Genomic DNA, 115,343 nt, shown 5'->3' with positions numbered 1-115,343 from the left:
TAAAGGCAATTACTTGCAGGGTTTTCCTGTTGATGAAGCTACAGGTGATACAACATCGGTAAGTTTAAGCACGTCATCAGCGTTACAGATCCCTGATTCATCAGGATCACCGCGAGCTACGACGAATGTTTACTCTTCGTTTAACTTAGACTCGCGTGCAACCTCGCCGTCAATAACTACTTTTGATCCTACAACGAGCGCATCATATAATAGCTCAACATCAACAACAGTATACGACTCGTTAGGTGAGCCGCATGTTTTACAGTTTTTCTTTGTTAAAACAAATTCTACAGTAACGGGTAATGACAATGAGTGGCAAACTTATGCGACCTTAGATGAAAAGCCATTTAGCCCTGCAGGTGTTGAAGAGACTGCTCCTCCTTACACACCATTATCAACCTTTCAGTTTGATTCTAGTGGTAAGCCATTAAACACAGATGGTGTCGCGAATACAGATAACACATTCAATCCATTAGCAATTCCAAGCGGTGCTGGTGCGGCAGTAGGGCTATCTGATTTATTAACAAATGGTGCCAGCTTCCCTGAAAATGTTACTGTTAATTGGCGCGATGAAGCGGCCACCGATAATAAAGTCCCGACTCAATATGCTAGTCGTTTTGAAGTTAAAGCACTTGAGCAAGATGGTGCTACTGTTGGACGTTTAGCCGGTATTGATATTGGTAGTGATGGTAAGATTGTCGCTTCATACAGTAATGGAGATACCTCATTCTTAGGGCAAGTAGCGATGGTGCGCTTTTCTAACTCACAAGGCTTACAACAAGCTGGTGATACAGGTTGGAAAAAAAGTTTGACGTCTGGTGAGCCAATCGCTGGCGAACCAGGTTCTGGTACTTTAGGTTCCATTAACTCTACAGCGCTTGAGCAATCAAACGTGAATTTAACGAATGAACTCGTAGATTTGATCAGTGCACAGCGTAACTTCCAAGCAAACTCACGTGCGCTTGAAGTGAATTCAACACTACAGCAAGCTATTTTGCAGATCCGCTAATCTCGTTCTAATATTTTTTATAATCCGACACCTAGGCTGCTATTTATTAGCAGCCTTTTTTATTTGCGATTGATTATTTTTTGTAACTTATCACGTCAGTTTATTGTGGCACTTATCTTGCATTTGTCATGTTATAGATTTTTAACGTGAGTCGATGTTATGGACAAGATGGTCTACATTGCAGCGTCTGGAGCTAAGCAAAGTTTGCGGGGCCTAGAGCTTAAAGCAAATAATTTAGCAAATGCCAATACCACAGGTTTTAAAGCTGACTTCGCACAAGCGCGTTCGATGCAAGCTTTTGGCGAAGGCCTGCCGACACGTGTATTTACCATGCAAGAGCGGCCTGGTTCCAATATGACTTCCGGCGGTATTGTTGAGACTGGACGTGATCTAGATATTGCTATGAGCGATAAAGGATGGCTTACGGTGCAAGATGCTTCAGGTAATGAGGCATATACAAAAGTCGGTACGTTGAATATCACTCCTGACGGCGCTTTGATCACCAGTCACGGGCGTCAAGTTATTGGCGAAGGTGGACCAATTATTTTGCCATTGCCAGTGGAGAAAATTGAATTTAGTGAAGATGGCTCTATCCAAGTTCGCCCGCAAGGAGCTCCAGCTAACTTTTTAGAAGTTGTTGATCGTTTGAAGGTGATCAAGGCAAATAATTCAGAGCTTGAAAAAGGTAATGATGGCTTATTTCGGCCAAAGCCTGAATTACTGGATAATGATATATGTGGATTTTGTGACATCTCTAATGATGTGAAAGTGATGAGTGGCACTTTGGAAATGTCAAATGTGAATCCGGTACACGAGATGGTAGATATGATAAACCATCAACGCCAATTTGAATTACAAGTTAAGTTAATGAAAACGGCTGAAGAAATTGACGAACGTCAAACTCAATTGCTGCGTATTGTTTAACTTTATTGAGAGGATATTAATATGAATCCTGCATTGTGGATAAGTAAAACGGGGCTTGATGCCCAACAAACTGACATTTCGGTTATCTCAAATAATTTAGCCAATGCCAGTACCGTTGGTTATAAGAAAAGCCGTGCTGTGTTTGAAGATTTACTTTATCAAAATATTAATCAGCCGGGTGGACGTTCATCACAAGATACTGAAATGCCCTCAGGTTTAATGCTTGGTGCTGGTACCAAAGTGGTTGCTAATCAGAAAAACTTTTCTCAAGGCAATATGTTAACCACCGAAAATTCATTGGATTGGATGATATCAGGGCCCGGTTTTTTTGAAGTTTTACAGCCTGATGGCAATATCGCTTACTCTCGAAATGGTCAATTTACCACGGATGAAGACGGCCGTATTGTTACTGCCGGCGCTGGTTTTCCCGTACAGCCAGAAATGAATGTACCTGATGACGCACAGTCCATTACTGTATCGCAAGATGGAGAGGTATCAGTACGTATCTCAGGGCAGCCAGAGAATGTGGTAATAGGTCAGTTAACGATCAGTGATTTTATCAATCCATCAGGTCTAGAGCCTGTAGGTCAAAACTTATATACCGAAACGGCAGTCAGTGGCGCACCTGTGCAAGGTAACCCTGGCCTAGAAGGATTAGGCACTGTTGTGCAAGGTGCACTTGAAACCTCTAACGTAAATGTAACTGAAGAATTAGTTAACCTGATTGAAACTCAACGGATCTATGAAATGAATTCAAAAGTGATTTCAGCGGTTGATGAAATGATGAGTTATATCAGTCAGCAACTTTAATTAATTCGGAGCAAAGTTATGCGTAATTTATCTATAGTCTTAACGGGTGCATTTATATTGAGTGGTTGTATGACAACTCAAAACCACAGCGTGGTTCAAGATGATCCATACTATGCTCCCATGTATCCAGAGCCTGCCGCAGAGCAAATCGTGCCGACAGGCTCATTGTTTGATAGTAATTTATCAAATGATTTATATTCAGATAAAAAAGCCTTACGTACTGGAGATATTATTACAGTTAAGCTGCAAGAATCGACGCAATCATCAAAAGCAGCTAAAACTGAAACGGATAAACAAAGTGATGCCAGCTTAGACCCTGTCATTGGGTTAGGCGGACTACCGGTTAATATTGGTGGTGATAGTATTCAGTTTGGTGTGGGCAGCGGTGCAAAATTCAAAGGTGATACTAAGTCAAACCAATCTAATAGTTTATTTGGTGATATTTCCGTGAATGTTATGCGTGTATTACCTAATGGTAATTTAGTGATCCGTGGTGAAAAATGGCTGACTTTAAACACCGGCGAAGAATTTATTCGTCTGGAAGGACTTGTGCGCCCACAAGATGTTACTGCAGATAATACTGTGACCTCTAATAGAATCGCGAATGCTCGGATTCAATATTCTGGTAAAGGGCAAATGCAAGAGACTCAAACGGCAGGGTGGTTAACTCGATTCTTCACCAGCTCTCTGTTCCCTTTTTAAAGGATGTTGATATGAATAGCTTGAAAGCGTTGCTGTGTATATGTTTATTAAGTTGGCACTTTAGTGCAAGCGCTGAACGTATTAAAGATGTCTCAATGGTTGAAGGCGTTCGCTCAAACCAGCTGGTTGGTTATGGTCTCGTGGTTGGTTTACCTGGCACCGGTGAGCAAAGTCGTTTTACTGAACAAAGCTTTAAAGCCATGCTAAATAGTTTTGGTATTACCATGGCATCGAATTTAAAACCCAAAATCAAAAATGTAGCTGCGGTTGCTGTGCATGCTGAGTTACCTGCATTTAGGAAGCCAGGGCAGACAATCGATATTACTGTATCGTCAATAGGTAGTGCGGGTAGCTTACGTGGCGGAACATTACTACAAACCTTTCTAAAAGGGGTTGATGGGAATACTTATGCTATCGCACAAGGTAGCTTAATTGTTGGTGGATTAGGTGTTGAAGGAGCCGATGGTAGTAAGATCGTAATGAACACGCCTACGGTAGGGCGTATTCCTAATGGCGCAACGGTTGAACGGGCAATTAAAAGTCCTTTTATGCAAGGTGATTACATAACCTTTAATTTAAATCGTCCAGATTTCACTACCGCTAAACGTTTAGAGCAAACTATTAATGAACTTATCGGCCCAGACAGTGCACATGCACTTGATGCCGCTTCAATACGTGTTATTGCACCGCGTGATGCGTCGCAGCGTGTTGCTTATTTATCTACGCTTGAAAATTTAGAGTTTAAACCAGCGGATACTTCGGCAAAAATTATCGTTAATTCACGTACTGGTACCATAGTGATCGGTAAAAATGTAAAGTTACAAGCGGCGGCAATTACCCATGGTGGCTTGACTGTTACGATTGCGGAACAGCAAAATGTATCTCAGCCTAACGCATTAAGTGAAGGGGAAACGGTCGTTACTAATCAAAGTATTATTGATGTTAACGAAGATGATTCTCGAGCCTTTGTATTCAACCCAGGTGTTAGTCTTGACGATTTAGTACGGGCAATTAACGAAGTCGGCGCAGCGCCCGGTGACTTAATGGCAATACTAGAAGCATTAAAAGAAGCGGGGGCCATCAGCGGTCAACTCGTGGTTATTTAACCATATTGACCCCCTAAGTTTGCGTTAACTCGCATTTAGGGGGGCTTGACTTGCATAATTAATCAACGCTTTTATACTTTCGCAAACTCGCAAACTCGCAAACTCGCAAACTCGCATTGGCTCAATTATTGCATTGTTAATAATATTATTAATCACTGTGTCAAATTGCTGATGGATACTAATCATCTCGATAAACAAAACTTCTTTGATTTAGGCAATCTTAATACGTTACGTCAAGATGCCTTAAAAAGTGGTGCCTCGCCTGAAGCATCGAAAGAAGCGCTAAAAAAAGCAGCGGCACAATTTGAATCTATTTTTACGCAGATGCTTCTTAAAAGTATGCGTAAAGCAAACGAAGCGTTTGAAGACGAAGACAGTCCTTTTAATTCCAGTGGTGTAAAGTTTTTTGAAGAAATGCATGATCAACAGTTATCAGTTGATTTATCTTCAAAAGGGTCATTGGGTTTAGCCGATCTCATAGTGCAACAACTTTCTCCTGATGGAAAAAACTTTACCCCTAGTTCAGTGCTGCGTACTGTTGATGATTTTACCAGTGATCAACGTGCAACAGTTACGAATACTGAAAACACGGCTGACACTCAGGCTGTCAATAGCAGCCCATCAACAGCGCAAAAACCTCAGTTTGAAAATGCAGAAGATTTTATTAGTAGTGTTTGGGAGCATGCAAAAACAGCAGCTGAAAAAATTGGTTTGAACCCTGCTGTGATGGTTGCACAAGCAGCTCTTGAGACTGGTTGGGGTAAGCATATTATTAATAAAAGTGATGGCAACAGCAGCTTTAACTTATTCAATATCAAATCAGATAGAAGCTGGCAGGGTGAGAAAGCCAATAAAATGACACTCGAATTTGAGCAAGGTACACCAGTAAAAAGACAAGCCAGCTTTAGAGCATATGATTCGATTAAAGACAGCGTGAATGACTTTGTGCAGTTTTTAACGGAAAACCCACGCTACCAAGAAGCATTACAAAATACCGCAAAACCGGCCGCTTTTTTAGACTCTTTACAAAAAGCCGGTTATGCCACAGACCCCAATTATGCCGAAAAAATTAAGCAAGTACTTAATCGTACAGAACTTAAAACACTGGCGACAACATTGGTTCGCCAAGGAGTAAATTAAGATGTCGTTTAATTTATTAGACATTGCAAATTCAGGCGTTCGCGCTAATTCAGAATTGCTACAAACGACCAGTAAAAACATTGCCAATATAAATACAGTTGGTTATGTACGTGAGCGTACAGAGCATATGACCATGATCGACAATCAAGTTGGTCGTGGTGAAACATATCGATTATTGAATGAATTTGCTCAAAAGCAGCTCAATCGCGATACTTCAAATAAAACCTTTTTTGATCAATTTGTTACAGAAGCAGGCCGGGTTGATAGCTTGTTTTCTCAAGAATCCAATAGCTTATCGAGCAGTATGAATTCGTTATTCAACAATGTGCAGGAAAGCTTAAATCAGCCATCATCAACAGTTGCACGTTCGTTGGTTATGACAGATGCAGAAAATTTGATTGATCAAATGGATCGTTTGTCAGGCATTGTATTTGATCAAAAAAACATCGTGAATGAGCAGTTAGAAATTTTTTCTGATGAAGCGAATACATTGATTCAAAATATTAGCAGTTTGAATAAGCAAATAGCTACGGTAAATGGTACGCGCAATGAGGCAAACTCAAGCACCATGTATAACGAGCGAGACCTTGCTATTCGTAAGTTATCGGAATTAATAGATGTAGAGACTCTTGATGGCCCCAACGGTGAAAAGCTGGTATTTATGGGCACCGGTGAATCACTCGTAATGCAAGACGGCGCATTTAATTTGTTTTCGATGGCGGGTGATCCGGATCCTAATTTTAAAGAATTACGTTTAGATATAAATGGCGGCAAAGCTGTGCCGCTTGATGTTGATGTAAGTAAACTTAAAGGTAAGATTGGTGGGTTACTAGCATTTCGTGATGATATTTTAGTGCCAGCACAAAACCAGCTTGGCCAAATGGGGCTTGCAATTGCTGATGCTTTTAACCAACAAAACCGTTTAGGGATGGACGGCAACGGTGAACTTGGTGGGGACATTTTTACAATTCCAACGGTTGGCGGTTACGCCTATCAAGCTAATACAGGTAACTCAAGCATGACGGCTACCCTAGAGCCTGGTAAAGGCAGTGAAATTCCTGCTAGTGACTTTATTGTTACTTATACCAGTGGTACAACGGTAGAAATACAACCTGTCGATAATAAAGGTGAACCATTAGGCTCTCCCTCAACCGCCAATATAGTTGCTGGCGTTATTGATTCATCGACTATGACCGGTGGGGAATCTTTTGGTTTACAATTAAATGTTACAGGAACCGGTAATGTTGGCGATCAATTTGCTGTAAAACTTAATGCAGAGGCTGCATCGAGTTTAACACTTGCCACCGATAGGCCTGAATCGTTAGCGCTTGCTTCACCAATCCGTACGGCTGATAACATAAACAACACTGGCAATGCCAATATTTCAGTAGGTAGTGTAAGTAGTGTGACTTCAGGTGGTTTTACAACTACGACACCTCCGGATCTTGCTAATGGCGATATCACGATAGTGAAAACTGCTAACCCAGATGAATACACAATATCAGATGGGGTCAATACAAGTACTTTTACAGTCACTCCGCCTGCTGAAAATATGCTTTCACAAGCTGGGAATGGTTTCGAATTATATGGCTTTGACTTTAATATTGAAGGCATACCAGCAACAGGCGATAGTTTTACACTGGAGTTTAATGAAGGTGGTTTTGATGATAACCGCAATGGCTTAATGTTGGCTGGGTTACAAAGTGGTGAGTTAGTTCGACAAAATGTGACCACAACTTCAACTGCAGATAATCATAAAACATTTAATCAAGCCTATGCAGGGTTAGTTACTGATATTGGTGTTGTAACCAATCAAGCGAAGACTAATGGCGCTGCTTTTGAGGCATTAGCTCAACAGTCTGAAGCCTGGTATGAGTCACTCTCGGGAGTAAACCTTGATGAAGAAGCAGCCAATTTATTACGTTTTCAACAATCTTATGCGGCGTCTGCACAAGTGCTATCAACAGCCCGTACAATTTTTGATACTTTACTTAATGCTGCGAGGTAATTATGCGTTTATCTAATAATTTGATGTACCAAAACAGTGTTAATTCGATTTTGAATAATCAGCAAAATGTCAATAAAGCACAAGAGCAAGTTAATACCCAAAAGCGAGTGCTTACAGCTTCAGATGATCCATCGGCAACAGCACGGGCGTTACTGTATACCGATCGTATACAAGCGAATGAGCAATACAGTAAAAATATTACTATGCTGACGAGTCGTTTAAATACCCAAGAAAGTGTACTTGAGAATATTAAAGGCTCGCTTGAAAAAGCACATACATTAGCAATTCAAGCTGGTAATGGTGTTTATACAGATATAGATCGTGAAGGTATTGCTGAAGAGATTAAATCTATACAAAGTAGTGTGCTTGATTTAATGAATGCTAAAACTGAAGATGGGAAGTATATATTTTCAGGCTATCAAGATAATACCCAAACCTATTCGCTTGATTCTTCAACTGGCAAATATGTTTATGGTGGCGACCAAGGCCAGCATAAAATTAAAGTAGCGGAAGGAGTTGAAATTAAATCCAGTGATAATGGGGTTGATACGTTTGAAAAGGTCAATGCACGTTTAGACGTCGCCTCGAATGATGGTGTTGCATCAGGAGGGATCACTAGTGCAAAAGTGTATGTGCGTGAACAAGCTCAGTTTGACTCTTTTCATAAAGCAAATTATAACGCTGATCCTGCTGCCGCAGTCGGAGCAAATACGTTTAATATTATAACGACAGCAGGTACACCTAATACTTATCAGGTTGAACAAGGTGGAAGTGTGATCAGCTCTGGCAGCTTTGAGGGATCACAAATTAAATTTGCAGGGTTGGAAATCGACATTAGCCCCGTGGCAAATGGGCAGGTAGACTTTACTTTAGAAGCACCGCAAAAAGAAAATATTTTAAACACCTTAAATGATTTGATCGCAGGACTGACTGATCCAACAATTAGCCAAGAAGATTATGAGCAAGTATTGGCAGCGGCCATGATCCAGATCGACAATAGTAAAAATCAGGTCTCTTTAACGCAGGCTGGTTTAGGTGGGCGGTTAAATACAGCTGAAAAAATCACGCAATCTAATAGTGACCTTGATGTAAATAACAAATCTTCTCGTGCAGATTTAATTGAACTCGATATGGCTGAGGCCATTACTGAACTCACGAAGCAAGAAACTGCACTACAAGCCTCGCAGGCAACTTTTGGCCGCTTGGCTAAATTATCACTGTTCGATTACTTATAAGTAAGTAAAGGAGTAAGGCAATATATTGCCTTACTCTCGTATTTCTTCAGCCTTTTAAGATCATCTCCTTACTATTTAACAGCTTAATAATTTCCTGAAGAAAAAGACCTGTACAATAATCTTTTATTCGTTTAATGGAATTCATTAATTAAACAATTTAAAAATTCATTAAATTACAAGAGCTTAAAAAATAAAGTTAAAAAAATTAAAAAAAAGCTAAAGGATTTTTTTGCTAGACCGATAACTTAATTAACCAAGCAAAGCGTTGTAAATAACAACCACTGCTTAATCTAGTAAGTTTGAGAGTAAATGATAAGTTTACTTCTGGAGAGATATCATGGCTTTATATGTAAATACAAATGTTAGCGCGTTAAACGCACAAAGACAATTAAATAATTCTGGTAATGCACTGGATACATCATTCCAACGTTTATCATCAGGTTTTCGTATTAACAGTGCGAAAGATGATGCGGCTGGCCTACAAATTTCTGACCGTTTAACATCACAAATTAACGGTTTGAACCAAGGTAACCGTAACGCGAACGATGGTATTTCACTAGCACAAACAGCTGAGGGTGCATTAGACGAAGTAACATCAATGTTCCAACGTATCAGAACATTATCACAGCAAGCAGCTAACGGCTCAAATACTGATGAAGACCGTTTAGCGGTGCAAGAAGAGATTCGCTCTCTTTCATCAGAAGTTAATCGTGTTGCTGCAGATACAACGTTTGGTGGTCAAAACCTATTAGATGGTTCTTTCTCGGCTAACTTTCAAGTAGGTGCAGATGCCGTTCAGAATATCAGCTTTAGTATGGCATCGGTTGGTGGTACGGCTAACTCTATCGCAGCTAATGGTGGTTTCACCATGTCAGGTATTGCAGGTGTTGCCAGTGCGGTAACCGGCGCTAGTTTAAGTGCGACAGCTGGAACAATCAGCTCGCAAGTAGGTGCATCAGCAGACCAAACAGCATTTTCATCAGTATTTACTGCTGGTGGTATCAGTGTATCTTCACAGGCTAATGCGCAAGCTGTAATGGCTGGTATGGATTCGCTTATCGCGGTTGTTGATAAAAAACGAGCTGAGCTGGGTGCGGTACAAAATCGTTTTCAGTCAACGATTCGTAACCAATCAAATATCTCAGAGAATCTAAGTGCTGCAAAATCACGTATTAAAGATACTGACTTTGCTCAAGAAACTGCAAACTTAACAAAAATGCAGATTCTACAACAGGCTAGCCAAACAATTCTTAGCCAGGCTAATCAACGTCCACAGGCTGCATTAAGTCTTCTAGGATAATTGGTTGGAAATAGTCAATTAATTGACTAAGAATGTAGCGCCTTTGTTTAATGGGGTATTAACAAAGGCGCTGAAACGGATTGATAAAGCGGAGGCGCTTAAAAATCCTGTATTGTTCTAACATTTGTAAGAACATAAATTATTAAGCATAAAATATGCCAATAATTAAAACCTACTCTCAAACTTATCTTCAAAGGGCCTTATAGGCCCTTTTCTCTTTTTTTCTAATTCAATGCAACTCTATCTATAAAGTTGGCCTAAAGATTGCTCAATACTTATTAAGTTTTTAAATTAACCTGCAAAGTGGCAGTTTATTGCCCCGGGCCAATCTTACTTGGCTGCTGTAACTAGTCACTTTGTCAAAACTCCACTCATTTTAGAGTGGCTTTAATTTGACAGATAAGAAGAGAGTTTATTATGGCTTTATTTGTAAATACGAATGTTAGTGCGCTTAATGCGCAAAGACAGCTTGAAAGAACTGGAAACGACTTAGATACTTCCTTTAAACGTTTATCATCTGGTCTGCGTATTAACAGCGCGGCGGATGATGCTGCTGGTTTACAAATATCGGATCGTTTGCAATCGCAAATCTTGGGTTTAAACCAAGGCAACCGTAATGCGAATGACGGTATCTCGCTGGCACAAACGGCTGAAGGTGCGCTTGATGAAATTACTTCTACATTTCAACGTATCCGAACACTTGCTCAGCAATCAGCAAATGGCTCTAATACAGATGAAGATAGGCTCGCTATCCAAGAAGAGATTAGACAGTTATCTGATGAGGTTAACCGAATTGCCACGGACACTACATTCGGTGGTCAAAATTTATTGGATGGCTCTTATTCTGCAAGCTTTCAGGTTGGTGCTGATGCTGTACAGACTATTGGTTTTAGTATGCAGTCTGTTGGCGATACAGCTAATTCTCTTGCTGCTAATGGTGGTTTTACTATATCAGGTGTTGCCGGTGTTGCTTCAGCCGTGGGTGGTAAAGCACTTTCAACGCTCGCAGCTAATGTAAGCTCAGTTGATGGCGCAACGGCATCAACAACATTAGATTTTTCTTCTGTATTTACAGCTGCAGGTATTAGTGTGTCATCACAAGTAAATGCACAGGCTGTGTTTGCGGGTATGGATTCTCTAATAGCGGTGGTTGATAAAAAACGCGCTGAATTAGGTGCGGTACAAAACCGTTTTCAGTCGACAATACGAAATCAAGCTAATATTTCTGAAAATTTAGCCTCTGCTAAATCAAGAATTAAAGATGCTGATTTTGCAATGGAGACAGCTAACTTAACTAAAAACCAAATTTTACAACAAGCGAGCCAAACAATATTAGGCCAAGCAAATCAAAGGCCTCAGGCTGCATTAAGCTTGTTACAGGGTTAAAATAGTATAACGTTGTTAAAAATTTATAAATAAAGCTAAAGTTTCCGTTTTATCTGACGATAACTGACTTAGAGAACTAAAAATCTAGGACTCTCAGTCTGGAGTAATAACAGGGTAGGGGTATCCCGTTGTTATTCTATTTAAAATGATAAAGCGGAGGCTATTATGGCTTTATATGTAAATACTAATGTGAGTTCATTGAACGCACAGCGCCAGTTGATGAAATCTGGTAACCAGCTCGATACATCCTTTCAACGTCTATCATCAGGTTTTCGCATTAATAGTGCAAAAGATGATGCTGCAGGCATGCAAATATCTAACCGTTTAACTAGTCAAATAAATGGTTTGAATCAAGGTAACCGAAATGCTAATGATGGGATCTCACTTGCGCAGACTGCTGAAGGCGCACTTGATGAGACTACGTCAATGTTCCAGCGTATTCGTACTCTTGCTCAACAAGCTTCAAACGGTTCAAATACAGATGAAGACCGTTTAGCAGTACAAGAAGAAATTCGTTCATTATCAGAAGAAGTGAATCGTGTTGCTGCAGATACAACATTTGGTGGTCAAAATCTCCTAGATGGTTCATTCTCAGCTAACTTCCAAGTTGGTGCTGATGCTGTACAGAATATTAGCTTTAGTATGGCTTCTGTTGGTGGCACTGCAAACTCGGTTGCGGGTAATAATGGCTTTACTATGTCAGGTATTGCAGGTGTAGCAAGTGCTGTGACAGGTGCAAGCTTAAGTGCTACTGCGGGAACAATTAGTTCGCAGGTTGGTGCTTCAGCTGATAATACCGACTTTGCAACTGTATTTACAGCAAGTGGTATTAGTGTATCTTCTCAAGCTAACGCACAAGCGGTAATGGCTGGTATGGATGCAATGATTGCAGTAGTTGATAAAAAGCGTGCCGAACTCGGTGCTGTGCAAAATCGTTTTCAATCAACTATTCGTAACCAATCTAACATTTCAGAAAACTTGAGTGCTGCTAAGTCACGTATTAAAGATACTGATTTCGCTGCCGAAACAGCTAATTTGACTAAATCTCAAATATTACAACAAGCAAGCCAATCTATTTTGAGCCAAGCAAACCAGCGTCCACAAGTAGCATTATCGTTACTAGGCTAGACGGTTAATTAGGTCATTATTGAGATATTGTCTCGATAATGACTTATACTTTGTTTGTATTTTGAAGGAGAGCTACTATGGCTGACTTAGGTGGAATAATTAAATCGAGTGAAAACTTCACCGCTAATTCATCTTTTACAAATAAAAATGAGTTAAACGAAGCAAGTAAAAAAGCAACCGTTGAAAAAGCTGGTACAAAAATTGCAGGTAGAGAGCCCGCACTTGTTGATAATAGTCAGCAACTTGATTCTGAAAGTGAAAGAAAAGCACTGATCGACGAAGTGAAAGAAAACTTAGAGAAATTAAATAAATATATTCCTGTGACGGCTACAAATTTAAAATTTGAATTTGATGAGCAGGGTGATCCACCAATAATCAAAGTGTTTGATAAAACAAGCGAAGAAGTTATTCGTGAAATTCCAACTGAAGAGTTTAGAGAAGTTGCTAAAGCTTTAGATGAATTTGCCGATAAACTTACTAATAAAGGTTTGTTACTAAATCAAACCGTATGATATTTTTTGGAACAGATAGTAGGAGAGAAGTATGCCACTTATAACATCCGCAGGTATTGGATCTGGGCTGGATCTCGAAAGTATCATTACAGCATCTGTTGATGCCGAAAATGTTCCAAAAATGAATGCCTTTGCAAAAAAGGACAAGTCGTTAGAAGTTGAATTATCTTCAATCGGAGAGATCAAGTCTGCGTTATCCAAGCTACAAGACACAATAAAAAAGCTAGCAGATCCTGATAATTTCAATAAACGTATTGCTAATATCACTCAACCAACAAGTGATGACGGTGATCTCGTCTCAGTTACCCCAACAAAAGATATTACGCCTGGTAATTTTAAAATTGAAGTTGTTGCACTTGCTCAAGGCAGTCGTGCAACGTCAAACGATGCCGTACCTCCTTTGTTTACATCTACTGACGATGTGGTCACTGCTTCTGGAGGCACCTTGTCATTTGCTGCTGGAGACAAAAGCTTTGACCTAACTCTTGATGCGGGTGCGACATTAGCTGATTTGCGTGACGCAATTAATGACTCGGATGATAATTTTGGTGTAACAGCAAATATAATAAATACTGGTACTGAGTCAAAGCTGGTTCTTACTTCGAGTGTGAGTGGCGCTGGTAATGACTTGGTAATTACCAATGATAATGCTGAGCTAGACAATGTATCTACAGATGCTAATGGTGGAGCTTCTGGTAGCGGTGGTATTGGTATAACAGCTGGAAATGAAGCAAAAAGTGCAGTTATAAAAGTAGATGGCATAACAATAACAAATGACACCAATACCTTTAAAGATGCTGTACAAGATATGACGATCACTGCTAAACGACAAAGCGTTGATGGAGAGACGGCAAAGTTAGCTGTTAGCTATGACCGTGAGAGCGTTACAACATTAATTGATGAATTTATTGCTAATTATAACAATGCTATAGGGCAGTTAGGTCTGCAATCGAGAGTTGGTAAACCTTTAAATAGCGATGCAACCATTCGTACTTTGAGCTCGCAAATGGTCAATATGCTTTCTACAAATTTAACGGATGCAGGGCCTTTCACAAGTATTTTCGATATTGGCTTGGGTGTTGATAAGAAAGGTTATCTAGAAAAATCAACTTTAGTCCGCAGTTTAAATACAGCAATGGATGAAAATTTTGATGATATCGGAAAGGCTTTTGCTGGTGAAAATGGTGTTGCTAAACAGTTCGAATCTTTTTTAGATAATTACGTAAGTTCAAAAGGCATTTTAAAGCAAAGAGAAGATAATTTAAATACACAGGTCACTGATTTAGAAGATGATGTACTAAAGCATGAATTTAGAATGACCGAATTAGAAAGTAGGCTTAGAAAGCAATATGCGGGTTTAGATGTGTTACTGGCGCAAATGCAATCAACACAACAGTACTTAGGAGCGCAGCTTGCGAGCTTACCTGGATTTACAAGAAACAAATCATAAATTAATTTTGATTTAAAAGGGTTTTAATATGTATAACGCCAAAGTAAAAAATTATCAGAAAGAAGCACTCAAGACCCGTGTTGCGGGTGCTGATCGCTATGAAATAATTCAAATGTTAATGGCGGGTGCGATTGAAAAAATGGTGATGTCTAAAGTTGCTATTGAAAGAAAACATATGGAAGCGAAGGCCGAACATTTATCTAAAGCGACTGCTATTATTGAAGCCTTAAGGGGCTGTTTAGATTTTAAAGTTGGTGGTGAAGTGACTGATAATTTATATGCACTTTATTCTTATATGATAGATCGCTTAGTTGATGCAACAATAAAAAATGATCCTGCAATTGTTGAAGAAGTATCTAATTTATTAAAAGAAATAAAGTCTGCTTGGGATGCTATTCCTCATGATGTTCGAGAAAAAACACTTAGTGAAAATGGTATAGATGCTAATGTCGGCTAGTTTATTGTCTCAGTTAGTCCCCGATTTGTCTGTAATTAATCAATATTTAGCTGAAGGTGATATAGAGTCAGCTCAAAGCAAGTTACTATTAATTGATAGAACATTGAAAGCACTCTTTGCCTCACCTGAGAACCTCAGCGAAAACGATGTGTTATTTTTATCGGATTTTTCAATCAAATTGAATACTACGGTATTAGAGATAAGCCTCAAAAAACAGCAGGCTGCAAAAGAACTTGGTGTTCATATTAATACGCAAAAAAAAATAAATGTGTATAAAAATATCAAGTAGGTAACCGACATGATAAAGAATATAGATATTAATAACGAGCTTGAGCACATCTCAGAAAAACTTGAAAAAACTATTAAACATCAAGAAAGAGAGGCTATTTTTGCTACAGAAGCAAATGAGCGATTTGAAAAGAATTGGCAATGTTTCACTCATTATTACCCTGAGATTGTAGCAGCTTTATCTAAGCTGCAACTCCGCGATGATTTTTGTATTCATGTCACGCAAAGTGGTCATGGAAATATTATACCTAAAAATGCATTAGCTCTCCTTTATTCTCAAAACCCTCTCGAGCAGAGCCAGGAGCAGGTTAGGCGTCAGATTGAACATCCTGTTTTTAGCTTAACAGATTATACAGGCTACCCAGATAGCAGTTCTGATAAACGTCTTCATACAGAGTATATGGTTAAGCTTGGTCAGTTTATGCGTAAATTGCGCAAGTATGACGAGAAAAAAATAGCCCAATTACCTTGTCACTTCCCATCGGGAATTATTTTTGGAGTGGGATTAGGCTATCACATACCTGAATTATTAAATCATACTGAGTTTGATTATTTATTTATTATTGAGCCAGATATCGAGCAGTTTTATGCAAGCTTATTTTGTATTGATTGGTTTGATGTTATTAAAAAAATTGATGACCAAGGAAACTGCCTTTTCTTTAATCTGGGAGCAGATAAAAACACGTTTATTCAAGATTTAGAAAATGTAGTTGAAGATATAGGAGCATTTTCCGCTGTAAGAAGCTTTTGTTATCAGCATACACCTGGACGTGAAATTAATGAGTTAATAGCCAACTGGGCTGCGGATTATTTTCGTTTTCAAATGGGGCACGGCTTTTTCAATGATGCAATAACTGGGTTTGCACACTCGATAGCTCATATTGAAAGTAATCAGTCTTTTCTTACAAATAAAGCGAGTTTACCTGCTTCGTTATTAGATATACCTGTATTTATAATTGGCAATGGCCCATCTTTAGATGAAGCTGTTGAATATTTGAAAAATAATCAGAATAAAGGGATTGTTGTAGCTGCAGGATCTGCCATTGTTTCTTTAGAGCGATTGGGGATCCAGGCGGACTTTCATGTACTAGTAGAAAGACCTTATGCAAACTACAAAATAGTCGCTGATTCCTTACCGATCGAAGCGTATAAACGAGTTAATTTACTAGCCGTTAATATGGTCCATCCTAAGACAACCGAGCTATATAAGTGGTCAGGGTTAGCATTAAAAGGGAATGAAGGTGGTACTGATTTCATTAATTTTTTATCATTAAAAAATCGCTCTAAAACACTGCCATTAATTCCATATAGTAATCCACTTGTATCTAATACTGCACTCTCGTTATTTTTAAATTTTGGTTTTAAAAATGTGTATTTATTTGGTGTTGATAATGGAAGCTTACCCACAGGTAAACATCATAGTGATCACAGTTTTTATAAAAAAGATAAAGATGATGAAAAAGGAATCAGTTGTGCACCTGTCACGGAAAAAACTTTACCTGGTAATTTAAGTGATAGCTTTGTTTACACTAATGATTTATACAAAGTATCGCATAGCCAAATAGAAAAGCTGTTGGAAATATTTCCTGCAGTTGATGTATTCAATATTGGTAACGGGGCTAAAATTAAAGGCGCTATTTCATTAGCTGCTGATATATTAATTGATCCAGAAAACAGCTTAGATAAGCCTCCTTTGCTGGAGTTAATCAAGACGCGATATTTTGAAAACCTGAATTTGGATAAATTAAACGATGAAGATTACGAAATACAGCGCTTTATTGATATGTGTGACCATCTGTTAGTTATTAGTAACGAGCCTTATACAACAATCAAAGAAGCTGCAGATTTGCTTAAAAGACAGCAACGGTATGTGTATTCATTTAAAAATTCACCATTAGGTCATATTTATCATATGATGAAAGGGTCATTATTATATTATCACTGCCCACTAATTACATTGCTTTATAGTTATGAAAATGAAACGTTTACATTAGAACAATTTGATGAGCTTTTTTTACTTTGGCAAAATTATATTGTTGATATGAGAGACTACTTTGAAGATAACTACAAAAAGCCCTGTGATTTTCTTAATGATGAACAGCTTAAAATTATGAACCAAGGCTCGTAATCTTTTATACCAGTTTTTGGGCACGCTGATAACTCTCGGGCGTGCCTATATCCATATATTCATTATCTACGATCCACCCTTGCATTTTTCCAATCATGTTAGGCACTATGTCTTTGCTTAAATCATAAAATTTATCTTCTTTTAATTCTTTAAAATACCGCTCATAAACAGAATTAGAAAAAACAAAGAGTGCTCCGCTTGCGATATTTCCAGGAGGGTTAGCTACTTTCTCATGAAATTCATGGATGACATTATTGGTGTCCATAACTACAATACCGCATTGACTCGGTTGACATGAAGTAAACAGTAGTAGTGACACATCTACGTTGCCCGGTTTAGTGTTATGAACGTGAATTAAGCCTTTTAAATCACTGAGGCAGAAATTATCAGCATGGATCACAATCACTTGTTCATCTTTCCAAAAGTGAGCATTTTTAATTAATGTGCCGCCAGTACCAAGTAATGTACTTTCTTTAACAATGGTTATTTTATTTCTATAGGGCGATTGGCTGATGTAGCTTTCGACCTGCTCAGCTAGATAATGGACGTTAATTAGTATTTCAGATACACCTAAATTATCTAGCTTCTCTAACCAGTAAGATAGAAGAGGGCGTCCGGAGATTGGCACTAAACATTTTGGAATTGTATTAGTCAAAGGTTTTAACCGAGTGCCTAATCCTGCTGCTAGCAATATCGCTTTCATATATTTTTGAATGACTCCAGTACTCGTTGCTGGAGCGTGTTAAAAGACAGTGGCTGATTTCCTAGTGTATCTACTTGGCAAGCGGCTGCAATACTTGCAATATAAAATGCCTGCCACGGTGTTGCACCTGAGCACAAAGCAAGGCTACTGGCAGCTAAGAAGCAATCACCAGCTCCCGCAGGATCAACCGCATTACGGTTAATCGCAGGAAGCATATCATTTTCCCATTGGCCATTTTGATCTGGTAGATGGATAAAAATACCTTCTCCCGCAAGGGTAATAACCAACGACATCGGATTAGCTTTTTCACACAGTTTTTGCGCTAAAATAGGTAGACCATCATCAATGTTATTCAGAGCAACACGGACTTCTTTTTCTGTTGGTGTTATTAGCATCATATCTTTATAACGGGCAATGTCACCAACTTGAGAAGAGGTTTGGCTGTCTGCGACAACACGTACATTGTTTTCTTTGCATAAAGCAATGACTTTATCGACCAGAGTTTGAGGTAATAATCCATAATTAAAATCAGAAAATACCAGTAAATCGAAGTTGTTAATACTACTTTCAAGTTGCAAGTATAAATCGGTTTGAATTTCTTTAGAAATTTTATGCTGTCGAACTTGATTGACCCTTAGAAGTGTTTTATTCCCAGCTCTATATCGTGATTTTAATGGTGTAGGGCGACTGCCATCATCGAAAAGTATAGTATCAATATTGTATGCGTTAATATGATTTTTTACGTAATCAGCTTTATCATCTTTGCCAAGTACCGAGAAAAGCGTAACTTGATTAGCTCCTAGCCCTTTTATATGACCTGCTGTAATTGCTGCTCCGCCTAAAAATGTATCCGTTCTATCTGGTGTCATCACTATGGTAGGATCCTCCTGAGATAAGCCTACCGCAGTACCTTGGATATATTCATCGACGATTATTTCGCCAATTACAGCAACACGGTTTTCACTAAATTGAGAAAATACCGTGTTGATTGATTGATAATCAAACTGATGCCTTGTTGCATAACTTTGGCATTTTTTGTAATCAAAGTTATGACCATGGCTTATTGTTCTTGTAATATATTGTTCGGAATTAGATTCGAACTCACCAGAGCCAAAAATAAGCTTTCCTCCGTACATTTCAACAAGAGCATGCTCAGGATTGTGCCTACTTTCAAACTCTTTACCTTTCACGACAATATGAGGCTTGAGGCTCTTTACGGTTTCTGCTGGAGTTAAATCTGATAAAAATGCTTCATTCACACATTCGAGGGATTGAACCATCTCTAGGCGATGTTGTTCGTTTACCCGACTCTTTAACCCCATAGATTTGTCGCTGTTAACAGCAACAATTAGTTTATCACCACACTCTTTTGCAAAACGAAGTAAGCGAATGTGGCCAGGGTGTAAAATGTCAAAGTTTCCTTGAACAAGGACTTGCTTATTCATACTTCAATATTCTCAAAAGTAATGATGGCTCTGGTAATTTCTCTTCGTTCGAGCGCCGATATTGCTTCATTGATTTGATTCAAAGAATAGCGATGGCTTATCAAAGAATTAATAGATATTTCAAGTTTTTGAATAATATCTGCAATCGATTTTAAATCTTTGTCTGGATTACAATTACCTCCCCAAGTTCCAAAAATTTGCTTTCCACAAATTAGTTGATGAGGATCTAACTTTATAAAATCGCCAGTTTTTGGATGTGAGGCAAAATAGCATTTACCGCTGTTATGTATATTATTAAAAGCGAATTCTATGGTTTCACATAGTCCAGCACTCTCAATAGCATAATCAAAGCCGTTAGGGTGTTGCTCTTTGAGTAAAGCTAGGCTTGCTTCTTCATATAAATAAGCTTCATCGGCGCCTAGTTGTAGTGCTAAGTCACATTTAGATTGTTCAATATCTACAACTATGATTTTTTTTGGTCTGAAATGTTTAAGCATTAATAGTGCACTTATGCCTATACCACCTAGTCCGATTAATATCACATTACTATTAGAGTGTGGTTGTATCTGGTTTAGAACCATACCGGCTCCTGTGGGGAGGGCGCAACCGAGTAAAACAGCTAACTCATTTGAAATACCTTCAGGGCAAATGGTTACTCTATTCTCAGATATAACAGAGTACTCTGAAAAAGTCGTAACTGGACCTGCATTGATAATTTGACCCTCTTTGCTAATTAGATGTGTCCCACCGGAATCGATTCCACTGCCTTTTAGCCAACCAAGAACGACACGATTTCCTTGTTTAACCTTGGTAACACTATTGCCAACTGCTATTACTTCACCTACACCTTCATGACCCATTAAGTGGGGCAAATACTTGTCTTCTCCTCTAAGGCCTTTACTCTCCATCAGCTGGCTTCTACACAAGCCAGCCATATGCATTTTCACCAGAACTTGATTATCTTTCAAATACGGTATTTTTAAATCGAGTAGTTGAAGGGGCTGCTCTATATCTATTAATACACCTGCTTTAAAATAAGTTGGAATATTCATATTTTACCAAGGCATCTTATTTTTACTAGAAAGGAAAACACTACCTTCTCTATGACTTAGGGGTAATTCGGCAAGAGAGTTCACTTTTTTCCAATCATTTTTTTGAAGAAAAATATTTAAGCCGACTTGTAAACTGTAGTCGAAAATAGTTTTTGCATTTTTTTCGCCATTAATTTCCATCATAAAATCAATTTTTAAAGCGTCCTCCGAAGAAATTGAAGTTAATACATCTGCTTCTTGACCTTCAATATCAATTTTAATTAAGTCAAATTCTTTAGCTATATTACCTATGTTATTAACTTTAACTTCAAATTTATCTAGCTCTCCATAGGGATTACTTTTTGCGCCGCTCAAATGACTTCCAGTTAAGTTTCCACATACTCGTGTAAATTCAGCTTTGCCATCAAAACTTGCCGCGGCTTCATTTATTGGCTTAATCTTTTTACAATTATTTAATTCTAGGTTTTGTTTTAAAACGCGGAATGTTTCAGGGTCCGCTTCAAAACATGTAACTTGATAATCTAATAAGCTCAGCACTATTGAATGCAGACCGATATTAGCGCCAAGATCTAACACATTCTTATAGTTATTTTTATTTTTCAAGTAAAAGCTTAAAATGATTAGCTCATCAATACCAAACAAATGAGTCGTATTAATATTGCCCATATCGTAATACGGAAGAGAAAATGTAATATTATCCGTTAATAAAAATGTTGGTGTTGATGTCGTGTTATAAGCGCTGGCAATTACTTTTGATAGTTTTTTGTTAAGAAGCTGGTAATCACTGCTTGATTGTACGTGTGATTGTGTATTCCTAGCTAGCATAACCAGCTCTTGGTGTAAGTTTATCATTATAGATTTTCCTTCAAACTGGGTATAAGCATAGCTTTTTTTTGTTTTATGTAAGCAAGTTCAGGGCTCATATTCTCTAATGGATTGCCATACTTGATAATCGGTTCATATCTAAAGTTTGGGTTAATTACTAATTCGATAAGCTTTGGCCCTTCTTGATCCATGCGAAGGTGTAAACGTTCTACTAATAATTTTAATTGCTCATTATTTTCAACTTTTTCAGAGTCGATCCCATAAGCTTTAGCAACTTCAGAAAAATTTATGTGAGGCAAGCCATTATTACAATCAGCAGAAAAATAATTTGAGTCTAGCCAATCATCTTGGGTTTGTTTTATCATACAATGACCACTATTGTTAAATACAATAATAATGACTGGAAGTTTCAAGTGATTTAACGTTGAAAGTTCTTGGATATTCATTTGCAAACCACCATCGCCAACTATACAAAATACTTCTTTTTCTTTTGCTAGGGCAACACCAATCGATGCAGGTAAAGCATAGCCCATGGGGGTATTATTATATGAAGAAATATACTGCTGGCCTTTTTTCTCTTTACCGTAGACAAGAGTTAAAGGTAAGCAAGTACCTGTATCCACACATATATTTTGGTCATCACAGAAAGCACCACTAAACAACTCAACAGCTAAATATGGGTTTACACCACTGTAATTATATTCAGGTATGTAGTTAAACTCTTGTGTGACATCCGTAATATAATTTAGCCACACATCGTTATTTTTAAATATTTCAATTAAATCTTCACAATGCAGTGAAAAAGCATCTAAAAAAACTTGTACAGATACAGGAAATTGATAGTTGATTACTTTGCCTAATTGGGCAAATTTCTCTATTTCATTATGGTCAATATCCACCATTGCGATTTTAGCTTCACGTGCAAAGGTATCTAATTTTGCTGTGGCTTTTGAATCTAGTCTGCACCCAATAGAAATGATAAAATCACAATTTTGTAAAACGATATTATTCCCACGTAAAGAATGAGTTCCAAAATTCCCTAGATTTAGCTCGTCATCATGATTTGCAATCCCTTTGAGCGGCCAAGTCGATAGAAAGGGGATTTTTAGTTTTGTTGCAAGTGAAATTAACCGTTCTGCTGAGTTATGGCACCCAGCACCAAGAATAAATAAAGGTTTTTTCGCTTGTTTTAATGACACTATGAAGTTATTAAATATGTTTTCTTGAATTACTTTATGGTTTACAGTTGATTGATTAAAAGCTTCAAATGGTATTTTTTTTATATCTAATATCTCTCGCTGAAAGTCATCAGGAATATCTATTAACACAGGCCCTGGCCGGCCACTTAATGCTGCTTTTATAGCTTCAGGTAATACAGTGATAATGTCATTAGGTCTTTTTAATTGTATTGCGTACTTTGTTATTGGCTTTGCCATAGAAACAATATCGGTTTCTTGGAAACCATATTGGCGAACCCCTAATTTATGCGATTGCCTAAATGAAGCTACATTTCCAGTTATATGTAAAGTAGCTACAGAGTCAAAGTAGGAGCTTGCGATACCTGTTAATAAATTTGTAGCGCCTGGGCCTGATGTGGCTATAGTCACGCCTAGTACATGGTGTGTTTTTGCATAACTATCAGCAGCCATCGCACATGATTGCTCATGTTGCATTGCAATAGCTGAAAGCGAAGGGTGTTTTTCAATTGAGTCAATTAAATGTAAAGCAGCACCGCCTTGCAGAACAAATACATGCTTGATATCTAATTGAGCAAGGTAAGATGCAATATAATCCGTTAGTTTCATTTATGTATGCTCTTTATTGAGTCTACGCAATTTGTAGATATTTGGGTTTTCAAGAGACTCCAAAAAATCCTCATGAAAAATTTCTTTGGATGCAATGCTATAGTTTCGTCCACTAAACTTACTATTTGCATTATCAAGAAGAAAAATTAAGGAGTCGATGACCAGTTGCATAGACACAAAGTCATTTTCCTCATATCTTCTGGCTGTTTCCTTATATGCTTCCGGCACTATTTCTTTTGCGTGGAGTGTTTGTTGGTGAATAGGTGTATCTACCCAGCCAGGACCAACATTTAGAAAGATTAAATCGGGATATTCAGCAGCTAAAACTTCAGTCATTTTTATTAATGCTACTTTCGCATTTATATAAGAGTTGAACTTCGTCGGGGCGCTATTGACGCCTCCGCCAGCAAAGGTCAGGATTTTGCAGTTTGATTTCATTTTTAGAACTGCTGAACTTAACACTTGCACTATAGATAAGTAATTAATTCTATATGCATTTTCCCAATCGTCATAAGAGCAATCTGATAGAGAACCGATTGGCTCGAGTGTGCCATGAACAAAAATTATACTATCATATATTGAAAAGTTCGTTTTATGGCACCAATCGTCAACGTTTTTTTGTGAGCTAAAATCAACTTTTGTTAGTTCAGCAAAATCTAAGTTTGATTTTCGCCCTCGATAAGTACCGTGAATAATCGTATTTTGGCTTAAGCGCTCAGCAAGTGCTTGCCCAATACCACTATTTATTCCTGTAATTAATACTCGATTCATTAAAACGGGCCTTTAAACCAGTTACCAGGAACATCGTGAGGAAATTCTACATCTTCGGTCATAAATATTTCCCTATCAAGGAGTTCAGATACAGCTTTAGTAATCTCAGTTCTGGTTTTGTAGTATTTTTTTGTTAATCCAAAGCTCGTAGGTTCAGGGTAAGAGGGGAGTGCTATTCGTTTTATTGGTTTTTTTAAGGAAGTAAAGCATGCTTCATATATTTTTGCTGAAATTTCACTAGAGACAGAAAATGAGTTATGTCCTATATCAGTGCATATGCAGGTTTGAGTCTTATTGACCGAGTTATAAATAGTTTGCCAATCAATATTTGTCGGTTCAGATACCTCAATTACCTCGCAGTTAACACCTTGTTTTTTTAGGAAGTTGTGGCAGTGTATGGCTTCTAGGAGCATATAGCTATTAGCGATGATAGTGACATCTTCACCTTCTTTGATGACTCTCGTTGTTTGCATGTTTGAGTTGTAATCGACGCACGTTTCTTTGTCGATGTTTTGGTTATGCAGCCATCGATGTTCAAGGAAAATAGTTGGATTATTATCCATTATACTTTGATAAAGTAGCTGTCCTACATTATCAGTTAAGCTTGGAGTAACAACTTTAAGTCCAGGGATATGTGCAAACCATGATTGCAAGCTTTGTTGATGAGTGGGTCCTTGACCCCAACCCCTACCTATGATTAAACGTATTGTTAAAGGTACAGTCATTTGCCCATTAAACATGTAGTGCCACTTAGCGGCATTATTTACAAGTTGGTCCATGGCAAGCAAGAAAAAATCGACTCGTTGATGGGTCATTAATACACGTGTGCCAGTAATAGCTGCGCCAATCCCCACACCCGTCATTGCATTTTCAGATGTTGGCATATCAAAGACACGGTCTGAGCCAAACTTTGATTGTAAGCCTGTAGTTGTACCAAAAATAGCTTTTGGATCATTAATACCTAATCCCATACAAATCATGCTATCGTCTTCAGCCATGGCACAGTGCTGTGCTTGGTTTATTTCTTCAGCGAATGTTGTTGTTTTATTTTGCATAAAGAAACTCTTCGTTTAACTGTGGATTTGGAAAAGGGCTATTTTCAGCAAAAAGAAAAGCATCTTCTATTTCATTTTTTATTTTGATAATCATTTCGTTATGAGTTTTCTCGAAATGTTGATCTGCTGATAGTTCCGCGAATAATAATTTTAACGGATCTTTTTCAAGCCATGTTTTGACTTCACCTGCGGCTCTGTAGTTTAAGTCATCATCAAAATTAGGACCGCAATGCTCTCTGTGACGATATGTATCAAGCTCTAAGAGTGCTGGGGCATTATTCTTTCTAATATATTCAATAGCACTCTCAACGGCATGGGTTAGTGGTATTAAAAGATTTCCATCAGCGTGAAAGCTTTCAACTCCAATTGATTGCGATAAATCCGTAATGCTTCTATTAACCGGCTGGCGAACTTCTAATGGGCTATACACTGAATAGCGGTTATTCTCACATATGAATAATATAGGAAGAGATTTAACTGCTGCAAAATTTAACGACTCGTAAAAAGCGCCTTCTTCCGTTGCACCGTCACCAAAATAACTTACGGTCAAAAAATTGCTATTTTGTAGTTTTTGACTTAGCGCACTGCCAACCGCCAGTGGTATACTATTACCCACAATTGCAGTGCTAGCTATAAAACCGCAATCCAAGTCTGTTAAGTGCATAGAGCCACCTCTGCCACCTGTGCAGCCTGTCGCCTTGCCATATAATTCAGCTATCATTTTCTTTAATGATCCGCCTTTGGCTAGATAGTGGGCATGTGCTCTATGTGAACTGAAAGCCTTATCATCTTTAGATAAAAAATTAGAAACAACAACAGGTACTAGCTCTTGACCTATTGACAGATGTGTTGGGCATCTCATTTCTTGCTCAGGGTAGCGTAAGGCTATCATTTCTTCTATTTTTCGAATTCTTAATGATTCAAAATATGCATCAAGTTTTTTCATTAGGGTATAAACCAATAAAAATCGCCAGTGTAGCCTGTATCTTTGAAAAACTCTTTCCACTGATCAACATGCATCATTGTTTTGGCTGTTAGATTCCAGGCTTCCATGCGTTCTTTTTCTTGTTCATTTCTATATGCATCAACAGTAATAAATGCTTTAGCTTTAGAAACTCGCTCTATTTCTTGCAGTGCTTTTGCACAATTATTAAGATCTAAATTATGAATAGTGTTAATTGATATTACAGTATCAAAACTATTGTCTTCGAAAGGTAATTTAGTAGCGCAACCTTGTTGTAATAAGTGCTTTACTTCCTGTTTGGCATTGTCTAATGCGTAATGGGATATATCTATTCCACTTAATGTCATTGTTGGTAGCTGTTGTAAAATATCATAAAGCATAAATCCTTTTGCACAGCCTACGTCTAATAAACTGCTATTTTCTTGCAGGCCAAAGTGCGTAATAAAGTCAGGCACGACTGGCTGCCAAAATCTTGAATGATAGTTAAAACCACCATAGCCGTGCTCTCTATCACCATCAAAGAATTCCTCGTCAAATTGGCGCGCTATAGCTCTAACTGCTTCACTTTTGGCTTCTAATCTACCAGAAAGATCACGCTTAGACTTAGGGTAATTTTTTAGTAAATCTATTTCTTGTCCTATCATGATTACCTCAAGGTTTGTGAATATAGTCATGTTCTTGCTTGGCGAGTACATCTAAATTTTGCTTCATCCAATAAATTGTTCGTTCTAAGCCGTTTTCTAATGAAATAGAATCTTGCCAATTTAGCTCGGAGCGAATTTTTTTTGTGTCTAATAAATATGCTGCATCTTTTCCTAATCGATCTTCAGTCGATTGGCACACTTGTTCAAATGGGAGCTTAAGCATATTGCAGATTGTTTCAACGAGTACTCGAATAGAGATCATTTGCTCTGTTGAAATATGGTAAATATCACCATTTTTACCCTTTTCGCCAATAAGTTGTGTCGCTGAAGATACATCGTCAATATGTATAAATGATCGTGTTGAATGCCCTCCGCCATGCAGCTGTAATTTTTTGCCTAGTAGGGCATATAAAATAGTACGAGGGATTATGCGATAAAGCTGTTGGCCTTCACCATAAACATTGGCAGCTCGTGTAAATACCACTGGAAAGTCATAAACATCTGCAAATGTATGTAGACTCATATCTGCAGCAGCACGGGAGACTGCATATGGTGTACTGGGTTGATAATTAGTATGCTCTGGTACTAATCCGTTACAACTACCATAAACTTCGGGAGTTGATATATGGATGTATTTTTCAAGGAAATCTAATTGTCGAAGAGAATTGTGTAACTTGATCGTTGAAACAGTGTTAGTCATAAACCAATGTTCAGGATGTTGCCAGCTTTGACCAACCATGCTTTGTGCAGCAAAGTTATAAATTTTTTTAATTTTTTTCTGTTTAACAATATCAATAATTTTTTGCAGATGATGATTTATATCCAGTTGGCTAAATTGCAATTTATCTGCATTTTTTTGCCAACTATATGGTAGTAATGCTGAATTAGGTTCTGATGAGCGACTAACAGCAACAATTTGCTGATCATTTTTTAGCATATGCGCACAAAATGATGCCCCTGAAAATGAATTGCTTCCTAAAACTAAAATTGATGAGTCATTCATAGTTTAGATTGCCGCCTTATTTATTTTATTCTCAAGAAGAGAAAATTGAGTTTGAATATTTCCAAATGAATCATCCATCCATGCATTTATTTGAAATTCATTATCATTAAAGTAATGATTTTTTCCAACTTCAAAGCCGTGCATGCTATTTGTTCTGTCTGATAGATTTGGAATATCATTCGAACACCATCTAAAAATGATTGAGCGAGCCCCTTCAAGATAGCTAATCGGATAAAGAGGACCACTGTCAACACCCATATTTATATACGCTTCATGGTATAAGGCGAGCCTGATACTTAAATCTACAGCTGCAAGGGGATACGTTGTAAGCGATTGATATTTTTCTTCAAGGGGCTCACTTACTTTATAAGTATCTCTAATAATTAGCGGAAAGTATTCATTGAGGTCTAGTGATAATGCAAAATCAAGCCATGCCGTTGTATTGCTATTTCTGTGCTCGGAATTTGCCCAATATTCTCTCAATGTAATTGTTATTAGCTTTTTTTTGCCCACGTAATGTCTTATGAAGTCATTAACAATAGTATAAGCTTGTTGTGGAGGTGCTAAGTTACTTAATTTAATATTTTGCTCGGCATAAGATTTTAATAATTTAAAATCTCCAGCTGCTTGTCTAGGGTTTTGAAAGTAGTTATTTGGATATATGCTAGGGTTCAAGCTTTTATAGTATACAAGGCTACTTTGCGAAATCGGCTGATCAATACCTATGCATGAGGCAAGACAATTAAACATGGGTTTAATAACCTTTTCGATACGCCATTTAGCATCAACGTTATCGTGATATACATTTAATCCTGGAGTATCGTCACTATGGCTAGGGATAATTACAAATTGAATATTTTTTTTATTTTGTTTTTTTCGTTCTATTTCAGCTAAAACGATAAAAGTAGTTACATCAAAGCAGGGCAAATTATAAGAGAGATCATAAAAAGCATATAACGTTGATTTAGTATCAATATCAAATTGCATTTGTATACAAGGAATGAGCTTACCGCTCATGTGGTTAAAAAAAGAACATTGATTAGTGGTAATACCAATTTTATTTAAAGATTGTAAGATATCAAAGACAAATTCAGAACAAATTACTACTTGGAGCGTTTGTTTTTTTTCTAGTTTTGATAATTCTTCTAATGATTTTGCAGGCGTGCCTTTGTATGATTCGCCACCATTTGTACAAGCAAAAATATTATTGTCAGTATTATATTCTGATCGGATAAACATTTCTGTTGAGGCTGTAATTCCGTAGACAATGGTGGTCATTAATTAGCCTCACGTAATGCATTGTATAGAGCTTTCATTAAGATATGCCCGACAATAACTTGAGTATCTTCTGATATCTGCATATCTTGGACTTCGAAATGGAAAACTTGGTCAAGCATCGGCTTAACTTTACCGCCAGAAAATCCTAAAATGCCCACTGTTTTCATGCCAATGTCGAGTGCTTGTTGAGTCGCTCTAATTATATTTTCAGAGTTACCGCTACCAGATAAAACAAGTAAAATATCATTGCTGTTTGCTTTAACTTTTAGCTGATGTGCAAAAATATTTTCATAACCAATGTCATTGCCTAGGCAAGTTAAAACAGAGCTGTTTGCTGGTAATGCTTCAACTTTTAATGCATTACCTTCTGGGCTAATACCAAATGTAAAGTCATTTGCAAGGTGGATTGCATTTGCTGCTGAGCCGCCATTGCCACATAAATATAAAGTGCCGTTATTTGCCTTCATAGTAAGTAAGGTATCAACAAGACTCTTAACTTGTTCACTATCTAACTGTTTTAATACATCCGTTAGGGTGTTCACATAGTTTGTTGTCAGGTTTTTCACTGAATCCTTGGCTATAGTGGTTGCAGATTGGTTGTTAGTCATAAAACTTCTCTTTGCATCCATTTAAGGTTGTAAAAATGGTCTTCATCTTTAAGTAAGTCTTGTTTGTAAGCTGTAATAATTTCGGTAATGGCTGTGTCGACATTTTTATTGGGTGTAAAACCGGTAGATAGTAACTTATCTGAATTAATACGGTAACAACGAGGGTCATTTGAAGGAGTAACCTCAATCTCACATGCTATTTTAGCCTGTACCATTTTTGCTATATCCATAATTGAGATATTTTCAAACCCTGCATTAAAGACACCAGAGACTTTCTCTGGATTATCCAGCATATAAATATAGAGATCAGTAATATCGTCAATATGAATATTTGGTCTGACTTGATCGCCGCCAAACACTGTGATTTTTCCATTTTTTAGAGCTTGCATTGTCAGCATATTGACAGAAACATCTAAGCGCATTCGTTTAGATAAACCGCATACAGTTGCTGGGCGTACAATTTGTACCGCCATGTCGTCGGCATAACTAAGAAGTACACGCTCTGCAACCATTTTCGTTTTGTTGTATTCAGAAATAGGCTCAAGCGTTAAGTCCTCAGTTACTTGCTCTTCATCTTTAACGCCGTATACGCTACCCGATGACGCATAAATAAACTGTTTTATTCCACAGCGCTTTGCTTTATCGGCTAAGCGCATAGTTGCTAACGCACTCACTTCCCATGTTAATTTAGGGTTTAAATCACCACAGGGATCGTTTGCGATAGAAGCAAGATGAATAATAGAATCCACACCGTCTAAGTTAATCGTATCAGTGTCGCGTACGTCACCTTTAATGACTGAGAGGTTGTCATGAGAGGGCAAAAAATTACCAAACCATTGGATGTCAAACGCGATTACGCGATGGCCTAAAGCCAGTAGTTTTGGAACCAGTACAGTTCCTTTATAGCCAGTTGCACCGGTAACTAATATTGTTTTTGGATTCATTTAATATTCTCTAATTCTTTGGTAGTCATAAATATAATGTTCAATGACATACAATTATTATGCCTAACTTAAGTAGATTTTTGCTCTACATGTTTATTTATATCGGTGATGTGAGGGTTTTCCTTTAATGTTTTTATTAAATCATTATAGGAAAAATCTACTTTATTCAAAAAATGCTCATAAACAGCGGTAATTGCTTTGTAATCGTCTGGTTCATCAAGTGTTAGGCGAAAGTGGCTATAATCTTCATACGCACTGAATGTGTGAGTCGTTATAGTATTAAATTTTGCCATGCCTAACGTAACATGCTCACGATCGTCCGGTGATGTTGCTTTTAGATGGGTATTCTCTAGTAAATCAAATGAAAATGCGCAGCAGTCAAGTCCTCTAGGGTAACCACTATGAGGACCTAAATTAACCATGTCATAGGTTTGAGTCACTCTTTCATTAATCACTTTGTTACATAGCTCTTCATCAATCAGTGGACAATCACTCGTTAGCCTAACTATGGTTGTAGATGATTGAGCATTATAATGTTTAGCAGCCAGATAATAGCGGCTTAGTACGTCTTGTGTATCCCCTTGGTAGGTTTTAATATTCAGCTGTGTGCATAAATCCAAGATAGGCTGCTCAGTGCCATCATTAGTTGTTGCGACAATGATTTGATCGTGCCAGTTTGGTAAGCGTTCAAGCATAATTTGTAACACTGGTTTGCCACACAGCGGCAACATCACTTTGGCAGGCAATCTGGTTGATGTCATACGTGCTTGAATTATTATTAATACATCAGACATGGTCACTGGTAATCGTAATTATTATTGAGATAAATATAGCAAATCATTACACTCTTGCACATAACTTAAAAGTTAAAATCCTTTTGGATCAATATAGTTTATCAAATTGTAAGCTATTGTAGATAATTAGGTATGAAATTTGCTTTGATTTAATGATTTTTTGACAGTGCAATTTAAGGGGCGCAAATGGCGTTTAATTCTGAAATTACCATCGATGGTAGAAAAATTGGGCCAGGTCATCCTGTGTATATTATTGCCGAAATGTCAGCAAACCATGGTCAAAATTTAGAGCAGGCGAAAGCGTTAGTTAGAGCCGCAAAAGAGGCCGGAGCTGATGCGATAAAGTTACAAACTTACCGCGCAGATACTTTAACAATGGATTGTAAATTACCGCATTTTGAAGCAACAGGTCCATGGCAAGGACAATATTTATATGATTTATACGAAGGGGCATATATGCCATGGGATTTTCACGCCCCTTTAATTCAGCTGGCGAATGAAATCGGTATCACTATTTTTTCTTCACCATTTGATGATTCTGCAGTCGATTTATTGGAATCTTTTGATTCACCTGCATATAAAATAGCTTCGCCAGAGTTGATCGATCATGACCTCATTCGAAAAGTTGCTGCGACTGGAAAGCCGGTGATTATGTCAACAGGTGGAGCAACGCTTGCTGAGATTGACGAAGCTGTGAAAGTTGCTCACCAAGCAGGAGTAACAGATTTAGCTATATTGAAATGTACAAGTAGCTACCCAGCTCCCCCGCAAAGCATTAATTTAAAAACAATCCCTCATTTAGCAGATGTTTTTAAAGTACCAATAGGCTTATCGGATCACACATTAGGTAACCATATACCTGTCGCCTCTGTAGCTATGGGGGCGACAATTATAGAAAAGCATTTTGTGATGAGTAAAGAAGATGAAACGGCTGATAGCTTTTTTTCCATGACACCAGATGAACTTGAAGATTTAGTTCAAGGAGTTAGGCAAGTTGAGTTGGCTATTGGCAGTGTACATTTCCCTAGTGAGCCCAGTAAAGCAAGGCGTTGCCTATTTGCAGTGAGGGATATTGCTGCTGGTGAAGTTTTGAACAAAGAGAATGTGGTCAATCTAAGGCCTGGTGTAGGTGAGCTGATGCCAAAGGATTTAGGATTTATAACGGGCAGACTCGCAACGAAAGCGATTAAAAAAGGTATGCCTTTGACTTGGCATCACGTTGGAGCGATTAAATGAACTATCTAATTTACGGAGCGGGTCATTTTGGAGAATGTTTTTATAGAATTTTAGTAAAGCAAAAGCTACAAGTTAATGGGTGGATCGATCAACGTTTAGTTAGCCAGATGAAGTATAATTTACCTATTTTTGATGAGCATACAGCTGATCGTAATATGACAGTCATTGTTGCTGTAACGCCGTTAGTTAACTCTAATAGAGGGCAAATCAAAGAGCACCTACAAGAGCTCGGTTATAATAATGTTCTTGGCTTTTTTGAGGCTGCACGAGAGTTCCCAGAAGTGTTTAAGGAATATGCACAGCTAGAGCATTTATGGATGCGCACAAGTCATCATGATATGTTGAATTTACCAAGTATTAAGTGGTTACGAGCGCGTTTGGGGGATGATAAAAGTAAAAATATATTAGATAAATTGTGTGCTTTTAGGGCATCCCTTTCTATTGATGACTACCCTGAACCGGATAGAAAAATTGAGTACTTCCCAGATGATATACCTTTCAATTTTCAATCACCAATTCGTTTTATCGATTGTGGTGCTTATACTGGGGATACAGTAGAGGCGTTTGTAGAACTTCATAAAAAAAATATTATAACACTTGAGCATATTTCCTCATTTGAACCCGATACAAATAATTATCAAACACTTACAAATACACAAAACAGGCTAAAGAAAAATAATCCTGAAATTTCTTTTCAAGCATTCCCTTCGGGGGTTTGGAAATGTGTTGATTTACTTAATTTTAATCAAGGGCAAACAAGCTCCAGCAATATTATACAAAGTGAAGTTATAAATGATTCTTCAGTATCTGTTGTTGATTTAGACTCAACTTGTCAAGCTATGGATATAAACTATATAAAAATGGACATAGAGGGGGCCGAATTAGCTGCTCTTGAAGGTGCCAAAAGTTTAATTCAAACCCAGCAGCCTGTGCTAGCTATTTGTGTTTACCATAAACCGAAAGATTTATGGGAACTCCCTCAATTTATCGATCAATTGCAGCCTAATTACGATATGTATTTACGAGTACATGAACATTTAGGGTTAAGCACCGTTTTGTATTGTATTCCAAAAGGTTCTCATTAATGAAAAATCAACTTATTAACTTTTTATATCAGTTTTTTACAGACAGAGGTTGCGCTGTTGATATTGATAATATTTTAGAGCTTTCATTCAAGGATGATATAGCTTTGGATTCATTTGAGATTCTGACATTAGTAATGCAGATTGAATTGACTTTCGGTATAAAAATTGAACCTCAGGAATTGCTTGATCCAAAGACGAATTATGTGAGTGGATTTGTTGATATGGTTATGGCAAAGCAATAATTATGTTTGCAATTCGTATCACTAATAAGCAAGACAATGGCATTGGTCATTTAATGCGAATGAAACATTTGGCTTCTGCATTAAAACAGCATCAATTAGGTGTCCACATAATTCTTGATGATTTATGTCAGTTTAGCCAAACGCTGTATGCAGATTTTAAAGTGGCTGATGTTCATTGGCAAAATTATGAAGAGGACGCACTTTTAACAATTAATTATATGCATCAGAATAGTTTATCGCATTTAATAGTTGATAGTTATACTTTACCGCATGAATACGAGCAGTTGATAAAGAAATCCGGTTTTACCTTAACCGTTATTGATGATAACGAGCGACAACATACTTGCGATTTTTTGATTGATTATAAATGGGTAGGACCGAATACAAAGAGCCGTTATGAATCGCTAGTACCGACTGATTGCGTTCGTCTTTTAGGCCCGAATTATTGTATTTTAGATCCCACATATCGTACCGTTGAAAAGCACTCTTCGGAGTCAGATCTTCCCGTTCGAGTTTTATTTTCATTAGGTGGCGGTGGTGATCTTTTTATTCTAAAAAGAATCTTTGATGGATTACCAAGAGCCATTCAAGCAAATGTTCTTTTTGATATAGTGATAGGTCCCTATGCAACGAATAAAGATACTATGTATGCTATTGGGCAAGAGTTTCCAAATATTAATATTTTAGAGAATGTAACTTGCCTGAAAGAGTATTATGAAAGAGCCTCACTTTTTGTGGGTGCATTAGGCACCTCTTTTTATGAATGTGCTGCGACTAAAACACCAGCGATTACTTTTTCTCTTGAGGATAACCAGACTAATGATATTGATATCTTGGAGTGGTTAGGTCACTACCTCCATATTAATGATGTTTCTATTGATGATTTTTTGCGATTAGGAGAGTTAATTGATATCGCTCTTAGTCAATTACCAAGATTACAATTGCTGGTAGCCAAAAGAAAAGTATCGGTTGATGGCGAGGGGGCACGGCGAATAGCTAAAGCTCTTGTCGGTGAGAAGATATCAACAAATTGTTTTGCTATTGCTGAGCAGCACTGCGAAGTAAAGACTGAATTAACAGATAATTTGGTTGTTTGCCAAGTTGATGATACCCATATAAATAGTTATTTATCGGCTAGAAACTTACCTAGCAATAGCGTGAGAATGACTGTGCAGAATGCTATTAAGCCATTGGAACATTATTTATGGTGGTTTAATCAATCACGTTTTAACTTTGTGATTACAGAGCGAGAAGGCAGTAGGCAATCTCAAAGTTTGTATATCTGGCATAATTTATATAAAGATAAGTATTTATATGGCGGCTGGTTTTCTTGTAATCAAGATCTTTCCTTGCCCATAGCTATGATCGCCTTACAATGGCAACTTGAGTTTTGTAAAGCGAGTCATCCCAATGCTATTTGGCTTGCGGTGATCCACAAAGACAACAAATTTGTAAATTTGCTAAATAGCTATATGGGATTTGTGGCAATACCAATACATTCAAAAGAATATAAAGTAACGCAACAGTTATTTCCTTTGGCCGATGAGCAGTTTAATTTTGTAATGTGGGACCCAAATGCACAATAAAAATATATACCAGCTTGTTCAATCACATACGGTTACTCAACCTGAGAAAATTGCGTGTATATATCAACAGACCCAAATTAACTACCAACAACTAATAAATAAGGTTGATTCTTTAGCTGCTGGCCTGACTCAGTTAGGAATTAAGCAAGGACATAAAGTTGCGTTATTTTGTCCAAATAACCTCGAGTTTACATATTGTTTATTAGCTGCGGCTAAACTGGGTATTGCGCTTGCGCCATTACCACTAACTCTTAAAGGACAGGCTTTATCAAAAGCGTTACAAGTAGCTGATTGCGAGTATGCTATAGCATGGATAAGTGTGGCTGAACAACTTGTTAATAATGATGTTTTAGCTACCGACAATATAATTACGATAGGTGGCAATAGTGATAACTTGATTGATTTGGTCAATGTAATGTCTGCATCCACGGCGCAATATGATGAGTTTCCAGTAGAAAATATCAATTTACCTTATATTCTTACCATGACTTCAGGTTCTACTGGTCAACCTAAGCCAATAGTATTTACTCAAGCGACTAAAATTGTTCGCGCATTTGATGCGACGGCTCAGTATTACCAATTAGATAAAAGCGATGTTGTGTTGGTTTCAACACCTTTATATCATTCACTTGCACAGCGCTCTTTACTGATGCCACTAATGTTGGGCGCAAGTGTAGTTATTTTACCCAAGTTCTCAGTTAATGCTTGGCTTGATGCAATCAATACTCATAAAATTAGTTTTTTATTTGCTGTTTCAAGTCAACTAAAGGCCTTGATCCCAGAGTTAGCAAAAGCACAGTTAACAAGCTTGAAGTGTGTTGTATCATCTTCTGCAACGCTTGAAAGCGACGACAAAAAGTCACTGTTATTAGCCTTGAATTGCCGTTTTCATGAATGTTATGGGGCATCAGAAATGGGGGTGATCAGTGATTTTGATATAACCGAGCCGAATGTACCGATCAATAGTGTAGGTAAGCCTTTACCAAATCTGAAAATAAAAATATGTGATGCTGAACGTAATACTTTGTCTAATGGTAATATCGGTGAAATAGCTTGTCGCTCACCAACTGCGTTTGCACAATATTATAACTTACCAGAGCAAACTGCGCAGAGTTACGACAGTGATGGTTATTTTTTTACTGGTGACCTTGGTTATTTGGATGATGATAATTATCTTTATTATGTTGGTCGAACAAAAGAAGTTATTAAATCGGGCGGGATCAATGTTTACCCGAGCGATATTGAGTTGGTAACTAATTACTTACCTTGGATTGCTGAGTGTGCGGCTTTTGGAGTAAGTGATGATAAATTTGGAGAAGTCATTTTATTATCTTTTGTTTGTAATGATACTGCGCCAGTGAATGCAAAAATGCAGTTGCAAATGCATTTATTCAAAGAACTTACTGACTATCAGCAACCGCGAATTTTGTTTGAGATGAAAAGACTGCCAAAAACCGAAATGGGTAAAATCCATAAACCGAGTATCAAGCAGGCATATCTAGAGAGTTGTAATTAAGCGTATTACACGCTTTCCCAGCCAAGTGTTTGTGTCGAACGTTTAGCAGCAGCAAATAACTTTAAGCCATCTGCGGCGTGTTCTAAACCAAATACGTATGGTTGGTTATTTTCTTGCCCTAGTTGAAAACATTGTAAATCTTCAGCGATGTCGCTGTATAAGTTTGCAAATGCTTCTACAAAACCAGTGGGGTGGCCTGGTTTCATGCGGTTATATCTAAATTGGTGGGCGTAGTCGCACTGACCCGCTCGGTCTAATATCTCTCGCCTACCATCATTAAAATTTAGTTCTAACTCATCGGGGTTGAGCTGTAACCATTTAGCACTTCCGGTATCTCCATACACTCTGATCTGTAAACCGTTACGATGACCAATAGCCGTTTTTGACATCCACATGCTGCCTTTGACGCCACTGGCATACTTTACTAGCATTTGTACGTCATCGACTAAATTAGCATATTGAGAGTGGTTACTAAATTCAGCTAATGTGTGAGTTGGTTCCTCACCCAATAAAAAGCTACTTAGGTGATGAAGGTGAACACCTAAATCTAAGCAAATGGTTGGTACTTCAGCATCTCGCAGACGCCACGCCTGCGGTTGTGATGTTTTTCCCGCGATATCGGGGGGGCGGCGAAAGCCTTCTTGCGGCATTTCTAAGTGAATTTTTTGAATTGTTCCCAGCTTTCCTGAATTTATTAAATGCTTTAACTCACGTACCATTGCATAGCCACTGTAGTTAAAAGTAACAGCTAAAAATTGTTTCTTTGGATCATAATAAGGGCGAAGAGTTGCAATTTCTCGTGGTCCACAAACCATCGCTTTTTCACAGATTACGGGTAATTTTTTTTCGAATAAATACTGTAAAACTTCTAAATGATGTGGTGTTGGAGTGAGCACTACAAAAGCATCAATGTGACCCTTTTCAGCTTCGACCATTTCTTTCCAATCTGCGTAAACACGTTCTGCTGGGATCCCCCAATGAATACCTGTAGCTTGATTATTTTCTTGATTACGACAAAAGGCACCGGCAACAACTTGAAATTTATGATCCATGTGAGCTGCGCAAAAGTGCACATAACCAACAGCTGACGTGTTACCCCCGCCAATAAAAGCAAGTTTGAAAGTCGGGTGAGTTTGTAACATAGTTGCCTCAAGGTTCATTAAATAATATGTTTATATCGTCAAAAAGGTTGAAAACTTTAATTTAAGATTTGCTGTAGAGTGTTCAGTACAAAATGCACTTCTTGCTCTTTCAACGATGGATGAAGAGGAAGGGTGATAGCACCTTGATAATATTTTTCAGCATTAGGGAAGTCACCAACCTTAAAGCCTAGAGTTTGATAGTATGGCTGTAAATGTATTGGAATATAATGAACGTGGCCAATGATCCCAGCTGCTCGAAGCTGAGTTACAGCGTTTTTATGACGAGTTGTATTGCTATTATTTAGTTGAATTATGTACAAGTGATAAGCGGAATAACAGGTATCAATTTGCTGTAATGGACGAACCAAATTTAAATCAAGATGTGTATCATATATTTTAGCAAGGTGATGTCGCTGCTTAACAAATTCGTCAACTTTACTTAGTTGGCTAAGCCCTAACGCTGCGTGTAAATCAGTCATACGATAATTAAAGCCAAGCTCGATTTGCTGATAGTACCAAGGTCCATGACTTGCATCGGTCATTTCACTTTCATCTGATGTGATCCCATGGCTTCTTAATCGTTTTAAACGCTTTGCTAAATTATCATCATTTGTAACCGCCATACCGCCTTCAGCTGACGTGATGATTTTCACAGGATGAAAGCTGAATACGCAAATATCTGAAAACTCACAATTACCAACAGGTTTATCTAAATATTTAGCACCAATGGCGTGAGAGGCATCTTCGATAATTTTAAAATCATATTTAGTAGCGAGCTGATGAATGGCTTGCATATCGCATGATTGACCCGCCAAGTGTACCGGTATGACAACTTTAGGTAAGCAGTTATTTTTTTCTGCTAGGATCAGCTTCTGCTCAAGTTCCTTAATCGACATGTTGCCGGTATCTAAGTCAATATCAACAAAGTCAATCTTAGCACCACAATAAAGTGCGCAATTACTTGATGCTACAAAAGAAATAGGAGATGTCCAGACTATATCGTTTTCTCCAACGCCTAATGCTAGGCATGCGATATGTAACGCCGATGTTGCACTATTTACTGCAATGCCATGCTTTACTTTACAGTAACTAGCAATGCCAGCTTCAAATGCAGGTACTTTAGGACCTTGCGTGAGCCAGTCAGATTGTAAAACATTGAGTACCGCATCAATATCTGCTTGGTCAATAGATTGCTTTCCATATGGGATCATAAAAGTGCCTGAATATTAAAAGCTGCTATTTCTTCTATTGTCAAAAAGTGGGGGTTACTTAAAGAACTATACTCAAACCCGACTTCAACTTTTTTACCGCGCTCATTTAATGCGTTTGTATCAAAACTATTGCTGCGACTACTAAATTTAATACCAGGTGCAATCACAAAATGATCATCAAATTCGTAGGTATCAAAACACAAATCAGAAGGGCACATCACCTCATGTAATTTTTCACCCGGGCGAATACCAATATTTTTTTGTGGCAGGTTTGGTGCCATAGCTGTTGCTAAATCTGTAATACGAATTGATGGGATCTTGGGAACAAAAATTTCTCCCCCTAACATCCTCTCAAAGTTAGTTAAAACAAAATCAACACCTTGTTGTAGGCTTATCCAAAAGCGGGTCATTTCTTCATGGGTGATAGGGATATGGTCGCGGCCTTGGTCAATAAACTTTTGGAAAATAGGCACTACTGAACCGCGCGAGCAGACTACATTACCGTAGCGAACAACTGAAAATGTGGTGCGATTACCACCGGCAATATTATTAGCGGCAACAAACAATTTATCGGATGCTAATTTTGTCGCACCATATAAATTAATTGGGTTGGCTGCTTTATCAGTAGAAAGCGCAATGACTTTTTCAACATTATTATCTAAGGCAGCATCAATGACATTTTCCGCACCATTGATGTTAGTTTTGATGCATTCCATCGGGTTATATTCTGCGGCAGGGACCTGTTTAAGAGCTGCAGCATGAATAACGTAATTTACTCCACGCATTGCACGGCGTAAGCGGTCTTTGTCGCGTACATCACCGATGAAGTAACGCATACATGGTTGATCAAAGTCTTGCTGCATTTCAAATTGTTTTAACTCATCACGAGAGAAAATAATTATTTTTTTTGGCTTGTATCGCTCAAGTAACGTTTTTACGTATTTTTTACCGAATGATCCGGTACCACCGGTAATTAAAATTGTTTTGTTATCGAACATAGTTTTACCCAAGTTATTTATCATTGGCGTAGTTATAGTAAAAAATTAAATACGCAAAAAGTGAAATTTAATACACTGCTCAGTACTTTACCTATTAACAGAGTAGGTTAGCAAGCACGATGCCAAGTTAATTTAATTAAACAATGGTACAAAGTGCAAAATTTGGCAAATTAAGCTATAATTTAACCAATCAGCGTGTCGGAGCCTGTTATGAAAATTCAATCACCAGCAACTAGTTTTTTAAACCAAACACAGCAAACCAGTAACAAGCTTGCAGAGCAACTTGCTACGGGTAAAAAAGTCAACTCTGCGGCAGATGATGCCGCTGCATTACAAATAATTAATAGATTAACCTCCCAGCAAGACGGTTACAGCCAAGCGGTGAATAATGCCTATGATGGTATTTCTTATTCGCAAGCGACCGAGTCAAACTTGTCGGGTGTCAACGATGCTGTCTCGCGTATTCGTGAATTATCTATCCAAGCAGGTAATGGGGCATTAAATGATAATGACCGTGCTGCTTTGCAAGAAGAAGTAGTGCAGTTACAAAGTCAAATTACAGAGACGTTTGAAAATGCTAATTTTGCAGGAAAACCTATGTTTGATGGTCAGTCGGTGTCGTTTCAAGTTGGTCCAGATGCGAATGCAAATCAAACGGTTACTCCTTCGGACGGTAGTTTTGCATCAGTAATATCAACAATTGATATTTCTACTCAAGCAGGTGCTCAAGCTGCAATTGATATTAGTGACCAAGCAGCGGACGAAATTAACGCCCAGCGAGCTGAACTTGGTGCTTTTCAAAATACTTTGGCAAGTACCATTAAAGGCTTAGGAACTCAGCAAGAAAATATTGCCGCGAGCCAAAGTCGAATTCAAGATACCGATTATGCTCAGGCGGTTTCACAGCAAGTATCAAATGATATTTTAGCACAAGCGTCAGTTGCACTGCGTGGACAAGCCAACCAATCGGCTGAATCTATTTTAGGCTTGCTTTAATATTAAAGATACTGCGGTAATTCTTAAGTATTACTTGCAATTAGCTAAGCGTCTATTTTTTGGCATAGTTGTCAAAAAACTGCCGCTTAGTGCTTGCATCCCTCCCAAACTCGCTTACAATTTAAATTATTAATAGCTTGTAGTAACTGTGGTTCGCTAAATAATGATCTTGATCTTAGATAATAATAATAATCGTGCGATTGGTTTACATGCTGCGCTTACCTTTATTGGTGAGGCAGTGCAACTGCTTGATGATGCAAGCCTTGAACAAGAATGTGAAAAATACCAAAAGCAGTCATGTATGGTGATCCTCGGCGCATTACAAAGTTTAGATCATGAGAGCGTGATCAAGCGCCATCCAACAATACCATTTCTATTAATTGGTGAAACCCTTAAATCACTGTTGAGCATTGCCAATGTAGTTGGCCTTATCTGTGAACCTTTTAACCATGATGTAACGACTCAATTACTGCATGATTGCCAACAGTATCAACGGATGTTACCAAATGAGCATAAACACGCAAAACCGCACAAAACCTTTGATGGCTTAGTTGGTGAAACTGAAGCGGTTAAAGATGTACGCTTTTTAATTGAACAAGTTGCTAAAACGGACGCTAATGTATTAATTTTAGGCGAATCAGGTACTGGTAAAGAAGTGGTTGCTCGTAATGTTCATTTACTATCAAAACGTAATACAGGGCCATTTGTACCCGTTAACTGTGGGGCGATACCTGCGGAGCTGTTAGAAAGTGAGTTATTTGGTCATGAAAAAGGCGCGTTCACTGGTGCTATTTCAGCGCGTAAAGGCCGTTTTGAACTTGCCCAAGGTGGGACGCTTTTTTTAGATGAAATTGGCGATATGCCGCTGCAAATGCAAGTAAAGTTATTACGAGTGTTACAAGAGCGCAGCTATGAGCGGGTTGGTGGTACAAAACCAATTCAAGCGGATGTGCGGGTGATTGCTGCAACACACCGTGATCTTGAAAAAATGATAGAGCAAGGAAGTTTCCGCGAAGATTTATATTATCGACTCAATGTTTTTCCTATCGAAAACCCATCACTTGCAGAACGTGCTGATGATATTCCATTATTATTAAAAGAGCTAATGCGCCGTATTAATGAGCAAAGTGGTACTACCGCTAAATTTACCGAGCGCGCAATTGATAGTTTAAAAGAGCATACATGGCCGGGTAATATTCGCGAGTTAGCTAACTTAGTTGAGCGTATGGTGATCATGCTGCCAGATAAAGTGGTTGATATTCCAGACCTACCAGCAAAATATCGTTATATTGAAGTTGATGCTTATGAACCACAATATCCCGAAGAGCTTATGGAGCGTGATGCTTTCAATGATATTTTCAGTACTGGTTTTAGTGATTACGACGATGAGCCAGAAGTTGAAGCAATTCAGCCATCAGCAGACCTTTTACCCGACGAAGGGATTGAGCTAAAAGATTATTTAGCTGAGCTGGAAATTAGCCTGATCACTCAGGCCTTAGAGCGTTATGATTATGTCGTAGCGCGTGCTGCGGAGATCTTGGGTGTACGCCGCACAACCTTAGTTGAAAAAATGAAAAAATATAACCTATCACGAGATTAACACGTGCTAAGTTGCTAATATTTTACTTCGCAATATCAGTAATCACAGAGTGTGGTCGTCGTTTACGGTGATAAGTTCATTGACGCGCTAAAGCACTACCTACCATTTCGGTGCTTGCAAATAGTTACTTAATTTTTACCACCGAGGCGCTGCGCGCTACACGGAGCTGAAGGGCTAGGACCCTAATCCCTTCCTCTTTGAACTCGGAGTTCTCTGTGGTGGATCAATCATTTAAAGATCTTTTGCACAAAGAGAAGTGAATGAGAGCAAATGAGCAGATAAAAATATATATAAATCTTTCGCGGCTGAAGCCTGCTTATATGTGGGTTAAGCATTTGTAGGAAATGGCTTCAGCCATTAATTCCCAGAAGCTAGATTTTAGGATCCTAGCGCCTAGTCACTTTTCTAGCTCTTAATACCTAGTATTTTTCAATAATCTCTGCTTTTCTAAAACAATCATTACTATGATCATTCACCATACCACAGGCCTGCATATGGGCGTACACTGTGGTTGGACCTAAAAACTTAAATCCCCGTTTTTTTAAATCTTTTGCAAATGCAGTTGAGGCCTCTGTAATTGCAGGGTAGTCACTAAGTTTATCTAACTCATTCACTAACGGCTTTCCACCTACAAACTGCCATTGATAGTTACTGAAGCTGCCAAATTCTTGCTGAATTTCAATAAAACGTTTGGCGTTATTTATGGTTGCTACAATTTTTAAACGATTACGGATAATTGTTTCATCAAGCATTAATCGTTCAACATCGTGCTCGTTCATTTGTGCGACTTTTTCTACATCAAAATCCAAAAATGCACGACGATAGCCATCACGTTTCTTTAAAATCGTATACCAACTTAATCCTGCTTGTGCTGATTCCAGAGTAATAAACTCAAACAAGATTTGATCATCATAAACAGGCACACCCCATTCGTTGTCGTGATAGTCAACATAGTCATCTTTACTGGTATCGAGCCAAGGGCAGCGACATAAATTTGTTGAATTCATAGTGTCTCCTTGCTTTGCTTATTTTAGTTTGTCATTTTTTTGTCGCGTTATTTATACGCTAAGCAAATGAAATTAATCAATATAATTGTTGGTACAATTTGTGCATTTAGCTAGTTAGATCCTGTAAACGAGAATGCATTATGGCCTTAGCTAATGTCTTAAAACCACAATTTATCACAGCGACCCAGTATAACCCATGTTTACTGCAAGAAGAGTACATTGGTGAGTTAAGTGAATTACGCCAGCAAGCCAGTTGGTTAAGTCATTTAGTAGATACAATGCCTGCGGGTGTTGTGGTGCTTGATGGTCGCGGTTTGATCGCTAAAGCTAATCAAATCGCAACAGACATGTTAGGGGAACCACTCGAAGGTGAAAAGTGGTTCAGTGTGATCCAGCGCTCGTTTCGGCCCCAACAAGATGATGGCCATGAAGTATCGCTAAAAGATGGACGCTTAATTAAGTTAGAAATAACGGCATTAGCGCCAGAGCCAGGGCAATTAATCTTAATGACTGACTTAACCGAAACGCGTCGTCTACAAACACGCGTTGCACATATGCAGCGTTTAAGTGCATTGGGTAAAATGGTGGCATCTTTGGCACATCAAGTGCGAACACCACTGTCTGCTGCGATTTTGTATGCCGCTAATTTAGGTTCAAAGCGGTTACCCGAAAGCTCTCGAGGCAATTTTCATACTAAGTTAATGTCGCGTTTAAAAGATCTCGAAACCCAAGTAAACGATATGTTGTTGTTCGCAAAAAGTGGCGATCAGCAAGTTGTTGAACATGTTTCCATGCAGCAATTATTAACTGAAGTGAAAACTGGCGCTGATGCTATGGTCGCACTTAATAATAGTGAACTTCAGGTCAGTTTACCTGAGCCTGATATCGAGATAATGGGCAATAAAACTGCGCTTGCCAGTGCCATTCAAAACCTTATTCACAATAGTATTCAAGTCATTGGCAGTAATGCACTCGTTCAATTAAGTGCGCAGCGGGATGCGAGTGACCCCGAGCTAGTGTGTATTACTGTAAGTGATAATGGCCCTGGGGTCGATTTAAGCTTACTTGATAAATTATTTGAACCATTTTTTACTACGCGAAGCCAAGGCACCGGTTTAGGCTTAGCGGTGGTTAGTTCAGTCGCAAATGCACACCAAGGACGAGTTGAAGTAACGAACAATGCTCAAGGCGGAGCCTGCTTTAGTTTACTGTTACCTATTTGTACAAAGTCAACATCGGCGGAGGCAATATGAACAACACGATTTTAGTGGTTGAAGATGATGCAGGGCTTCGTGAAGCCTTGATTGATACGCTTGAAATGTCTGGAATAGATTGCGTTGCGGCTGACAGTGCCGAGCAAGCTATGGTGCTACTTAAAAAAGACAGCTTTTCGCTGGTCGTGAGCGATGTGCAAATGGGCGCGATGAGTGGTCTTGATTTACTGCGCAGCATTAATCTTAATTACCCTGATCTACCGGTTTTAATGATGACAGCGTATGCGACTATTGATGATGCTGTTGAGGCTATGCGGTTAGGGGCAATTGACTATATGGCCAAACCGTTTGCGCCCGAAGTGCTACTTAATATGGTAAGCCGCTATCTACCTGAGCCAGAAAAAGAAACAGATGGCCCGATTGTCGCTGATCCGAGTAGTATTCAGCTATTAGAACTTGCAAGTCGGGTTGCTAAATCGGATGCCAGTGTGATGGTGCTTGGTCCTAGTGGCTCAGGTAAAGAAGTACTCGCACGCTTTATCCATGATAAATCAGATCGCGCAGAGCAGCCATTCGTCGCAATAAACTGTGCTGCGATCCCTGAAAATATGCTCGAAGCTACATTATTTGGCTACGAGAAAGGCGCGTTTACTGGTGCGATTCAAGCTTGTCCGGGTAAATTTGAGCAAGCACAAGGTGGCACAATTTTACTTGATGAAATCACTGAGATGGATTTAGGCCTACAGGCTAAGTTACTACGCGTATTACAAGAACGCGAAGTTGAACGTTTAGGTGGTCGCAAAACTATTAAGCTGGATGTACGTATTTTGGCTACCAGTAACCGTGATTTAAAAGAGGCTGTGGCTAAGCACCAGTTTAGAGAAGATTTATATTATCGATTAAATGTATTTCCGTTGATGTGGCGTCCACTTTGTCAACGTCCAGGCGATATTGTCGTGTTGGCAAAGCATTTAATTGAACGTCATCTCAATAAAAGCAAAGAGCCTATCGCTGTACTTAGCGAACCGGCAGAGAAAAAATTATTAGCTCATACTTGGCCAGGTAATGTGCGTGAACTGGATAATGTGATCCAGCGTGCGCTGATATTACGCCACGGTGATATGATTGACGAAAGTGCTATTTTTATTGAAAATTTAACCCAGACTCCTCTAACTGCGGCTTTATCAGCAAGTTTAGTGCCGGTTAATTCAGCACCAGAAAGCACTACTTCGGCGGTTACAAGTTCACCAACTAATGATGCTTATTATGATCTGCAAGCGCCAGCAATAAAAGCCACAGCACAACGCAATCAGCTGCGTGAAGAATTACCAAGCTTGGATTCGGGAAGTTACAAAGATGAACTTAAAGATAAAGAGCATAGAATTATTTTAGAAACCCTAAATCGTTGTCAAGGCAAGCGTAAAGATGTAGCTGAAACATTAGGGATCAGCCCACGAACATTACGTTATAAATTGGCTCAAATGCGTGATTTGGGGATCACCTTACCTGCTTAAGCCTCTATAATTTTTGTTTTCCTTCACTATTTAATTTACGCTCAGCCTTGCTGGGCGTAAACTTGTCAAAACTCTGACAACTAAAATAAATCTTAAGTTTCTGATATTTATTGGTTTATTAGTTGGCATGCTTTGTGCTTTATTAAGTTATTAGTAAACTGCATCGTCAGAGACAATTATGAAAATTCAAAACAGCGCATTATTTCAAGAAATGCAATCTATGGCTCTCGAAGCTGGTCGTAGTAATCAAGTAAACAAATTACCGACGCAGGCGCAGCCTACTTCGAGCGCCCAATTTGGCGATTTGTTAAGTGATGCACTCAATACAGTGAATGGCCTTCAAGCTGATGCGAAACAAAAAGTCGTAGCGGTTGAAATGGGCGATCGAAATGTGTCATTAGCGGATGCAATGATCGCATCACAAAAATCGTCAGTTGCCTTTGAAGCTACGGTGCAAGTTCGTAACAAACTTGTAGAAGCCTATAAAGAAATCATGAACATGCCTGTTTAACTAGGTAGTGGAGAATTATTGTGGCGCAATCTAATCAATCAACAGATCTTGCTTTGGCCGGCGGCGGTATCGACCAAACTGATAATGACGATCAACAAGAACAAAAGTCAGGCTATTTAAGTGCATTAAACGGCGTTGATGTATTGCGTCAGGTTACTCTAATTATTGCATTAGCGATTTGTTTAGCGATTGCTATTTTTGTGATTATTTGGGCACGTCAACCAGATATGCGTCCACTTGGAAAAATGCCAACGGAAGAGCTAATTCAAACGCTCGACTTTTTAGATGCACAAAAAATTGACTATCAACTTGATGGCAATGTGGTTTCTGTTCCTGAAAATGAATATCAAAATATTAAATTGTTAATGACCCGCGAAGGTATTGAGCAAGCGCCGAACTCGGGTACTGATATTATCATGCAAGATATGGGTTTTGGTGTTAGTCAGCGTTTAGAGCGTGAACGTTTAAAGCATGGTCGTGAACAACAACTAGCGCGTACGATTGAGGAACTACAAAATGTCACGCGTGCTAAAGTATTATTGGCAATACCGAAAGAAAATGTTTTTGCTCGTCGTGAGAAAAAACCATCCGCAACAGTGGTATTAACTTTAAAACGTGGTCGCATGCTCGGTAGTGAAGAAGTGGACGCCATTGTTGATATTATTGGTTCAGCAGTGCAAGGTTTAGAGCCGTCACGAGTAACTGTAACAGACCAAAATGGCCGATTACTTAATTCAGGATCGCAAAGTGCGTTAGCTGCTCGCTCACGCAAAGAATACGATATTGAACGTAAACGTGAACAAGAATATCTAGATAAAATAGATGGTATCTTAATGCCAGTTATTGGTATGGGTAACTACACTGCACAAGTCGATTTAAGTATGGACTTTAGTGCGATTGAAGAAACTCAAAAACGCTACAACCCTGATTTACCGGCGGTACGCAGTGAAACCACCTTTGAAGAAAACAACATCGGCGGGTTAGCTATCGGTATTCCTGGCGCGCTGACAAATCAGCCTCCAACAGATTCAAATATTCCTGAAATTGCCGGTCAAGGTGGTGCAGGCTCTGGTTCATCACCCAGTCGCACTCACAAAGAAGCGACACGTAACTATGAACTTGATACTACTATCTCCCACACACGTCAGCAAAGTGGTGTTATTCGTCGAATTAGTGTGTCTGTGGCAGTCGATTATGTGGCAAAAGTGGGTGAAAATGGTGAAACGACTATGGAGCCTCGCTCAGTTGAAGCACTGTCAAATATTCGTCGTTTACTGCAAGGTGGTGTGGGTTTTGACTTACAGCGTGGTGATGCATTAGAAGTAGTGACAGTACCGTTTGTACGTGAACCGATGGACTTAGCTATTGAAGTGCCACTGTGGGAACAAAACTGGTTTATGAAAGTTGTGCGTTTAGTGCTTGGCGCATTGGTTATTATAGTGCTAATCATGGCGGTGGTTAAACCTATGCTGAAACGCTTGATTTACCCAGATGATACCCTTGAAGAGTATGATGATGATGCGCTTAGTTCTGGTGTAGATATTGGTGATAACACCCTAGATATGCTAAATAAAGATTTTGATTCTGCTTCGGTTGGCTTCTCAAGTGATGGTACACTACAGTTACCAGACCTACATGGCGATGAAGACTTATTAAAAGCTGTTCGTGCCTTAGTAGCAAATGAGCCAGAACTCTCCTCACAAGTTGTGAAAGCGTGGTTAACTGAAGATGACTGATCAAGAACAAAAACAACTGCCAGCAGCGTTTGATGTTGATAAATTAGACGGTGTAGATAAAGCCGCAATTTTATTGCTAAGCTTATCCGAAGAAGATGCAGCGCAAATATTAAAGCACCTTGAACCTAAACAGGTGCAAAAAGTGGGTATGGCAATGGCGGCGATAGATGATCTATCGCAAGCCAAAATCAGTGCCGTGCACAATTTATTTATAGAACAAATACAAAGCTTTAGTACGATTGGCTTCCAATCAGAAGATTTTATCAAAAAAGCGCTTACTGCGGCACTTGGTGAAGATAAAGCGGCAAGCCTGATAGATCAAATTGTTATGGGATCTGGTGCCAAGGGTCTTGATTCATTGAAATGGATGGACTCAAAGCAGGTTGCCAATATTATTCGCAATGAGCATCCGCAAATACAAACTATCGTTTTATCGTATTTGGAGCCTGAGCAATCGGCCGAAATTTTAGCGCAGTTTCCTGAAAAAGTGCGCTTAGATTTAACCATGCGAATCGCCAACCTTGAAGAAGTTCAACCTGCGGCTTTACAAGAGTTGAACGAGATAATGGAAAAACAATTTGCCGGACAAGCTGGTGCGCAAGCTGCAAAAATGGGCGGCTTGAAAGCGGCGGCAGATATCATGAACTACCTCGATACTAATATTGAAGGTCAGTTGATGGATTCTATCCGTGAGCATGACGAAGAGATGTCGCAACAAATCCAAGATTTAATGTTCGTATTTGAAAACTTAATGGATGTTGATGATCGTGGTATTCAAGCTATCTTGCGAGAAGTCCAACAAGATGTACTGATGAAAGCCATCAAAGGTACTGATGATGCATTGAAAGAGAAAATCCTCGGCAATATGTCAAAACGGGCTGCAGAGATGCTTGCTGATGATTTAGAAGCAATGGCACCTGTGCGGATCAGCGAAGTTGAAGCCGCGCAAAAAGAGATTTTATCTACGGCACGTCGTCTCGCTGATTCAGGTGAAATTATGCTTGGTGGTGGTGGTGGTGAGGAGTTCTTGTAAACCATGAGCAAACCTACTCAATATCAAGGTCGTCCTTTACGAGCCAGTGAAGCAGTTGATGAATTATTAGAAAACTGGCCAATTCCAGATGTTACGCAAGACACTCGAAAATTCGATGGTCGTTCAACGGCGTTTGGTACACCGCTGGCCGATTTATATCGTAAAGAGCTTGAAGAAAGTGAACAAGCACTAGAGCCCGAAGAGCCTGAGCTGCCCTCGTTAACGATGGCTGAGCTGGAACGAATTCGTCAAGATGCCTACGAAGAAGGCTTAAAACAAGGCCACGAGCAGGGTTATATTGATGGTTTTGAAAAAGGCGTAGGTGAGGGAAAAGAAGCCGGTTATAAAGAAGGCATTGAGCTTGGTAAAACACAAGGTCAAGAAGAAGTAAAACCACTGATTGAAGAACAGCTAACGGGTCTAAAAGCATTGTTGGATAGTTTGTCAGCGCCATTAGCTAAAGTCGATGATGACGCCGAAAAGCAACTTGTACAGTTAACCGTAATGCTAACCGAAGCGTTAGTTTATCAAGAAATTAAAACCTCCCCAGAAATCATTTTGCAAAGTTTAAAGCAGTGTATCGATGCGTTAGCCAATGAGCAGCAAAGTGTGCGTATTCATTTACATCCTGAAGACATTGAACTGGTTAAAAATAGTTATGGTGAAGCTGCACTAGCTGAAAACCATTGGCAGTTAGTTGCAGAGCCGACTTTAGATCGCGGCGGTTGCCAAGTAAAAACACCTCAGTCATCTATTGATATGACTATAAAAACCCGCGTCAAAGAAACGTTGGATAGTTTTTTGCATAGTAGTGGTATCTAACGCTATTTTTGGTTTGCAATGAGTTCTCAACCACGCCCATTAAGTGAACGTTTACAACAGTATCAAAAACATATTCATAGTCCAACGCCTGCTGTTGCGGGAATTTTAACCCGTGTTGTAGGGTTAACATTAGAGGCGAAAGGATTACGCGCGCCAGTTGGCAGCCAATGTAAAATTGAAACCATGCATGGTTTTGTTGATGCTGAAATTGTTGGTTTTAATGATCAGACGCTTTACTTGATGCCAAATGACCATATTTCTGGTGTACTACCTGGAGCGCGAGTGATCCCACAAGTAAATGATACCGGACTGCCTGTTGGTATGTGTTTACTTGGTCGTGTTGTTGATGGCTTAGGGCGTCCGTTGGATGGGCTTGGAGCTATTAAAGCAGAGCATTACTTAAAATTTGCACAAAATTCCATTAACCCATTATCTCGACGACCAATTACGCAGCCGATGGATGTTGGCGTACGCGCTATTAATTCAGTGATAACTGTTGGCCAAGGCCAGCGCATGGGGCTATTTGCAGGCTCAGGCGTGGGTAAGTCGGTATTACTGGGTATGATGACCCGAGGCTCAGAAGCTGATGTAATAGTTGTTGGTTTAGTGGGGGAGCGTGGCCGCGAAGTAAAAGAATTTATCGAAGAAATACTCGGTGTGGAAGGGCGTAAGCGTTCTGTCGTAGTTGCTGCTCCCGCCGATGCATCGCCATTAATGCGATTAAAAGGTTGTGAAAGTGCGGTAACTATCGCGGAGTACTTTCGCGATCAAGGCTTAAATGTTTTATTGCTACTGGATTCTGTAACGCGTTATGCCATGGCTCAGCGCGAAATAGCGCTTGCGGTTGGTGAACCACCGGCGACTAAAGGTTATCCGCCTTCAGTATTTGCAAAGCTACCCGCGCTGGTGGAACGTGCTGGTAATGGCGGCGAAGGGCAAGGCTCTATCACAGCGTTTTTTACTGTACTGAGTGAAGGGGATGATATGCAAGATCCGATTGCTGATGCGGCGCGAGCCATTTTAGACGGTCATATCGTGTTATCCAGAGAGCTCGCTGACAGTGGTCATTATCCTGCTATTGATATAGAAAAATCGATTTCACGGGTGATGCCACAAGTTGTCTCAGAAGCACACATGCAACAAGCGCGAGTGTTAAAACAAGTGTATTCAATGTTCCAGCAAAATAAAGATATGATTACTTTAGGTGCTTATCAAAAAGGCACCGACCAAATGCTTGATCAGGCCATTAATATGATGCCAAGAGTGAATGCATTTCTACAACAAGGCATGAAAGATGTGATTAGCTATGACGATGGCCTACAAGGGCTTGCGCAATTATTAGGACAAGCATAATGGCAACAAATAAGCTCAATCTATTGCTGAAAATAGAAAATGATAAAGAAGAAACTTTACGGATAAATTATTTACAAGCGCAGCAAAACTTGCAAGGCAATCAACAAAAATTGCAAGGCTTGAATAACTTTCGTTTGGAGTATACTCAGCAATTACATTTAAAAGGAAAGTCTGGTTTAAGTAGTGCAGGGTTTAGTCAATACCATGCTTTTATTGCCAAAATAGAAGAAGCTATTCGTCAACAAGCCAATACCGTCAGTACTGCTAAACAAGTTGTTTCACAACGACAAAGTTTATGGCTGAAACAGCAGATTAAAGCTAAAGCCGTTGCTAAATTAATAGAAAAACAGCAGCTTAAAGCGAATGTAATCGCACAAAAAAATGAACAAAAAATGCTTGATGAATTTTCTGCAAATCAATTTTATCAAAGACGTCGCGCTCTATAGTCATCGCCCAAAACAGCATTATTTATTTATTAAAATTAGCTTAGGCATATTATTTGCTTGTTTAACGTATGAAGTATTTATTCTGGCAAACTGCGGCGGCAAATTGCCACTTTTAATCTAGGTGAATTATGGCTATTAGTGATCTTTCAGTATTTATCTCAACTGAGCAGGATGTTCAGTTAAATAAAAAAGACAGTGCCAAAGGCAGTGCGGCAACAGGTAAAGAAAGCACCGATAGTGATTTCTTTAGTGAGTTACAAAACGCTAATAATGCTGCAGAAACACCCATGAAAGTTAACTCATCTGGCGCTGTGTCAGCTGCAAGTGAAGCCGAAGTTGCTGCTGAAAAAGCGCAAAAAACGCCCACTGACAGCAGTGATGAGAAAACGATGTCAGGTGATGCAATGCTTGCTCAGATCACGGCAGCCAACAATATGGACACTCGGGTAAATAATACGCCAACTGTTGCAAATGCCTCATTACTTTCAACGTTGGGTAAATACAGTGAAGAAAAAATAGATCCGAAGCTTATTAAAGTCACTGGACCTCGTCCAATTGATGATGTTACGCCTATTATTGATACAGACACTCCTGCCACTGATGATCCAATTGCACAACTAGTCGATAAACAACTAAAACCAACGCTACTTACTGAAAAAACGGTGCTGGCAGAGGCGATTGATAAACAGCTTCAACTGAAGGGAAACACCCCTCCTGATGATGCTGTGACTCCTATTATTGATGATATTCAAGTGGCAAAAGAGATATCGCAAAATAAAGCGATGACAATGCAGCCAACAAACCAACAAGCTGCAGCTACCTTAAAGAGTGGGGAAGTTGGCAATGAAACAGCTCAAATAAATATTGCTGAAAATACAAGCAAAGGTAAGCCACAAAACAGTGAAGTATTAGCTAAAGGTTTGGACGTAACGCTTGCTCAACAAGTTAAACCACAAGAAAGTGAAGTATTAGTTAAAGATTCGGACACAAGGATTGCTCAGCAAGAAAAACCTCAACAGAGTGCAGCGTTAACTGCAGATGCGCACGCAACTGTAGCTAACGTTACTGCTAACGCCAAACAAGCAACCACAAGTGCTACTGCAGTAGCAATGGACGTTGCTTCAAAGGCAGAACCAGTAGTTAAAGGTGTGGAATCAACCACTACGATTGGCTCTCAAACTGATGTAGCTGAAAAAGCAGCTACACAGGCAAAGCATAGTAACAGTGCTGTATTAGAGCAAATCAGTAAGGTATTGCTTAACTCACCAACTACAGTACAAAAAAATGAACACCCATTGTTGGCGAGCTTAACACCAGAGCAGCAAAAACAGCTACAAAATCAAGTTGATGTCATTCGTCAGCAAGATCCATCACCGGCTAACGTAACTGACTTAAAAAAAATGCTGGCTGAATTTGTAGAGCTTAATAGTAAAGAAGTTGCAAAACCTACCACGGCAGTTGCGACAATGAACACGGCAGAGCTAACCCAACTAAGTAAAGATATTTCGCTGTTGAGTCCTGTGCAAAAGCAGGCATTGAGCCAGCAATTACAAAATTTTGTGAGCACTGAGCAGCCTAAGGGGGCTTTATTAACTCAGATCAATACGGCTATTGCAGAATTAGCTCAGCCAGAGAGTATTGAAAAAAAGACTGAGTCAAAAGCTCAATTGACGGTTCAGTCAATGACAGATAATTTAGTAAGCACTACAACAACCAATAGCAATACCGCTAAATCAGATACAAATAAAGTATCTGCGCCACAAGATGCACTTATAAAGGCCGCGAGCAAAGAGCAAGAAGTGAAACTGGCAGTGCAAGATAATGTTCTAAAAAGTGAGCAACTTGCTGAAAATATTAAAGCAGAGCAAAGCCCTGTGCGCGACAACACATTGACACGTGTAAATCAATTGTTTGGCCAGCTCACCGGATTAACCACTGCGGTTACGACAGCCTCGGCTGTAGAAGGGAGTGAGCAAAGCTATCAACAAGCTTTGGCAGATATGCAAGTAATGCATGCCCAGCAAGCGAGCCCTACATCACAGACAAGACAAATAAATCTTGATCCAACTGCGTTACAAGCATTGAATATCATGAAAAGTGATGCAGCCAAATTACTACAAGAACGAGTGAGTGCATTACTAAGTATCAATAATAAAGAAGCTGAAATACGTCTTGATCCGCCAGAAATGGGTAGTATGCAAATTCGTATTCGTAGCGATGCAGAACAAGCTCAAATTAACTTTGTGGTACAAAATCAGCAAGCCAAAGAAGCTCTTGAGCAATCAATGCCGAGATTACGAGAAATGTTAGCACAGCAGGGAATTGAACTGGGTGAAAGCAGTATCCAGCAGGGAAATAGTCAAAGTGATACTGGTGGTGACGGACAACAAAATGGTCGTGGTCAACAGGCAAATCAGCAACAAAATGAAGAGGAAAGTGCATTAACTCAGCAACCAATTCGAGGCTCTGGGCAACAATCTTCATCATCAATAGATTACTATGCCTAACACCTGCTATTATATGAGGTATAAGACTATAAAAATAAATAACTTGATGGTGCGCGGTGACACTCGTAATATCGCTATTATTAAGGCATAAAGGAAAGCAGCATGGCTGAAGAAGCAAACTTAGAAATTGAAGACGGTAGTAAAAGTAAAAAAAAGCTGATTATAATTATTATTGCTGTGGTATTGGTAATTGGTGGTGCAGCTGGCTTTTTCTTGATGTCTGGCTCCGACGCTGCTCCTGAAACACTTGCGGATGAATCTGTTGCATCAGCAACTGAAACTGCAGATGTAAGTGGTAGTGGTGCAAAGGTTGGCAGTGCCTTATATGTTGCGATGCCTCGACCTTTTATTTTTAACGTACCTGGTGCCAGTCGTGATCGCATTGTGCAAATAAAAGTGCAATTACTAGTGCGCGGTGATGTGAATGAAGAAACGGCTAAAAAGCATATTCCACTTATTGAAGGCACATTGCTTGGTGTGTTTTCAACCACCACCGCAGATGAGCTTGGTACTAGCGAAGGCAAAGAAACCCTACGAGTAGCAGCGCTTGATAAAGTACAAGCCGCGTTAACTGATGTAGAGGGTAGTAAAGTAATTGAGCGGGTGTTGTTTACCGGCTTTGTAATGCAATAAGGGGTCAGCGTGAGTGATTTATTATCCCAAGATGAAATCGATGCCCTGTTGCATGGTGTCGATGAAGTCGAAGAGGAGGATCTACAGGACGGTGATGATGGTAGCGGTAATACGTTGCAATACGATTTTTCTTCACAAGATCGTATTGTTCGTGGTCGCATGCCGACTCTGGAGATTGTGAACGAACGATTTGCTCGACACATGCGCATTAGCTTATTTAATATGATGCGCCGTACTGCTGAAGTTTCTATCAATGGCGTACAAATGATAAAGTTTGGTGAGTATATCCACACTTTATTTGTTCCTACCAGTCTTAATATGGTGCGCTTTCGTCCTCTTAAAGGTACTGGGTTAATCACTATGGAAGCACGGTTAGTGTTCATCCTGGTTGATAACTTCTTTGGCGGCGATGGTCGCTATCATGCGAAAATAGAAGGTCGTGAATTTACACCTACTGAGCGCCGTATTGTACAAATGCTATTAAAAATAATCTTTGAAGATTACAAAGAAGCATGGGCGCCGGTAATGGATGTGTCTTTTGAATATCTTGATTCAGAAGTTAATCCGGCAATGGCTAATATCGTCAGTCCCACCGAGGTGGTGGTGATCAGTTCATTCCATATTGAGCTGGATGGCGGTGGCGGGGATTTCCATATCGCATTGCCGTATTCAATGCTTGAACCTATTCGTGAATTACTCGATGCTGGTGTGCAATCAGATACTGAAGATACCGATTTACGTTGGAGCAAAGCCTTACGTGATGAGATTATGGATGTTGAAGTTGGAATATCAACACAACTGCTTGAAGTTGATTTAACCTTAGCGCAAATTATGGAGCTTAAGGCTGGGGATATTATTCCTGTTGAGATGCCAGAGCACATAACGGTGTTTGTCGAAGAGCTGCCAACCTTTAGGGCTAAAATGGGTCGCTCTCGTGATAACGTCGCTCTGCAAATTAGTGAAAAAATTAAACGTCCTGAATCAGTCAAATCAGAGTTGCATGTCTTTACAAAAGGTGGCAAAAAGCTTGATTCAGATGCGGAATTAGCAGAACTAGAAGATGATCTACACCTTTCCGAAGGCGTAGATTTAGACTGGTAAGAGAATAAAAAGGTTTAATAGTATGAGTGATGACCAAGATACAATGGACGAATGGGCGGCTGCTTTAGCCGAAGCCGAAGGGACCGATAGTTCTGATGGTGCCAAAGTAACTGAACTTGACGAGTTAAGTGATGCTAGACATGAAATGAGTGGCGAAGAAAAACGCAAACTCGATACAATTTTAGATATCCCCGTGACTATTTCGATGGAAGTCGGGCGTTCAAAAATTAATATTCGTAACTTACTTCAGCTTAACCAAGGTTCAGTTGTTGAGCTTGATCGTGTTGCCGGTGAGCCATTGGATGTATTAGTTAATGGTACATTGATAGCGCATGGTGAAGTGGTCGTAGTTAATGATAAATTTGGTATCCGCCTGACTGACGTGATCAGCCAAGTTGAACGGATCAAGAAGCTGCGATGAGCAGTTGGCTTTTTTTATCGACTGCAGCAAGCTCAGCGCTGCCTGCAGCGACACCAATGGGCGACTTACTCTCAATGGTAATGTCTTTAATCATGGTGCTAGTACTGATTGTGGTACTGGCATTTTTGGTTAAAAAACTAAACCCCAATTTAGCAAATACCGACGAATTTAAAGTGGTGCGTAGTTTACCGTTAAGTGCGCGAGAGCGATTAATGGTCGTCGAAATTGATAATTGTCAGCACTTACTAGGCGTAACCCCGCACAGTATTAACTACCTGCATAAATTAGAGACTCCATTGACAGAAAAAGAGTTGCCAGCCCTTGCACAACGTTTTGGTAAACTCTTAAACCCACAAACTAACCACATTAAAAAGAATTAATAATATGACTAAGTGGCTGCTTATACTTTTTGCATTAGTTTTTATCCCCACAGTTAACGCCGAAGGCATTGAAGCGTTAAGTATTACGACTAATCCAGACGGTTCACAAGATTACTCTGTAACCTTGCAAGTACTGGCTATTATGACCGCGCTAAGCTTTATACCTGCAGCGGTGATCATGATGACCTCATTTACTCGCATAATCGTAGTACTGGCTATTTTACGCCAAGCAATTGGTTTGCAACAAACACCATCAAATCAAATATTGTTAGGTATGTCGCTATTTCTAAGTATTTTTATAATGACGCCGGTTTATCAAAAAGTGAATCAGCAAGCTATTGAGCCATATTTAAATGAGCAGGTGACCTCGATTCAAGCGCTTGAACTTGCCAAAGAGCCGATGAAGGAATTCATGCTCTCACAGGTGCGCATAAAAGATTTAGAAACCTTCGCTAAAATTGCTGGGTATGATAAGTTAGATTCTCCTGAAGCAACGCCATTAATTGTATTAATCCCCGCATTTATAACCAGCGAATTACAAACTGCATTTATTATTGGTTTTATGTTCTTTATTCCATTTTTGATAGTCGATTTAGTTGTGGCTTCAGTCTTGATGGCCATGGGTATGATGATGCTCTCGCCGATGATTGTGTCTATGCCGTTTAAAATTATGTTGTTTGTACTTGTTGATGGCTGGAGTTTAGTGATGGGGACTTTAGCTAAAAGTTTTGGCTTAGGCACTTGATATGGCAATACAATACTTTGCCTACAAAGGCTAGGGGGGCACCATGGAACCAGAAATCTTCGTCGATATTCTCAGTAATGCATTATTTTTAGTTATTAAATTAGTATCGGCAATTGTGGTACCAGGTTTATTAGTGGGTTTAGTTGTAGCTGTATTTCAGGCCGCAACGTCAATCAATGAACAAACATTAAGCTTTTTGCCGCGGCTATTAATTACTATCAGCGCCTTGATTGTTGGAGGGCATTGGTTAACGCAAGAGTTAATGGATTTTTTTAGTCGAATAGTGTTAATTATTCCTGAAATTGCAGGCTAGTATGGAATTCCCATTTTCGGTTATTATTCAGTGGCTGAGTGATTTTTTGTTACCACTAGTACGGATCAGCTCGATGATTATGATCATGGCGGGGCTGGGTGCTAAAAATGTGCCTACGCGGATCAAGATGGGTCTAGCGGTAATGATTACTTTTTTAGTTGTACCAGTACTTCCGCCTGCGACATTTAATAACTTATTCTCTTTTGAGATGATATTGGTAGTTATTCAACAAATGTTAATCGGTGTTGCGATAGGTTTTGCTTCTGTACTGATGTTGAATACTTTTGTGTTAGCAGGGCAAATATTAGCAATGCAAACTGGCCTTGGTTTCGCCTCTGTTGTTGATCCTTCTAATGGTATGAGTGTGCCTGCTGTTGGGCAGTTTTATTTGATTCTAGCCACGCTATTATTCTTTGTATTTAATGGCCATTTAATGATGATCCAAATGGTAGTGCATAGCTTTGAGGTGCTACCAATCGACGGTAATTGGTGGGCGGTTGATCATTATTGGGACATAGTGACGTGGGGCGGCTGGATGTTTACTACCGCCTTGGTGTTATCTTTGGCGCCTTTAACAGCTATGCTGGTGATTAATATGTCGTTTGGTGTGATGACCCGTGCAGCACCGCAGTTAAACATTTTTTCAATCGGTTTTCCGTTTACCTTGGTTGCAGGTTTAGTCATTATTTGGGCAACCTTAGGTAACTTTGTTACTCAATTTGAATTTCAATGGCTAAAAATGATTGAGTTAATGTGTACTTTAGTTGGTTGTTCCCCATAGGAGAGAGTGATGGCTGAAGATTCAGGTCAAGAAAAAACCGAAGAACCCACGGGGAAAAAAGTAGACGACGCGAAAAAGAAAGGCCAGGTTGCGCGCTCAAAAGAGCTTGGCACCATGTTTGTACTTATTTTTTCAGCGATTTCATTACTTATGTACGGACCTGAGATTGGCAAGGGACTGTATAATATAATGGGTCGCATGCTCAGTTTGAACCGCAATGAAACCTACGATACTACGAAAATGTTTTCTGTGTGGGGAGCGGTGGCCGATGCGCTAGTATTTCCGATGGCGATGTTCGTGTTTATTATTGTGCTGGCGGGTATCATAGGTAATACCTTGTTAGGTGGTTTTAACTTTAGTTGGGAGGCGGCAGCACCCAAAGCCAGTAAAATGTCACCAGCAAAAGGTATAAAGCGGATGTTAGGTCCACAAGCGGGCGTCGAGTTGGTGAAATCGATTTTAAAGTTTGTGGTCGTGGCGGGCTTTGCCATTTTTTTGATCAACACCTTCTTTGATGAAATTCTTCATCTGAGTATTGAAAGTGCGCCGGGCAATATCATTCATGCCTTAGAGATACTCGCATGGATGTTTTTAGGGCTGACCTGCACCTTAACCATTATTGCTGCGATTGATGCGCCATATCAAAGCCATAAACATCACAAAGAATTAAAAATGACTCTACAAGAAGTCAAAGATGAATATAAAAATTCTGAAGGTGATCCGCAAATTAAAGCGCGTATAAGACAAACGCAAAGACAAATGTCGCAGCGACGCATGATGCAGGATGTGCCAGATGCCGATGTAGTTGTTACCAACCCTACTCATTACTCTGTGGCATTAAAGTACGACACAGAGCGCGCTGGCGCGCCTATATTAGTTGCCAAAGGCGTTGATGAGATGGCGATGCAAATTAGAAAAATAGCCATAGGTAACGAGGTACCCATTGTAGAGTCCCCCATGCTTACTCGAGCACTGTATCATACTGCCGAAGTAGGAGAACAAATCCCTGACCAACTATTTACTGCAGTCGCACAAGTTTTAGCTTATGTATTTCAGCTTAAACGCTTTCAAAAAGGCCGTGGTAAACGCCCTACAAAATTGAATAAAACACTCCCAATTCCAGATGCCTATAAGTATTGATTTGAATAATCAGTATTCTTTTAAGCTCGTAATTAATAACTTGGAATAGTTATTGCAAATTCCGTTTAGTGTCAATTTTTTGAAATTGTAGAATTATGGAATTTAAAGCTGTATTACAACAACTTAATAAAGATAAAAAAGAGTATTTAAAAGGTGTTGGTACACCTTTGCTGGTGCTCGCTGCGCTGGGCATGGTGATTTTACCGTTACCGCCATTTTTACTCGACATTCTTTTCTCGTTTAATATAGCTTTAGCATTAGTGGTGTTGTTAGTGACAGTTTACACCATGAAGCCTGTTGAATTTGGGATGTTTCCCGCAGTACTATTGATTGCAACTATTATGCGTTTGGCACTAAATGTTGCCAGTACCCGGGTGGTGCTGCTTGAAGGCCATAACGGTGGCGATTCCGCAGGTAAAGTAATCGAAGCTTTTGGTTCAGTGGTAATTGGTGGCAACTACGCAGTTGGTTTAGTGGTGTTTTTGATTTTGATCATCATCAACTTTGTGGTAATCACCAAAGGCGCAGGCAGGATCTCTGAGGTATCGGCACGCTTTACCTTAGATGCGATGCCAGGCAAACAAATGGCCATTGATGCCGACTTGAATGCGGGTTTTATTAGTGCAGAGCAAGCACGAGACCGCCGTGAAGAAGTCACCCGTGAAGCGGACTTTTATGGCTCTATGGATGGTGCGAGTAAGTTTGTAAAAGGTGATGCGATTGCTGGTATAGTGATACTGATCATCAATATTGTTGGCGGCTTGTTTGTTGGTATGATCCAGCATGATTTAAGCTTTGGTAACGCAATGGAAGTGTATACCTTACTGACCATTGGTGATGGTCTAGTTGCACAATTACCATCATTACTGTTATCTATTGGCACTGCAATTGTTGTTACTCGTCAAAATGAATCGCTCAATATGGGCGATCAATTTAAGAAACAACTCGGTAACGAAAAATCATTATTTATTGCTTCGGGTATTTTAATCGTGATGGGTTTGGTCCCGGGTATGCCACATTTTGCCTTTTTAAGCCTTGGTGCTTTACTTGGTTATTTAGCGTATTACACCCAGCAAAGTAAGCTCAAAGAAGCGGCTGCTAAGGAAGCAGAAGCTGCCAATGGCGGTGCAACAGGCACTGGTGTTGCTAACAAGCAAGAGCAAAAAGAGCTAGGTTGGGATGATGTACAACAAGTTGATGTAATTGGCCTCGAAGTTGGCTATCGCTTAATTCCATTAGTTGATCAATCACAAGGTGGCGAATTATTAAACCGAATTAAAGGGGTACGTAAAAAGTTATCTCAAGAACTTGGTTTTTTAATTCCACCAGTGCATATTCGCGATAACTTAGAGTTAGACCCAAATGCATACAGAATTACCATGATGGGTGTTTCAAGTGGTGAGGGCGAGCTTAAGCACGGTGATGAGTTGGCTATTAATCCTGGCCAAGTATTTGGTCCAATAAAAGGGATTGCTACTAAAGATCCTGCCTTTGGTCTAGACGCTATTTGGATCAAACCAGATCAAAAAGATGAAGCACAATCACTCGGTTATACCGTGGTTGATGCAGCGACTGTGGTAGCAACGCATATTAGTCAGTTACTAACTAACAGCGCGGCCTTGTTACTCGGCCACGAGGAAGTGCAAAATCTATTAGATATGCTGGCAAAAAGTCATCCTCGTTTAGTTGAAGGGCTAGTGCCAGATATTTTACCACTAACAGCAATTGTTAAAGTATTACAAAATTTATTAAATGAAGGCGTTGCTATTCGCGATATGCGTTCAATTGTACAAACCCTTGTTGAGTATGGCCCTCGAAGCCAAGATCCTGATGTATTAACCGCAGCAGTGCGAATTTCACTGCGCAGATTAATTGTTCAAGACGCGGTTGGAATGTCATCAGAAATCCCTGTCATAACCTTGGCGCCTGAGTTGGAACAGATGTTGCATCAGTCACTACAAAATGCAGGCGACGAAGGTGCCGGAATAGAGCCAGGACTTGCAGAGCGACTTCAACAATCATTAAATGAAGCGCATCAAAACCAAGAAATGGCCGGTGAACCTTCGATATTGCTAACGTCAGGAATGTTACGCACTGTGTTATCTCGTTTTGTTAAGTACACCATTCCAGGATTGCGAGTGATGTCTTATCAAGAGGTACCAGACGAAAGACAGATCAAGATTGTCAGCTCAGTAGGCCAATAATCGGATTTTAAAGGGGTTGAACCATGAAAATAAAACGTTTTTTTGCTAAAGATATGCGCACCGCACTGAAAGAAGTTAAAGATGAACTCGGTGTAGATGCTGTAATCATGTCAAATAAAAAATTAGCCAATGGGGTAGAGATTGTTGCCGCCGTTGATTATGATAAAGCAGCCCCGAAAGCACCGGCACAACCACATGTTGCTAAGGCGCAACCGCAAACGAATGCTAACTTTGTTAAACCTGCGCCACAACGTGCGCAGCATGAGCCGCAAGCTGCGGTAGCTGATAGCTTACAAGCATTATTAGAGCGCCAATCACCGCGTCCACGCTCACCTGAGCTTGCGTCTATGTTTAGCCAGTCAGGGATTGATACATCTACTCAGTATCAACCACAGCAACAACATCAAGCACAGCAAGCTCGCCATGAACCACAAGCGCATAGTGATTTTGCTCGTCGCGATACTGCGCCGCGTCCACAAACGCAAGCACATAGCTTAGGTTTTGATGATGATCTAGAAAGTGGTTTTGATGATTTAGATACTCCGATGCCAACAAAAAGTGCAGCCAAAACAGATGAAATCACCGCTATGCGTGATGAAATGGCTGCGATGCGTCAATTACTTGAGTATCAGGTATCGGGTTTGATGCAACAAGATTTAGCGCGTCGCGATCCTACTCGCGCATGCATGATCGATCGTTTAGTTGGAATGGGTATCGACAGTGAAGTTGCAGAGCAAATGGCCTGCTTTATTCCGGACGATGTGTCACGTCAGCAAGCCTGGCAAGCACTATTGCAAATGGTTGAAAACCAAATGCATACTACAAATAACGAAATCCTTCGCCAAGGCGGGGTATATGCACTTGTTGGTCCTACTGGGGTAGGTAAAACTACAACCGTGGCAAAACTTGCAGCCCTTGGCGCACAAAAATATGGTGCAGATAAAGTTGCGCTAATTACCACTGATACTTACCGTATTGGCGCTTATGAACAGTTAGCTACTTATGGCCGGATCATCGGTTGTGGTGTAAAACAAGTTAAAGATGCCAATGAATTAGCAGAAGTTTTATATCATTTACGAAATAAGCGTCTAGTATTAATAGATACCGCGGGAATGAGCCAACGTGATTTACGTTTAACTGAGCAGCTAAATACATTAATGCGTAATCAACGTGTCGATATTCGCAATTATTTAGTGCTCAGTGCGACCGCACAAATTAATGTTTTACAAGAAACCGTAAGACATTTTAAGAAGGTACAATTAAGTGGCTGTATTTTCACTAAATTAGACGAATCATTAAGTTTAGGTGAGATTATTAGTATAGCGATTCAAAATCGCCTTCCAATAGGGTATCTTACTAACGGTCAGCGCGTTCCAGAGGACATTCGGGTCGCCAATGCAGAGAAATTAGTAAAAAAAGCAGAACAATTGTATTTAAAAAGAACAAAAGCACAACATTCACGACGCCAAGCAGTAGCGTCAAGCACAGTAGGGATGTATGATTAACACAGTATTAGATCAAGCAAGTGGCCTGCGTAAAATGAGTCAAAACAATAATAACGGCGTTAAAGTTATCGCTGTAACAGGTGGTAAAGGTGGCGTAGGGAAAACTAACGTCTCACTTAACACTGCGATTGCGTTGGGTCAGCTCGGAAACCGAGTGTTAGTTCTGGATGCCGATTTGGGTTTAGCAAATTGTGATGTGATGTTAGGGCTTCGGGTTGAACGTAATCTATCTCATGTACTATCAGGTGAATGTGAGCTCGATGAAATTTTAGTTGAAGGGCCTGCAGGAATTAAAATAGTACCAGCGACGTCAGGCTCACAAAGTATGGTGGAACTTTCACCATCAGAACATGCTGGATTAATTCGTGCTTTTAGTGAGTTGAATACCGAATTTGATATATTAATTGTTGATACTGCTGCTGGTATCTCTGACATGGTATTAAGTTTTTCGCGCGCAGCGCAAGATGTCATGGTAGTAGTATGTGATGAACCGACCTCAATAACCGACGCTTATGCATTAATCAAAGTGTTGAGTCGTGAGCATGGTGTGTATAAGTTTAAAATAGTTGCTAATATGGTGCGCAGTATGCGTGAAGGCCACGAACTATTTGCTAAGCTCTCAAAAGTAACGGATCGCTTTTTGGATGTCTCAATGGAATTGGTTGCAACAGTCCCTTATGATGAAAACATGCGTAAAGCAACTCGTCGTCAAAAAGTAATTGTTGATTTATTTCCAAATTCTCCAGCGGCAATTGCATTTAAAACATTAGCGACAAAAGCAGTTAAATGGCCTATACCTAATCAACCATCTGGCCATTTAGAATTTTTCATAGAAAAATTAGTAAACGGCTAACTATGACGGCATCGGTGAATAAAGCGATGGGATATCAATCGACACAAAATTTAAATGTGATTGTTGAGCGACATGCTTCTTTAGTTAAAAAAGTGGCTTGTCATTTGATCGCTCGTTTACCCGCGAGTGTGCAACTCGATGATTTGATTCAATCGGGGATGATAGGGTTAATTGAAGCATCAAAAAACTTTGATGCGACTAAAGGTGCAAGCTTTGAAACCTTTGCAGGCATTCGTATTCGTGGTGCGATGCTGGATGAAATGCGCCGAGGTGATTGGGCTCCTCGCTCAGTGCACCGTAATAGCCGCAGAGTTGCTGAAGCGATTAGTGAGCTAGAAAGCAGCCTGAATCGAGAACCTAAAGATAGTGAAGTTGCTGAAAAACTTGATATTACGCTAGATGAGTACCATCATATTCTTAGTGATGTAAATTCAAGTAAGGTTTTAGGTATAGAAGACTTGGGAATTGATGAAGATGTTATCACACCAGTGGGACATGATTTAGCACTAGACAAGCCCTTTAATAACGTTAAAAATGAACGTTTTAATCAATCATTATTAACAGCTATACAATCTTTACCTGAACGAGATGGGTTAGTATTGTCGCTTTATTATAATGATGAAATGAATTTAAAAGAGATTGGACATATACTCGATGTAAGCGAATCGCGTGTGAGTCAGATACATGGTCAGGCGATGATTAAGCTCAAAGCAAAAATCAATGACTGGATTAACTAGTAGTAAGTAAATATAGGTTCAGACCTCACCGGAGGATGTTTTGGATAAAAACATGAAAATTCTTGTTGTTGATGATTTTTCGACGATGAGACGTATTATCAAAAATCTGTTAAGAGATTTGGGTTTTACAAATGTACAAGAAGCTGATGATGGCTCAACAGCTTTACCGATGTTGCAGAATCAAGAATTTGATTTTGTAGTAACAGATTGGAACATGCCTGGCATGCAAGGAATTGACCTCTTGCGCGCTATCAGGGCCGATGACAGCCTGAAACACATCCCTGTTTTAATGGTAACAGCAGAAGCTAAAAAAGAACAAATTGTTGCTGCTGCACAAGCTGGTGTTAACGGCTATATCGTTAAACCATTTACAGCCGCAACACTGAAAACCAAATTGGAAAAAGTGTTTGAGCGTTTAGGTTAAATAAATAGGAGAGGCTTATGTCAGCACCAGCTGCGCCTCAGATCAGTTTAGAACAAGCCCGGCAGCTTGTGGTTTACCTTGAAAATGGTGAACAAGATAAAGCTGATCAGTTAATTATTGATGCGGCGTCAAAAGAGCAATCAGAATTATTTGCCGAAGTAGGCAAACTTACGCGTCAGCTTCATGATGCGTTGAAAAATTTTGAGCTTGATACACGTTTAGCTGATTTGACCAAAGACGCACTCCCCGATGCTAAGCAGCGTCTAAACTATGTTATGGAAATGACAGAGAACGCTGCTAATAAAACCATGGATGCTGTAGAAGCAAGTTTACCAATTGCCCAACAGCTTGCAGATGATATTTCAGACATTAAACCCACTTGGGATCGTTTAATGAATCGTGAAATTGAGCTAGGTGAGTTTAAAACATTATGCCACAGCTTAGATAAGTTCATGAATAGCTCGCAAACTAAAACGGATGAGTTGCAAGGACTCATGACCAATGTCTTGATGGCACAAGATTTTCAAGATTTAACAGGTCAAGTGATCCGTCGAGTGATAGAGCTTGTTAGAGAAGTAGAAGACAGCTTGATCCACTTGTTGACAGCATTTGGTAGCCAAGATGATAGCGAAACAAAAACAATAGCACCAGTCATTGAAAAACCGCCTGCTGAAAATACACTTGCAGGCCCTGAAGGGCCAATTATTGATAAAGAATCTCGTGATGATGTTGTCTCAGGACAAGATGATGTTGATGATTTATTATCAAGCTTGGGCTTCTAAGAGGAGAGAACTGCATGAGCTTTGAAGTCGATGAAGATATTTTACAAGATTTTCTAGTAGAGGCTGGAGAAATTCTTGAGCTTTTGTCAGAACAGCTGGTGGAGCTTGAAAATAACCCAGATGATACCGAATTACTCAATGCAATTTTCCGTGGTTTTCATACGGTAAAAGGCGGCGCAGGTTTTTTAAGCATGACTGAGCTAGTTGACGCTTGTCACGGTGCAGAAAACGTTTTCGATTTATTGCGTCAAGGTGTTCGTAAGGTTAATTCTGAGCTGATGGACGTGATCTTGCAAGCGCTCGATACTATCAACGAAATGTTTGCGACCATCCAAAGCCGAGAAAAACCAGAACCTGCAAATCCAGAGTTGCTGGCTGTTTTACATAAATTGGGATTGCCGCCAACTGCTGAAGAACTAACTGGCGCTGCTGAGCCTGCAGACGATACTCCTGTTGTTGATGCTGATGCTATTTTAGATGATTCTGATGATCCATTTGCATTTGACTTGTTATTTGATGGTCAAGTTGATAGCGATAAAAAAGATGTTCAAATCGATGATATATCAGAAGATGAATTTGAAAGTTTGCTAGATGAGCTGCATGGAAAAGGACAAAGTCCTGTAACTCCAGCAGTAACAGTTAGCAATGAGTCATCAAATAGTGATATTACTGATGACGAATTCGATAATTTATTAGATGAATTACATGGTGTTGGTAGCTTTGGTTTGGTCAGTAATAAAGATACTGCAAGCACCGAAAATACTCCGCCTAAACCGCCCCAAGCGTCATCAGAGCCAACTAAAAGTAATAGTCCAGACGAGATCAGCGATGATGAGTTTGAAGCATTATTAGATGAATTGCACGGCAAAGGGAGTGCACCACAAGCAGTTGCAGATACTGAGCCAACACCCGCTCAAAAACCAGTCCCTCCCCCAGCACCTGTTGCCGCAGCTAAACCTGCGCCTAAACCAGCAGTGTCTGAGCCTGCGAAAGCGGCTGAAAAGCCAGCTCCAGCGACAGCTGTTGCGAAAAAATCAGTTCCACCACAAGCTGATACCACTGTGCGCGTTGATACAAAACGCCTTGATCAAATAATGAATATGGTCGGTGAACTTGTGCTAGTGCGCAATCGCCTAGTCAGTTTAGCAACCAATACTGAAAGTGAAGCGATGGGTAAAGCCATTTCAAACCTTGATGTAGTAACTGCGGACTTGCAAGGTGCGGTGATGAAAACGCGGATGCAACCGATCAAGAAAGTGTTCGGTCGTTTCCCTCGCGTAGTACGTGATTTAGCCCGCAGTTTGAAAAAAGACATCAATTTATTGCTCGTGGGTGAAGAAACTGATTTAGATAAAAACTTAGTTGAGGCACTGGCAGATCCTTTAGTCCACTTGGTGCGTAACTCTGTAGACCACGGTATTGAAATGCCTGATGTGCGTGAAGCGGCAGGTAAAGCAAGGACTGGGACTGTAACTTTATCAGCATCGCAAGAAGGTGATCATATTTTGCTTACCATCCGAGATGATGGTGCTGGTATGGATCCCGAAAAGCTGAAAAAAATAGCAATCAATAAAGGGGTGCTTGATCACGAGCAAGCTGCTCGATTATCTGATACAGAAGCCTATAACCTTATTTTTGCACCAGGCTTTTCCACCAAAGAACAGATCTCTGATATTTCGGGTCGTGGTGTGGGTATGGATGTGGTGAAAACCAAAATTACCCAACTAAATGGTTCTGTGAGTATTCAATCTGAGCTAGGTGTAGGTACAATCCTAGAAATTAAAGTTCCGTTAACGTTGGCTATTTTGCCGACATTGATGGTGGTTGTCGGTGAGCAAACATTTGCATTACCACTGGCTGGTGTTAATGAAATATTCCACCTAGATCTAACTAAAACGAATGTAGTTGATGGCCAATTAACCATTATTGTTCGTAAGAAAGCACGACCGTTGTTTTATTTAGAACATTGGTTAGTCAAAGGTGCTGACAGATCATTACGCAAAGCTCAAGGCCATGTTGTAATTGTACAAATAGGTACGCAACAAGTTGGTTTTGTAGTGGATTCATTGATTGGTCAAGAAGAAGTTGTTATTAAACCGCTTGATGCTTTACTACAAGGAACACCTGGTATGGCAGGTGCAACGATCACGTCTGACGGTGGTATAGCGCTAATCTTAGATGTTCCAAACCTGTTAAAACATTACGCAGGTTAGTCCAATTCTTATCTTATTGTGAGAGCTATATATGGCTCTCACAGATAAAATTTACATAGAGTATGCCAATGGCAGTTAAAGTTTTAGTTGTTGATGATTCAAGTTTCTTTCGCCGCAGGGTGAGCGAAATACTCGAGCAAGATAAGGATATTGAAGTAATTGGTTTTGCGGTAAATGGCAGAGAAGCGGTAGACAAGACAAATCAATTGCGTCCAGATGTAATCACTATGGATGTTGAAATGCCTGTGCTTGATGGTATTAGTGCTGTAAAAGAGATCATGGCAGCAAATCCAACCCCAATTCTGATGTTCTCTTCCTTGACCCGTGATGGCGCAACAGCAACCTTAGACGCACTTGATGCGGGTGCTTTAGATTTTTTACCGAAAAAATTTGAAGACATTGCTCGTAATAATGAAGATGCGATTAAGTTATTACAAAATAAAGTAAAAGAAATTGGACGCAAGCGTCTATCACGCTTCAGTAGGCCGACACCGACATCAATACCTTCCGTTTCTGCAGGTACAACAAGTCGACCTGCGATAACTCAACCTGATAGAAGTTTTAACCGCAGCACAGCGCCCGCTTCGAACATTGCAGCTAATACACGTGCTTCGGGTAAGAAATATCAAATAGTTGCAATAGGCACCTCCACAGGGGGGCCTGTCGCACTGCAAACTATTTTGACTAAGTTGCCGGCCAATTTCCCACATCCCATTTTGTTAATACAGCATATGCCAGCTGCGTTTACGCCAGCATTTGCCGCTCGTTTAAATGGCTTGTGCAAAATAAAAGTAAAAGAAGCACAACAAGGCGACCGATTAATGCCAGGCGTCGCTTATCTAGCGCCAGGTGGTCAACAGATGCTGGTTGAGGGACGAGGTGGAAATCGCACGTTACGTGTTTTTGAGGACGACAGTGCGCGGATCACTTATAAGCCCAGTGTTGACGTTACTTTTGCTAGTACAGCCAAATCTTTTCAAGGTGATGTGTTAGCTGTGGTACTTACAGGCATGGGCGCTGATGGACGAGATGGTGCAAGAATGCTCAAACAAGCCGGCGCCACTATTTGGGCGCAAGATGAAAAAACCAGTGTGGTATATGGTATGCCACAGGCGGTTGCTAACGCTGGGCTATCGTCGGCAAGTATCGCACTTGAAGAGGTTGCTAATCGGTTAGTTCGAGAAATTGGTTGTGGATAAGTTGTCGTTTCTAGGCCTGTTCGTTGCACTTTTGGCGATTGGCTATGGTTACTCACTAGAGGGTGGGGTTGTAAGTGCTTTATTTAATGGCCCAGCACTAATTATTGTATTGGGTGGTACGTTAGGTGCTGTAATGCTACAAACACCGGCACATACGTTTAATAAAGTCTTAAGAATAAGTCATTGGGTGTTTTTTCCTCCAAGTCATGATATCGACAGAGCAATTGAGCAAGTTAAAAGTTGGTCACAAAAAGCTCGCCAAGAAGGGTATTTAGCGCTTGAAGAAGTAGCATTAACACATCCAGACCCGTACGTTGCCAAAGGCCTGAGTTTATTGATTGATGGTAACAGCGAGCAAAAACTTAGAGATGCGTTAGAAATTGATTTATTGTTAGAAAGGGAACGTTTACTTGAAGCCAGCCGGGTGTACGAGGCGTTGGGCGGTTACAGTCCTACTATCGGTATATTAGGTGCAGTGCTTGGTCTGATCCAAGCAATGTCATTTATCACTGAGCCTGAAAAGTTAGGTGCGGGGGTTGCGACGGCTTTTATCGCGACCATCTATGGGGTTGGTTTAGCAAATTTACTGTTTTTACCCATGGCTAATAAGCTAAAACAACAAGTAGAACAAAAGATGCTGTTTCATGAGTTATTAGCTGAAGGAATTATTGCAATGAGCCAAGGTGATAGCCCTGTCAATATTGAGCTGAAACTTGAAGCGTATCGTGTAGAGCGTCCAAGTCAGCTACAAGAATAATTATTATGATGCGCCGTCGACTTCGTCACTCATCGACCAAAAGTCAGCATACAGAACGTTGGCTAGTGTCGTACGCCGATTACATGACTATTATGTTTGCATTCTTTGTAGTGATGTATGCGATTGCGATTAATAAAGAAGAAAGCTTCCAAATTTTATCTGATTCGCTGGAGCAGGTTTTTGACAAGTCAGCTCGTCAGTATAGCCAAGAAGGCCAAGGTGTGACCGGTACTGGTTTATTAACCGACAGAGTAAGCCCAGAAAAAGAACTGTTGTTTGGTGAGAGTATTCAAAAGCAAGAAGTTGGCCCGCAGTTACTTGATGGCCAAAGCGACACCAGTAACATAAAACAAAAACACTTAGGTAAACCGCTAGATAGTTTATTAACTAAATTACAATCAGCTTTGATCGATGAAATACGCGATGGCGAAGCAAGTTTAGAGTTACACCAAGACTGGTTGATTATTGAGTTAAGCTCAGGAATGTTATTTTCCAGTGGCAGTGCTGTGGCGCATCAACGCGCGAAAGCAGTAATAAAATTAGTGAACGATATTATTGCTCCTGTAGATAACTACGTCAGAGTACGTGGTTATACCGATAATGAAACTATTCATAATGAAATGTTTCGTTCTAATTGGGAGCTATCTGTTGCAAGAGCGACCTCTATTTTAGTCGAACTTGATGCATTGGGTATCAACCCTGCGCGAATGGCCATCGAAGGTTACGGTCAGTATTCTCCTTTTTCCGATAATGATACAGAGCAAGGGCGCGCTGAAAATCGTAAAGTAGTCGTTGCATTATCAAAATATGGTTTACCACCCAAGCCCATTGTATCAATCGAGCAATCAGCAATAGAAACTGAAGCTGAGCAGCCAATTGAGTTGCCAAGTGATGATAACACTATTAAAGTGATCCAACTCCCACACGGTGGTATACGAATTACAACGCGCAACGAACAAAAATAAGGTGTGATGTGAAAATTTGGACGGTAGCAAATCAAAAAGGCGGAGTAGGGAAAACGACCACGGCTGTGAGTTTAGCTGGTATATTAGCGCTGCAAGGAAAGCGGGTATTACTGATTGATACCGATCCTCATGCATCTTTAACGTATTACTTTGGCATTGATTCAGAAGATTTAGAAGTTAGTGTGTATGATATATTTGCCCGTGGTAACACCATGGCAAGTGAAGAAATATTGCAAGCTTTGTGTCCATCGAACATAGACAACTTAGATATTCTTCCTGCAACTATGGCTATAGCGACACTCGATCGTAGTATGGGTAATAAGACCGGAATGGGGCTTATCTTAAAAAAAGCCTTAGCAAAAATTAGTGAGCATTATGATTATGCTATTTTAGATTGCCCGCCAGTGTTAGGTGTCTTAATGGTTAACGCATTGGCTGCAAGTGAGCGCATTTTAGTGCCAGTACAAACTGAGTTTTTAGCACTCAAAGGGCTTGACCGAATGATGCGGACCATGGAATTAATGCAAAGCTCGCAATCAAAGCAGTATCAATATACCATTATCCCTACAATGTATGATAAGCGCACAAATGCATCCCTTGAAGCATATAAGACATTACAGCAAACGTACCAAGAAAAGGTATGGCCAGGGGTAATACCCGTAGACACTAAGTTCCGTGATGCAAGTTTAGCTCAACAAGTACCGATTCAGTATTGTCCACGCTCAAGAGGTGTTTATGCTTATCGCGCATTACTCGATTATTTGATTGAACAAGGTTAATGAATGAGTAAGCAATTATTTGCTAATGAAAAAGTAATGACCCAGTACTTGGGGGCTTTACTGTGCGAAGACGATGAGTCAACAGACTTACACCCGGTTGCAAAATTACTCGAACAAGTTCCATCCACAGAAAGTAGCAATAAAATGCCACTAAAGGCATCGCAGCAAACGATTGTGCAGCCAAACGCACTTGATGAGCCAAAGACGAGCCTTGAGAAAGAAATACCAGCGCAAATTACACCGCTCCTTGAGAAACCACAGATCCAAGCTAATATCAAAGATATAGCTAAAGTGAGCGAACAGTTAAATATTGCTAAAGACAAGACTCCTGTACAGCGTCAAGAAGATTATTTTGACGGCGAGTTTCAGGCGTTATTCTTTGAAGTGGCAGGGCTGACTCTCGCTGTACCATTAAAAGCATTAGGTGGTATTCATCAATTAGGTGAAGTTAATCAGCTTTTTGGTAAACCCAAGTGGTTTAAAGGAGTGATGCTAAATCGTGATGAGAATCTTAATGTAGTCGATACTGCTCGCTGGGTGATGCCAGAAAAGTATACCCAAGAGTTAGAAGACAAATTAAACTACCAATACTTAATTACTTTAGGTAATAGCCAATGGGGATTGTTGGCTGAAAAGCTAGTTAATAATATTACACTACGTAGTGAAGATGTAAAATGGCGAGCTAAAAGTGGCAAGCGGCCTTGGCTTGCAGGTGTAATTAAAGAAAAAATGTGTGCCTTAATTGATGTGCAAAGCTTAGGTCAATTATTAGAGCAAGGTTTAGATAGCCGCGACCAGTAACGATATTTGGAGTAATAACATGAGTGAACAAAGATTATTATCAAGCAGTAAAAATACCGATGGCAATGATGAAGTATTGCAGTGGGTAACTTTTAAGCTTGAATCAGAAACCTATGGTGTGAATGTGATGCAAGTGCAAGAAATTTTGCGTTACACAGAGATTGCTCCAGTACCAGGTGCTCCAAGCTATGTTTTAGGGATTATTAATTTACGTGGCAATGTTGTAACAGTAATCGATACGCGTGCACGATTTGGTTTGATGTCTGCAGAAGCAACAGACAATTCACGAGTATTAATTATTGAAGCTGAAGAGCAAGTTATTGGTATCTTAGCCGACAGTGTAGCAGAAGTGGTTTATTTGCGTAGCTCAGAAATTGATAGTGCACCAAACATTGGTACTGAAGAAAGTGCCAAGTTTATTCAAGGTGTTAGTAATCGTGATGGTGAATTATTGATTTTAGTTGATTTAAATAAATTACTAAATGACGAAGAGTGGGATGAGTTGAGCGATTTATAACGCTTACGGAAAAACTATGTTGTTATACTCGTTGCTTGGAGTCTCAATTGTACTGGTGTTAGTATGCCTGGGACTAATTTTTATTAATCATAATAAGTACGCTGCAGCATTAAAAAGCAAAATACTGCAACTGCAAGAAACTCAACAACAGCTCAGTATTTTACGCAGTGAAGTCGCAGAAATGCGCACCGGTATGCTAAGTATTGGTAAGCGCTTAGTTGCTGTAGAGCAGCGAAATCAAGAGTTAGCGCAGTTACAAGATGCGCAAAAATATGACGATCCTGATGCGAAAATTTATTCTCGAGCAGTGAAAATGGTTGAATTAGGTGCCGATATTGAAGAGATCATACGAGAGTGTGAACTTCCGCGTGCCGAAGCCGAACTATTAATGTCGTTACATCATCAAAAGGGCGCTAATTAGCGCCTTTTATTTTTTACGCCTGAATATTTAACTTGCCTTGAAAGTCTTGCCAGCCAGGTGGAAATTTACCCCGCAGTACATATGAAAAAGCAATCAGTTCGGCAATCACATAATACAGTTCTCTTGGGATCTCTTCGCCAAGCTCTAAATGCGATAACGTTTTAGCCAAAGCTTCATCTTTGTGGATCAAAATTCCTTTTTCTTCTGCGGCTTTAATGATCTCTTCTGCGAGCTCACCAAACCCTTTACTACTGACTGTAGGAGTGCGACCGGCTTCGTAAACTAAACCAATTGCAGACTTATGTTTTGGTATCTCACTCATGGTTTAAACCTTAATATTAATAATGGCATGGGACTGATAAAAAGCTTGGTGTTGCGGCGCACCTTGGCTTAGCTTCATTTCACCAACTTGTAAGCCATGAGCTGTTAATTTATGGCGCAAACTCTCAAGATGCGGATGAGCCATTGCGGTGATATCTTGGCTTGAGGCAAGTAATTGACAATCTAGTGCTTTATCCATTAATTCAGCGGTGATCTGTAATTGGCCTAGCTCTGCGTAATCAAAATTAAGTCGCACAAACCAAACATTTTTATCTTCGAGTTTATTTTGGCTTGGTTTTTTATATTGCCCTAATGAAATTTCTGTCTGTGCGGTTTCCGGTGGCAGTCGCATCGGCAGTAAAAATTGTACTAACGGATTATTATCAGGCTGCTGATTTATGGGGGTCGTGTTAATTTGGCTAATTGCAGTTTTTATTTGGCTCAGCTCAGCCGCTAATGCTTGTGATTGTGGCTGTAGTAATTGTTCTTGCAGTTTCTGTGGGTTAATTGCTTTAAAGTTAGGCACCAATACTTGGAGTAAAGCATCAAGTGAGCTTTGACTATTAAAATTCAATGCGCTGATATTTGCTAAGCTTGGAGCCGCTAAAATAGCCACGGCCAAATGCTCAACAGATTGGCTAAAACTATTTTGCAGGGCACTATTTGTTAAGCTTTCTGGACGTAAAACACTGAGTATTTCTCGTTGAATGGTTAACGGTTGCAACGATTGGCTGTCAATCATGCGGCTAAAAGCTTGATTGACTAGCCGATTTAAATCGACATTATCACTCACTTTGGTCGTTGCTAGTTTATCAATTTGTGAAGCGATATGCTGTTTATCGTAGTTTGCTGCTGATTTAAAATTAGGCAGCGGCTTTTCGATAGGCGTTTTTAAAAGTGGTGCCAATAATTTGGCTTCCAGTGGCAAGCTAATCTGGCTGGCTGGCAAAGCGCTAGTTATCGGCCCTTTTAATGGTGCATCGATATGTGAGTGGGTACTTGATTTTAGATTGTCGTTGTTTAACTGTGCTGTTAGAGATGCTACTTTAGTATCTACCCCAGCAGCAAACGGTGGAGTTGTTTTTAATTTTTGCTGAGCATCGGCTATAACTGTTTTGGCTGCAGCGCTATTATCACTGACATTGACAGTTGTACTATTGATTTTGCTGGGTAGAATTTGTTCGGAACTGCGTGCCGGCGCTTTAGTGATAGGTTCTTTATTTAGCTGAGCCGGTTGAGTCGGTTGAGCATGAATATCAGCGGCTGTTTGTTTTGGATTAGCAGTAACCTGCGGTATTTTATTTTGCGCTACTGCAGTTTGCTTGCTGGATTGAATCGCGGCGGCTAGTTTATTTAATTGCTGATGGCTATCTGTATCGTTGCTCAGTGGCGCCGCAGTAGTACTGTTATTTTTAACCACATTAGGCTCTGTAATACTTGCTAAACCGGCTTTTAATCGCTGAAATAACTGTACCAGGGGAGGCGACTGGTGATAATGCTTTGGCAGCGCGGTACCTTGACTGATATCTGCCAGTAATGGTTGGGTGTTGCTTGTCGCCATTGCCACAAGGTTTATTTGCCGGAGTGATTTGGGTAATAAGGTTTGTGCAGTTTGATGTGTTGGTGTTAGCGATTGTGCTACAGCTGATTTATTGCTGATCATTGCTAATTGACTAAATGGTTTGCTTTCAAAATAGCGTACTGCGTCACTTATTCGGGTTTTTAAGTCAGCAAAACTGTCTTGTAACCACGAGCTTATTGGGCTGCTACTGACCAATGAGGGGCTAATAGGTGCTGCACTTGTTTGGGTATTAAACTGGCCTGGTACATGGCTTTTTTGTACCAGTGAATTAAAAGTATGGGCTAATGAATTTTTTAACTGCAAGGCTATTTTTGGTAGCTGCGTTTTTATTATTAATTGTTCATTAAGCGCATTTAATTGTACTTTTTGAATTACTCCGCCAAGCTGAGTTGAGTGTGTACTGTGGCTCTGTAACGGCTGCTGAGGTACTAATTTAATACTGCCATTATAGTTATTAAAACTCAGTATTACGGCGTTTTTATCTAGCTGTAGCTGCCCGTTAGGCACTTGTTTACTTAGCCAAAGAGCAAGTTTTGCTTGACTGATTGGCTGTTGGTGAAGTGTATCAGCAAAGCGATTAATAACACTTAAGGTAAAATTATTGCGGTTCGGAGTAATTATTGCTTTTAGGCCTTGTTCACTGTGCAGTAGTTGGGCGACTTCTTTATTGATAGGAATACTGGCGTGTAATTGGTTTAACAGTAATTTTGCAGCAGGTTGTAAAATAATTTGCAACGACAATGGTTTATTATCGACCTGATCACCACTATTAATAAAATTCAAAACACTTTGCAGCTGGTTTGTTTGGCGTAGGCTGATTTCAGTTTGTTTTGGTAAAATAGTGAGTTGTTTACCATCATTACTGAGTTGAATATCGGCACTGGCAATTTTTTGAGTGTTTGTTTCAGTGCCAGTTGTAGCTAAGCGCAATGTTTGCCAATGCTTATCAATATAGACTTCCATCTGCACAGAGCCATTGGCGAATACGATATTTTTAGCGCTGAGTGTTTGCTCGCTGAAAACAGGTAATTGCTTTGCAACGCCATTGTGTGACGAATGACTTATAGGAAGCGAATTCGCTAGTGTTATCTGTGTAGGTTTGTTCATTAATTTAAATCAAGTTTTCGTTAATAGGTGCAAAGCATTATTCGTATTACCCTATCATTATGATAGACTAACGCCTAATTTTGGGTATAGAGAATCATCATCTTGTTACACATTAAGTCCGTCACCTGCATCAAGCAAGAGCGTTGTTTGTTTGCGGATCTTAATTTCAGCTTGAAATCAGGTCAAATCATGCAATTAGCAGGCCCAAATGGGGCTGGTAAAACATCACTGTTGCGTATAATTGCGGGTTTTTCTGCGCCCGATGAAGGACAAGTTATGTGGCAAGGTGAATCAATTGCTAAAAACTATGATGAATTTGCCCGACAGTTGTTATTTATCGGTCATAAAACCGGGGTGAATAGTCAACTTAGTGCGATTGAAAACCTACGGTTTTGGTTGCAAATTCAAGGTTACAATACTGAGCAAGATCTTTACTCATTATTAGCTAAAATTGGCTTAGTTGGTCTTGAAGATGTACCTGTGCGTACTCTATCAGCCGGTCAGCAACGTCGTGTTGCGCTGATTAGGCTCTGGCTTAATGATGCGAAGTTATGGGTTCTGGATGAACCATTTACAGCCTTAGACAAATCCGGGGTTGCATTTTTACAACAACGGTTTTTAGCCCATCTAGAACAAGGTGGGGCGATTTTATTAACTACCCATCAAGATTTAACTACGCATTTTAATGAGTTACAAACAGTGACTTTGGAGTACCGACACTGATGTTACGCCAGCATTCATATTGGCAGCTATTTAGTGCCGTTTGTAAGAAAGATTTACAGCTGGCATTTCGCCAGCGTGCTGAAATCGTAAACCCCATTTTGTTCTTCTTGATTGTTATTACATTATTTCCGTTAGCAATTGGTCCTGAGCCCGGTCTACTTAGCCGTATGGCACCTGGTATTATCTGGGTCGCCGCTTTACTTTCAACCATGTTAGGCTTAGATAAACTATTTCGTGATGACTATCATGATGGTAGTTTAGAGCAATTGATTGCTTCATCGTACCCGCTACCGTTAACGGTGCTCGGTAAAGTTGTTGCCCATTGGATCATTACTGGCTTGCCGTTGGTGTTGATGACGCCGCTGTTCGCCTTGTTATTAAATTTAGACAATCAAGCATTGATTGCAACGGTGCTTACCTTGCTCTTGGGTACGCCATTACTTAGTTTTATCGGCGCTATTGGCGCTGGGCTTACTGTGGGATTACAAAAAGGCGGTATTTTGATGAGTTTATTGGTCCTGCCTTTGTATATCCCCGTATTAATTTTTGCAACGTCTGCTATCGATACCAGTACAATGTCACTGGATTATAGTGGGCAGCTTGCCATCCTTGGTGCGATGCTCGTCATTGCAATTATCAGCGCACCAATCGCCATATCGTCAGCATTGAAAGTGAGTGTAAGTTAATATGTGGAAGTGGTTACATCCCTACGCCAAAGCAGAGCGTGCATATCAATTATGCAATACGTTACTGCCCTATTTTACCGTGATAACGGTTGTCTGTATGCTTATTGGTTGGGTCTGGGGGTTAGCCTATGCGCCTGCCGACTATCAGCAAAAAGACAGTTATCGCATTATCTTTATTCATGTACCATCAGCTATTTTATCGATGGGTGCTTATTCATCAATGGCCATAGCTGCAGTGATCGCTTTGGTATGGCAACTTCGTAATGCAGAGTTAGCAGTAATTGCTATTGCACCTGTTGGTGCATGTGTAACTGCAATTGCACTTATTACTGGCGCCGCTTGGGGTAAACCTATGTGGGGGGCCTGGTGGGTATGGGATGCACGACTCACGTCTGAGCTCATTCTATTATTTTTATACTTAGGGGTATTGTCTTTATATCATGCCTTTGAAGATAAAAAAGCAGCAGGTCGAGCTGCATCTATTTTGGCTATTGTGGGGGTAATTAACCTACCAATCATCCATTTTTCTGTTGAGTGGTGGAACACCTTGCATCAAGGTGCCAGTATTACCAAGTTTGATACGAAAGCTATTGATCCAAGTATGTTTTGGCCATTAATGGTAAATATAGTCGCGTTTGCCGGCTTTGTCGGTATGGTGACTTTGATGCGTCTTAAAAATGAAATTTTACAACGTGAAAAGCATCGTCCTTGGGTGCGCCAGTTGTTGAATAGGGGTTAGTTATGCAGTTTGATTCTTTTTCTGATTTTATTGCCATGGGCGGCTACGGCTTTTATGTGTGGCTTTCTTTTGGTTCATGTGCACTGATTTTGTTAGGTATTTTAGTAAGCTCTTTGAATGATACAAAGCGTATTATGGCTTCTGTGCAGCAACAAGCTGAACGAGAAGCTCGCATTAAACACGCTAAGCAGGAGAATCATGCATGAACCCAAGACGTAAGAAACGTTTGCTTGGCGTCGTCGCTATTGTATTTGGTATTGGTGCCGCCATTGGTTTAGTACTTTATGCTCTGCAAGAAAATATTAATCTATTTTATACACCAAGTGAGTTAATCGAGGGGAAAGGCCCAGATAAAGAAAAGCCGCATATTGGTCAAAAGTTGCGTATTGGCGGTATGGTAGTTCCAGGATCAGTGATTCGGGATGAAACCAGCCTACAAGTAAGCTTTACCTTGATTGATACAGGCCCCTTAGTAACGATTAAATACCAAGGTATTTTGCCTGACTTATTTCGTGAGGGGCAAGGGATTGTTGCTCAAGGTGTGTTGATTGAACCTAATGTAATAGAAGCGTTCGAGGTATTGGCTAAGCATGACGAAGAGTATATGCCTGCCGAAGTTGCGGAAGCGGTGAAGGGGATCAAACACGAAAAACCAAAATATAACTTAGAAAGTGGCAATTAAGATGATCCCAGAAATCGGTTATTTTTCTCTAACACTGGCTATGGTGCTAAGTGTTTTATTGTGTATTTTTCCTTTGTGGGGCGCACATACTGGTAATTTACGGTTAATGCGTGCTGCTCCTTCATTAGCTATCGGCCAATTTGTATTCGTACTGTTGTCATTCGCAGCCCTTATTTATGCAAGTTTAACTGATGATTTTACCGTCGCGTACGTGGCGTATCATTCAAGTAGTACTTTGCCTTGGTATTATAAAATCACCTCAACTTGGGGCGGCCATGAAGGCGCTATTTTATTATGGTTAGTTATGCAAGCTGGTTGGACTGCAGTTGTTGCACTGCGCTCTAATTCATTACCTTGGATATTAAGAGCACGTGTATTAGGTGTGTTAGGCTTTTTAGGGGTTGGCTTTATGCTTTATACTCTGTGGATGTCGAACCCATTTGAATTATTACTGCCGTATTTTCCTGTCGAAGGGCGCGACCTTAATCCGTTATTACAAGACCCCGGAATGATCATCCATCCTCCTTTACTGTATATGGGTTATGTTGGGCTATCGGTCTCTTTTTCATTTGCAATTGCTGCATTATTAACAGGTAAACTTGATAATACTTGGGCTAAGTGGTCACGTCCGTGGACAATGACTGCGTGGGGATTTTTAACATTAGGTATCACTATCGGAAGCTGGTGGGCATATTCCGAGCTTGGCTGGGGTGGCTGGTGGTTTTGGGATCCCGTTGAAAACGCATCGCTCATGCCTTGGTTAGTAGCTACGGCGCTATTGCATTCATTGACGGTAACTGAAAAACGCGGTGTATTTAAATCATGGACCGTATTACTTGCGATTGCTGCATTTTCATTAAGTTTACTGGGCACCTTTATTGTTCGCTCTGGCATTATTGTCTCCGTGCATGCATTTGCTACCGACCCCGATCGTGGTTTATTTATCTTAGCGTTTTTAGCGATAGTAGTCGGCGGTGCGTTAACGTTATATGCATTTAGGGTATCGCAAGTACGCAGCGAAGGTCGCTATAAACTGGTATCACGTGAAGTGGCATTATGGCTCAATAATATATTTTTAGTGGTTGCTACTTTTATTGTGTTACTAGGTACTTTATTACCTATGGTTCATAAAGAAATGGGCTTAGGCAGTATTTCAATTGGCGAACCATTCTTTAATAAAATGTTTGCCATTATTTTGGTGCCGTTTGCCATCTTAATGGGTATTGGCCCTCTGTTACGTTGGAAGCAAAACAAGTGGTCTTTTTTACAAAATAAACTCCTTGTCTCAGCGTTAATGAGCATAGTAATCGGTGCTACTTGGTTATATTCAAGTTATGCCATCGTAGCGCCTTTAACTTTATTGGCGACCACGCTTGCGATATGGATTGTGATCACCACCGGTGTTGATTTATATGTTAAAGCTACTGTGCAAACTAACTTTAGCCAAGGCCTTAAAAGGTTAGGACTTAGTTATTGGGCTATGGTCCTAGGGCATGTAGGTATTGCCTTTGTCATCGCAGGAGTCACTTTAACTTCTGCGTACTCTGTTGAACGTGATGTTTCGATGAAGCCGGGCGAAATTGTGCAGTTAAACCAATATCAGTATCGCTTTGAAGGGGTTAACACTATTCGTGGACCAAACTACAGTGGTCATGCTGGAGAAGTGAGTGTCCTGAAAAATGATAAACTAGTTACTATACTGCATGCAGAAAAACGCCGTTACGATATTGGTATGCAATTTATGACTGAGGCTGCAATTGATGCTGGCTTTACCCGCGATTTATACCTTGCCCTTGGTGAGCAATTAAATAACGGTGGTTGGTCACTGCGTATCTACCATAAGCCATTTGTGCGTTGGATGTGGATTGGTGGCGTGTTGATATCACTTGCCGGTTTTATGATTTTAGGTGATAAACGTTACCGCACTAGTAAGAAAAGCATTGATAAGTCACAGGAGAAGCTGGTATGAACCGCAAGTTGTTAGCGCTAATACCTCTGTTGGCGTTTGTTTTAGTGTGCGTGTTTTTATTTCAAGGTTTGTTTTCAAACCCAAGAGAAATTCAAACTGGTCGGTTAGGTCAACCGATGCCAGCTTTTGATTTACCAGATTTAATGCAGGATTCAAAGCGTTGGCAAGATAGCCAATTAAAAGGCGATGTATATTTACTCAATGTGTGGGGCACTTGGTGTCCTACCTGTTTGGCTGAATTAGATTATTTAACCCAATTGCGAGAGCAAGGCGTTAAAATTATCGGGCTTTACTATGTGCAAAGTTACGATGCTGACTTTGATGGTGAATTTGATATGTCAGCGCTTCGTGAAGAAGTGGCGTCAATGTTAAGTCGTGCAGGTGATCCGTATCAGTTTAATATTCTTGACTTACATCGTACACTTTCGCTTGATTTAGGTGTATCAGGTGCACCTGAAACATTTTTAGTGGATAGCAAAGGCACCATTTTATTGCACCATACTGGCGATATAAACCCACGAGTTTGGCGTGCTAAATTTGCTCCCTTGATGCAGGAATTACAGCCATGAAATATTTTATAATTGCTTTAATGATATTAGCTAGTGGCATAGCTATGGCAGAGCAAGATCGGTACCAATTTGATAACAACGAACAAGCGCAACGATTTACTGAGTTAACTAAAGAATTACGTTGCCCTAAATGCCAAAATCAAAATATCGCAGATTCAGATGCTGTGGTTGCAAAAGATTTACGCGAAAAAGTATTGGCGTTAGTCAAAGAAGGCAAATCGAAAGACGATGTGATTGAATATATGATTGACCGCTATGGCTATTTTGTTCACTACGATCCGCCGGTTACGCCAGCAACATTAGTGTTATGGGTATTACCTATTTTGATTGTGGTATTTGGCTTTGGTTTTATTATTTTTCGACAACGTAAGGCTGCGGTTAAGCAAACATGGAGTGAGCAAGATGAGGCGTTATTAGCCAAGCTCATTGCGAAAAATGAACGTCAGGAGCAGATTTAAATGATACTAATGTGGGTTTCTTTTGCATTATTAACCTTATTAGCTGTGGCGTTTGTGGCATTGCCTTTTTTGAGTAAAGAGCGCATACAAAGTCTCACTTACAATGCTAATTCAGAGCTTATTGCCATTTACCATCAGCGCCTTGGTGAGCTGGCGAATGATTTAGCAAATCAACGTATTGATCAAGCTAATCATGATGAGTCTGTGATTGAGCTCAAACGTCGTTTACTAAATGAGTTATCACCTGAAAAATCACTGATGAGTAAGGGTAATAACCGTATCTTTGCGTTAACCGGTAGTGCATTTTTAATTGCTTTTACGGCTATATTTTATACTGCTACTGGCTCACAACAGCAATTACAGAACTGGCACAGCGCTATGGATAATTTACCTGCCTACGGTGAACGTGCAGTGATGCAAAAAGGCGAGCCTTTAACCCAAAATGAATTACAAGCGTTTGCGTTAGGGCTACGCACTAAACTAGATCAAAGTGGTGATGATCAAGTGGCTTGGATGCTGCTAGGACGTGTTGCTATGTCATTGAATGAATACGATATGGCACAACAGTCATTTGATAAAGTGTTGCGTCTGGATCCTGACAATATGCCTGTGCTTATCAGTTACAGCCAAGTGCTATTACTGGAAGGCAGTGAGGTAAATATGACGCGCGCTGCGGGTATGCTCTCTAAAGTACTTAAAGACGATCCAACTAACCTTGATGCTATTTCATTGTTAGCATTAATTGCTTACGAGCGTCACGATTGGTTACAAGCAAAATCAGCATTCGAAGTACTTTTAAATAGTATGGACGAACAAGACTCTCGTTATGGCATGATTGCTCAGAGGATTACTGAAATTGAACAAAATATTTCTGCTGAAAATACACAACAACAAGTTCAACAGAGCAGTGACGAAGATAATAACGCAGTCCAAACTAGCGCTATTAAAATCACTGTTAATCTTGCTCCACAGTTTACTGACAAGCTTCCAACGCAAGGAACCTTATTCGTCTTTGCAAAAGCCGCCAATGGTCCACCAATGCCACTCGCAGTGGTAAAATTAACAGATTATAGTTTTCCAATTGAAGTACAGTTAAGTGATAGTAATGCTATGGTTGCAGGTTTAACGCTTTCGAGCGTTGATAAAATTATTTTAACTGCACGCATTTCAAAGGATGCATCAGTAATGCCTTCAACGGGTGAGTTGGAAGGGCGTTCAGATGTGTTAGAACGTAGCCAAACCAAGGCTTATGATTTACTTATCAATGAATTAATACCTTAAGGATAAAAGATGTTAAGACAGAGTTTAGTTTTGTTTGGACTATTGGTGCTAGCAGGATGCGCACAAGTGCCTGACGAAAAAATAGATGAGCGAGATCCACTACAATCATTTAATCGTCCAATGTATGATTTTAATATGGATGTACTTGATGCGTATGTTCTGCGCCCTGTTGCGGTAGGGTATGTGGCTGTAACGCCAACACCGGTGCGCCGTAGTATCGTCAATTTTACTGGTAACATTAGTGCACCAACTGATGTAATTAATGCCACGTTACAAGGTAAAGCGGGTAACGCAGGGGTTAGTTTAGCGCGCTTTTTAGTTAATTCAACAGTGGGTATTTTTGGCTTATTTGATGTTGCTACATCGCTTGGTTTGAATATTGTTGATGAAGACTTTGGTCAAACTCTGGGGGTGTGGGGAATAGGTGACGGTGCCTATTTAATGCTACCGGGAATGGGACCGTCAACAGCGCGTAACCTGACGGGTGATGTTGTTGATAGCTTTGTGTTACCGAAAATTGCCTTAACCACGCCACAAACTGTATTGGTGTTTGCATTAAAGGCCGTAGAAGCCCGAGCCTCTTTAATACCGCAAGAAAGCTTATTGAATGAGTCACTCGATCCGTATATTTTTATGAAAGACATTTACTTTCAACGTCAGTTATATGAGCTGTATGATGGTAATCCACCTGTTGAAAAAGAGCCCGAAGATTTTGATGAAGACTTTTTAGAAAGCCTTTAATATATTATATTTTCGGGTTAAATAACAATGCCAGCATCTAAGCTGGCATTGTTTTTACGGCGTTATTTATTACCCAGCCAGTACTTTCATTTGTTCATTAGCCCAGTTAACTGCGTCATGGTATGCATCTGGCACTTTACCAGCTGTAAGACCAAGCTCATCTTTAATCGCGTTTGCACCTTGCCAATTGGCTTGTTCGTATAATTTTACCAAGCGCAGATATTGTGCCAGTAAACCTTGATCCTCTAATAATGCTAACTTTATGTCGTTGGATAATGGTAGCTTATTCATCACGCTTTCCATATCTTCATCTAATATGGCATCCATTAGTGACATCATACCGGTTAAAAAAGCCATTCCCGTATCTTTGAGTTTACTATGGTTTATAGCTAGCAACTCAGTAAAGCGTGCTCTAGTTAACGATAAGCGTATTAACTCTGCGGGTTTATCACCAGCAACTTGAGCTGCAAACAACAAGGATAAAAACTTTTTAATTTCTGCTGCACCTAGCACAATTAGTGCTTGTTTGATGGTGCTGATCTCAGCTCTGCGCTTAAATGCCGCTGAATTACTATAACGTAATAATTTATAAGAGAGGTTTACATCTCGCTCAAATACGTCGGTAATTTTCTTTAAATTGACTTCAACAGTGGATGTCTCATAAAGCAGCTCGGCAAGAGCTATCTCTGATGGCGGCAAGGTTTTACTTTGCACCATTTCTGGCTTGGAAAAGAAAAACCCTTGAAAGTAAGTAAAGCCAAGATCTAATGCTAATTGATACTTTTCGTAGGTTTCTACCTTTTCTGCTAATAATTTTATATGCGGATAAGGTTTAATTTCTTCGATTATGCTGTGGATAGTGTCAACTTCACAATTGAGAAAATCTATTTTAATAATATCAATAAAAGGATAAAAATGACGCCATACAGGCTGGTGAATATAATCATCCAGGGCGAGCGTATAACCTTTTTGTTTTAAGTCTTTGACGATCGCGAGTAAGCGTTTCCCTGGTTGAATTGTTTCGAGTATTTCTACAACAATCTGATCTTTACCAAGCAGGGTTGGGTAGCCTTTTTGTAATGTTTCAAGCGTAAAGTTGATATACGCTGGTTTATTATCGGTGAGATCTTCTAAGCCAAAATTGAATTGACTACCTTCAATTAGCCGACTAGTTGCCTCGTCACCATCAATATCTGGGAATACATTATCAACGCCGTCACGAAAAAGTAACTCATATCCTACAAGTTGTTTGTTTCGATCTAAAATTGGTTGGCGTGCAGCATAAAAATACATAAACAGCGGGTCCACATCAGTTAAGCGATTACTTGGGCAATATAAGATAAAACAACATAAATAGCATTAACTATATTTAAAATATCAATACTATAGTATTGATTAATTGCAAAATCATCGATCTAATCCTAGGGTAATTAAGTATTAATTACCATGTTCTATAGTCAAATAATTAACCATTAGGTAAAACCGCTTAACCCTATATCATTGTAAGGTTAACTTAGTAATTGGAGTTATTCACCCTTTGCGTGATATAGTCAAGCTCTAGGTTGGTTTTTACACCAATAATGACTTTATATAGTATTGATTTATGAGTCATTATTAGGATTAAAAGCCAGGTTTTAACTTCAGAGTTGGAGGCGAGTTTGGAAACTGGAATGATTATTTCTTTAGCTGCGTATTTTATCGTAATGCTAGGTATTGGCTTGTACGCTTATAAGCAGTCTACCGCCGATGTGTCGGGCTATATGTTGGGTGGCAGAAGTTTATCACCAGCTGTAGCTGCTCTATCTGCCGGTGCATCGGATATGAGTGGTTGGCTACTTATGGGCTTACCCGGTGCTATGTATCTATTTGGCTTAAGTAAAGTTTGGATTGCAATAGGCTTAGTACTTGGCGCTTGGGCAAACTACTTCTTAGTAGCGCCACGCCTGCGTGTCTATACTGAGAAAGCGAATGACTCGATTACTATTCCTGATTACTTTGCTAATCGTTTTGCTGATAATAAAAATATATTACGTGTAATTTCGGCAATCGTGATCATCGTTTTCTTCACACTTTATACTTCTTCAGGCGTTGTCGCTGGCGGTAAATTATTCGAAAACTCATTTCAGATGAGTTACGAAACGGGGCTTTATGTGACAACCGGGGTCGTCGTACTTTATACATTGTTTGGTGGTTTCTTAGCTGTGAGTTTGACTGACTTTGTGCAAGGTTGCATCATGTTCATCTCGCTACTTGCTGTACCTATTGTTACTTATATGATGCTAGATCAGCCAGTGTTAGACACACTTACTAATGCCAGTTATGACTTGCTGTTAAGCGCTCCGAAAGAGAGCGAAGTCCACTCTCTTAATATGTTAGATTGGTTTGCAGGCGGTTCAACCATCGCTATTATTTCTGCAATGGCATGGGGCTTAGGTTATTTCGGTCAACCGCATATCATAGTGCGTTTTATGTCAGTACGATCTGTTAAAGATATGCCTACTATGCGTCGTATTGGTATGTCGTGGATGACCTTATCAGCAATTGGTGCAGTGTTAACAGGACTATTTGGTGCTGCTTACATGATCGAAAATCAAATGTTGATTGACGATAAAGAAACGATATTTTTAGTATTATCTGAATTGGTTTTCCATCCACTTATTGCCGGCTTTTTACTTGCTGCTATTTTAGCTGCGATTATGAGTACTATTTCATCTCAGTTATTGGTTTGTTCAAGCTCTTTGACTGAAGACTTCTACAAAATTTATTTAAACCGTGATGCATCACAAACCGAGCTGGTTTTAGTTGGTCGAATTAGTGTACTACTCGTTGCATTATTTGCTATTTATTTGGCTTATGACCGCGACAGTTCTATTTTAGATTTAGTAAGTAATGCGTGGGCAGGTTTTGGGGCTGCGTTTGGCCCGTTAGTATTACTTAGTTTATATTGGAAGCGAATGAATCTACAAGGTGCGATCAGTGGTATGGTTGTGGGTGCAGGGACAGTGTTGATCTGGATATATGCGCCAATCACCATAAATGGAGAGAGTCTCAGCAGTATCATTTATGAAATTATACCGGGCTTTATACTTGCAACAATTGCAATCATTACAGTGAGCTTATCAACAGCGCCACCAAATAAAGAGATCACCGAATTATTTGATGAAGTTGAACGAGGGCTATAACGAGTAATAATTTTTATAACTAAAAAAGGGCAATTAATTGCCCTTTTTTAGTTAGTTAACTTATGATTTTTTAGCTTGCTTCTTTATCAGTGCTGGCTTTAATTGACGCTACATTTTCTTTTTTTACTTTCGCCGTTGGTGCTTTCTGTATTGCCTCTTTGCCGCCTTTAAGTACATTCATAAAGTCGTCTTTACTTTTAGCAATCTCAAGTGCGAGCGATTCGATTTGTTGTTCGCTTAGTGGTACATCAACTTTCTCAAGCATAACCTCAAGCGACTCTGCTATATCAAGCATTTTGTCATACGCGTCAGCTTCTTTTTTAGTAGTAAACGTCATACGCTCGACTCCGTTTCTCTCTACAACATATTTAACAACAACAGCCATGATTTCTCCTGCCAATTTGCTTGGTGAATAACAAGTTCACCTTGATTGATTACTGTTTTTATGTACAGTAATTGTTTATTGGTCTTTTTGCAAGTGAACATTTTTATTTTTTACTATTAGGATTTGACAAAGAGGTACAACTTTACTTTATTTAAATAGTCGCACTTTTTTAGTATGACTTTATTTGGAAGTAGTCCAAAAGTGAAGGCATTAAAGTCAACTATTAATTGAGTCCACGTATGGACATCATGGAGGAGAAACATGAAGTTTTTAACTTTAATAGTCGTAGTGCTTGGCTTGGCTATATCATTGCCTAGTGGTGCCGCTGTAACTAAAACCGAAGCTACTGAAAGTATGGGTAAAGTTCAGTTAGTCAATGTTAATCAAGCAACAGTCGAGCAGCTTACCCAGCTGCCAGGTATTGGTAAATCAAAAGCACAAGCGATAGTTGATTACCGTACCGAGCAAGGCAAATTTAAGTCTGTTGCAGATCTAGCGCAGGTGAAAGGTATTGGCGATAAATTAGTCGCTAAACTGGATGGCAAAGTTACATTTTAAAAAACTACAGGGCGAATTATTCGCCCAGTTCAAATTGCTTTATAGCCTTGCTCAAATAGTGTTTAGAGAATTGAATTTCAACAGGGGTGGTTAACAACGGGTAACTTAACCCAGCCACCAGTAATACAGGAAGTAACAGCCAACCTTCGATATACGCTAATGATAGAAATACTGGGATCAATAAAATCAGCTTTATAATACGCAAACTGATTTTTTGCATTGGAGTTAACATACTCACTGCAATCGCAATTATTTGCTGACGTTGACGTATTTTAAACGATTTTAATTGCGTTACTTGACTTGAAAATAATGCAATCATCACAGCGACTTTTTAATTATTAAACGACTTACTACAACGCTTATCAGTATCAGAGTAAATACCGCAAAAATGATCTCCATCCATGCTGGCATACTTAACCCTGCAAATTGCCAATCGATGTTGCCACAGTCTCCTGTCGCAGCAAAAAAATGTGGCATCCAGTCATGTAATGGTAATGGAAAATTAGGCTCGAATTCGCAGCTAAACGCAAAGGGATCGGTTGTCGTTTGCATATCAATATGTTGGCGTGCAATTAAGTAACCCCAAATACTAGCAACTGCCCATGCTGAAAATGCTGTTATACGGCAAATTAAATTGGTTGGTCTGACTGCGCCGACTAACCCTGCGGCTAGTAACCCTAGCATGGCAGTACGTTGATAAATACACATAATGCATGGCTCTAAGCCCATTTGGTATTGGAAATACAATGCGATTAATTCAAAAATAAAAGCGCTAAAAGCGAGTAGTAACCAAGCACTGCGTTGTTGGGCTAAATTTGCTAACCAAGTCATAAAATATCCAGTCTATAATTTGTGGATGAATTATGACTTAGTCATTAAACTACGCGCAAGGATAAATATGATTTGTAACAATAAAAAAGCTGCCGAAGCAGCTTTATTTACTGTTTGGATTATTTAATGCCCAGAACTTCCTATACTTTGTAAGCTTGCACTATGGTGCTCAATCCAGCCCCATTGATAGAATAAATCAGTCATTTCACTTAGGCCAAGATATGTCCCTGCTAAGCCAACAACCGTTAGCACTATGGTATAGGGGAGTGCCATGTAAACCATACGACCGTAGGATAATCGCAATACGGGAGCAAGGGTCGATGTTAGTAAGAATAAAAATGCAGCTTGACCGTTAGGTGTGGCAACACTTGGTAAATTTGTACCGGTATTAATTGCCACCGCTAATAAATCAAATTGATCGCGGCTAATTTGCCCTGCTTTTAATGCTGCCGCCACTTCATTAATATAAACAGTGCCAACAAAGACATTGTCACTGACCATCGAGAGTAGGCCATTTGCGACAAAAAACATAACTAACTGTAATTGCCCTTCAAATGTCAGTACCCAAGTTATTACAGGAGTAAATAAGTGTTGGTCAATAATGACTGCAACGATTGAGAAAAATACACATAACAGTGCAGTAAACGGCAGTGCTTCTTCAAAAGCCTTTCCTAGTTGGTGCTCTTCAATTATACCAGCGGACGCAGTTGCAAAAATAATGACGGATAAGCCGATTAAGCCAACAGTGGCAAGGTGTAATGCTAATGCAATGATCAACCATACAGCAATTAATGACTGAAACATCAAATTAACCTTATCGCGTTTGGTACGTTTGCTATCGAGCTCTTTTGCATGATCAGCTAGTATTTGATGAATCGTCTCTGGTAATTTGGCGCCGTATCCGAACGTTTTTGTCTTTTCAAGTAATATTGTAGTGATAATGCCAGCTATGAATACAGGCATCGTAACCGGTAGCATACGCAAGAAAAATTCCCCAAATTGCCAGCTTGCTCGTTCTGCAATAATGAGGTTTTGTGGTTCACCTACCATAGTACAAACTCCGCCAATGGCTGTACCTATCGAGGCATGCATTAATAAGTTACGCAAAAAAGCTCGAAACTCTTCAAGTTCCTGACGATTAACCGGGCGTACTTGATTATCATCGTTAATATCATGTTCGCTAGTGGAATCTTTCCCAGAGGCGACTTTATGGTAAATACTGTAAAAGCCCATGGCGACAGCTATAACCACCGCCATAACTGTAAGTGCATCTAAAAATGCAGAAAGAAATGCCGCCGCAATAGTAAACGCCAAGGAAAGTACTGTTTTACTTCGAACTGACACCACTAGGCGTGTAAAAATATAGAGCAGTAAATCTTTCATAAAGTAGATACCTGCGACCATAAAGATCAGCAGTAAGATTACATCTACATTTTGAACAATTTCATGCTCTACTTGCCCTGCAGTTGTCATGCCTATGAATAGTGCTTCAATCGCAAGTAAACCGCCGGGTTGCAGTGGGTAACATTTCAGCGCCATCGCGAGAGTAAAGATAAACTCTAAAACTAATGCCCAACCAGCCATGTAAGGGTTGATATGAAACAACACAGGGTTAATAGCTAAAAAAGCAATAATTGTGTATTTATACCACTGTGGGGCCGAGCCTAAAAAATTCTTAAAAATTGCATTGAAAACACTCTGTTGCATAGGTGTTCCTTATTATTTTGCATTTAAGTATAACTATTGTTGGTTAAGTTAATGTAGTCTAGCTGTGGTGTAAACAAAAAAGCTATAAACAACATCGAGTACCTTTTATCTGTTATGCGTTCCGCGCTATATTTAGTGTAGCTGAAATAGCTAAATGGGTGTATATAGTGTGCACAATGAAGTTAAAAGTCTATTACTCTTTAGGGTTAATACCTTAATTTAATATCGAAGAACTAGACAATGAAAGAGCAATAAATTAATTTTTATCCATTTTAGAAAACTTAGTTAGATAGAGGCTTTAACCTGCTATCGAAGGTGAATTAATGGGGTGACTTTACTTGTTAGTTTGGCTTCATCTGGTACAATCAGTCAGTTAATCGTTAAAAGTAATATTATGTGGTAACTCAAGTGGGAATTGAATGAGAATTTTTAAAGCGAAAAGCCCAGCAGGGTTTGCCGAAGAGTACATTGTTGAGTCAATCTGGAATGGTGATTTTCCTCCAGGTTCTATTCTTCCGGCTGAGCGAGAGTTATCAGAATTAATCGGTGTCACTCGTACAACCTTACGTGAAGTATTACAGCGTTTAGCGCGCGATGGTTGGTTAACAATCCAGCACGGTAAACCGACACGAGTAAATAACTTTTGGGAAACTTCAGGACTTAATATTTTAGAGACCTTAGCGCGTCTTGATGAAGATAAAATGCCCGAGTTAACCGACCAGCTACTTTCTGCGCGAACAAACATTAGCGCTATTTACACTCGTGCAGCCATTAAGCTAGCACCTGATCGCGTGATAGAAATCCTCTCGCAAAGTGATGAGCTTGAAGATAGTGCACAAGCTTTCGCTGATTATGATTACAAGGTACACCATGAGTTAGCTGTTGCAGGTAATAACCGTATTTATGTGCTTATTCTCAATGGCTTTAAAGGTTTTTACTCTAAGATTGGCTGTCATTACTTTTCAGATCCAGGCACGCGTCAGTTAGCGCGTCAATTCTATAAAGATTTAACCATACTTGCTGAGAAACGCGAACATGACGGCGCAATTTCAATGATGCGAAAATATGGTCATCAAACAGGTGAAATTTGGCAAAAAATTCGCGGTGATATGCCTGAAAATATCATGGATTAATACCGCATTTAATATGTAGTTATACCGATAAAAAGCCTGCATCTGCAGGTTTTTTTTGTTGCTGTTATTAGTGACAAATAGCGAGTGACAAACAGTCGTTCGCATTTTTCGATGACGTGAATCGGAAAATACGATTGTTCTTTTAAGTCTTTAGTCTCTAAAATAATTTGATAATTATGCATGTTAGCCCTTGGTATTTACTTTTTAGATCCCATATTAAAGGCAAGCATTGCGTAAGCAATTAAAAGCAAACTCAAATATTTGGAGAATAAAATGGGTGTATTAGTAGGCCGCCAGGCACCAGACTTTACCGCTGCAGCAGTACTAGGTAACGGCGAGATCGTAGATAGCTACAATCTTCACGAAACAATCAAAGGTAAAAAAGCAGTCATCTTCTTTTACCCACTAGATTTTACTTTCGTATGTCCTTCTGAACTAATTGCTTTTGACAAGCGTTATGAAGAATTCCAAAAGCGTGGCGTAGAAGTAATTGGTGTTTCAATCGATTCACAATTCTCACACAACGCATGGCGTAACACTGCTGTTGCAGACGGCGGTATCGGTGCAGTTAAATACGCACTAGTTGCAGATGTTAAGCACGAAATCTGTAAAGCATACGATGTTGAGCATCCAGAAGCCGGCGTTGCATTTCGTGGTTCATTCTTAATTGATGAAGAAGGTAATGTACGTCATCAAGTAGTAAATGACTTACCACTAGGTCGTAACATCGACGAAATGCTTCGTATGGTTGACGCTCTAGCGTTTCACACTGAGCACGGTGAAGTATGTCCAGCTGGTTGGACTGAAGGCAAAAAAGGTATGGATGCAAGCCCAGCAGGCGTTGCTAAGTTCCTTTCTGAAAACGAAAGCGACCTATAATTTAGGTCTTTGTTTTAGAATATGAAAAACCCGCCAATTTGGCGGGTTTTTTATTTAGGGTAGTCGCTAGAAAGCGAATGACACTTTGGTGTAGATATAACGTCCGCGAGGGTTGTGAACCGCGGAAGCATAACCGTATAAATCACCATCACCATCACCAATTGCAAATGGTGGCTCTTCATCAAATAAGTTATTTACGCCAATCGAGATCTTGGTCGATTCGGTAATACGATAAGCCGTTTGTAAATCAACTAAGACTTGTGAATCAACCATTCTTGATGTGTTGCTATCAAAATCGAGGGTGCCATCAAAATCAATATCAGGCGTATCTTCAAACTCACCCACATAGCTGATATTTACATTAGTATTGAATTCACCAAGCTCCCAATTAGTTGAGAACATCCAGCGGTGTTCAGGGTAACCATATTCACCAGTATAATCGCGACCGTCTTTTTCAAACTTGTCTTGATAAGACCATTCTAAGTTGAACTTAAGTAAACCAAGATCATCCAAGGAGTGATTATAATTTGCTGAGAAATCAACACCAGACACTTCCTGCGAAGAGACATTCTCAAAGGTACTATGAATTTTTTGGATCACCCCAAGACTTTGTCCACCTTGTGGCGACAGGCGAACGCAGATGGTACTATTCTGGTTGTTACATTCAGCATCATAAATAGGACCAAAGGCTTGTTCATCAATCTTATTGTCTTGAGTGATACTCCATACATCAATACTGAAACCAAGATCAGCCATAGGTGCCCAAATAAAACCAACGTTCCATGACTCAGATTCTTCGGCTTTTAAATCAGGATTACCAGCAAATTGGATGTTGTAATCGAGTACATCACAATCTTCTCCCGTTGCAGCACAGCGGTAACTATCAATAAAAAACTGACTTTCCTCTGAAGGACCTAGGCCGATTTGTGCTAGTGAAGGGGCTCTAAATCCTTGTGCCCATGAGCCGCGAACAGTAATTTCATCAGTAGGTGCCCAGCGCAGCGCTACTTTAGGATTGGTTGTGGTACCAAAGTCACTGTAATCATCGTAACGACCTGCAAGTTGTAATTCTAAGCTATCAGCTAATGGGATTGAGAATTCAACATAGGCAGCGTATTGGTCCCGCTCAGCGGCAGCAGAAACGGACTCAGTACCAAAAATTAGACCACGTTGAAATTGATCATCAGGGATATCACTGACGTCCTCTTCGCGGTACTCAATACCAGCCGCCATCATCACGACACTGTCACCAAAACTAAACGCTTCGCCGGTAATGTTGGCATCAAATGAGGTCATATGTGATTCACCACGGCGAACTAAGCTGGTGGTAATACGATTTATTACATCTGGATCATTATAAGTGCCGCCAAATGGGTTGTAGTTGCCAGCATTTATTTCTTGTTGTAAAAAGTCAGTTCTTACCCAGCCTTGAGTACGATCACCGGTTTGCATTGATTTACTTCGACCTTTTTGTACAGCTGCTTCCCAGCTCCAATCGCTAATTTCACCACGAAGACCGGCAACAAAGCGTAACGTATCTGATTCTATATCCCACTGACGGGCACCTGCATCCACGGTACGATAGCGACCAATCTCAATATCTTTACCAAAAGGATTGTTTGGATGACTGCCTGGAACTGTTAATCCCGCATCTTCGTCTAGCGGTGTCGGTGCACCTGCAGCAATCGAGGTATTATGCTGCATGGCCATTTCCAGAAAGGCTGTAATGCCGTTATCAAAGTTGTATTCAAATTGTGAAATAGCACCAACTCGCTCAGAAGCAGGGGCAATATAACCAAATGGACCATAATCAAATAAGCAGCTGCCGCTAGATGTGGCACTTTCAGCTGGGCAATCAGGATCGATAGTTTTTACGCCGTCAACATAGAAATAACCAGGGAATCCGCGTGATGAACGGAAATCTTCACCACCATTCGCGGTTTGATTAGCAGTGCCTAAGCGGCCCATTTCATCTGATGATAAAGAGGTGTTTTTAAAGTAATCGATGATCACAGACGCACTGCTTTTTTCGTTTGAGGTACCCCAAACTATGCTTGCTGAGGTTTCTTCATAGTTAGGGCCGTCAGTACCACCATAACCTAAATTAACTTCTAAACCATCGATGTCTTTTTTCAAAATAATATTCACCACACCTGCAACGGCATCGGAACCATAAATTGCAGAGGCACCATCTTTAAGAATATCAATACGTTCGATAGCAGAGACCGGAATACTGTTAATATCAACAAATGAGTTAGTGATACTCTCAGCAAATGCGCTTATAGCTACTCGACGGCCATTAATTAACACAAGCGTTGCATCTGCGCCAAGACCACGAAGCGACACTGCCGCAGAGCCATTGGCCGTAGAGTCTTGGTTGTTGCCGCGAGTAGAAAAAGTACCATTACCAGCAGCAGGCATTCTTTCTAGTAATTGTTGTAGATTGTCATAGCCCATATTATCGATATCGGCGCGACTAATTGATTGTACTGGGGAAGGGCCTTCAATATCTGTTCGCTTTATTCTAGAACCAGTCACTTCAATACGTTCAACTTTTTTTGCTTCGTCCGCAGCAAATGATTGAGAAGTATAACCCGCTGTTGAAAGTGCAAGTGTTACACAAGCGATTAGCTTAGGTTTAAATGGGAGTGTTCTGTTCTTCATCCTTAAATCCTCGTTGTCATGTTAATTTTATCTGGTTAAATCAACCAGTAATATCAATATCATGTAAGTGAATTGTTATCAAATCGTTTGTTTGGATTGTGTACTATAATTTATACAGTTGCGGGGATTTAGGGGCTGAAAATAAAAACGCCTAACTGGGTTAGGCGTTTTTGAGGTTGTTTAGATAGATTAAACTTTGTGCTTCATTAACCGTTCTTTTTCGCGAGACCAGTCTTTGTTTTTACCGTCTTCACGTTTGTCATGCATTTTTTTACCCTTACCGAGGTGGAACTCAAGTTTCACCCAGCATTTTTTCCAATACATGGCAGTGGCAATTAATGAATAGCCATCGCGCTCAGTCGCACCGACTAAGCGATCTAGCTCGCGTCTGCTTAATAATAACTTGCGATAACGTAATGGATCGCAAATAACATGGGTTGAAGCACTATTGAGAGGCTGTATTTGACTGCCAAGCAAAAACGCTTCGCCATTTTTAAGGTGAATGTATGTTTCAGAGATGTTTACTTTACCAGCTCGGATACTTTTTACTTCCCAGCCTTGTAGTTCAACACCAGCCTCAAACTTGTCGTGTAAAAAATACTCATGACGCGCCTTTTTATTTAGCGCGATAGTATTACTTGTCGATTTAGATGAATTTTTCTTAGCCATAGTGGCCCATATTATACGTAAAGCTCTGCTTTTTACATCGATTTTTTATTTTTGCTAATAAAAAAGTGTTTGTAAATAAAGCGCCATGAAAGTTTGGGGAAAAACGCAAAGCTTGCTAAAATTCGCCCACACAGTTGGGAGTGAGTATGCCACAAATAGAAAAAAGTGCGCTAGTAATGTATAGCAGCAAAGAAATGTTTGATTTAGTCAATGATGTGGATGCTTATCCTGAATTTTTACCCCATTGCTCGGATGCAAAAATTATTGCACAGCAAGGTAATACCATGACGGCAAGTTTGGAAATTTCCAAAGCGGGTATAAAAAAATGGTTTACTACTGAAAACACCTTTTTAGATGACAATACAGTAACATTGCGCTTAGTTGATGGGCCATTTAAAGCCTTGCAAGGGCGTTGGCATTTTCAAGTGTTGGATGACAATGCATGTAAAGTTCAGCTACAGCTTGAGTTTGAATTTGCGAGTAAATTAATTGAACTTGCGTTTGGGCGCGTATTTAACGATGTTGCAAAAAACATGGTGAATGCATTTACTCAACGCGCTAAACAGGTATATGGACTGCGATGATGATAAAAGTTGAAGTTGTGTATGCATTACCTACCACGGCAACGTGTTTGCTTGTTGAAGTACCAGTTGGTACAACGGCAGAAAATGCCGTGATGCAATCAGGTATCCTCGCTAAGTGCCCTGAAATTGATGGCTTAGCATTAACCTTAGGAATATGGAACCGTACCTGCAAGCTTACGCAAGTGCTTGAGGATGGCGATAGAATTGAAATTTACCGTCCTTTAATTGCTGATCCTAAAGACGCACGACGAAAACGTGCAGAAAAAGCTAAAGACGAAGGTCGTGCTAATAAAATTACAGGTGGGCGACCGCTTGATAAAGCTAAATAATAGCTCAAACAAAAAAGGTTAGCTGTTGCTAACCTTTTCGTAATTTACTGAACTGGAGCGTTATTGCTCAAGCGGTGTATTAAACTCTGCGGGTTGTTCATAGTCACCACTGAGCGATACCAATTTTTCATTTTCAAAATTAATAGTCAGTGATTTACGTTGTTCGTTATCACGGCCAAGATTAAAAGAATATAAGTAATGCCACGTGTTTTTATCGAAAGCGTCTTCTGCAACAGGTTTACCTAATACATAAAGAACTTGCTCACGGGTCATATTGATACGAAGCTTGTCAACATCGGTTTGTTCTAAAAAGTTACCTTGTGGGATGTTGATACGATAAACCCAGCTAGAACAACCGGCGGTTGCACTTAAGGTCAGAGCAACGATAAACCAAAGAGAAAAAGTTTTTAACGACTGCATTGTTTGTTTGGATCCTTATTTTTTATAAACTGCATGATACCGATTAGTCACCTAAGGTAAAACCCTTTTGAGTAATTGTTTGTGACTTAATTTTTACTATCGATGTTTGGAGCGTAATTTTGACCTCAGAGTCCGCTAAAAGTTTAACTACTACTGAAAATACTATGACAACTAAGATCTCCACGTGGTCACTTTATATTGTACAAACACGTTTAGGGCATTGGTACACTGGGATCAGCACGGATGTGGCAAAACGATTTGCAGCACATCAAGCGGGCAAAGGGGCTAAAAACTTAAAGGGGAAGGGGCCACTGACTTTAATATATCAATGTGAAGTCGGTTCTCGCAGTGAAGCCACCAAGCTTGAGATAAAAATTAAACGCTTAAGTAAGGCACAAAAGCGAGCGTTTGTTAGCTCTGGGATTTTGCTAACCTGAATTCAGTTTAAAATATATTTACTATCTACAATTTAGCTCAAAGAGTGTTGATATCGTTTATATCAAGTTGGCTAATAAATGCGGCGATATAATTAACTGCATCAATATAAAGCGCTTGGTCAATATTACTTAGTAGGTCGGAACTCTTATGATGGTGGGGATCATGACCCATACCAAAGTAAATATAAGCAATTCCGGCTTTAGCAAACGCATAATGGTCGCTTGCTCGGCGCCAATCAATACTATCTCCGAGGGTCATTCTGTTCATTGTGGTTGATGAACTAGCTACTTTTATCTTTAAATTATGCTCAGGCACCTGCTGTAGTTGTGCTTGTAAAGCACTGCGTTGTGCATGTGAGACAAAGGCATATAAGATTTTTTTTGGCGGTTTTACTGCTAACATATCTAAATTAATATTTAGCACGGTTACGCTGTCGTCGATTTGCAATTGACTAACAAAATATTCAGCTCCATGTAAACCATTTTCCTCTGCGTCAGTAGCAACAAAACTAAGTTGGAAAGGCAGATTTGTGTGTGCGAAGCGTTGCGCTAGGAATAACAAGGCACTGACGCCACTGGCATTATCGTTTGCGCCTGCATATAAAGTGTTACCACGCATACCTAAGTGATCATAATGAGCGGTAATTACCAAATGAGTCTTGACTAAGTGCGTTGGTTTTAAAGTCGCAACGACATTTTGCCCCGTTGCTTTTGAAGACCAGCCATGGCTGTAACTAAACGGCTGTAATTGCGTATTGTAACCGAGCGTTTGCAGTCGCGTACTAATGTATTGGGCACTGATACGCGCGCCATCTGTATTGGTTTTTCTACCGCTTAGAGCCGTAGAGCTTAGATGCTTCAGATCATCGATCAGCTGTTGCTGCGCGCTGCTATTACTTTGGCAAAATGTTGAAAAGCTGAGGCCCAATAGCAAAATAAAATAGTTAATGATTAATTACTCGCGCGGTCATGTCACTTAGTGCCTGTAATTTATTTTGATAACGTTGCTTATCATGGTCAAAATCGGCATGTTTATTAGCCAAACGTAATTGGCGATACGCTTGCTTAAAATCACCTAACTGATAATAAGTGCGGGCAAGACCAAAGTAGCTATCATGAATATCATCATCAATTCTTTTTGCTTTATTGAAATGCTTGATGGCATCTTGATAGTTTTGTCCAAGGTATGCGTTATTTCCTAATGACACATGATAATACGGATTACTTTGGCGCTTCAAATCAAGTTTATATAAAATCTTGTCTGCCAGCTCAGGACGGTCGGTGAGTTGATACAGTAAAGCTAAGTTGCCCAGTGCTGTATTGTTGTCGTTATTAAGCAGCAAAGCATAATTATAGGCTAATTCGGCGTTATCATACTGAGAATCAAGGCGAAGTAATACGGCTAAGTTACCCCATGCAGCAGAGTAATATTTATCTGCTTTTGTTGCCGCTAAAAAGTAGCTATAGGCTAAATCATAATTTTGATTGAGCATTGCCGCTGCCCCTTTATTGTTATAAAACATCGCGGTAATTCGTTGTTTGCTGATGGGGGTCGTCTGAAATTTCTCACCTCGCGAGTTCGGATCAAAATCAATCACTAATGAGGTTTTTGCGTCATACACATAAGTCACATTAGTGTGGTTATTACGACGCTGTGTGACGATCAAATTAATATGCCCAGTCAATAAGTTATAGCCTTTATTTAGCGCCCAATACTCAGGAATATGAACCGTTTGAAATTGCCCCTGCATGCCTAAATATTCCGCAATACTATAGGCCAAAATCGATAATGATAAACAGTTAGCATTTAGATCTCGGTAGGCTTGATTGGCGGTTAGGGTAGCCCCTGCTTGATATAGTAAGGATGCATCGCCATTTTCTAACAAAAAGTTTAGTAATTTTCGAGTTGTGTTTAAATTGTGTTTAGTACTTGGGAAGGCTGCATCGAGTTGTTGTGTTATTGTATCGCTTAAGGTAAAAATCTGTTCACTACTTTCCACCGGGTAAAGCGTGAAAGATTGGTTTTCAGTGACTGGTGGAGGGATGAGTATTGTTTGATTACTCACACTGGTACAGGCAGAGATACTAAAAAGCAGCACAATGACTGCTAACTTACAAAACCGCGTTAGTATTGTCATAATCATACCCCAACTAATTACTGACTTATTAAGTTTAGTCTGTTTTTTAGTCGAGGTAGATGTTAAATGTTACAAACTGTGTCAGCGCTTTTCAAAGGTGGCGACTAAACTTGCTAAGGTTTGTGCGCTGGTTGCAAGTCCTTTGATCGCCTGCTCGGTATCAATTTGTTCTCGCATTGCCATATCGCTGATCTCACTAATTTGTTCAATATTACGGCCGACGTCAGCAACCACACTACTTTGCTCTTCAGTAGCTGTTGCAATCAAGGTTGCCATATCATTAATTTCATTAGCGGTATTGGTAATGGCATCAAGCAACTGCACAGAGCTTTGCATTGTTGCTACGCTGTACTGAGCTTTATCTTTGGACTGGGCAATATGTTCAACCACATTGGTAGCTGTTTTCGCGAGCTCTTCAATCATTGATTGAATTTCAGTCGTTGATTGTGACGTACGGTTGGCTAAGGCTCGTACTTCATCCGCAACTACGGCAAAGCCGCGGCCATGTTCACCAGCACGTGCTGATTCAATTGCTGCATTTAGTGCTAATAAATTGGTTTGCTCTGAAATACCACGAATAGAGTCAACAATACTGGCAATAGTCTGGGTTTTATTAGCAAGCTCAGTCACTTGTCCCGCAATTGTGTCAATATCACTGGCTAATGCGGTAATACTCTGTTGGCTTTGCACTACTTGCTGGTGGCTCTGTAATGTATTCGCTTTACTATCTTCGGTCAGTTTTGCGGCAGTTGCGGCGCTGTGGGCAATTTCTTGCACTGTCGCGCCCATTTCGTTGATTGCTGCTGCAACAGAGATAGTCTGCTCTTTTTGGTTGTCCATTGCCTGTGAGTTACGCTTGGCTTGAGTAAATACCTGATCTGAGCTTTGACGAATTTCTAAACTTTCGTGGGAGACTTGCGCAATAGCGGTTTCAATTTTATCAATGAATTGGTTAAAACCATTCGTTAATGCTAATAGCTCAGGCTGGTCACTGTGAGGTAAACGATAAGCTAGATTGGCATCACCAGACCCTAAACGAGTAAATAACTCTGCCATTTTTGATAGCGGTGAAGCTAACGAACGAGCCAGTAAAAAACTAACGATACATGCCAACAGCGCAATTGCGATAGCAAAACTTAAAATTTGCCATTGTAAAGTGGTGATCCCGGCAAACACTTCTGCTTTTGGTACTTGTGCAACCACATAGAGTTGAGTGTTTTTAATTGGACTCGCCGCAAGGAAAAAAGTGTCGCCATTGAGTTCGACTTCTTGCAAGTTAAATTCATTGCTTGTTAATAATTGACCACTTACTTGATGACCATACAAGCTATCTAGATTTGTTTTTTCTACTTTATTAACGTCTTGATGGAGTTTAATTACGCCTTTATCGTCAGTAATAAATACAAAGCCAGTCTGCTCGATAGTAAATTTATTCAGTAGTGCCTGCATATCATCAATACTTTTTGCCAGTCCGGTTAAGCCGATGCCATTGATCTGTTGATGATTAACAAACATTTTTGTGTCGCCATTAGGCTCTTGATATAAGCTAATAGAGTAAGCTTGGTTGGCGTTTTTAAAATCAAAAAACCAGCCATCTTGCTGCCGATCTAATACTCTTAAAAAGCCATCTTGATTCCAGTACTGCGCGGTATCGCGATTTGCCCATGATGCGGTTGCTAAGCCGTATTGTTTTACCAGACGATTTAATTCTTTGATTAAAACGTCATCATTGTTATCACGACTATTTGCCCACGCGAGTATAAAATGATTACTTGATACTTGTTCGGCCGCACTGAGTAATTCATTGATCTCTAAGCTTATATAGTTATTTATTGCGTGTAGTTTACTGGGCAACTCAGATTGTATCATCCGTTGTTCGATAATGGTTTTGGCGGATAACAGCGCCGTAATGCCAATTAAGCTGGCGACTGACAAGGCAATAGCGATCCCTAAAATAGTGATCTTACGTGTGATACTAAGACTTTTATACGGCATTGTGGGTACTGACTTTACAAATTATGAGGGTATTTTAGCATGTTTTTTTCATACAGTTCATCATCTAATAGAGTAAGTACTCAGTTTATAATTTACGCTAAGGCGTCTTTAGACAAATTAATAAAATGAAAAAGCCCACTGCGTTTAGCATGTGGGCTTGGTTTCTAACAAGCGAAATTGTTACTTTCCAGGGTTAAACAATTTTCTTCATTGCTGACATGTAGCCACGCAATTTGGTACCAATGATTTCAACAGGGTGCTCACGCAACGACTTGTTGATTGCAATTAGTGTTTGGTTATCAACATGATTACAGCGCTCGCCTAAGCCTCTACCAATCACATCAGTATCGATGTTTTGCATAAAGTCTTGTAACAGTGGCAAACATGCGTGATTGTATAAGTAACAACCATACTCTGCTGTATCAGAGATTGTGCGGTTCATTTCGAATAATTTTTTACGTGCAATGGTATTGGCAATTAATGGCGTTTCATGTAGCGATTCATAATATGCTGACTCAGCTATAATACCCGCTGCAGTCATGGTCTCAAACGCTAATTCTACACCGGCTTTCACCATTGCAACCATCAAGATACCGTTATCAAAAAACTCTTGTTCGGTGATTTCAACATCACCGGCAGGGGTTTTTTCAAAATTTGTTTCAGCTGTTTCTGCACGCCATTTCAAAAGGTTTGCATCATCATTCGCCCAATCTTCCATCATTACACGAGAGAACGTACCATCGATGATGTCGTCTTGGTGTTTATTGTAAAGCGGGCGCATGATTACTTTTAATTCTTCACTTAATTCAAACGCTTTTACTTTCGCTGGGTTTGATAAACGGTCAAGCATATTTGTAACGCCGCCGTATTTAAGTGCTTCAGTAACAACTTCCCAACCGTATTGAATTAGTTTTGATGCGTAACCGGCGTCTATACCTTTTTCGATCATCTTATCAAAACATAAAATTGAGCCTGTCTGTAACATGCCGCAAAGAATTGTTTGCTCACCCATTAGGTCTGATTTTACTTCAGCAATAAATGAAGACTTTAATACCCCAGCGCGATGACCGCCAGTACCCGCTGCATAAGCTTTAGCCTGGGCTAGACCATGTCCCTGAGGATCATTTTCTGGGTGAACAGCAATAAGAGTTGGTACACCAAAACCGCGTTTATACTCTTCACGAACCTCAGAGCCTGGGCACTTAGGTGCAACCATGATCACAGTGATATCATCACGTACTTGCATACCTTCTTCAACAATGTTGAAGCCATGAGAATAAGCAAGCGTAGAGCCTTGTTTCATCATCGGCATGATTGCGTTTACAACCGCAGTATGCTGTTTATCAGGTGTTAGGTTTAACACAACATCAGCAGTAGGGATCAATTCTTCGTAAGTACCTACAGTAAAACCATTTTCTGACGCATTAAGAAATGATTGACGACGTTCGCTGATTGCAGAATCACGCAATGTGTAGGCAACATCTAAACCTGAATCTCGTAAGTTCAGTCCTTGGTTTAAACCTTGTGCACCACACCCAACAATAACAAGTTTTTTGCCTTTAAGTGCTTCAACACCATCGGCAAATTCAGCCGGATCCATAAATTCACATTGTGCTAGTTGTGCTAACTGCTCGCGTAAGGGAAGAGTATTAAAATAATTCGCCATTGTTAGTATCCTATAAATTTCGTATTTGTTAGATGCAAGCGCTTGCTGCTTTGCTTAAAGTCACCATAAGGAATTTTCACCCTTGCGTAAAATGATATATTTGCATTAAAGTGTTTCAAAAAATGAAATGCTTTAATTAATAACCGCTAACTATTGGGATCACTATGGACCATAAACGATTACATTACTTTCTGGCACTTGCCAAAACCTTACATTTTGCCCGTGCCAGCGAGTTATGCCACATAAGTGCTCCCACCTTAAGTCGCAATATTAAACAGTTAGAGGATGAAGTTGGAGTCGCATTATTCAGTCGCGATAATCGCAGTGTAAAGTTAACAGCTGAAGGAGAATCGTTTATCGACTATGCAACGGCTACGTTAGCTAATTGGCAGCGTTTTCGAGCAAATGTACAAAATCCTGAGCAAACTATTTACGGTAAAGTAAGCATTTACTGTTCAGTAACTGCCTCTTATAGTTTTTTGCATCAACTATTAGAGCAACTGCGTTTGCAACATCAACATATAGAAATAAAGCTTAATACTGGCGATCCCGCAGTGGCAATAAACCGTGTACTTGACGGACACGAAGCCATGGCAATTGCCGCAAAGCCTGATAAATTACCGACGCAAATTGCATTTGCCAGTATTGGTTATTCATCCTTGGTATTTATCGCGCCACGTATTCCGTCGTTGCTCACTGAAAAACTGGCCCAGTTTGGCGATAAGATAGATTGGTCTGAGCTTGAGTTTATAGTGCCAGAGCAAGGTTTTACTCGTCAAAGGTTAGAGCTGTGGTGGCGTAAGCACGGTATTAATGCAAAGATCTATGCGCAAGTAGCGGGGCATGAAGCTATGGTGTCAATGGTGAGTTTAGGGCTAGGCATTGCCATGGTGCCAAAAATTGTTTTAGATAATAGCCCATTAAAAGATCGCGTTCAGGTGATCAGTGATCAAAAAGAGGCCCCTGCCGGGTTTGAGATTGGTTTGGCAGTATTACGTAAAGAGTTACCAGATGCCGCGTTAAATGCATTATGGGAGATTGCTCAATCACTGAAAAACGTTAATAGCTTAGCTCCTTAGCCGAGTCTAAATACGCAGATGTAAAGTTTATTTACCTTGAATCGTTCCATATGTATCAAAAGTGTGAATGATTGTAATCGTCTAGGGATTAGTTATTAATACCTTGCTATGATAACGATATTGGGTTGTCTCTTTTGGCATAAATAACAACAATGAAGTCGATAGTTAATATTCTTACTGCGCTTTGCATCTCTGTATGGCTTACAGTACCTTGTTTTGCACAGCCATCAGAAATTGAGCCTGTGCAGGATATAACAACAGGGCAGTGGCACTTGAGCCTTAACACGGGATTAGGAGTCATAACAAATCCATTAGCTGGTGGAGGTGATTTACCATTAGTGTTGATCCCAGATATAGCTTATTACGGTGAACAGTTCTTTTTTGATAATGGTCGCTTAGGCTATAGCCTGATACAAGACTCCCCACATACCTTTAATTTAGTCACTGAGTTTAATTCGGAAACTCGTTTTTTTGTTGATTGGCATCCAAGTAACATTTTTGCATTAAGATCAGAAAGTTCATTTACGAACAGTGAAAATGAACTTCAAATCCAACAACCTAGTCTAGATATCCGTGAGCTTAATAAACGTAAATGGGCACTCGATGCTGGCCTGAGTTACCATTATAGCTATCAGCAGCATGTATTTTCCGTGCAGGCATTAGCTGATGTATCCGGAGTGTATGACGGGTGGCGAAGTGCACTGCAGTGGCAAATGCACAAGAACATTGGTGAGTTACAGATTAAGCCGACTATTGGCATCTGGTATAAATCGGCAGCACTGAATACATATTTTTATGGCGTAACAGAAAAAGAGTCTCCAGTTCGTGCAATTGAGGTTGGCAGTAGTTGGCAGCCTTATGCTAAAATAGATGCCCGCTGGCCCTTAAATGGAGCCAACTCATTGCGTTTTCATCTGGCTTATTATGATTATTCCGCCTTAGCTGACGACAGTCCGCTGTTTGAACAAACGTATTCTCTGACTGCCTTTATAGGGTTTGATCATATTTTTTAATATGAAGTATTTACAACTTGGTGCGTGCGTCATTTTTTTGTTGGTATGGCCAAAGTTAGCTGTCGCAAAAAAAGATATATTAACAGTTACTCCAAAAGTCTGTGTGGTTTCCGAACAACAAGACTTTTGCGATGTTGATGTAAAATTTGCTTTAAATATGCCCTATAAAATGGACGTTTGTTTATACAGCGAAGATCAACAACTGCAATGTTGGCAACAGGTTACCTTAGAAGAATTCAATCATAAAGCGCGTGTTCAGGTTGAAACCATATACTCCCTAGTCAATCCTCACACGGATGAATTACTGGCGACAACACGCATTGAAGTACAGAGCACTCGCGCTAAAACAACTCGGCGCCGATTACGTTCTCCGTGGAGCTTTTTTTAATCTTGGAGCTGCAAATGGCAAAGATCTTACTTGTAGAAGATGATTTAGGGTTACAGCAATTAACCCGTGACTATCTTGAAAATAATGGCCTTGAAGTGGCGGTGCTAGACCGTGGCGATGAAGTGTTTAGTTACCTTGAAAACAATCCGGTTGATTTGATGATCCTCGATGTGATGCTGCCAGGTAAAGATGGCTTTAGTGTTTGTCGTCAAGTCAGAGATAAATTTAGCTTACCAATATTAATGTTGACCGCCAAAGGTGAAGACTTTGATCAAGTCATTGGTTTGGAACTTGGTGCCGATGATTATGTTATTAAGCCAGCTGAGCCAAGAGTATTGCTTGCCCGTATTAATGCGCTATTACGCCGTGGCCAAGCATCAGTAAAAGCGCCAGAAGAATTACAATTTGGCGATTTATGTATTGATAAAACCAGCCGTATTGTTCGCTTAAAGAATAACGAAATCACCCTCACTTCCCATGAATTTGAATTACTGTGGTTATTAGCTTCAAATTCCGGTGAAGTACTAAGTCGTGAACATGTTCATCAACACATGATTGGTCGCCAATATGATGGATTAGACCGCACCGTAGATGTACGTGTATCTCGGATCCGTAAAAAATTAGGTGATAACAGCGATAAACCATACCGTATTAAAACCGTTTGGGGACAAGGCTACTTATTTGTCTCCGATGCATGGGGTATGTAACTATTAATGGGGAAACTATTTGCAAGTTTATATGTGTATATTATAGTTTCCCTGTTTTTAGTCAGTGGGGTAATTGAACAACTTTGGCCCTATGAAGACAGTCAACAACAAATTGCGCTCGATGATGAGTTTGGTCAATCCCTATGGCTATTAGCGCAAACCCCGCAAGGGCTTACTAAAATAGCCACTCGCTTTCAAAGTGAAATAGTACAAAAACAAGACCTAATGTTGCCCGCACAACAACAACAAGAACTTAACCTACATAATTATATTTATCTATTTGATCAACAACAGCGAGCTATCTGGTATATCGTTGTTGATAATGAGCAATTATTGCAAGTGGGTCCAATTACCGTTTCTGCGCCAGTATTCTCATCCGTTTGGCCTTATCTATTATTATTGTGTGTCGTTGGGATCCCTGTTGGCTTATGGAGTTTTTTACTGTGGCGTGATTTTGCTAAGTTGCGACTGGCCTGTGAAGCCGTTGGTGGATCACAAGACTTTGAGCTGAGCGCCACCTCGAAATCATTCTTTTTACCAATTACCGACACCTTAAGTGCTATGCAGCAGCGTATTCAGCATTTATTAACCGCTCAACAAGAACTTACATCGTCGGTATCGCATGAGTTTAGAACGCCACTGGCACGTTTAAAATTTGCCTTGGCAATGCTTGAGGATAAAGTAGCTGACGAAAAAGCCTTTGAATATATCGATAACATGCAATTAGATATTGTGGAGTTAGAGTCGTTAGTTAAAGAAATGCTCGATTATGCTCGCCTTGATAGCCAACAACCTAATCTTACGGTGCAAACATGTAACTTAGTGCAGCTAGTAGAAAGTGTTGTCACTAAACTTGATTTTGCTACGCAAATAAAACTCAATATGCAATTACCAGCTTTATGCAGTTACACTTGTGACAGTCACTTTATCGCCCGCAGTATCCAAAACTTAGTAGGCAATGCGTTGAAATATGCTCGTCACGAAGTGCGAATTAGCTTAGTTGAAAATACTGGGCAGTTAATTTTATCGGTCGAAGACGATGGCCCTGGCATTGAACAATCACAATGGGATGCAGTGTTTAAACCTTTTGCCCGACTTGATAAAAGTCGCGATAAAAAGACTGGAGGTTTTGGGCTTGGTTTAGCCATTGTGGCAAAAATAGTGTCTTGGCACCAAGGCAGCTGTACGATATCGAATTCAGAATTAGGTGGCGCCAAATTTACAATCTATTTGCCTAAGTAACCAGAGTTCAGGGTAAGTAACTCCTTTTCTATTGCTATATCTGTGGCTAAATTGATACTCAAAAAAAAAGCGCCTAATAGGCGCTTTTCTGCGGTTAAAACCAAAATCAACAAGTAGCAAAAGAGTAGACTTCACTTTGCTAAGTAAGTTCCATAATTTATTACTTTTAATTTATTTATGTGTTTTTAAAAGCGGCATGAGCATCTGCTCCAAGCCATTGAGTTTAACTTCATACATCATTGCTAATTGAGCACCGAGTGTGCCGTGAGGAAATCCTTGCTGCTTAAACCAGACCAAGTATGGTTCTGGTAATAGCAGCAAAGGGCGGCCTGCGTATTTACCAAACGGCATTTTTGTATTGATCGCTGTTTTTAAAAGCTCTGGATCCATGATTAACTTAATTTGCTAGATTATGCGTGAAGTGTATTACAAAAGAGGGTGAGAAAATAGGCTGTGACGGGCAAGAAACAGCCTATTTAATGAGGGGAGTAGGCCCTCATAATTTACTAATGGATCTGATATTGATGCTTTTTGGTAAATCCAAGTTGTTTAAGTTTGTTTATAATTGACGGATCATCGATGCGGCTTGGTGTTTCGCTATCACGTAAGAAATGATTTTCCGGCACTTGATATATATCGAGCATTTTTTGAAATAGCACTGCGCGCATTGTTAACGCTGTCATTCCATTTCTTTGTATTTCATCAAGACGATTTTGAAGCTCAACCAGTTTTGGGTTATTTACATCATCCGCCACTGTCTGAAACTGTGTAGCAAACTTATTCTTCATCTAAAAACCTTATTTAATAGCAAAAGACAAAATGCCGATAAATACGTATTCAAAAACACGAGAAGGCTTTTTTTGTGCTAAAAATAGATACTTACGTATTACTCAACAAATGCAGTTTACTCTTTTTTCATGGGTAAATGCCAATCTGGATGTAAAGCTTTGTAAATGCGCTTGACTCTTATTTGGGGACTTTTGCGACGTTGTTTCAGGCGGTTATATATAAGGATATGAAAATTAAATGAAAATAGTTCTCAGTACCTTTTGTGGTGCTGAGAACTTTATTTATATTATGGAAATAATTTTTGCTTTACATGCTCAGCGAAGCCACTACCGGCCTCTAAATAGAAGTTATAAGTAGAGTCAACGCCCATATCTTCAAGTTCTTTTTGCTGATCTGGATAGTTAGCAATGGCAGTAACTTGACCTTGGTAACCCGAAGCACGCAATTGCTCCAAAGCAAAAATGTTTTGCATATGTTTTGGCATCGCGAGCATGATCATCTCTACATGGGAGTGATTTACCCGTTGCCAAAAGTCTGGATCGGTTGCATCTGCCAAGAGCGCCTTACGGCCTCGTGAAACATGCTTCTCGACCACTTCTGGCTTGATGTCTACTCCAGCTACAACGCCAGGATGGGTGATGTTAATTGTTTCATATGCACCGGTGCCAATACGACCCATACCAAAAATAACAATCTTGGTGTCATTTAAGTTCACAGGAAGTTCTTCTGCTAAGCGAGTAGGGCTTTCAAAACGTATGAGCCAAGCTTCGATTTTTACATAAATTTCGTTTGAACGTTTATTTAGTGGGGATGCAATGATAAAGGTCATTGATACTGCAATAGCCATAACAGCCAACCACTCAGATGTGATTAACCCGCTACTGGCAGCAACCATACAGACTATCAAGCCAAACTCGCTGTAGTTAGCTAAGGTAAATGCACTCAATAAGGAGGTACGAGCGCGTAACTTAAAGGCATTCGTTAGTATATAATACAGGGCAACTTTGACTGGTAGCACCAATACAATAATAAGCGCTATAAGTAATGAGTTGAGCGTCAGATCAGCACCTAAACCAATTGTTAAGAAAAACCCAACTAATAAAATTTCTTTTAAATTAAGTAGTGATTTTGCAAGCTCACTGGCTTTTTTATGAGGAGCAAAGATCATACCGATGATCAACGCGCCTAAATCACCTTTCAAGCCTGCAAATTCAAATGCATGATAGCCAACGACAAGTGCAAAGAAAAAGCCAAACAAAGGTAATAGCTCACCATGTTTAGAACGATTTAACACCCAAAACATGACTGGGCGTAATAATGGCAAGGCAACTAATAGCGCAAAAGCCCAACCGTTGGGGATTTTACCTGTGCTGATGGCTAAAAATATCACTGCAAAGATATCTTGCATAACCAAAATACCAATGGCTATTTTGCCGTGAAGGCTGGCCATTTCGCCACGTTCTTCAAGTACTTTTACAGCAAAAACTGTGCTAGAAAAGCTAAAAGCAAAACCAACAAGCAACGCACTTTGCCAACTTAGGTCTGCAAATAATGGCAACGAAAGTGCGCCTAAGAACAGCATCAAACTGCAAAAAATAGCGCTACTAATAATAATATGTAAAGAGGCAGGGGCCCAAACTTGTGGCTTAATAAGATGGCTAACTTTTAGTTTCAGACCAATACTAAATAGTAATAACGTGATCCCTAAATTAGCAATCGTATTAAGTAGCTCAGTGGTTTTAAAGCCAGATAAGTTCAGTACAAAGCCAGCAATCAAAAAACCGATTAGCGGAGGAAGTTTAAGTTGGTACACGGCAAAGCCACACACAAATGCGACAGCAAAATATAATAGTTCCATAATTCTTAATATCACTTCATTTGGTTACCTAGTGTAGCGAAATATCAGCATTTTTGAAAATCATTCGTGTATATTATGCATATAAATTGCGCGCATAGAGATATACCTGTGTATGAAAAACACTCGTTTAGTTAATTATTCTGCTAAAAACTCAAAAAATAGTTATTTTTTCACTGACAGCAGCTTTTAAATATGGTTAAGATGCAGTAACAAAGGAATTTAAGCGTGATTCAGGTTTAGGTGAATTAAGCTTAAGGAGAAATAGATGTTTAAAAAAATTCTTGCATCAGTCGGTATTGGTGCAGCAACAGTAGATACCGTGCTTGAAACTGAGCATTTACAACCTGGGCAACTATTTAATGCCCAAATAGTGATCACCGCAGGGGATGTTAGCCAAGCAATAACAGGTCTTGATTTAGCATTAATGACGCGCGTAAAAGTGGAAGGTGAAGACGGTGCTTATTTTACCAATCATATTATTGATAAGTGGCGTATAACCGATATTGGTACAATTGAACCTGGTCAACAAAAACACATTCCGTTTGAAGCGCGCTTACATTCAGAAACACCGATCACCGAAATCAACGCCGGTTATAACCAATCACATGTGTGGCTTGAAACAGGTTTAGATATTGATTTAGCACTTGATCCTACGGATAAAGATCATCTTCATATTTATCCAAATGATGCCGTAACTACTTTTATGCAAGCGATGGATAAACTGGGTTTTAGCTTGGTAAAAGCGGATGTTGAAAAGGGCTTCTTACGTGCTAGTACGTTTAACTCTGTCTCTGGTTGTTATCAAGAGCTGGAATATAAACCAAATAGCCGTAGCTTGTTCGGTATTCAAGAGATTGAACTATCGTTTGTGCCTGAAGCTCATAAAACTCATGTTTTAATTGAGCTTGACCGTGGTTTTCGTGGTGATGGCTATGTTGACCTGACGATTGAACATGATCACGTTAATCTTTCGCATTTATGTGATCAATTAGAACGTTTGCTTGCCTAGCTATTCAGAGCTCGGTTAGTTAGCTAAGCGTAATAAGTAGCCCAGTATTGACTGGGCTTTTTTTATGTTAGGAGTTTTTATGCGATTAACAACAAAACCATTTTCTCAACTGTCTGCGCAGGTACTGTTTACTATCATGCGCACGCGGGTCGATGTATTTGTAGTTGAGCAGCAATGCCCATACCCTGAATTAGACGATATCGATTGCACTGCAACAACTCAGCATCTCTATTGGCTCGAGGCTGAACAATTAGCTGCATACGCACGTTGTTATGAGAAAAATGAGCAGTACAGCGCTATTGGTCGCGTGCTGGTTGAAAAATCACAACGGGGTAAGGGGTTGGCAGTGTTATTGGTTAAAGAGGCGATCCAGTGTTGCTTTACGCATTGGCCGAACAAGGATATATACATTGGCGCGCAAACCTATTTACTCGCGTTTTATCAGTCGCTGGGTTTTCAGTGTATTGGCGAGCCTTATTTAGAAGATGGTATTGCACATCAAGATATGATTTTAAAAAACCGCTCCGTGTAAAGAGCGGTTTTTTGAGTTAGCCTAATAGCGAGCTGACAAACACTAAACCAATTGCAATTGGGCAAATGAATTTAATATACCATGGCCATATTTTCCAAAATAGGCTGGTAGCAACTTCTGGGCAGCCTTGTTGTATTTCGTTTAATAGTGAGTTGCGATACCAAATCCAGCCGACAAACAAGCAACACATTAAACCAAGAATAGGCTGACCAAATTTAGTTGTGAGCGCAATAACTAAACCAAACAGCGCATTAAAGTTCAGGACTATCGTAAAGCTCACCAATGCTATAATCGTTCCTATTAACCAAGTGGCTTTTACACGGCCAAGATCAAAGCGCTCTACCGCATACGAAACCGGTGCTTCAAGCATTGAAATAGACGATGTCAGTGCAGCTATACTCATCAATGCAAAAAAGGCAAAGCCAACGAATAAACCAATGGTGCCCATGCCATCAAAAAGAGCGGGTAATACTTGAAATACTAAAGTGTCTTCAGAAAGCAACTCTCCAGTAGCTGAGAATATTTCCACCCCTTGTGCCTGCGCAACGTACATCGCAGGGATAATTAGTAACCCAGCAACAAAAGCAATAAACACATCAATAAGGGTAACGTAGGCGCCAAGTGAGACTAAATTTTCTTTTTTACTAATGTAGGAGCCATAAATGATCATCACACTGGTGCCCAATGACAATGAAAAGAATGCTTGCCCCAGTGCACTAACAAGTAATTCAGGGTCTAAAATAGAGCTAAAATCAGGTACTAAATAGGCTTTAAGGCCTGTCATAGCACCTTCTTGCATCAGCACATAAACAATCAGTGCAAATAAAATAGTCAGCAGTGCGGGCATTAAGCGTTTCGACCACTTTTCAATGCCGTTTTCTACTCCGCGGCTAATGATTGCGACAGTAAGAATAATAAACCCAGCTGTAAATATAAGGTTTCTAGAGAGTGACTGTTCACTTAACCAAGTTGAAGAGCTCTCACTGCCCACTAAAGTCGCAATGGGCTCTAGAGTGGCACTGATCATCCAACCGGCGACAATGGCATAAAAGCTGAGGATCAGTCCGGCACATATGATACCGCCAAAACCGACCACAAACGCAAAGCGTTTTTGGAACGGGTTATTTGAAATTTTCCGCAATGAACTAACCGCATTGGCCTGACCATGGCGCCCAATCGTTAGTTCTGCCATCAGTGCTGGGTAAGCCAAACAAAATGCCAATACAAGGTAAGCAATTAAAAAGGCTGCGCCTCCATTGCTAGCTGTTTGTGTAGGGAAACCCCAAATATTACCAAGACCTACTGCAGATCCTGCTGCGGCCATAATGAATCCAAAACGGGAGCTAAACTCCCCTCTGACTGCGCTCATAATTATTTTTTCTTCTCTATAT

At 39.8% G+C, this 115,343-nt stretch carries 114 protein-coding genes (1 of these 114 only partly in view); 78 read left to right on the top strand and 36 right to left on the bottom strand.

Features of this window, described 5'->3' with window-relative positions; genetic code table 11:
• The 16 genes from flgE to H5163_RS08425 form a co-directional block, all read left to right on the top strand.
• Positions 1-1,009 carry the 3' portion of a flagellar hook protein FlgE gene (gene flgE / locus H5163_RS08500; protein ID WP_182732600.1) on the top strand. The gene continues 359 nt to the left of window position 1, outside the view, so the window shows 1,009 of its 1,368 coding nt (coding positions 360-1,368); its start codon lies beyond the left edge, outside the window; it ends in the stop codon at positions 1,007-1,009.
• Between the two features lie 159 nt (positions 1,010-1,168).
• Positions 1,169-1,933 carry a flagellar basal body rod protein FlgF gene (locus H5163_RS08495; RefSeq protein ID WP_145239537.1) on the top strand — a complete coding sequence of 255 codons (765 nt, stop codon included), beginning with the start codon at positions 1,169-1,171 and terminating at the stop codon, positions 1,931-1,933.
• Positions 1,934-1,954: 21 nt separating this feature from the next.
• Positions 1,955-2,743 carry a flagellar basal-body rod protein FlgG gene (flgG, locus tag H5163_RS08490; protein ID WP_145239534.1) on the top strand — a complete coding sequence of 263 codons (789 nt, stop codon included), beginning with the start codon at positions 1,955-1,957 and terminating at the stop codon, positions 2,741-2,743.
• Positions 2,744-2,761: 18 nt separating this feature from the next.
• Positions 2,762-3,445, top strand: a complete 684-nt coding sequence (gene flgH / locus H5163_RS08485) for a flagellar basal body L-ring protein FlgH (protein WP_145239531.1) — start codon at positions 2,762-2,764, stop codon at positions 3,443-3,445.
• Positions 3,446-3,456: 11 nt separating this feature from the next.
• Positions 3,457-4,551: a flagellar basal body P-ring protein FlgI gene (locus H5163_RS08480; RefSeq protein ID WP_145239528.1), complete on the top strand. Its 1,095-nt coding sequence runs from the start codon at positions 3,457-3,459 to the stop codon at positions 4,549-4,551.
• Between the two features lie 171 nt (positions 4,552-4,722).
• Positions 4,723-5,691 carry a flagellar assembly peptidoglycan hydrolase FlgJ gene (gene flgJ, locus H5163_RS08475; RefSeq protein ID WP_182734919.1) on the top strand — a complete coding sequence of 323 codons (969 nt, stop codon included), beginning with the start codon at positions 4,723-4,725 and terminating at the stop codon, positions 5,689-5,691.
• 1 nt (position 5,692) lies between these two features.
• On the top strand, positions 5,693-7,699 hold the full coding sequence (gene flgK / locus H5163_RS08470; protein WP_145239522.1) for a flagellar hook-associated protein FlgK: 2,007 nt from the start codon (positions 5,693-5,695) through the stop codon (positions 7,697-7,699).
• Positions 7,700-7,701: 2 nt separating this feature from the next.
• Positions 7,702-8,934, top strand: a complete 1,233-nt coding sequence (gene flgL / locus H5163_RS08465) for a flagellar hook-associated protein FlgL (RefSeq protein WP_145239518.1) — start codon at positions 7,702-7,704, stop codon at positions 8,932-8,934.
• 337 nt (positions 8,935-9,271) lie between these two features.
• Complete coding sequence (locus H5163_RS08460) at positions 9,272-10,234, top strand: flagellin (RefSeq protein ID WP_182730995.1); 963 nt, start codon at positions 9,272-9,274, stop codon at positions 10,232-10,234.
• Between the two features lie 417 nt (positions 10,235-10,651).
• A complete protein-coding gene (locus H5163_RS08455) occupies positions 10,652-11,620 on the top strand; it encodes a flagellin (RefSeq protein WP_182718208.1) in 969 nt (322 codons plus the stop codon).
• A 165-nt stretch (positions 11,621-11,785) separates the two neighbouring features.
• The gene (locus H5163_RS08450; RefSeq protein WP_149981562.1) at positions 11,786-12,748 is read left to right on the top strand and encodes a flagellin; all 963 of its coding nucleotides are present in this window, start codon (positions 11,786-11,788) and stop codon (positions 12,746-12,748) included.
• Between the two features lie 77 nt (positions 12,749-12,825).
• Positions 12,826-13,260: a flagellar protein FlaG gene (locus tag H5163_RS08445; RefSeq protein WP_149981560.1), complete on the top strand. Its 435-nt coding sequence runs from the start codon at positions 12,826-12,828 to the stop codon at positions 13,258-13,260.
• 31 nt (positions 13,261-13,291) lie between these two features.
• Complete coding sequence (gene fliD, locus H5163_RS08440) at positions 13,292-14,710, top strand: flagellar filament capping protein FliD (protein WP_182734918.1); 1,419 nt, start codon at positions 13,292-13,294, stop codon at positions 14,708-14,710.
• A gap of 28 nt (positions 14,711-14,738) precedes the next feature.
• The gene (fliS, locus tag H5163_RS08435; RefSeq protein WP_149981556.1) at positions 14,739-15,167 is read left to right on the top strand and encodes a flagellar export chaperone FliS; all 429 of its coding nucleotides are present in this window, start codon (positions 14,739-14,741) and stop codon (positions 15,165-15,167) included.
• Positions 15,157-15,456 carry a hypothetical protein gene (locus H5163_RS08430; protein ID WP_182730998.1) on the top strand — a complete coding sequence of 100 codons (300 nt, stop codon included), beginning with the start codon at positions 15,157-15,159 and terminating at the stop codon, positions 15,454-15,456. Before fliS ends, H5163_RS08430 begins: the two co-directional genes overlap by 11 nt.
• A 9-nt stretch (positions 15,457-15,465) precedes the next feature.
• Positions 15,466-17,583 (top strand): 6-hydroxymethylpterin diphosphokinase MptE-like protein, encoded by a 2,118-nt coding sequence (locus H5163_RS08425; RefSeq protein ID WP_182734917.1) that lies wholly within the window; start codon positions 15,466-15,468, stop codon positions 17,581-17,583.
• Between the two features lie 4 nt (positions 17,584-17,587).
• Here H5163_RS08425 and H5163_RS08420 read toward each other — a convergent pair whose 3' ends face one another.
• From H5163_RS08420 to H5163_RS08355, 14 genes are all read right to left on the bottom strand, one after another.
• Positions 17,588-18,286, bottom strand: coding sequence for a nucleotidyltransferase family protein (locus H5163_RS08420; protein WP_182731000.1), 699 nt, complete (start codon positions 18,284-18,286; stop codon positions 17,588-17,590).
• On the bottom strand, positions 18,283-19,731 hold the full coding sequence (locus H5163_RS08415) for a PfkB family carbohydrate kinase (protein ID WP_169019238.1): 1,449 nt from the start codon (positions 19,729-19,731) through the stop codon (positions 18,283-18,285). The genes H5163_RS08420 and H5163_RS08415 overlap by 4 nt, the downstream gene beginning before the upstream one ends.
• Positions 19,728-20,783, bottom strand: a complete 1,056-nt coding sequence (locus tag H5163_RS08410) for an alcohol dehydrogenase catalytic domain-containing protein (RefSeq protein WP_145239471.1) — start codon at positions 20,781-20,783, stop codon at positions 19,728-19,730. Before H5163_RS08410 ends, H5163_RS08415 begins: the two co-directional genes overlap by 4 nt.
• Before the next feature lie 3 nt (positions 20,784-20,786).
• On the bottom strand, positions 20,787-21,635 hold the full coding sequence (locus H5163_RS08405) for an FkbM family methyltransferase (RefSeq protein ID WP_145239468.1): 849 nt from the start codon (positions 21,633-21,635) through the stop codon (positions 20,787-20,789).
• Complete coding sequence (locus H5163_RS08400; protein ID WP_182734916.1) at positions 21,635-23,413, bottom strand: thiamine pyrophosphate-binding protein; 1,779 nt, start codon at positions 23,411-23,413, stop codon at positions 21,635-21,637. Before H5163_RS08400 ends, H5163_RS08405 begins: the two co-directional genes overlap by 1 nt.
• Positions 23,414-24,184: an SDR family oxidoreductase gene (locus H5163_RS08395; protein ID WP_145239465.1), complete on the bottom strand. Its 771-nt coding sequence runs from the start codon at positions 24,182-24,184 to the stop codon at positions 23,414-23,416.
• On the bottom strand, positions 24,184-25,239 hold the full coding sequence (locus H5163_RS08390; RefSeq protein WP_076923526.1) for an alpha-ketoacid dehydrogenase subunit beta: 1,056 nt from the start codon (positions 25,237-25,239) through the stop codon (positions 24,184-24,186). Before H5163_RS08390 ends, H5163_RS08395 begins: the two co-directional genes overlap by 1 nt.
• Positions 25,229-26,185, bottom strand: coding sequence for a thiamine pyrophosphate-dependent dehydrogenase E1 component subunit alpha (locus H5163_RS08385; protein WP_169019240.1), 957 nt, complete (start codon positions 26,183-26,185; stop codon positions 25,229-25,231). The genes H5163_RS08390 and H5163_RS08385 overlap by 11 nt, the downstream gene beginning before the upstream one ends.
• Complete coding sequence (locus tag H5163_RS08380; protein WP_083707533.1) at positions 26,185-26,847, bottom strand: class I SAM-dependent methyltransferase; 663 nt, start codon at positions 26,845-26,847, stop codon at positions 26,185-26,187. Before H5163_RS08380 ends, H5163_RS08385 begins: the two co-directional genes overlap by 1 nt.
• Before the next feature lie 7 nt (positions 26,848-26,854).
• Positions 26,855-27,850, bottom strand: a complete 996-nt coding sequence (locus H5163_RS08375; protein WP_076923524.1) for a GDP-mannose 4,6-dehydratase — start codon at positions 27,848-27,850, stop codon at positions 26,855-26,857.
• Positions 27,851-27,853: 3 nt separating this feature from the next.
• Complete coding sequence (locus H5163_RS08370) at positions 27,854-29,128, bottom strand: hypothetical protein (protein WP_182734915.1); 1,275 nt, start codon at positions 29,126-29,128, stop codon at positions 27,854-27,856.
• Positions 29,128-29,736: an SIS domain-containing protein gene (locus tag H5163_RS08365; protein WP_076923522.1), complete on the bottom strand. Its 609-nt coding sequence runs from the start codon at positions 29,734-29,736 to the stop codon at positions 29,128-29,130. The genes H5163_RS08370 and H5163_RS08365 overlap by 1 nt, the downstream gene beginning before the upstream one ends.
• A complete protein-coding gene (locus tag H5163_RS08360) occupies positions 29,733-30,680 on the bottom strand; it encodes an NAD(P)-dependent oxidoreductase (protein ID WP_145239453.1) in 948 nt (315 codons plus the stop codon). The genes H5163_RS08365 and H5163_RS08360 overlap by 4 nt, the downstream gene beginning before the upstream one ends.
• 68 nt (positions 30,681-30,748) lie before the next feature.
• Positions 30,749-31,474, bottom strand: a complete 726-nt coding sequence (locus H5163_RS08355) for a cytidylyltransferase domain-containing protein (protein WP_076923520.1) — start codon at positions 31,472-31,474, stop codon at positions 30,749-30,751.
• 186 nt (positions 31,475-31,660) lie between these two features.
• Between H5163_RS08355 and pseI the strand changes: the two genes are divergently transcribed.
• From pseI to H5163_RS08330, 5 genes are read left to right on the top strand one after another with little or no spacing between them, the layout of a single operon-like run.
• A complete protein-coding gene (pseI, locus tag H5163_RS08350) occupies positions 31,661-32,710 on the top strand; it encodes a pseudaminic acid synthase (RefSeq protein ID WP_182718191.1) in 1,050 nt (349 codons plus the stop codon).
• Positions 32,707-33,795: an FkbM family methyltransferase gene (locus H5163_RS08345; RefSeq protein ID WP_145239448.1), complete on the top strand. Its 1,089-nt coding sequence runs from the start codon at positions 32,707-32,709 to the stop codon at positions 33,793-33,795. Before pseI ends, H5163_RS08345 begins: the two co-directional genes overlap by 4 nt.
• Positions 33,795-34,037 (top strand): acyl carrier protein, encoded by a 243-nt coding sequence (locus tag H5163_RS08340; protein WP_076923517.1) that lies wholly within the window; start codon positions 33,795-33,797, stop codon positions 34,035-34,037. The genes H5163_RS08345 and H5163_RS08340 overlap by 1 nt, the downstream gene beginning before the upstream one ends.
• A 2-nt stretch (positions 34,038-34,039) precedes the next feature.
• Entirely contained in the window at positions 34,040-35,623 is a 1,584-nt protein-coding gene (locus H5163_RS08335; RefSeq protein WP_182734914.1) for a hypothetical protein, read from the top strand.
• Positions 35,613-37,139, top strand: a complete 1,527-nt coding sequence (locus H5163_RS08330; RefSeq protein WP_182718188.1) for a class I adenylate-forming enzyme family protein — start codon at positions 35,613-35,615, stop codon at positions 37,137-37,139. The genes H5163_RS08335 and H5163_RS08330 overlap by 11 nt, the downstream gene beginning before the upstream one ends.
• Positions 37,140-37,144: 5 nt before the next feature.
• Here H5163_RS08330 and H5163_RS08325 read toward each other — a convergent pair whose 3' ends face one another.
• The 3 genes from H5163_RS08325 to pseB are packed head-to-tail and all read right to left on the bottom strand — an operon-like array spanning position 37,145 to position 40,490.
• On the bottom strand, positions 37,145-38,281 hold the full coding sequence (locus H5163_RS08325) for a Gfo/Idh/MocA family protein (protein ID WP_182731005.1): 1,137 nt from the start codon (positions 38,279-38,281) through the stop codon (positions 37,145-37,147).
• A 56-nt stretch (positions 38,282-38,337) separates the two neighbouring features.
• A complete protein-coding gene (gene pseC, locus H5163_RS08320; protein ID WP_145239433.1) occupies positions 38,338-39,492 on the bottom strand; it encodes a UDP-4-amino-4,6-dideoxy-N-acetyl-beta-L-altrosamine transaminase in 1,155 nt (384 codons plus the stop codon).
• A complete protein-coding gene (gene pseB / locus H5163_RS08315) occupies positions 39,489-40,490 on the bottom strand; it encodes a UDP-N-acetylglucosamine 4,6-dehydratase (inverting) (protein WP_145239431.1) in 1,002 nt (333 codons plus the stop codon). The genes pseC and pseB overlap by 4 nt, the downstream gene beginning before the upstream one ends.
• 210 nt (positions 40,491-40,700) lie before the next feature.
• Between pseB and H5163_RS08310 the strand changes: the two genes are divergently transcribed.
• Both H5163_RS08310 and H5163_RS08305 read left to right on the top strand, forming a co-directional pair.
• On the top strand, positions 40,701-41,486 hold the full coding sequence (locus H5163_RS08310; RefSeq protein WP_182734913.1) for a flagellin: 786 nt from the start codon (positions 40,701-40,703) through the stop codon (positions 41,484-41,486).
• 163 nt (positions 41,487-41,649) lie between these two features.
• Complete coding sequence (locus H5163_RS08305) at positions 41,650-43,086, top strand: sigma-54 dependent transcriptional regulator (protein WP_182731007.1); 1,437 nt, start codon at positions 41,650-41,652, stop codon at positions 43,084-43,086.
• Between the two features lie 419 nt (positions 43,087-43,505).
• On the opposite strand, the gene H5163_RS08300 is transcribed toward H5163_RS08305, so the two are convergent.
• Positions 43,506-44,093 carry a DNA-3-methyladenine glycosylase I gene (locus H5163_RS08300; protein ID WP_182734912.1) on the bottom strand — a complete coding sequence of 196 codons (588 nt, stop codon included), beginning with the start codon at positions 44,091-44,093 and terminating at the stop codon, positions 43,506-43,508.
• A gap of 140 nt (positions 44,094-44,233) precedes the next feature.
• Here H5163_RS08300 and H5163_RS08295 point away from each other — a divergent pair, with 140 nt between their 5' ends.
• The 31 genes from H5163_RS08295 to H5163_RS08145 all read left to right on the top strand — a co-directional run bounded on the left by H5163_RS08295 (position 44,234) and on the right by H5163_RS08145 (position 74,900).
• Positions 44,234-45,346 (top strand): PAS domain-containing sensor histidine kinase, encoded by a 1,113-nt coding sequence (locus H5163_RS08295; RefSeq protein WP_145239418.1) that lies wholly within the window; start codon positions 44,234-44,236, stop codon positions 45,344-45,346.
• Positions 45,343-46,821, top strand: coding sequence for a sigma-54 dependent transcriptional regulator (locus H5163_RS08290; protein WP_145239416.1), 1,479 nt, complete (start codon positions 45,343-45,345; stop codon positions 46,819-46,821). The genes H5163_RS08295 and H5163_RS08290 overlap by 4 nt, the downstream gene beginning before the upstream one ends.
• Positions 46,822-46,999: 178 nt before the next feature.
• Positions 47,000-47,332 carry a flagellar hook-basal body complex protein FliE gene (gene fliE, locus H5163_RS08285; protein ID WP_145239413.1) on the top strand — a complete coding sequence of 111 codons (333 nt, stop codon included), beginning with the start codon at positions 47,000-47,002 and terminating at the stop codon, positions 47,330-47,332.
• A gap of 20 nt (positions 47,333-47,352) precedes the next feature.
• Positions 47,353-49,068, top strand: coding sequence for a flagellar basal-body MS-ring/collar protein FliF (fliF, locus tag H5163_RS08280; protein ID WP_145239410.1), 1,716 nt, complete (start codon positions 47,353-47,355; stop codon positions 49,066-49,068).
• Positions 49,061-50,101: a flagellar motor switch protein FliG gene (gene fliG, locus H5163_RS08275; protein WP_145239407.1), complete on the top strand. Its 1,041-nt coding sequence runs from the start codon at positions 49,061-49,063 to the stop codon at positions 50,099-50,101. The genes fliF and fliG overlap by 8 nt, the downstream gene beginning before the upstream one ends.
• Before the next feature lie 3 nt (positions 50,102-50,104).
• Entirely contained in the window at positions 50,105-50,923 is an 819-nt protein-coding gene (fliH, locus tag H5163_RS08270; protein ID WP_145239404.1) for a flagellar assembly protein FliH, read from the top strand.
• 18 nt (positions 50,924-50,941) lie between these two features.
• Positions 50,942-52,276: a flagellar protein export ATPase FliI gene (fliI, locus tag H5163_RS08265; RefSeq protein WP_145239400.1), complete on the top strand. Its 1,335-nt coding sequence runs from the start codon at positions 50,942-50,944 to the stop codon at positions 52,274-52,276.
• Complete coding sequence (gene fliJ, locus H5163_RS08260; protein ID WP_145239397.1) at positions 52,276-52,722, top strand: flagellar export protein FliJ; 447 nt, start codon at positions 52,276-52,278, stop codon at positions 52,720-52,722. The genes fliI and fliJ overlap by 1 nt, the downstream gene beginning before the upstream one ends.
• Before the next feature lie 128 nt (positions 52,723-52,850).
• On the top strand, positions 52,851-55,229 hold the full coding sequence (locus H5163_RS08255) for a flagellar hook-length control protein FliK (RefSeq protein WP_182734911.1): 2,379 nt from the start codon (positions 52,851-52,853) through the stop codon (positions 55,227-55,229).
• A 102-nt stretch (positions 55,230-55,331) separates the two neighbouring features.
• Entirely contained in the window at positions 55,332-55,862 is a 531-nt protein-coding gene (gene fliL, locus H5163_RS08250) for a flagellar basal body-associated protein FliL (RefSeq protein WP_145239392.1), read from the top strand.
• A 9-nt stretch (positions 55,863-55,871) separates the two neighbouring features.
• Positions 55,872-56,963, top strand: a complete 1,092-nt coding sequence (gene fliM, locus H5163_RS08245) for a flagellar motor switch protein FliM (RefSeq protein WP_145239389.1) — start codon at positions 55,872-55,874, stop codon at positions 56,961-56,963.
• Positions 56,964-56,985: 22 nt separating this feature from the next.
• Entirely contained in the window at positions 56,986-57,384 is a 399-nt protein-coding gene (fliN, locus tag H5163_RS08240) for a flagellar motor switch protein FliN (RefSeq protein WP_145239385.1), read from the top strand.
• The gene (gene fliO / locus H5163_RS08235) at positions 57,381-57,764 is read left to right on the top strand and encodes a flagellar biosynthetic protein FliO (protein ID WP_145239382.1); all 384 of its coding nucleotides are present in this window, start codon (positions 57,381-57,383) and stop codon (positions 57,762-57,764) included. Before fliN ends, fliO begins: the two co-directional genes overlap by 4 nt.
• 4 nt (positions 57,765-57,768) lie before the next feature.
• Positions 57,769-58,509, top strand: a complete 741-nt coding sequence (fliP, locus tag H5163_RS08230; protein WP_145239379.1) for a flagellar type III secretion system pore protein FliP — start codon at positions 57,769-57,771, stop codon at positions 58,507-58,509.
• Between the two features lie 43 nt (positions 58,510-58,552).
• On the top strand, positions 58,553-58,822 hold the full coding sequence (gene fliQ / locus H5163_RS08225) for a flagellar biosynthesis protein FliQ (protein WP_145239376.1): 270 nt from the start codon (positions 58,553-58,555) through the stop codon (positions 58,820-58,822).
• Between the two features lies 1 nt (position 58,823).
• Complete coding sequence (fliR, locus tag H5163_RS08220) at positions 58,824-59,603, top strand: flagellar biosynthetic protein FliR (RefSeq protein WP_145239372.1); 780 nt, start codon at positions 58,824-58,826, stop codon at positions 59,601-59,603.
• 9 nt (positions 59,604-59,612) lie between these two features.
• The gene (flhB, locus tag H5163_RS08215; RefSeq protein WP_145239369.1) at positions 59,613-60,743 is read left to right on the top strand and encodes a flagellar biosynthesis protein FlhB; all 1,131 of its coding nucleotides are present in this window, start codon (positions 59,613-59,615) and stop codon (positions 60,741-60,743) included.
• A 95-nt stretch (positions 60,744-60,838) separates the two neighbouring features.
• Positions 60,839-62,947, top strand: a complete 2,109-nt coding sequence (gene flhA, locus H5163_RS08210) for a flagellar biosynthesis protein FlhA (protein ID WP_145239366.1) — start codon at positions 60,839-60,841, stop codon at positions 62,945-62,947.
• Between the two features lie 23 nt (positions 62,948-62,970).
• Positions 62,971-64,452: a flagellar biosynthesis protein FlhF gene (flhF, locus tag H5163_RS08205; protein ID WP_182734910.1), complete on the top strand. Its 1,482-nt coding sequence runs from the start codon at positions 62,971-62,973 to the stop codon at positions 64,450-64,452.
• On the top strand, positions 64,445-65,305 hold the full coding sequence (locus tag H5163_RS08200; RefSeq protein ID WP_145239360.1) for a MinD/ParA family protein: 861 nt from the start codon (positions 64,445-64,447) through the stop codon (positions 65,303-65,305). The genes flhF and H5163_RS08200 overlap by 8 nt, the downstream gene beginning before the upstream one ends.
• A 26-nt stretch (positions 65,306-65,331) precedes the next feature.
• Positions 65,332-66,042 carry an RNA polymerase sigma factor FliA gene (locus H5163_RS08195; protein ID WP_145239602.1) on the top strand — a complete coding sequence of 237 codons (711 nt, stop codon included), beginning with the start codon at positions 65,332-65,334 and terminating at the stop codon, positions 66,040-66,042.
• 40 nt (positions 66,043-66,082) lie between these two features.
• Entirely contained in the window at positions 66,083-66,466 is a 384-nt protein-coding gene (gene cheY / locus H5163_RS08190; protein WP_016708035.1) for a chemotaxis response regulator CheY, read from the top strand.
• A 17-nt stretch (positions 66,467-66,483) separates the two neighbouring features.
• Positions 66,484-67,248: a protein phosphatase CheZ gene (locus tag H5163_RS08185; protein ID WP_145239357.1), complete on the top strand. Its 765-nt coding sequence runs from the start codon at positions 66,484-66,486 to the stop codon at positions 67,246-67,248.
• A gap of 14 nt (positions 67,249-67,262) precedes the next feature.
• A complete protein-coding gene (locus H5163_RS08180; protein ID WP_182734909.1) occupies positions 67,263-69,461 on the top strand; it encodes a chemotaxis protein CheA in 2,199 nt (732 codons plus the stop codon).
• Positions 69,462-69,529: 68 nt separating this feature from the next.
• A complete protein-coding gene (locus H5163_RS08175; protein ID WP_145239351.1) occupies positions 69,530-70,660 on the top strand; it encodes a chemotaxis response regulator protein-glutamate methylesterase in 1,131 nt (376 codons plus the stop codon).
• On the top strand, positions 70,653-71,417 hold the full coding sequence (locus H5163_RS08170; RefSeq protein WP_145239348.1) for a flagellar motor protein: 765 nt from the start codon (positions 70,653-70,655) through the stop codon (positions 71,415-71,417). The genes H5163_RS08175 and H5163_RS08170 overlap by 8 nt, the downstream gene beginning before the upstream one ends.
• Before the next feature lie 5 nt (positions 71,418-71,422).
• Positions 71,423-72,382, top strand: a complete 960-nt coding sequence (locus H5163_RS08165; RefSeq protein ID WP_145239345.1) for a flagellar motor protein MotB — start codon at positions 71,423-71,425, stop codon at positions 72,380-72,382.
• Positions 72,383-72,390: 8 nt separating this feature from the next.
• A complete protein-coding gene (locus H5163_RS08160; protein WP_145239342.1) occupies positions 72,391-73,161 on the top strand; it encodes a ParA family protein in 771 nt (256 codons plus the stop codon).
• Between the two features lie 3 nt (positions 73,162-73,164).
• The gene (locus tag H5163_RS08155; RefSeq protein ID WP_145239338.1) at positions 73,165-73,962 is read left to right on the top strand and encodes a chemotaxis protein CheW; all 798 of its coding nucleotides are present in this window, start codon (positions 73,165-73,167) and stop codon (positions 73,960-73,962) included.
• Between the two features lie 19 nt (positions 73,963-73,981).
• Positions 73,982-74,479: a chemotaxis protein CheW gene (locus tag H5163_RS08150; RefSeq protein WP_145239335.1), complete on the top strand. Its 498-nt coding sequence runs from the start codon at positions 73,982-73,984 to the stop codon at positions 74,477-74,479.
• 16 nt (positions 74,480-74,495) lie between these two features.
• A complete protein-coding gene (locus H5163_RS08145) occupies positions 74,496-74,900 on the top strand; it encodes a DUF2802 domain-containing protein (RefSeq protein WP_182734908.1) in 405 nt (134 codons plus the stop codon).
• 13 nt (positions 74,901-74,913) lie between these two features.
• On the opposite strand, the gene H5163_RS08140 is transcribed toward H5163_RS08145, so the two are convergent.
• Together H5163_RS08140 and H5163_RS21280 are read right to left on the bottom strand one after the other, a co-directional pair.
• Positions 74,914-75,222: an EscU/YscU/HrcU family type III secretion system export apparatus switch protein gene (locus H5163_RS08140; protein WP_145239329.1), complete on the bottom strand. Its 309-nt coding sequence runs from the start codon at positions 75,220-75,222 to the stop codon at positions 74,914-74,916.
• 3 nt (positions 75,223-75,225) lie between these two features.
• Positions 75,226-77,910, bottom strand: a complete 2,685-nt coding sequence (locus H5163_RS21280) for a flagellar hook-length control protein FliK (RefSeq protein WP_259399795.1) — start codon at positions 77,908-77,910, stop codon at positions 75,226-75,228.
• A gap of 102 nt (positions 77,911-78,012) precedes the next feature.
• Here H5163_RS21280 and ccmA point away from each other — a divergent pair, with 102 nt between their 5' ends.
• The 10 genes from ccmA to H5163_RS08085 are packed head-to-tail and all read left to right on the top strand — an operon-like array spanning position 78,013 to position 85,758.
• A complete protein-coding gene (gene ccmA / locus H5163_RS08130) occupies positions 78,013-78,633 on the top strand; it encodes a cytochrome c biogenesis heme-transporting ATPase CcmA (RefSeq protein WP_145239326.1) in 621 nt (206 codons plus the stop codon).
• Positions 78,633-79,319 carry a heme exporter protein CcmB gene (gene ccmB / locus H5163_RS08125; RefSeq protein ID WP_145239323.1) on the top strand — a complete coding sequence of 229 codons (687 nt, stop codon included), beginning with the start codon at positions 78,633-78,635 and terminating at the stop codon, positions 79,317-79,319. Before ccmA ends, ccmB begins: the two co-directional genes overlap by 1 nt.
• A gap of 1 nt (position 79,320) precedes the next feature.
• Positions 79,321-80,058 (top strand): heme ABC transporter permease, encoded by a 738-nt coding sequence (locus tag H5163_RS08120; RefSeq protein WP_145239320.1) that lies wholly within the window; start codon positions 79,321-79,323, stop codon positions 80,056-80,058.
• Between the two features lie 2 nt (positions 80,059-80,060).
• On the top strand, positions 80,061-80,264 hold the full coding sequence (gene ccmD / locus H5163_RS08115; RefSeq protein WP_145239317.1) for a heme exporter protein CcmD: 204 nt from the start codon (positions 80,061-80,063) through the stop codon (positions 80,262-80,264).
• Positions 80,261-80,740: a cytochrome c maturation protein CcmE gene (gene ccmE, locus H5163_RS08110; RefSeq protein WP_145239314.1), complete on the top strand. Its 480-nt coding sequence runs from the start codon at positions 80,261-80,263 to the stop codon at positions 80,738-80,740. The genes ccmD and ccmE overlap by 4 nt, the downstream gene beginning before the upstream one ends.
• Before the next feature lies 1 nt (position 80,741).
• Positions 80,742-82,709 carry a heme lyase CcmF/NrfE family subunit gene (locus tag H5163_RS08105; RefSeq protein WP_182731016.1) on the top strand — a complete coding sequence of 656 codons (1,968 nt, stop codon included), beginning with the start codon at positions 80,742-80,744 and terminating at the stop codon, positions 82,707-82,709.
• A complete protein-coding gene (locus H5163_RS08100) occupies positions 82,706-83,278 on the top strand; it encodes a DsbE family thiol:disulfide interchange protein (protein WP_145239308.1) in 573 nt (190 codons plus the stop codon). Before H5163_RS08105 ends, H5163_RS08100 begins: the two co-directional genes overlap by 4 nt.
• A complete protein-coding gene (locus tag H5163_RS08095) occupies positions 83,275-83,736 on the top strand; it encodes a cytochrome c-type biogenesis protein (RefSeq protein WP_145239304.1) in 462 nt (153 codons plus the stop codon). Before H5163_RS08100 ends, H5163_RS08095 begins: the two co-directional genes overlap by 4 nt.
• Positions 83,737-85,017 carry a c-type cytochrome biogenesis protein CcmI gene (gene ccmI / locus H5163_RS08090; RefSeq protein ID WP_145239301.1) on the top strand — a complete coding sequence of 427 codons (1,281 nt, stop codon included), beginning with the start codon at positions 83,737-83,739 and terminating at the stop codon, positions 85,015-85,017. It abuts the gene before it with no gap.
• A 9-nt stretch (positions 85,018-85,026) separates the two neighbouring features.
• Positions 85,027-85,758: a VacJ family lipoprotein gene (locus H5163_RS08085; RefSeq protein ID WP_145239298.1), complete on the top strand. Its 732-nt coding sequence runs from the start codon at positions 85,027-85,029 to the stop codon at positions 85,756-85,758.
• Between the two features lie 69 nt (positions 85,759-85,827).
• Here the strand turns inward: H5163_RS08085 and H5163_RS08080 are convergent, their stop codons facing one another.
• The gene (locus H5163_RS08080) at positions 85,828-87,051 is read right to left on the bottom strand and encodes an EAL and HDOD domain-containing protein (protein WP_145239295.1); all 1,224 of its coding nucleotides are present in this window, start codon (positions 87,049-87,051) and stop codon (positions 85,828-85,830) included.
• Positions 87,052-87,428: 377 nt separating this feature from the next.
• Here H5163_RS08080 and putP point away from each other — a divergent pair, with 377 nt between their 5' ends.
• Positions 87,429-88,940, top strand: coding sequence for a sodium/proline symporter PutP (putP, locus tag H5163_RS08075; protein ID WP_145239292.1), 1,512 nt, complete (start codon positions 87,429-87,431; stop codon positions 88,938-88,940).
• 70 nt (positions 88,941-89,010) lie between these two features.
• On the opposite strand, the gene H5163_RS08070 is transcribed toward putP, so the two are convergent.
• A complete protein-coding gene (locus tag H5163_RS08070; protein WP_145239289.1) occupies positions 89,011-89,325 on the bottom strand; it encodes a YebG family protein in 315 nt (104 codons plus the stop codon).
• Positions 89,326-89,586: 261 nt separating this feature from the next.
• Between H5163_RS08070 and H5163_RS08065 the strand changes: the two genes are divergently transcribed.
• A complete protein-coding gene (locus H5163_RS08065; protein WP_145239286.1) occupies positions 89,587-89,883 on the top strand; it encodes a ComEA family DNA-binding protein in 297 nt (98 codons plus the stop codon).
• Between the two features lie 16 nt (positions 89,884-89,899).
• Here the strand turns inward: H5163_RS08065 and H5163_RS08060 are convergent, their stop codons facing one another.
• From H5163_RS08060 to nhaB, 3 genes are all read right to left on the bottom strand, one after another.
• Complete coding sequence (locus H5163_RS08060) at positions 89,900-90,202, bottom strand: DUF6170 family protein (RefSeq protein WP_182734907.1); 303 nt, start codon at positions 90,200-90,202, stop codon at positions 89,900-89,902.
• Positions 90,202-90,714, bottom strand: coding sequence for a disulfide bond formation protein DsbB (gene dsbB / locus H5163_RS08055; RefSeq protein ID WP_182734906.1), 513 nt, complete (start codon positions 90,712-90,714; stop codon positions 90,202-90,204). Before dsbB ends, H5163_RS08060 begins: the two co-directional genes overlap by 1 nt.
• A 123-nt stretch (positions 90,715-90,837) precedes the next feature.
• On the bottom strand, positions 90,838-92,421 hold the full coding sequence (nhaB, locus tag H5163_RS08050; RefSeq protein ID WP_145239277.1) for a sodium/proton antiporter NhaB: 1,584 nt from the start codon (positions 92,419-92,421) through the stop codon (positions 90,838-90,840).
• A gap of 419 nt (positions 92,422-92,840) precedes the next feature.
• Here nhaB and fadR point away from each other — a divergent pair, with 419 nt between their 5' ends.
• Together fadR and H5163_RS08040 are read left to right on the top strand one after the other, a co-directional pair.
• Complete coding sequence (fadR, locus tag H5163_RS08045; protein WP_064666576.1) at positions 92,841-93,554, top strand: fatty acid metabolism transcriptional regulator FadR; 714 nt, start codon at positions 92,841-92,843, stop codon at positions 93,552-93,554.
• Between the two features lie 273 nt (positions 93,555-93,827).
• The gene (locus tag H5163_RS08040; protein ID WP_145239274.1) at positions 93,828-94,433 is read left to right on the top strand and encodes a peroxiredoxin C; all 606 of its coding nucleotides are present in this window, start codon (positions 93,828-93,830) and stop codon (positions 94,431-94,433) included.
• A gap of 66 nt (positions 94,434-94,499) precedes the next feature.
• On the opposite strand, the gene H5163_RS08035 is transcribed toward H5163_RS08040, so the two are convergent.
• Complete coding sequence (locus H5163_RS08035; protein ID WP_182734905.1) at positions 94,500-97,097, bottom strand: TonB-dependent receptor; 2,598 nt, start codon at positions 97,095-97,097, stop codon at positions 94,500-94,502.
• Between the two features lie 189 nt (positions 97,098-97,286).
• Positions 97,287-97,766, bottom strand: coding sequence for an SsrA-binding protein SmpB (gene smpB / locus H5163_RS08030; RefSeq protein ID WP_064666579.1), 480 nt, complete (start codon positions 97,764-97,766; stop codon positions 97,287-97,289).
• Between the two features lie 146 nt (positions 97,767-97,912).
• On the opposite strand from smpB, the gene H5163_RS08025 reads away from it, so the two are divergent.
• Together H5163_RS08025 and H5163_RS08020 are read left to right on the top strand one after the other, a co-directional pair.
• Entirely contained in the window at positions 97,913-98,350 is a 438-nt protein-coding gene (locus H5163_RS08025) for a type II toxin-antitoxin system RatA family toxin (protein WP_145239267.1), read from the top strand.
• The gene (locus H5163_RS08020) at positions 98,350-98,679 is read left to right on the top strand and encodes an RnfH family protein (protein ID WP_145239596.1); all 330 of its coding nucleotides are present in this window, start codon (positions 98,350-98,352) and stop codon (positions 98,677-98,679) included. Before H5163_RS08025 ends, H5163_RS08020 begins: the two co-directional genes overlap by 1 nt.
• A 60-nt stretch (positions 98,680-98,739) precedes the next feature.
• Here the strand turns inward: H5163_RS08020 and H5163_RS08015 are convergent, their stop codons facing one another.
• Positions 98,740-99,099: an outer membrane protein assembly factor BamE gene (locus H5163_RS08015; protein ID WP_145239264.1), complete on the bottom strand. Its 360-nt coding sequence runs from the start codon at positions 99,097-99,099 to the stop codon at positions 98,740-98,742.
• Positions 99,100-99,218: 119 nt separating this feature from the next.
• Here H5163_RS08015 and H5163_RS08010 point away from each other — a divergent pair, with 119 nt between their 5' ends.
• Positions 99,219-99,536 carry a GIY-YIG nuclease family protein gene (locus H5163_RS08010; RefSeq protein WP_145239261.1) on the top strand — a complete coding sequence of 106 codons (318 nt, stop codon included), beginning with the start codon at positions 99,219-99,221 and terminating at the stop codon, positions 99,534-99,536.
• A gap of 37 nt (positions 99,537-99,573) precedes the next feature.
• Here H5163_RS08010 and H5163_RS08005 read toward each other — a convergent pair whose 3' ends face one another.
• The 4 genes from H5163_RS08005 to ilvC all read right to left on the bottom strand — a co-directional run bounded on the left by H5163_RS08005 (position 99,574) and on the right by ilvC (position 105,335).
• Positions 99,574-100,464 (bottom strand): M28 family peptidase, encoded by an 891-nt coding sequence (locus tag H5163_RS08005; protein ID WP_259399794.1) that lies wholly within the window; start codon positions 100,462-100,464, stop codon positions 99,574-99,576.
• 16 nt (positions 100,465-100,480) lie between these two features.
• Positions 100,481-101,674 carry a tetratricopeptide repeat protein gene (locus tag H5163_RS08000; protein WP_182731022.1) on the bottom strand — a complete coding sequence of 398 codons (1,194 nt, stop codon included), beginning with the start codon at positions 101,672-101,674 and terminating at the stop codon, positions 100,481-100,483.
• 81 nt (positions 101,675-101,755) lie between these two features.
• Positions 101,756-103,669, bottom strand: coding sequence for a methyl-accepting chemotaxis protein (locus H5163_RS07995; protein ID WP_182731023.1), 1,914 nt, complete (start codon positions 103,667-103,669; stop codon positions 101,756-101,758).
• A 193-nt stretch (positions 103,670-103,862) separates the two neighbouring features.
• Entirely contained in the window at positions 103,863-105,335 is a 1,473-nt protein-coding gene (gene ilvC, locus H5163_RS07990) for a ketol-acid reductoisomerase (RefSeq protein WP_182731024.1), read from the bottom strand.
• Positions 105,336-105,499: 164 nt separating this feature from the next.
• Between ilvC and ilvY the strand changes: the two genes are divergently transcribed.
• The 5 genes from ilvY (at position 105,500) to H5163_RS07965 (ending at position 109,764) form a co-directional block, all read left to right on the top strand.
• The gene (ilvY, locus tag H5163_RS07985) at positions 105,500-106,414 is read left to right on the top strand and encodes an HTH-type transcriptional activator IlvY (RefSeq protein WP_145239251.1); all 915 of its coding nucleotides are present in this window, start codon (positions 105,500-105,502) and stop codon (positions 106,412-106,414) included.
• Positions 106,415-106,566: 152 nt separating this feature from the next.
• The gene (locus H5163_RS07980) at positions 106,567-107,427 is read left to right on the top strand and encodes a MipA/OmpV family protein (RefSeq protein ID WP_182731025.1); all 861 of its coding nucleotides are present in this window, start codon (positions 106,567-106,569) and stop codon (positions 107,425-107,427) included.
• Between the two features lies 1 nt (position 107,428).
• On the top strand, positions 107,429-107,815 hold the full coding sequence (locus H5163_RS07975) for a DUF3019 domain-containing protein (protein ID WP_182734904.1): 387 nt from the start codon (positions 107,429-107,431) through the stop codon (positions 107,813-107,815).
• 14 nt (positions 107,816-107,829) lie between these two features.
• Positions 107,830-108,522 (top strand): response regulator, encoded by a 693-nt coding sequence (locus H5163_RS07970; RefSeq protein WP_145239242.1) that lies wholly within the window; start codon positions 107,830-107,832, stop codon positions 108,520-108,522.
• 6 nt (positions 108,523-108,528) lie between these two features.
• Positions 108,529-109,764 carry an ATP-binding protein gene (locus H5163_RS07965; protein WP_145239239.1) on the top strand — a complete coding sequence of 412 codons (1,236 nt, stop codon included), beginning with the start codon at positions 108,529-108,531 and terminating at the stop codon, positions 109,762-109,764.
• A 171-nt stretch (positions 109,765-109,935) separates the two neighbouring features.
• On the opposite strand, the gene H5163_RS07960 is transcribed toward H5163_RS07965, so the two are convergent.
• From H5163_RS07960 to H5163_RS07950, 3 genes are all read right to left on the bottom strand, one after another.
• Positions 109,936-110,154: a DUF3820 family protein gene (locus tag H5163_RS07960; RefSeq protein WP_145239236.1), complete on the bottom strand. Its 219-nt coding sequence runs from the start codon at positions 110,152-110,154 to the stop codon at positions 109,936-109,938.
• A 116-nt stretch (positions 110,155-110,270) separates the two neighbouring features.
• Positions 110,271-110,552, bottom strand: a complete 282-nt coding sequence (locus H5163_RS07955; RefSeq protein ID WP_145239233.1) for a hypothetical protein — start codon at positions 110,550-110,552, stop codon at positions 110,271-110,273.
• Positions 110,553-110,839: 287 nt separating this feature from the next.
• Entirely contained in the window at positions 110,840-112,411 is a 1,572-nt protein-coding gene (locus H5163_RS07950) for a cation:proton antiporter family protein (RefSeq protein WP_145239230.1), read from the bottom strand.
• Between the two features lie 265 nt (positions 112,412-112,676).
• On the opposite strand from H5163_RS07950, the gene H5163_RS07945 reads away from it, so the two are divergent.
• Entirely contained in the window at positions 112,677-113,420 is a 744-nt protein-coding gene (locus tag H5163_RS07945) for a sporulation protein (RefSeq protein ID WP_145239228.1), read from the top strand.
• Positions 113,421-113,499: 79 nt separating this feature from the next.
• On the top strand, positions 113,500-113,952 hold the full coding sequence (locus tag H5163_RS07940; protein WP_145239226.1) for a GNAT family N-acetyltransferase: 453 nt from the start codon (positions 113,500-113,502) through the stop codon (positions 113,950-113,952).
• A gap of 16 nt (positions 113,953-113,968) precedes the next feature.
• Here H5163_RS07940 and H5163_RS07935 read toward each other — a convergent pair whose 3' ends face one another.
• Positions 113,969-115,321 carry a sodium-dependent transporter gene (locus H5163_RS07935; protein ID WP_145239223.1) on the bottom strand — a complete coding sequence of 451 codons (1,353 nt, stop codon included), beginning with the start codon at positions 115,319-115,321 and terminating at the stop codon, positions 113,969-113,971.
• Positions 115,322-115,343: the final 22 nt, after the last annotated feature.

Source organism: Pseudoalteromonas sp. SG44-8 (genome assembly GCF_014164125.1).
Classification (GTDB): domain Bacteria; phylum Pseudomonadota; class Gammaproteobacteria; order Enterobacterales; family Alteromonadaceae; genus Pseudoalteromonas; species Pseudoalteromonas rhizosphaerae.
Note: the sequence above shows the minus strand (reverse complement) of the source record. Positions and strands in the feature narration are given on the sequence as shown.

Excerpts from the sequence above, each read along its gene's own strand:
- H5163_RS08405 (WP_145239468.1), bottom strand. The coding sequence starts at position 21,635 with ATGATAAACTTACACCAAGAGCTGGTTATGCTAGCTAGGAATACACAA.
- flhB (WP_145239369.1), top strand. The coding sequence starts at position 59,613 with ATGGCTGAAGATTCAGGTCAAGAAAAAACCGAAGAACCCACGGGGAAA.
- fliI (WP_145239400.1), top strand. The coding sequence starts at position 50,942 with ATGAGTTCTCAACCACGCCCATTAAGTGAACGTTTACAACAGTATCAA.
- H5163_RS07945 (WP_145239228.1), top strand. The coding sequence starts at position 112,677 with ATGTTTAAAAAAATTCTTGCATCAGTCGGTATTGGTGCAGCAACAGTA.
- H5163_RS07940 (WP_145239226.1), top strand. The coding sequence starts at position 113,500 with ATGCGATTAACAACAAAACCATTTTCTCAACTGTCTGCGCAGGTACTG.
- H5163_RS08380 (WP_083707533.1), bottom strand. The coding sequence starts at position 26,847 with ATGATAGGACAAGAAATAGATTTACTAAAAAATTACCCTAAGTCTAAG.
- H5163_RS07955 (WP_145239233.1), bottom strand. The coding sequence starts at position 110,552 with ATGAAGAATAAGTTTGCTACACAGTTTCAGACAGTGGCGGATGATGTA.
- fliD (WP_182734918.1), top strand. The coding sequence starts at position 13,292 with ATGCCACTTATAACATCCGCAGGTATTGGATCTGGGCTGGATCTCGAA.
- fliE (WP_145239413.1), top strand. The coding sequence starts at position 47,000 with ATGAAAATTCAAAACAGCGCATTATTTCAAGAAATGCAATCTATGGCT.
- H5163_RS08105 (WP_182731016.1), top strand. The coding sequence starts at position 80,742 with ATGATCCCAGAAATCGGTTATTTTTCTCTAACACTGGCTATGGTGCTA.
- H5163_RS08040 (WP_145239274.1), top strand. The coding sequence starts at position 93,828 with ATGGGTGTATTAGTAGGCCGCCAGGCACCAGACTTTACCGCTGCAGCA.
- H5163_RS08140 (WP_145239329.1), bottom strand. The coding sequence starts at position 75,222 with ATGAGTGAGATACCAAAACATAAGTCTGCAATTGGTTTAGTTTACGAA.
- H5163_RS08255 (WP_182734911.1), top strand. The coding sequence starts at position 52,851 with ATGGCTATTAGTGATCTTTCAGTATTTATCTCAACTGAGCAGGATGTT.
- fliQ (WP_145239376.1), top strand. The coding sequence starts at position 58,553 with ATGGAACCAGAAATCTTCGTCGATATTCTCAGTAATGCATTATTTTTA.
- H5163_RS08085 (WP_145239298.1), top strand. The coding sequence starts at position 85,027 with ATGTTAAGACAGAGTTTAGTTTTGTTTGGACTATTGGTGCTAGCAGGA.
- H5163_RS07965 (WP_145239239.1), top strand. The coding sequence starts at position 108,529 with ATGGGGAAACTATTTGCAAGTTTATATGTGTATATTATAGTTTCCCTG.
- ilvC (WP_182731024.1), bottom strand. The coding sequence starts at position 105,335 with ATGGCGAATTATTTTAATACTCTTCCCTTACGCGAGCAGTTAGCACAA.
- H5163_RS08400 (WP_182734916.1), bottom strand. The coding sequence starts at position 23,413 with ATGAAACTAACGGATTATATTGCATCTTACCTTGCTCAATTAGATATC.
- fliL (WP_145239392.1), top strand. The coding sequence starts at position 55,332 with ATGGCTGAAGAAGCAAACTTAGAAATTGAAGACGGTAGTAAAAGTAAA.
- H5163_RS08340 (WP_076923517.1), top strand. The coding sequence starts at position 33,795 with ATGAAAAATCAACTTATTAACTTTTTATATCAGTTTTTTACAGACAGA.
- H5163_RS08155 (WP_145239338.1), top strand. The coding sequence starts at position 73,165 with ATGAGTAAGCAATTATTTGCTAATGAAAAAGTAATGACCCAGTACTTG.
- H5163_RS07980 (WP_182731025.1), top strand. The coding sequence starts at position 106,567 with ATGAAGTCGATAGTTAATATTCTTACTGCGCTTTGCATCTCTGTATGG.
- ilvY (WP_145239251.1), top strand. The coding sequence starts at position 105,500 with ATGGACCATAAACGATTACATTACTTTCTGGCACTTGCCAAAACCTTA.
- fliP (WP_145239379.1), top strand. The coding sequence starts at position 57,769 with ATGACTAAGTGGCTGCTTATACTTTTTGCATTAGTTTTTATCCCCACA.
- H5163_RS08415 (WP_169019238.1), bottom strand. The coding sequence starts at position 19,731 with ATGAATAAGCAAGTCCTTGTTCAAGGAAACTTTGACATTTTACACCCT.
- H5163_RS08015 (WP_145239264.1), bottom strand. The coding sequence starts at position 99,099 with ATGCAGTCGTTAAAAACTTTTTCTCTTTGGTTTATCGTTGCTCTGACC.
- nhaB (WP_145239277.1), bottom strand. The coding sequence starts at position 92,421 with ATGCAACAGAGTGTTTTCAATGCAATTTTTAAGAATTTTTTAGGCTCG.
- smpB (WP_064666579.1), bottom strand. The coding sequence starts at position 97,766 with ATGGCTAAGAAAAATTCATCTAAATCGACAAGTAATACTATCGCGCTA.
- H5163_RS08165 (WP_145239345.1), top strand. The coding sequence starts at position 71,423 with ATGATGCGCCGTCGACTTCGTCACTCATCGACCAAAAGTCAGCATACA.
- H5163_RS21280 (WP_259399795.1), bottom strand. The coding sequence starts at position 77,910 with ATGAACAAACCTACACAGATAACACTAGCGAATTCGCTTCCTATAAGT.
- H5163_RS08100 (WP_145239308.1), top strand. The coding sequence starts at position 82,706 with ATGAACCGCAAGTTGTTAGCGCTAATACCTCTGTTGGCGTTTGTTTTA.
- H5163_RS07935 (WP_145239223.1), bottom strand. The coding sequence starts at position 115,321 with ATGAGCGCAGTCAGAGGGGAGTTTAGCTCCCGTTTTGGATTCATTATG.
- H5163_RS07970 (WP_145239242.1), top strand. The coding sequence starts at position 107,830 with ATGGCAAAGATCTTACTTGTAGAAGATGATTTAGGGTTACAGCAATTA.
- H5163_RS08095 (WP_145239304.1), top strand. The coding sequence starts at position 83,275 with ATGAAATATTTTATAATTGCTTTAATGATATTAGCTAGTGGCATAGCT.
- flgJ (WP_182734919.1), top strand. The coding sequence starts at position 4,723 with ATGGATACTAATCATCTCGATAAACAAAACTTCTTTGATTTAGGCAAT.
- H5163_RS08310 (WP_182734913.1), top strand. The coding sequence starts at position 40,701 with ATGAAAATTCAATCACCAGCAACTAGTTTTTTAAACCAAACACAGCAA.
- pseI (WP_182718191.1), top strand. The coding sequence starts at position 31,661 with ATGGCGTTTAATTCTGAAATTACCATCGATGGTAGAAAAATTGGGCCA.
- H5163_RS08180 (WP_182734909.1), top strand. The coding sequence starts at position 67,263 with ATGAGCTTTGAAGTCGATGAAGATATTTTACAAGATTTTCTAGTAGAG.
- ccmE (WP_145239314.1), top strand. The coding sequence starts at position 80,261 with ATGAACCCAAGACGTAAGAAACGTTTGCTTGGCGTCGTCGCTATTGTA.
- H5163_RS08070 (WP_145239289.1), bottom strand. The coding sequence starts at position 89,325 with ATGGCTGTTGTTGTTAAATATGTTGTAGAGAGAAACGGAGTCGAGCGT.
- H5163_RS08200 (WP_145239360.1), top strand. The coding sequence starts at position 64,445 with ATGATTAACACAGTATTAGATCAAGCAAGTGGCCTGCGTAAAATGAGT.
- H5163_RS08395 (WP_145239465.1), bottom strand. The coding sequence starts at position 24,184 with ATGAATCGAGTATTAATTACAGGAATAAATAGTGGTATTGGGCAAGCA.
- H5163_RS07950 (WP_145239230.1), bottom strand. The coding sequence starts at position 112,411 with ATGGAACTATTATATTTTGCTGTCGCATTTGTGTGTGGCTTTGCCGTG.
- fliG (WP_145239407.1), top strand. The coding sequence starts at position 49,061 with ATGACTGATCAAGAACAAAAACAACTGCCAGCAGCGTTTGATGTTGAT.
- fliR (WP_145239372.1), top strand. The coding sequence starts at position 58,824 with ATGGAATTCCCATTTTCGGTTATTATTCAGTGGCTGAGTGATTTTTTG.
- H5163_RS08430 (WP_182730998.1), top strand. The coding sequence starts at position 15,157 with ATGTCGGCTAGTTTATTGTCTCAGTTAGTCCCCGATTTGTCTGTAATT.
- fliJ (WP_145239397.1), top strand. The coding sequence starts at position 52,276 with ATGGCAACAAATAAGCTCAATCTATTGCTGAAAATAGAAAATGATAAA.
- putP (WP_145239292.1), top strand. The coding sequence starts at position 87,429 with ATGATTATTTCTTTAGCTGCGTATTTTATCGTAATGCTAGGTATTGGC.
- flgG (WP_145239534.1), top strand. The coding sequence starts at position 1,955 with ATGAATCCTGCATTGTGGATAAGTAAAACGGGGCTTGATGCCCAACAA.
- fadR (WP_064666576.1), top strand. The coding sequence starts at position 92,841 with ATGAGAATTTTTAAAGCGAAAAGCCCAGCAGGGTTTGCCGAAGAGTAC.
- H5163_RS08300 (WP_182734912.1), bottom strand. The coding sequence starts at position 44,093 with ATGAATTCAACAAATTTATGTCGCTGCCCTTGGCTCGATACCAGTAAA.
- H5163_RS08495 (WP_145239537.1), top strand. The coding sequence starts at position 1,169 with ATGGACAAGATGGTCTACATTGCAGCGTCTGGAGCTAAGCAAAGTTTG.
- H5163_RS08305 (WP_182731007.1), top strand. The coding sequence starts at position 41,650 with ATGATCTTGATCTTAGATAATAATAATAATCGTGCGATTGGTTTACAT.
- H5163_RS07975 (WP_182734904.1), top strand. The coding sequence starts at position 107,429 with ATGAAGTATTTACAACTTGGTGCGTGCGTCATTTTTTTGTTGGTATGG.
- H5163_RS08020 (WP_145239596.1), top strand. The coding sequence starts at position 98,350 with ATGATAAAAGTTGAAGTTGTGTATGCATTACCTACCACGGCAACGTGT.
- H5163_RS08460 (WP_182730995.1), top strand. The coding sequence starts at position 9,272 with ATGGCTTTATATGTAAATACAAATGTTAGCGCGTTAAACGCACAAAGA.
- ccmB (WP_145239323.1), top strand. The coding sequence starts at position 78,633 with ATGTTACGCCAGCATTCATATTGGCAGCTATTTAGTGCCGTTTGTAAG.
- H5163_RS08175 (WP_145239351.1), top strand. The coding sequence starts at position 69,530 with ATGGCAGTTAAAGTTTTAGTTGTTGATGATTCAAGTTTCTTTCGCCGC.
- fliH (WP_145239404.1), top strand. The coding sequence starts at position 50,105 with ATGAGCAAACCTACTCAATATCAAGGTCGTCCTTTACGAGCCAGTGAA.
- ccmI (WP_145239301.1), top strand. The coding sequence starts at position 83,737 with ATGATACTAATGTGGGTTTCTTTTGCATTATTAACCTTATTAGCTGTG.
- H5163_RS08195 (WP_145239602.1), top strand. The coding sequence starts at position 65,332 with ATGGGATATCAATCGACACAAAATTTAAATGTGATTGTTGAGCGACAT.
- H5163_RS08330 (WP_182718188.1), top strand. The coding sequence starts at position 35,613 with ATGCACAATAAAAATATATACCAGCTTGTTCAATCACATACGGTTACT.
- fliS (WP_149981556.1), top strand. The coding sequence starts at position 14,739 with ATGTATAACGCCAAAGTAAAAAATTATCAGAAAGAAGCACTCAAGACC.
- dsbB (WP_182734906.1), bottom strand. The coding sequence starts at position 90,714 with ATGACTTGGTTAGCAAATTTAGCCCAACAACGCAGTGCTTGGTTACTA.
- H5163_RS08295 (WP_145239418.1), top strand. The coding sequence starts at position 44,234 with ATGGCCTTAGCTAATGTCTTAAAACCACAATTTATCACAGCGACCCAG.
- H5163_RS08425 (WP_182734917.1), top strand. The coding sequence starts at position 15,466 with ATGATAAAGAATATAGATATTAATAACGAGCTTGAGCACATCTCAGAA.
- H5163_RS08025 (WP_145239267.1), top strand. The coding sequence starts at position 97,913 with ATGCCACAAATAGAAAAAAGTGCGCTAGTAATGTATAGCAGCAAAGAA.
- H5163_RS08455 (WP_182718208.1), top strand. The coding sequence starts at position 10,652 with ATGGCTTTATTTGTAAATACGAATGTTAGTGCGCTTAATGCGCAAAGA.
- H5163_RS08185 (WP_145239357.1), top strand. The coding sequence starts at position 66,484 with ATGTCAGCACCAGCTGCGCCTCAGATCAGTTTAGAACAAGCCCGGCAG.
- H5163_RS08445 (WP_149981560.1), top strand. The coding sequence starts at position 12,826 with ATGGCTGACTTAGGTGGAATAATTAAATCGAGTGAAAACTTCACCGCT.
- H5163_RS08420 (WP_182731000.1), bottom strand. The coding sequence starts at position 18,286 with ATGAAAGCGATATTGCTAGCAGCAGGATTAGGCACTCGGTTAAAACCT.
- H5163_RS08370 (WP_182734915.1), bottom strand. The coding sequence starts at position 29,128 with ATGACCACCATTGTCTACGGAATTACAGCCTCAACAGAAATGTTTATC.
- H5163_RS07995 (WP_182731023.1), bottom strand. The coding sequence starts at position 103,669 with ATGCCGTATAAAAGTCTTAGTATCACACGTAAGATCACTATTTTAGGG.
- H5163_RS08360 (WP_145239453.1), bottom strand. The coding sequence starts at position 30,680 with ATGAATCCAAAAACAATATTAGTTACCGGTGCAACTGGCTATAAAGGA.
- H5163_RS07960 (WP_145239236.1), bottom strand. The coding sequence starts at position 110,154 with ATGGATCCAGAGCTTTTAAAAACAGCGATCAATACAAAAATGCCGTTT.
- H5163_RS08390 (WP_076923526.1), bottom strand. The coding sequence starts at position 25,239 with ATGCAAAATAAAACAACAACATTCGCTGAAGAAATAAACCAAGCACAG.
- H5163_RS08335 (WP_182734914.1), top strand. The coding sequence starts at position 34,040 with ATGTTTGCAATTCGTATCACTAATAAGCAAGACAATGGCATTGGTCAT.
- H5163_RS08480 (WP_145239528.1), top strand. The coding sequence starts at position 3,457 with ATGAATAGCTTGAAAGCGTTGCTGTGTATATGTTTATTAAGTTGGCAC.
- flgH (WP_145239531.1), top strand. The coding sequence starts at position 2,762 with ATGCGTAATTTATCTATAGTCTTAACGGGTGCATTTATATTGAGTGGT.
- flgL (WP_145239518.1), top strand. The coding sequence starts at position 7,702 with ATGCGTTTATCTAATAATTTGATGTACCAAAACAGTGTTAATTCGATT.
- fliO (WP_145239382.1), top strand. The coding sequence starts at position 57,381 with ATGAGCAGTTGGCTTTTTTTATCGACTGCAGCAAGCTCAGCGCTGCCT.
- ccmD (WP_145239317.1), top strand. The coding sequence starts at position 80,061 with ATGCAGTTTGATTCTTTTTCTGATTTTATTGCCATGGGCGGCTACGGC.
- pseC (WP_145239433.1), bottom strand. The coding sequence starts at position 39,492 with ATGATCCCATATGGAAAGCAATCTATTGACCAAGCAGATATTGATGCG.
- H5163_RS08365 (WP_076923522.1), bottom strand. The coding sequence starts at position 29,736 with ATGACTAACAACCAATCTGCAACCACTATAGCCAAGGATTCAGTGAAA.
- H5163_RS08000 (WP_182731022.1), bottom strand. The coding sequence starts at position 101,674 with ATGACAATACTAACGCGGTTTTGTAAGTTAGCAGTCATTGTGCTGCTT.
- flgK (WP_145239522.1), top strand. The coding sequence starts at position 5,693 with ATGTCGTTTAATTTATTAGACATTGCAAATTCAGGCGTTCGCGCTAAT.
- H5163_RS08410 (WP_145239471.1), bottom strand. The coding sequence starts at position 20,783 with ATGAATATTCCAACTTATTTTAAAGCAGGTGTATTAATAGATATAGAG.
- H5163_RS08120 (WP_145239320.1), top strand. The coding sequence starts at position 79,321 with ATGTGGAAGTGGTTACATCCCTACGCCAAAGCAGAGCGTGCATATCAA.
- H5163_RS08450 (WP_149981562.1), top strand. The coding sequence starts at position 11,786 with ATGGCTTTATATGTAAATACTAATGTGAGTTCATTGAACGCACAGCGC.
- H5163_RS08290 (WP_145239416.1), top strand. The coding sequence starts at position 45,343 with ATGAACAACACGATTTTAGTGGTTGAAGATGATGCAGGGCTTCGTGAA.
- flhA (WP_145239366.1), top strand. The coding sequence starts at position 60,839 with ATGGAATTTAAAGCTGTATTACAACAACTTAATAAAGATAAAAAAGAG.
- H5163_RS08150 (WP_145239335.1), top strand. The coding sequence starts at position 73,982 with ATGAGTGAACAAAGATTATTATCAAGCAGTAAAAATACCGATGGCAAT.
- H5163_RS08060 (WP_182734907.1), bottom strand. The coding sequence starts at position 90,202 with ATGATTGCATTATTTTCAAGTCAAGTAACGCAATTAAAATCGTTTAAA.
- H5163_RS08145 (WP_182734908.1), top strand. The coding sequence starts at position 74,496 with ATGTTGTTATACTCGTTGCTTGGAGTCTCAATTGTACTGGTGTTAGTA.
- H5163_RS08385 (WP_169019240.1), bottom strand. The coding sequence starts at position 26,185 with ATGAAAAAACTTGATGCATATTTTGAATCATTAAGAATTCGAAAAATA.
- H5163_RS08325 (WP_182731005.1), bottom strand. The coding sequence starts at position 38,281 with ATGTTACAAACTCACCCGACTTTCAAACTTGCTTTTATTGGCGGGGGT.
- flhF (WP_182734910.1), top strand. The coding sequence starts at position 62,971 with ATGAAAATAAAACGTTTTTTTGCTAAAGATATGCGCACCGCACTGAAA.
- H5163_RS08035 (WP_182734905.1), bottom strand. The coding sequence starts at position 97,097 with ATGAAGAACAGAACACTCCCATTTAAACCTAAGCTAATCGCTTGTGTA.
- H5163_RS08355 (WP_076923520.1), bottom strand. The coding sequence starts at position 31,474 with ATGTCTGATGTATTAATAATAATTCAAGCACGTATGACATCAACCAGA.
- fliN (WP_145239385.1), top strand. The coding sequence starts at position 56,986 with ATGAGTGATGACCAAGATACAATGGACGAATGGGCGGCTGCTTTAGCC.
- H5163_RS08345 (WP_145239448.1), top strand. The coding sequence starts at position 32,707 with ATGAACTATCTAATTTACGGAGCGGGTCATTTTGGAGAATGTTTTTAT.
- H5163_RS08375 (WP_076923524.1), bottom strand. The coding sequence starts at position 27,850 with ATGAATGACTCATCAATTTTAGTTTTAGGAAGCAATTCATTTTCAGGG.
- H5163_RS08065 (WP_145239286.1), top strand. The coding sequence starts at position 89,587 with ATGAAGTTTTTAACTTTAATAGTCGTAGTGCTTGGCTTGGCTATATCA.
- pseB (WP_145239431.1), bottom strand. The coding sequence starts at position 40,490 with ATGTTCGATAACAAAACAATTTTAATTACCGGTGGTACCGGATCATTC.
- H5163_RS08080 (WP_145239295.1), bottom strand. The coding sequence starts at position 87,051 with ATGTATTTTTATGCTGCACGCCAACCAATTTTAGATCGAAACAAACAA.